This window comes from Sulfitobacter sp. AS92 (assembly GCF_038900015.1).
In the GTDB taxonomy this organism is placed as follows: Bacteria; Pseudomonadota; Alphaproteobacteria; order Rhodobacterales; family Rhodobacteraceae; genus Sulfitobacter.
Map to the genome: position 1 here is coordinate 57,004 of NZ_JBBMQL010000001.1, position 114,495 is coordinate 171,498.

Below are 114,495 nucleotides of genomic sequence, written 5' to 3' on the forward strand. Positions count from 1 at the left end.
TCATGCCCGGCCTGCTGCTGGCGCTGATGTTCATGGGCTATGTCGCGATTACCAGTATGCTGTCGAAAGACTGGAACCCCGACGTTGAGACAGACATGACCTTTGCCGAGAAGCTGCGCAACTCACGCTTCCTGCTGCCGGTCTTTGCGCTGATCTCGGTCGTGATCGGATCGATGTATCTGGGCTTTGCCACCGCGACCGAGGCTGCCGCCATCGGCGTGATCGGCTCACTGACGCTGGCGCTATTCCAAGGCTCGCTGAACTGGCACAGCTTCCGCGAGAGCCTGATGGGCGCGATGCGCACCTCCGCGATGATCGCGCTGATCCTTGCGGGTGCGGCTTTCCTGAAACTGTCGATGGGCTTCACCGGCCTGCCCCGCGCCTTGGCCGACGGGATCGCGGCGATGGATCTGTCCCGCTTCGAGCTGCTGATGGCGCTGTTGGTCTTCTACATCGTGCTGGGCATGTTCCTTGATGGGATCTCGTCCGTCGTGCTGACCATGGCCGTGGTTGAGCCGATGGTACGCAGTGCGGGGATTGATCTGATCTGGTTCGGCATCTTCGTCGTGGTCGTGGTTGAGATGGCGCAGATCACGCCGCCTATCGGGTTCAACCTCTTTGTGTTGCAAGGCATGACCAATCACGAGATGGGCTATATCACCAAGGCCGCCCTGCCGATGTTTGCCATCATGGTCTTTATGGTCTTCGTGCTGATCTGGTTTCCCGAAGTGGCCACATGGCTGCCCGAGAACCTGCGCAGCGCGCCCGTTTAGCGGTGACAGCCCATGTATCTCCTGAGGTTGGCGTCGCGCCATGCGCGGGCCTGTCTGATCATCGGGCTGTTGGCGGGCTTATCTCTGCCCGGCCTCGCGGCGATGCTGGCAGACTGGCTGCCGCAGATGGTGGCGGCACTGCTGACGATCACCGCGCTCAGGATCGGGCACCGCGCCGCAACCGGTGCGGCGCGCGATTTGCGGTGGGGGTTGGCGTCGGTGCTAGCGTTGCAGACGGCGCTGCCGCTGGTGCTGCTTGGGGGCTTTACGCTGGCCGGGCTGGGCCAAACTCCCGCCGCGCTGGCGGTGACACTGGCCTCGGCTGCGCCAGCACTGACGGGCAGCGTCAACCTCGCCCTGTTGCTGCGGCTCGATGCAGGGCGCATGATGCAATTGATGGTGCTGGGCACGGCCACCTTTCCGCTAACGGTGCTGCCGGTCCTGGCTCTTCTCCCGCAGCTTGGCCCCGCGACCGAGGTCGTCTTGGCCGCGCTGCGCCTGCTGGCCGTAATCCTTGCCGCGACGGGGTTGGGCTTTGCCCTGCGTCACGTTCTGCTGCCCCGCCCCACGGCACGCCAGATCGAAGCCCTCGACGGGGCGTCGGTGCTGGCGTTTTGTATCATCGTCGTTGGGTTGATGGCCGCGCTGAACCCAGCGCTGCGGAGCGATCCTTGGGCGGTGGCGGGCTGGACGGTGCTGGCCTTCGCCCTAAGCTATTTGTTGCAAGCGGCGGTTCTGCTGGTGCTGCGCCGTGGCCCACTGCACCCGGTCGCCGGGCCGCTGGCGATCGGCGCGGGCAATCGCAACATCGCGCTGTTCCTCGTCGCACTCCCGCCCGAGGTTCTGGCCCCCTTGATGATCTTTATCGGCTGCTGGCAACTGCCGATGTATCTGACCCCGGTGCTGCTGCCGCGCCTCTACGAAAGGATGCTTTGCAATGACTGACTGGCCCCGCATCCGCAGCGTTGGCCTCTCTGGCCTGTTGATCACCTTTGCTGAAAAGATGTCCGAACCTGCCAACCGCGCCGCGCTGGCGTTTCGCGCGGCGGTAGAGGGACAGGATTGGCCCGAAGTGACCGAGACCAGCACCTCGCTCGTGTCGACCTTTGTGCAGTTCGAGGTTTCCCGAGACGCGATCACCAGGATGACCGACCGCCTCCACAATCTGCTGCAAACACGCGATTGGTTCGCCGAAGCCCTGCCCGCCGGGCGCACACTGTGGCATGTGCCCACAGTCTATGGCACCGATCTGGCCCCCCAGTTGGAAGAGGCTGCGGAGGCGGCGGGCCTTGACCCTGACGCCGCAATCGCTGAGCTGTCACAGTCCCGCGTGCGCGTGCTCACCATCGGCTTCGCCCCCGGCCAGCCCTATATGGGTGAACTGGCCCCGCATTGGGATATCCCCCGCCAACAGGGGCTGACAAAGTCCGTGCCACCGGGGTCGCTGGTGGTGGCAATCCGGCAGTTGATCATTTTCACCAATGCCTCCCCCACCGGCTGGCGGCACATCGGCCAGACGGCCTTTCGCACCTTCCGCCCCGGCAGCGAGATGCCCTTCCCGCTGTCCCCCGGCGATGAGCTGATTTTCCCGTCGATCACACGGCAGGAGTTCGACCGCATCGCTGATGACCCCACCGGCGGTGCCGAGCGGGAGGCGCTGACATGAGTGCCGCGCTGACCATCCTTCAAGCCGGGCCCGCCATGACCATCCAAGACCTTGGCCGTCCCGGCTACCGCGCCTTGGGACTGACCCATGGCGGCGCTGCGGACCCGACCGCCCTGCACGAAGGAGCCGCATTACTGGGGCAAGACCCAAACTGTGCCGCGTTGGAAATGGCGGGCAGCGGCGGCAGCTTTGAAGCCGATCAAGGCATCCGCATCGCCCTCACCGGCGCGCAGATGCAGGTCAGCATCGACGGCGAGCCGATTGCGTGGAACGCCAGCCACCTGCTGCCTGCCGGGGCCAAACTAACCATCGGCGGCGCGCGGGATGGGGCTTATGGTTACCTGCATGTGGGCGGCGGCTTTGATGTTGAGCCGGTGATGGAGTCGCGCTCCAGCCACCTCGCCGCGGGCATCGGTCGTCTGCTGCAAACGGGCGACAGCCTGCCCGTCGGCAAGGATAGCGGCAGCGTGACCAGCCAAACCCTCCCCCGCGACAGCCGTTTTGGCGGCGAGCGGGTGCGTATTGTCTCCTCCATGCAGACCGACGCTTTTGACGATGCAACCCGTGCACGCTTCACCGAAACCACCTTCCGCCGAGATGCCCGGGCCAACCGAATGGGTGCGCGGATGGACCATGACGGCGAAGGGTTCACCACCGGCGGGCAACTTACCATCGTCTCTGAGGTCATCACCCCCGGCGACATCCAGATCACCGGCGATGGCGCGCCCTTTGTGCTGATGTGCGAATGCCAGACCACTGGCGGCTACCCCCGTATCGGGACCGTGATCCCCTGCGATCTGCCAATAGTGGCGCAAGCCCAACCCGGTGCGGCGCTGCAATTCGAGTTCATCGACCTTGACGAAGCCCTCGCCGCCGAGACCCGCCACCGCGCCGACCTCGCCGCCCTGCCCAAACAACGCCAGCCCCTGCTGCGCGATCCCGCACGGATCCGCGATTTGCTGAGCTATCAATTGATTTCCGGCGTGGTCTCGGCCACCGCTGACCCTTTTAAGGAAGACAAGACATGACCACCGTCGATCTTAACGCCGATATGGGCGAAAGCTTTGGTCCTTGGACGATGGGCGATGACGCCGCGCTGTTGAAGGTCGTAACCTCGGCCAATATCGCCTGCGGCGGTCATGCGGGCGATGCGGATGTGATGGCAGCCACCATGCGCATGGCGCATGACAATGGCGTCGGCATCGGCGCGCATCCGGGATTCATGGATTTGGCCGGGTTTGGCCGCAACCGCATGGCACTTCCGCGCGGGACATTGCAGAACCAAATCCGCTTTCAGGTCGCGGCAAGCGTCGGCATGGCCCGCAGCGTCGGCGCAGAGGTACGGCACCTGAAGCTGCACGGCGCGTTGGCGAATATGGCGTCCGAAGATGAGGGACTGGCCCGTGACCTCTATGAAGCAGCCCTGAGCGTGGCCCCTGATCTCATCGTCATGGTACTTGCCGCAACGGCGCAGGAACGGGCGGTGAAATCACTGGGCTGCAAATGGGCCGGAGAAATCTTCGCCGACCGCGCCTACAACGATGACGCCACCTTGGTCGACCGCAGCAATCCGGGCGCGGTGATCCATGACGCAGACCGCGCAGCCGCCAGAATGGTCGAGATGGTCAAAGCCGGCGCGATCATCACCGAGAGCGGCAAACATATCCCCACGCGGATCGACACGATCTGCTTGCATGGCGACACCGCAGAGGCCGTTCAAATCGCAACCGCCGTCCGCAAGGGTTTGCAGGACGGCGGTGTGACTTTGGCAAAGTTCGGCGGCAGCGTTTAGCTGCGCACCAGCTTTTCATAGTCGGTGGCGATCTCGCGCGTCAGCGCGCCAACCTCGAACTTCCAGTCGCCGATCTGGCCCACCGGGGTCACTTCGGCGGCGGTGCCGGTCAGCCAGCACTGCTCGAAACCTTCGAGTTCTTCGGGCATGATGTGGCGTTCGTGGACGGTGATGCCCTTGTCTTTCAGCATGCCGATGACGGTCTGACGGGTGATCCCATTAAGGAAGCAATCGGGCGTCGGCGTGTGCACTTCGCCATCTTTGACGAAGAAGATATTCGCGCCCGTCGCTTCGGCCACATAGCCGCGGTAGTCATACATCATCGCGTCGGAACAGCCTTTGGCCTCAGCCGCATGTTTGGACATGGTGCAGATCATATAAAGACCCGCGGCCTTGGCGTGGCTTGGGATCGTCTCAGGCGAGGGGCGCTTCCATTTGGAGATGTCGAGCTTGGCGCCCTTCATCTTGGCATCACCGTAATAGGCACCCCATTCCCATGCCGCGATGGCCAAGCGCACCGGGTTACGGGCCGAGGCGACACCCATGTCTTCGCCCACACCGCGCCAGGCAACTGCGCGCACATAGGCGTCTTGCAAACCGGATGCGGCGAGGACTTCGGCCTTGGCGGCTTCGATCTCGTCAATCGTGTAGGGGATTTTAAAGTCGATCATTTCTGCCGAACGCTTCAGACGCTCGGAATGCTCACGGCTTTTGAAGATCTTGCCGTTGTAAGCGCGCTCGCCCTCGAACACCGAAGACGCATAGTGCATCGCATGGGTCAGGATATGGACATTGGCATCGCGCCAATCCACCATTTTGCCATCCATCCAGATGTGCCCGTCTCGATCGTCATATCCGCCTGCCATGGTATTTACCTCCCAAAATGACCCGCTATCTTTTCAAAAATTGCGCAAAAATCGGCATATGCAGACATTTAATTGCGCAAAACACGAGATTCGATAGCCTTTCACTATTGGAATGTCAACAAGGCTGACGTAAACTGATCCCCAACAGGCCTGAGAGAGATTGAGACATACTATGGCTGACGGGCGGATGATGGCCCCTAGCAGCGGCGACAGCCTGCTGTTTTTGACCGACGAACAACTGCGGCAGGGGATCGAGGCGATGTTCTTTGCCTATCGCGGTTTCACCGCCGATCCCGACCGGATTCTGGCCGATATGGCCTATGGCCGCGCGCACCACCGCGCCATCCACTTTATCAACCGCGCGCCGGGTACGACGGTGAACAACCTGCTCAACATCCTTGGAGTCACGAAACAATCGCTCAACCGTGTCTTGCGCACGCTGATCGCCGATGGTCTGGTGCAAAGCAAGGTTGGCCGCAATGACAAGCGCGAGCGGCATTTGTTCTTGACCGACGAAGGTCGCAAGCTGGAACAGGAGCTTTCAGACGCGCAGCGCGCGCGCATGCGGCTGGCCTTTCGCACCGCCGGGCCCGAAGCCGTGGCCGGTTTTAGAACGGTATTGGAGGCCATGATGGACCCCGAAATGCGCCAGAGCTTTGACCGGCTCCGCGAAAGCGCTTCATGAACGAGTTGGACGCTCACCTGCTGGTCGTTGATGATGACGAGCGAATCCGCAGTCTGCTGCGCAAATTTCTTATGCGGCACGGCTTTCTGGTCAGCACCGCACGCGACGCCGCCCATGCGCGGCGGGTGCTGGCGGGGCTTGAGTTTGACCTGATCGTGCTCGACGTGATGATGCCCGGCGAAGACGGCATGGCACTGACCCGATCGTTGCGCGAAACCCTGCAAACGCCGATCCTCCTGCTGACCGCCAAGGGCGAGACAGACAACCGCATAGAAGGGTTGGAAGCCGGGGCGGATGACTATCTGCCCAAACCCTTCGAGCCCAAAGAACTGCTGCTGCGCATCAACGCGATCCTGCGCCGCATGCCTGACACCTCTGCCGCCGATGCCGCGCCAAAAGTGCTGTCGCTCGGCGTGATCCGCTATGACATGGAGCGAGGTGAGATGTGGCAGGGCGACGATCTGGTGCGTCTCACCGCGACCGAAGTACATCTGATGAAGATCTTCTCCGCCCAGCCCGGCATCGCGCTGAGCCGCGCGAAACTGGTTGAGGAGTTGGGCCGCGACCGGGGTCAAGCGCAGGAACGCGCGGTGGACGTTCAAATCACCCGGTTAAGACGCAAGATCGAGAGCGATCCAAAACAGCCGCAATACCTGCAAACTGTGCGCGGTGCGGGCTATATGCTGGCGCCGGACTGACCCGGGCCTTCGGCGAAACACATAGGTAAAATTCATAATGCCAGCCCGCTGGCAAAGCGCGGCGCGAAGTTCTATTGTCGCGCGAAATTCTGACACATGAGGCGCGCAATGTCTGACACACCGGTAGAAGAGATGAATTTTGAGACCGCCATGGCCGAGCTTGAAAAAGTGCTGAGCCAGCTTGAAAACGGTAACGTCGCGCTCGACGAAAGCATCGCGCTTTATGAGCGTGGGGCCAAGCTGAAGGCGCGCTGCGAGGCCAAGCTAAAAGAAGCCGAAGAAAAGGTCGCCGCGATCACCCTTGATGGCGATGGCAACCCAAATGGGCTGAAACCCGTCGAAGGGCTTTGAGCGCCAGAATGCAAACCGACACGACGCCCCCACCACTCGCCGAGGCACTCAACCATGCCCGCGACCTCGCTCAGGCCCAAATTGAAGCAGCTTTGGCCGAGCGCCAAGGCCCGGTGGCCGATGCAATGCGCTATGCCTGCGCGGGCGGCAAAGGGCTGCGTGGCTTTCTGGTAATCGAATCCGCTCGGCTCCACGGTATCGCCCCCGGCATGGCCGCCCCGGCAGCGGGCGCGATCGAGGCGCTGCACGCCTATTCGCTGGTGCATGACGATCTGCCCTGCATGGACGACGACGACCTGCGCCGCGGCCAGCCGACCGTGCACCGCAAATGGGACGAGGCCACCGCCGTGTTGGCGGGAGACGCATTGCAGACTTTGGCTTTCGAACTGATCGGGCATCTGCCTTGCTCCGCCGAAGCGCGGCTGAGCTTGATGACCAGCCTTGCCGGGGCCGCAGGGGTTGGCGGTATGGTCGGCGGCCAAGCGCTCGACATTGCTGCGGAAACCGCGCCCGCGCCGCTGTCGCTGGCGGAAATCACCATGCTTCAAGCCGGCAAAACCGGCGCACTGATCGAATGGTCTGCCATGGCCGGGCCGCGCATGGCCGGGGCAGATGCCACGGCGCTTGGCCAATATGCCAAACACCTTGGTCTCGCCTTTCAAATCGCTGATGATATTCTCGATGTCGAAGGCGATGCGGAAACCGTCGGCAAGGCCGTGGGCAAAGACGATGCAGCGGGTAAGGCGACTTTCGTGTCCCTCCTCGGGCTGGCCGGCGCCAAGACCCGCGCCGCCGAATTGGTGGACATGGCCTGCGACGCCCTATCTGACTATGGACAAGAGGCGCAGAGCTTGCGAGCCGCTGCCGCCTTCGTTATTGCCCGCGACAGCTAGCCGGGCGGCACATGCGCCAATGCGGCACCAGAGAGGCCCCGATGAGTGACACAACCGCCACCCCCCTGCTTGATCAGATCACCCGCCCCGCGGACCTGAAACACCTGTCCGATGCCCAGCTGACCCAAGTCGCCCGTGAATTGCGGACCGAGACGATCTCGGCCGTGTCGGAAACGGGCGGGCATCTGGGCGCGGGCCTTGGCGTGGTGGAACTGACCGTGGCGCTGCATGCGGTCTTTGACACCCCGCGCGACAAGATCATCTGGGACGTCAGCCATCAGTGCTACCCCCACAAAATCCTGACCGAACGCCGCGACCGCATCCGCAGCCTACGGATGAAGGACGGGCTGAGCGGGTTCACCAAACGCAGCGAGTCCCCCTATGACCCGTTTGGTGCGGCGCATAGTTCGACCTCGATCTCAGCGGCCTTGGGTTTCGCCGTGGGCCGTGATCTGGGCGGCGTGATCCCCGAGGGCTTGGGCGATGCGATCGCCGTGATCGGGGATGGCGCGATGAGCGCGGGCATGGCTTATGAGGCGCTCAACAATGCAGGCGATCTTAAAAAACGGCTGATCGTCATCCTGAACGACAACGAGATGTCCATCGCCCCGCCCGTCGGCGCGATGTCGAGCTACCTCAGCCGTCTCTACGCCGAAGCGCCGTTCCAAGATTTCAAAGCCGCCGCCAAAGGCGCGGTGAGCTTGCTGCCTGAACCCTTCCGCGAAGGCGCGAAACGCGCCAAAGACATGCTTAAAGGCATGGCCGTTGGCGGCACGCTGTTCGAGAACCTCGGATTTTCCTACCTCGGGCCAATCAACGGGCATGACATGGACCAGCTTCTGCCCGTCCTGCGCACCGTGCAACAACGCGCGACAGGTCCGATCCTGATCCACATCCAGACGCAAAAGGGCAAGGGCTATGGCCCCGCCGAAGCGGCACGTGACAGGGGACATGCTACGGCGAAGTTCAATGTGGTGACGGGCGAGCAAAAAAAATCGCCCTCCAACGCGCCAAGCTATACCCGCGTGTTTGCCGACAGCCTGCTGGCTGAGGCTGCTGCGGATGACAAGATCTGTGCCGTGACCGCAGCGATGCCCGACGGCACCGGGTTGGACCTTTTCGCCGAACGCTACCCCAGCCGTTGCTTTGACGTGGGCATCGCCGAACAGCACGGCGTGACCTTTTGCGCGGGGCTTGCAGCGGCGGGGATGAAACCCTTCTGCGCCATGTATTCGACATTCTTGCAGCGCGGCTACGACCAAGTCGTTCATGACGTCGCGATCCAGCGCCTGCCGGTGCGTTTCGCCATCGACCGCGCCGGATTGGTCGGCGCTGATGGGCCAACCCACGCAGGCGCATTCGATGTGGCGTTCCTAGCCAACTTGCCCGGTTTCGTGGTGATGGCCGCCGCCGATGAGGCCGAGTTGCGCCACATGGTCGCCACTGCTGCCGCGCATGACGAGGGTCCCATTGCCTTCCGCTATCCGCGTGGTGAGGGGCGAGGCGTTGAGATGCCAGAACGCGGCACGCCGCTGGAAATCGGCAAGGGCCGGATCATCCGAGAGGGCAGCAAGGTCGCGCTTCTGTCTTTCGGCACCCGGCTTGAGGAAGTCGAAAAAGCCGCCGAAGCACTGAACGCCAAAGGTATCACCCCCACCATCGCTGACGCCCGTTTCGCCAAGCCGTTGGACCGGGACATGATCCTGAAACTGGCCGAGGATCACGAAGCGCTGATCACCATAGAAGAGGGTGCTGTCGGCGGCTTTGGCAGCCATGTGGCGCAACTGCTTGCCGATGAGGCGGTCTTTGATAAGGGTCTCAAATTCCGCTCCATGGTGTTGCCTGACATCTTTATTGATCAGGCCAATCCGGCGGATATGTACGCGGTTGCGGGCATGAACGCGGAACAGATCACCGCCAAGGTGCTGGACGTGCTTGGCATTGGGGATCTGGACGCGCAGCGTGCCTAGGCATTGACGGCGGCCAGCAACAGCAGGCCGCCTACGATCAACGTTATCGCCACACAGATATACCCCAACAGCACGAACAGCCCGTCGCGGGTAAAAAGGCCAAAAACCAGCAACGCGACAGTGCCCGCGCCCAAAGACGACATCATCGGTAACACCTCCATGAAGGGCCAGCCGAGCGGGATGATCGTGACCACGACAAGCGTGATGAAACGCATCGGCCCGGTCGTGAGAAACTGCAGCCTTGGCTTGCAGCGCCCATCGACAAAGGCGCAGGGCCGACGCAGGAAACGAACACAGCCGCTTAACCGATGCCCGGCAACCTCACGGCGCAACAGAAACTGCGGCAGCCAAAGCCTGCGCTGTCCGGTGACAGCCTGCACCGCCAGCAAAATGATGATCAGCGCGGCCATCGTCGACACGCCGGGAATGCCTGACAATGGCGAGACCAGCAGCAGTGCTACGATCAAGATCAGCGGCGTGATCGAGCGGTCGCCGATCTCGTGCAATACATCGTTGACCGACACGGCTTCATTCTCTGCTGCGCGATCCATACTATCCAACAGATAGGCCAACGTGTGTTCGTCTTGACGCATGAATGGCCTCGGGTTCAGTCTTCTGACCCCAAGAGAGCGGCCAGACCAGAGCGGTAGTCGGGATAGATCGGTTGCCAGCCCAACGCGGCCTTAGCATGATCGTTCCGCACCTTCTTGCTCTCCGCATAAAAGCTGCGCGCCATGGGGGTCATCTCCGCCTCATCAAAATCAACAGCCGGAGGCAAGGGCAGGTCCAAGAGTTCGGCGGCATGGCCGATCACGTCCTGCGGTGGGGCGGGATCATCATCGCAGAGGTTATAGACCGCGCCGGGTTGCGGTGTGGCCAAAGACAGTTCCAACGCCTGTGCGATGTCCTCCACATGGATGCGCGAAAAGACTTGGCCCTCTTTGATAATCCGCCGCGCCGTGCCTTTGCGCACCTTGGCAAAGGGCCCGCGCCCGGGGCCGTAGATGCCCGCCAAACGGAAGATGTGCAGCGGCAGGTCCGGGATTGCGGCCCATGCCGCCTCGGCCTGAACCCGCGCTGCACCGCGTCGGGTCGAGGGCGCGAGTGGCGTGGTTTCATCCACCCAATCGCCACCGTGATCGCCGTAGACGCCGGTGGTCGACAGATAGCCGACCCACCGCAGATGCGGCGCGGCGGCGGCAACCTCATCCTGCAACTCCAGCAGGACCGGATCACCCTCCGGCCCCGGCCCGGCAGAGACCAATAGGTTGGGCACCTCTCGCAAAAGCGGGGTTAAATCATTCCCGGGCCAGAGCATCGGCTCAACTCCCGTCGCGGCGATTTCGGCCAGTTTGTCGGGGCTGCGCGTGGTGCCAATGATGCGCCAGCCTTGCGGGATCAGCCGCGTGGCCAGCGCGCGGGCGCTATAGCCGTGGCCGATTGAAAGAAGCGTTTTATCCATGCCGCCAAAGTGGCCCGCGCGGGCCTTGATCACAAGCACCAAGCGGTGAATTTAGTCTTTCAGCAGGTCAATCGCCATATAGCCAAACTGCGGCCCGGCCCATTGCCGTGAGCGGCGTATTTTGCCCGTGGCGGTCTCAACCCAATAGTCATTGCTAAAGGTCGTATCGCCATAGGCGCAGTTTTCGCGGAAATGGCGCGCCGATAGGCGGCGGTCCACGATTTGGATCGTCTCAGGCCCCAGATGTGTCACATCGCAAGCAAAGGGGACCGCCTGCGCCGTGCCATCCAGCCGCGCCAGCGTGATCAGCCTTTCGCCCCCGCCGCCCTGCCCGTCGCGCGCCGCGATCACTGTCTGAGCTTGGGCCGAGCGCATGTCACCCCCCAGCCCCTTGGTGCCCACCAAAACGCCTTCGCGGAGGATGACTTGAATTTGATCTGATGACTGCCAGACTTCGACCGTGCCCGGTGTGCCGTCACTTCGCTGAGCAACCCGCTGCAGGAAGTCCTGCAAGCCAGTGCTTTCTGGCACCACTTGCAACACTGCGCCGGGGGTCTTGTCGAGCAATGCGCGCGTCACTGTAACCTTGCCCTTAACCGGCGCCTCTGGCCCTGTCCGGGCCTTGAGAATATTCAACAACGTGCCGCCCCCACTGATCAGCGGGCTGCGCTCTGCTTCGCGTCCGCCGCCTGCACAGGCGGTCAAAGCGAGGCTGGCAATCAAAAGAAGGCCGGCTGCAAGATGCTTCATTCCCAGACCCTCGACCATTGATCTTCCAGTGCGTTACGGTGGCCGCTGCGCACCTGTTCATAAAGACGACCCGGCACTTCAAGTCGCGCCCCGCCGTCGCGCTGAATGGGCCTGATCGTGGTAGACAAGCTGCGCTTGTCCGGCTCACCTAAGAACCAGCCGACGGGAATGGTCAGGTTGATCCCTTTGTCAAAGGAGCCTTCGCCAAATTCTTCTGCCGATACATCTGTAATGGTGAAAAAGCCGCCCACCTTCCAGCCATTGGCAAATTCGCGGGTCAGGGTCACGGTCGCACCGACATCGCCTGCCAGATAACGGCCCACGTCCAGCTGGCCGTGATACCCGCCGCCAAACTCGTAATAGGCTGAGACGTGGCCGGTCGCGACGCTGTAGTCTAGAAAGCCCAGACCGCCGTCATAATCGCGCTGCTGGACGTAGTTCGCTTCGATCCCAAGTGCCAGATTGCTGCTGACAGGCTTCCACAAAAGCTCTGCCGAGACGCCGCCGAACATCCGCTCAAGATAGCCTGCCGAGACCCGCGCATACAGATCGTTGCCCACATCCCATTGTTTGCTGACATAGGCAGTGTCGATGACCGTCTCGCCCTCGCGCGCATAGCGCGGCCCTTCGGTTCGGACCGTTGGCAGCCTCGAATTGCTGGGCGTCGTCTTGTCGCCGACATTGCCGAACAGACGGTGTTGCAAACTGCCGGCAATGGTCCATCCCGGCGCGGGGCGATAGCTGCCCTTAACCTCAACGCCGCCGTCCAAGCGAACCGGCTCGTCGGGATCGAAATAGCTGGGCGACAGATAGGGGCCGATTGACCAGGCAAAATCAGGGTAGAGATCGTTATTTTTCATCGCGCCCGGCAAGCGGGGTGCGGCCTCTCCGATGCCGACGACCGCCAACAGCGCATCTGCCGCCTGCGGATCAAACTCCAAGGCTTCAAGATCTGAGCGGCGTACTGTTACTGCCGATTGCGCCAAGCCTTCTTCGACCAACACGATGCGGAATGTTTCGACCGAAGCAGGCAGCACCCAAGCCAAGGCACGCGCCCCCCGGCCCACAGCGACCGCAGGTGCCTGATAGCGATCATTGCGCAAACGCAGCTCGGCACGCGCTGAATCGAGCTTCAGCGCCACCAATGTCAGGCCACTGGCATCCAGCACCTCTTTGACCTGATCGCGCAAACTGCGCTGTTGGTTGGTGCTGGCAGCCCACTGCGTATCCCAAGCCGCCGAGGACGTGGCGCGGCTGGGGCGCACTTTAAGCGGCGCTACGGGGGTGATTGTGACAGGGGTAAGGGGCTTGCGAGGGTTCAGCTGGTATTGCAGATTCACCCCGAATTCCGACCCATAGAGGTAATAGGCGCCCAAACGCAGCCCGTCAGAATACTGGTACTCCGTGCCGAAGTTGAACTGGGATTTGCGCGTAAAAATTTCGCGCGAGGCATCTTCAGTCTCATAGGCGTCGGAACTGTATTCTGCCTTGACGGTCCAGCGGTCGTTAACTGCCCACTCAACCCCAGCAAAGGGTGCAGCATTTCCGCGGAACCATTGATCAAAAGAGGGTTCCCCCCCCGTATCGCCCGCATCGAACGCCCCACGATTGCCCCCGAAAGGCGTGCCGATGCTGCCGTGACTTCCCAAGCGGCCCCAGCCCAAACCGCCTGTAACCTTGACGCTGCCGGGCAACAGCGTGTTGTCAAATGTCTTGGTCGCGACGACATATTCCCCGGCATAGATTCCGGTGCCTGCAAAGTCCTGCAGCCCCACGGTGATCGCTGGCCAAAAGTCATCTTCTGTTTTCAGCAAGTAGCGCACATCAAAGCTGCGGTCGCGGTAGGTGTCAAAATTGCTAGGAACCACGTCGTTCCAATCACGCAACCCAACATACCGAAAACTTGCCGACAGGCGTGGGGTTGCCTGAAAGGTGATCGTGTTCCGTGTCATCCCAGCAAAGTTTGATACGCCAACCGCAATCTGCCCATCCGGCAGCGCATGTGCGGTGGGCATGTCGATCAAGCCCGGCGAGCCGTAGAAGTTCAACGACGGTCGGTCGGGGGTTTCAAAGATGTGGTAGGTCGGGTCGGCCAACGCAACGCCGGGCAGTGCCACCCCCGCCACCAGTAAAGGTACAACAGGGCCATTGCGCAGCTTACGTGTTCTCGTTTTCGTCCGCTGATCCACGCGCCGTCCCTCACCTGCATTAGTGTTGTGCTGATTTGGCATAGACGTGGACTGCAAATCAATCTCTGTCCTAATGCTCGTTTGCGCATCTTAGAACAGCGGCAATATCGTGACATGTAGCAGCTCGGTCAGGAGGACTTCCTCAGCGCCTCTGGTGTAGCGAAGCCTTCGACCCAGCGATAGACCGCCTGACGAGCAAGACCCTCGTCATTGGCGACAAGAGCCTCGCGCAGATCCCGCAGAACCGACGCAATCTCAAGTTCGTTCAACCCATTTTCTCGGGCTGAGTAAATTTTCGGATGGGCCGTATTGATGAGCACACCGCTCAGCGTCAATTCTTCTGTCATCTTTTCGCCGGGGCGCAGGCCGGTGATCTCAATCTCGATATCGCCATCGGGGTTGTCTTCATCCCGCACGGTGTATCCGGCAGTTTCGATAACCTGCCGCGCCAGCTTGAGGATAGGCACAGGTTTGCCCATGTCCAAAACAAAAACCTCCCCCCCCTGTGCCAACGATCCGGCCTGCAACACCAGACGCACAGCCTCTTCGACAGTCATAAAGTACCGCGCCACGCCACGGTCTGTGACAGTCAATGGTCCCCCACGGCTGACCTGCTCTTGAAACAGTGGTACGACAGACCCGGAAGAGCCCAGCACATTGCCAAAGCGCACCATGGAAAAGATAACACCGCCCTCACCGCCATATTTCCGCGCCATATCCTGAATGACGAGTTCGGCAAGCCGCTTGGACCCACCCATGATATTCGTCGGACGCACGGCCTTGTCGGTAGAGATGAAGATGAAGCGCTCAACTCCCGCGCGGGCGGCCTGTTCGGCCAAGGCCTGCGTGCCTAGCACATTGTTCACCAATCCCGAAAGCGGGTTCGCCTCGACCAGTGGAACATGTTTATAGGCTGCTGCATGGAGAATCACGTTGACCTTATGATGCGACAACACTTTGCGCAGTTGTCGGGTATCCGTTACGGTGCCCAAAACCGATACGATTTCAATATCGCTGCCTTCAGCGAGCTGACGGATTTCCATATCGGCGTTATATAACGCCAGCTCGCTCAGCTCAAAAAGCACCAGCTTGGTCGGGCGGCAAAGCAGCACCTGACGGCAGAGTTCAGACCCGATCGATCCGCCCGCGCCAGAGACGAAAACCACCTTATCAGCATAGCTGGCCACCCCCTCACCGATCCGGGGGGCGATTTCATCCCGGTTCAAGAAGCGGCGCGGTGACACGGGCGAAAGTTTGTCGACCAAGGCCTCTTCGCCGATCAGCTGGGCAAATGAAGGAAGGGTCTGCACTTCAATCCCCAGCTTTTCCAAACGCCGGGCAATCTGCGCCTGTTTCGGGGTGCTTAGCGAGGGCACGGCCAGCAGCACGCGGTCGATCTGCTTTTCGATGACCAGTTCAGCAATGCCCAATGGAGAATAAACCGGAAGTTTTGAAACGTTAAGGCCCTGTAGGGCGATATTGTCATCTACGAAGGCAATCGGCTCAATAAATTCATGACCACGTAGCGCTGAGACCAGCTGCGTGCCCGTGGTGCCCGCGCCGTAGATCAATACCCGACAGCGTGCGTCACCCAAGCGATAAATCTGCAGCACAATGTGCAGCAAGATCACCCGCGAAAGTACCACCAGTGAGAAGAATATCGCCCCGAACATGAAATGCACGCCGATTGGAAAATCAAGCGTCAATAGGGACGCTGTAAGGAGCGAAACGGCAGACAGGATGGTCGCCAATATCGCCGTACTACCGACTGCTGCGGTCTCATAAGCGTTCAACTGCGTGCTACAGACACCCAGCCGGATTGAAACGAATACTCCGGCAATCAGCGTAGCCGGCAAAATCGGAGCATAGCTGACCAAGGTATCGAGGAAATGTTCGGGCAGTCCGCGCACGGCTAAAGCGAAAATCGCTGCCAAAACAATCAGGAGGGAGTCCAGCGTCAGCATGATCACGCGCTTTTGCCGTTTGGTCAGCGACTTGATAATGCTTAGCATGCGCTGTTCCCCTAATTGCGACTATTTCTTCAAGCGCACAACGAACCGAGCGCAGCGTCTATTATCTACCGTCCATGCAGCGCTTGACGCATAGCATCAAGCACGAAAAATACCAGCTGTGTGCAATATACATGCCTACGAATCTACAACTGCTTAATTATGCAGCACATACTGCCATGACTTCTTTAAAAAAACCAATTTTTAACTTTTGTGACTAAAGAAGCGCCGCAATCTTACCGTGGCGTCATCCCCGCTTGAACAAATTTCCAACTGTCTGAAACACCAGATCAAAGTCGTAACAGGCGCTTTGGTTGCGTTGGTAGATCAGATCAAGCTTGGCTTTGCGTGGCACGCAGACAAGGCTATAGACCCGATCCGTCTCCTCCGGTGTTTCGCAGCGCGAAAGAAGCCGCTCTTCATGTTTATGAAAACGGATCGTTGCCAGCCCGGTGACACCGGGTCGGCATTTTAGGACTTCGGCATAGATATCGGGGAAACGTTCCACATATTCGCGCAGCGGTGGACGGGGCCCTACAAAGCTGAGATCGCCGCGCAGGATGTTCCAAATCTGCGGAAACTCATCCAAACGCCGCGCCCGCAACCATGCGCCGGTGGGGGTAATCCGCGCGCTTTTGTTTCCGCCCGACACGCCTTGATCTTCCTCCACCACGGTCATCGTACGCAGCTTCCACAGGTCAAAGCTCTGCTCAGGCGTTTTCATCCGCTCAGCCACATGGAACAAAGGCCGCCCTTCTTTCACCAAGAGCCAAACCAGCAACCCCAACAGGATTGGTGCAACGACGATGAGAAGCAGGCTCGCAAAGAACAGATCGAAGATGCGTTTGCGCCACGTCATAGAAGGGTCTTCATTGTTTGTTCATATCCTGCTGCCATTCACTTACCAGCCCGACGGGCGTTTGATTTTCTGGCGCAAAATCGAAATGGCATTCAAGTGCATTCGTATCAAGCCGCACTTCCGGAATGGCGGCGGCGGATGCCGGTTTGGGCTGCCAATCCAACCCCGCCGCATCAAGCAGCGCCCCCATCTGCACCGCGCCGGGGGCCCCAATGTTTAGAATCGGCGGCAGATCGCCCCCCATACAAAGCTGATGCAACACGCGCGCCAAGGTGACCGGCCCAATATAGCTGCGGATTGGCGTGCGGCCATCTGGGAACTGATCAATCTGCATGTCCGGGTGCCAGCCGCCAAGGATCGCGTCGGCCCCGGCGACATTGCCAATCCGCAGCACGGTTACGGTCGTTTCAGCATGCGCTTCAAGCACCGCCTGCTCCATGGCAAATTTTTGTCGACCGTAGTCTGAGAGCGGTGTGCAGGTCACATCTTCGCTAAGCGAACCTTGGCGCGTGCCATAGACCGCCGCTGATGAGACCGCGAAAAAACGGGGGACAGCAGCAGCCTCCGCCAATTGCAATCCGGCGAGGGCGAGGTCAACGTTATCACGCAGTGCGGCCCCAGTCCCCGCCGCCCGCGCCGGGGTCACCCCCGCCAAACAGATGATTGCCCGCGCCCCTTGGGCGGCAGCAACAGCGGCATCACAGGGCCGCTCCCCAATGGCTGGCAGGTCAAATTGACTAAATTCTGGACGGGGCTGTCGCGATTGGCTGCGCAGCATTTTCGGCACGGGCCAATGACGGCGCAACATACCGCCCAAACGGCCTGTCGCGCCGAGCAGCAGAACCCCATCAAATTCCGAAGCACCATTCGAAATCACACTGCCATTTGATACCATTGACGCCATGGGTTCAGTCATTATCCTGTAGGACTAGATTTTCGGATGGGGGCCAAGGGTACAACATCCTTTGCAACCCGCCAATTTACGCTGCATATAGGCATAAGTACCCCGGTTCACCGGCGAAACACCAGAAAGCGATTGCGCACCTTATGAAGCACCTGAGCAAGCTTTTCCTCTCGGCCCTGATGGCACTATCGCTCGCGGCTTGTAGCAATCTGCCGCGCGGCGCGGCGATCCAAAAAGAGGTCACCGAAGAGGCGGCCGCGCCAGATGCGGATATTGCCGTTTATCCGGTCACCCGTGCTTTCTTGCCGAGCATTGCCCAATGGCCCCGTACCGGCGAGACGCGTCATGGCTGGATTGGTGCCAGCCGAGGTTCAAACGCCCAAGTAATCCGTCCCGGCGACCGGCTGGACGTACTGGTATGGGACAGCGGCGACAACTCGCTGCTAACGTCGCCGGCGCAGCAGGTGGCGACACTGCCAGGGCTTCGCGTCTCTGAAAGTGGGACGATCTTCATGCCTTATATTGGCAAGATTCAGGTGTCCGGCCGAACCCCTGACTCAGCACGTCAACTGCTTCAGCGACGGCTTGAGACGATTGTCCCTTCGGCCCAGGTCCAACTGGCCATGACCGAAGGCCGTGGCAACTCAATTGACCTTGTTGGTGGCGTGAATACCCCCGGCAACATCCTAATGCCGGACAATAACTTTTCGGTCCTCGCGGCAATCTCCGCAGGCGGCGGGGTGCAAAGCAGCATTGAAAATCCACAGGTCAAATTGGTCCGTGGTGCCAATATCTATACCACCTCGATCAACCGGCTTTACGAGAACCCAAGCCTCGACACCCGGCTGATCGGCGGTGACAAGCTTATCATTGAAAAAGATCGCCGCTATTTCTTGTCGTTGGGTGCAGCTGGACGCGAAGCGCAGTTTCCTTTCAACCGAGACGACGTTTCGGCCTTGGATGCGCTGGCGATCATCGGCGGGGTGAACGAGAGCCGCGCCGACCCAGAGGGCATTTTGATCTTGCGCGAATATCCGGCAAGCGCGGTCAGCGCCGGTGTGCGCGGCCCACGCCGCACGCGGGTGGTCTTCACATTGGATCTGACCACCTCTGACGGGCTTTTCTCAGCGCGGAATTTCCATATTCAATCTGGCGACTTGGTACTCGCGACCGAAAGCCCGCTGTCGGACACACGCACCATCCTCGGTCTTGTTGGATCGGTGTTTGGCCTTGTAAACGCGGCTGGAAATCTCGGCAATTGATCCGGGTTAGCTGAGCCGCTTGCTCTCAGGCACCAGCGCATTAATCCGCGCGAGGTGCTCGGGCAGGCAGCGTGTCAGAAAATCGTAGTTTTCGACCACATGCGCTCGGGCCGCGGGGCCAAGATGCGCGTGGTCCTGCGGATTGGCCAGAACCTCAACCACTTGAGCAGCCAGCGCTTCGGGGTCAAAGAAATCCACCAGCAGCCCGGTCTCCCCATGGGTCACCGCTTCGCGGACCGGGGCCACATCCGATGCGACGATCGTTGCCTGCATCGACATGGCTTCGAGCAGGGACCACGAAAGAACAAAGGGCATTGTCAGATAGATGTGGCAGCGGCTGATCTGAACGAGTTTCTGGAAATCGGGGTAAGGCACTTTGCCGACAAAATGCACCCGCTCCCAATCAACTCTATCACCCAATTCCGCCGACATTTCCCCCCGCAGTCCGCCCGGATGGTCGCTTTGCTTGCCGTAGGACACGTCATCGCCGCCGACGATCACCACCCGCGCCTTGGGCCGCTCGGCCAGGATACGCGGCAAGGCGCGCATCATCGTGTGAAAGCCCCGCGTCTTCTCCAAATTGCGCGCCACATAGGTCACGATCTCATCGTCGCGCGTGACGGGATGCGCCAATCGGCCTAACTGCAGGCTGACCTTCGGATTCGGCAACAGTTGATCGGTGCGGATACCGTCGTGGCAGACATAAAGCTTGCGGTGAAAGCTTTCGGGAAAACGGTCGCGCTGCCAATAGGTCGGGCAATGCCCAAGATCGACGGTTTCGATATTCGCCAGCGGCACAAGGTTGCGCGCGTGGTTCAGATAGGGCGCATGGGCCGTGATTTTCTCGGCAGGGTCAAACCCCACCATGCCGCCGGTCATGTTATAGTAATATTCGAAATAGCCGATGATCGGCACATCGGGCCAAAGTTGCTTGAAGAAACTAAGCTCCCCCCAACCAACGTGGCCGATGATAATATCGGGACGAAAGCCTTCTTTCTTTTCGATCTGCTGCGCGGCAGCGACGGCCCCAAATCCACTGCCTGCGGCATCTTCCCAAACACTGGACAGGCCATAAGCTTTGGCGTCGGGCCGGTGATGCGGACGGTAGACGCGGGTTTCGACCCCCGGCAGCTTCGGCGCGTTTTGACGTTGGGTGAGGAAATAGATCTGATGCCCGCCCGCTTTGGCCAACCATTGCACCAATTCCCGGTACTGACCGGGCATGTTCTGATGCACAAAGAGAAAATTCATCCGACAGTCCCGTCATTGCCTTGGCCCACAGTTAGCCGCAAGCGGCGCGCTCTGGCAACATCCTGCGCCTTTTCATGCTGCCCGCCCGCTTGAACCTCCCCCGCCCCTATGGCACCTTTGGCCATGACAGATAAAACATTCCCCTCTTGGCCCGATGTGGCCACACAATTGGTCGATGTCGCCGCCGGACAGCGCGCTGCTGACACGATCATCACGGGCGGCATCTGGGTTAATGTGCACACCCGCGAATGCCTGCCCGATCATGACATCGCCATCGCTGCCGGGCGCATCGCCTTTGTTGGGCCGGATGCCAGCCATTGCCGGGGCGACAACACCCAGATCATCGAAGCGAACGGTCGCTATATGATCCCCGGTCTCTGCGACGGGCATATGCATATTGAATCGACCATGCTTACCCCCGCGGAATTCGCCCGCGCGGTGATCCCGCATGGCACGACATCGGCCTTCACCGACCCGCATGAGATCGCAAATGTGCTGGGGCTGAACGGCGTGCGGATGATGCATGACGAAGCGCTGATGCAGCCGATCAATATTTTCACGCAAATGCCCTCCTGCGCACCTTCGGCACCGGGGCTGGAAACGACGGGTTTCGAGATCAGCGCCGAGGATGTGGCCGAGGCGATGGCATGGCCCGGCATTATTGGCTTGGGCGAGATGATGAACTTTCCGGGCGTCAGCAACGCCGATCCGCAGATGCTGGCCGAGATCGCGGCAACCCAACGGGCGGGCAAGACCGTGGGCGGGCATTACGCTTCCCCCGATCTTGGCCCCGCCTTTGCCGCCTATGTCGCCGGTGGCCCGGCGGATGACCACGAAGGCACCTGCGAAGCCGACGCCGTGGCGCGGATGCGGCAGGGGATGCGTTCGATGATCCGGCTGGGTTCGGCGTGGTATGACGTAAAAACGCAAATCACCGCGATCACCGAAAAGGGTCTCGACTCGCGCAATATGATCCTCTGTACCGATGACAGCCACTCCGGCACCATCACGAACGAGGGGCATATGAACCGCGTGGTGCGCCACGCCATCGACTGTGGCTGTGATCCGTTGATTGCCTTGCAAATGGCGACGATCAACACCGCGACGCATTTCGGGTTGGAGCGTGAGATTGGTTCACTAACACCGGGCCGCCGCGCCGATGTGATCTTATCGTCAGACCTCAAGACCCTGCCCGTCGAGATGGTCATTGCCCGTGGCGCGATTGTCGCGGAAGACGGCAAATGTCTTGTCGACTGCCCGCATTTCGACTGGCCCGATATGGCCCGCAGCACCGTCAATATGGCGCGCGATCTGGCCGCCGATGATTTCGACATCGCGGCCCCCGAAGGCGCCAATGCCGTCACCGCGAATGTCATCGGCGTGGTCGAAAACCAAGCCCCCACACGCGCGTTGAAGTTCGAACTACCTGTCACCGAAGGCCGCGTGCAAGCAACCGGCGAGGTGTGCCAGATCGCGCTGGTCGAACGCCACAGCGCCACCGGCAGCGTGACCAACGCTTTCGTCTCTGGCTTCGGCTATGAAGGCCGCATGGCGATGGCCTCCACCGTGGCGCATGACAGCCATCATATGATTGTCGTCGGTACCGATGCCGAGCAGATGGCGCTGGCCGCGAACCGCCTGCGCGAAGTTGGTGGTGGCATTACCATCTTCCGCGACGGCGACGAACTGGCACAGGTCGCCTTGCCTATCGCCGGGCTGATGTCCGACCGCCCCGCGGCGCAGGTTGCTGCCGATGCTGATGCCCTCGTGCAAGCGATGGTCGACTGTGGCTGCAAGCTGAACAACGCCTATATGCAGCACTCGCTATTGGCCCTTGTGGTGATCCCTGAACTGCGGATCTCGGACCTTGGGCTGGTCGACGTGCAGAAGTTTGAAATTATTCCATTGTTAGAGCCGCAAACATGACCACGATCCTCACGCCCGATACCCCGAACCCAGAAAGCTTCCGCGATGCGACGGCTGCGGTGGACCGGCTGACCGAACTCTATCAGCAGGCGACCACCTTTCTGCATGACGCATTTGCCAAGGCGATGGAGACTTCGGCCCCAGATGCCCGCGTGCGTGCCTTTTATCCCGAACTGCGGTTTCGTACGTCGTCTTATGCCCATGTCGATACGCGGCTGTCTTTCGGCCATGTGTCTTCGCCCGGCACCTTCGCGGCGACGATCACCCGGCCTGATCTCTTTCGGAACTATCTGATCCAGCAGATCGGCCTGCTGATTGAAAACCACGACCAGCCGGTAATCGTTGGCCCGTCGACCACGCCGATTCCGGTGCATTTCGCCATGTCGGGTGATAATGCGCTGAACGTGCCCCAAGAAGGGGCCGCCGATTTCACCCTGCGCGATGTCTTTGACGTACCAGACCTTAGCACCACCAACGACGATATCGTCAACGGCACCTATGTGCCTGTGGACGATGTGCGCCCGCTCGCGCCCTTCACCGCCCAGCGGGTCGATTACTCCCTCGCGCGGCTGGCGCATTACACGGCCACCGACCCAGAGCATTTCCAAACCCATGTGCTGTTCACGAACTACCAGTTCTATGTGACCGAATTCGAACAATACGCCCGCGAGATGCTGCGCGATCCTGAAAGCGGCTATACCGCCTTCGTCTCCACCGGCAATGCTGAGATTACCGACCCCGACGCGCCGCTGCCCGAAACGCTGAAGACCCCGCAGATGCCGACCTATCACCTGAAACGGGCCGATGGGTCGGGCATCACGCTGGTGAATATCGGTGTTGGCCCGTCGAACGCGAAAACCGCGACCGATCACATCGCCGTGCTGCGCCCCCATGCGTGGCTGATGGTCGGCCACTGTGCCGGGCTGCGCAATACGCAGGCTCTGGGCGACTTTGTATTGGCGCATGGATACCTGCGCGAAGACCATGTGCTCGACGACGATCTGCCCGTCTGGGTGCCGATCCCGGCGCTGGCCGAAATTCAGATCGCGCTAGAGCAATCGGTGGCGCAGGTCACGCAGCTTGAAGGCTACGAGCTGAAACGCATCATGCGGACCGGCACCGTCGCCACCATCGACAACCGCAACTGGGAGCTGCGCGACCAGAGCGGCCCTGTGCAGCGTCTCAGCCAATCGCGCGCCGTGGCGCTGGATATGGAAAGCGCCACCATCGCCGCCAATGGCTACCGTTTCCGGGTGCCCTATGGCACGCTGCTTTGTGTGTCAGACAAACCGCTGCATGGAGAGTTGAAACTGCCCGGCATGGCCTCGGACTTCTACAAAACTCAAGTTGCGCGCCATCTGATGATCGGCATTCGCGCCATGGAACTGCTGCGGCGTATGCCGCTAGAGCGGATCCACAGCCGGAAATTGCGCTCCTTTGACGAAACTGCGTTCCTGTAGGGGTAAAAACAGCGGAAAATCGCATGTTTTCACGTTTAGGGCGCCACAATTCGTTGTGTTATCCCACAACATACCGTTACATTCCGGCCATGAGGCCCTAAAAAGCGGGCAGTCTAAGGAGAATAAAATGGCAAAACCGATGACCAAGACCCAGCTCGTCGCCGCTCTGGCAGAAGAGATGGACACAGACAAGAAATCCGCAGGCGCAGCGCTCGACGCCGTTTGCAACCTGATCACCCGTGAAGTGTCCGCCGGCGGTGCCGTGACCCTGCCGGGCGTTGGCAAAATCTATTGCCGTGAGCGCCCCGAGCGGATGGTCCGCAACCCCGCCACCGGCGAGCAGTTCAAGAAAGACGCCGACAAGGTGGTCAAGATGACCATCGCGAAGGCGCTGAAGGACAGCGTAAACGAGTAAGCCGCTGGCTGAATGTTTGCGAAAGGGTCGCCCTCGGGCGGCCCTTTTTCGTTTGGGGATGCTGAGGGCAAGCGACTGCCCGTGGGTCGGGTATTTCTGCCCCCTGCCACAACCCACCAAACCGACCTTGTCCTCCTCCCGCAAACCAGCCATTGCTTAGCAAGTTCAGAACAGGGGGCATTTTCATGGACATACGCGCAATTCTCATGGGGCTGGCTTTTGCCGTCATGTGGTCCTCGGCCTTCACCTCGGCGCGTATCATCGTGATGGACGCCTCCCCACTTCTTGCACTGTCTCTACGCTACCTGATCTCGGGTCTCATCGGCGTCGGCATCGCGCTGGCCTTGGGCCAAAGCTGGCGCCTCACACCCGCTCAGTGGCGTGCGACGATCATCTTTGGTGTGTTGCAAAACGCGGTCTACCTCGGGCTGAACTTCATCGCCATGCAGACGATCGAAGCCTCCCTCGCCGCGATCATCGCCTCAACCATGCCGCTGCTCGTAGGCTTCGCCGCTTTCGCCTTTCTGGGTGAAAAACTCCGCCCCATCGGCGTGGCCGGGCTGCTGGCGGGTGTTGTCGGCGTGGCGATTATCATGGGCGCACGGCTCGGCGGCCAGGTTGACCTTTACGGCCTCATCCTCTGCGCCATTGGCGTTGTGGCCCTGACCGCAGCAACCCTGCTTGTGCGCGGTGCCACATCAGGCGGCAACTTTTTGATGGTCGTTGGTTTGCAAATGTTGGTCGGTTGTGTGGCGCTCTCCGTCGCCACCCTTCTGTTCGAGACGCCGCGCATCGACCCCAGCCTGCGCCTAACGCTGGCCTTCGCCTATACCTGCCTCGTCCCCGGCCTTGCCGCCACCGTCGTTTGGTTCTGGCTCGTGAACCGCATCGGTGCCACCCGCGCCGCGACCTTCCACTTCCTCAACCCATTCTTCGGCGTGGCCATTGCGGCTCTGTTACTGGGCGAAACCCTCGGGCCCCGTGACATCCTTGGCGTGGCGATCATCGCGGGTGGCATCCTTGCCGTCCAAGTCTCTCGCCAGCGCAAGACGTAACGCCAGTGTGAGCCTCAAACCCTTTGAATTTCGCGGCCACACCCCATCTAATAGGCCAAGCCCATAACTGGAGGACGCCATGCCCCATTACGAGAAAACCACCGCAGCGATCGACGCCCTCAGCGCCGAAGAGTTCCACGTCACGCAGCGCAGCGGCACTGAACGCCCCGGAACCGGCAAATACCTGAGCAACAAAGAGCCAGGCATTTACGTCGACATCGTCTCGGGCGAGCCACTGTTTGCCAGCGGTGACAAATATGAGAGCGGCTGTGGCTGGCCGAGCTTCACCAAGCCCATTGAGCCTGCCTATGTGGAAGAGCTGCAAGACGCCACGCTCGGGATGGTGCGCACCGAAGTGCGCAGCAAGCACGGCGACAGCCATCTTGGCCACGTCTTCCCCGACGGCCCGCCGGACCGGGGCGGACTGCGCTATTGCATCAACTCCGCCTCCCTACGCTTCATCCACCGCGATGACATGGAAGCCGAAGGCTATGGCGAGTACCTTAACCAAGTGGAGAATGTGACATGACAACCGAACGCGCAGTACTGGCCGGTGGCTGTTTCTGGGGCATGCAGGATTTGATCCGTCGCCGTCTTGGCGTCGTCTCAACCCGTGTGGGGTATACAGGCGGCGACGTGCCCAATGCGACCTACCGCAACCACGGCACCCATGCGGAAGGGATCGAGATCACCTTTGACCCCGAGAAGACCTCTTACCGCGAGTTGCTGGAGTTCTTCTTCCAGATCCACGACCCCACCACGACCAACCGCCAAGGCAATGACGTTGGCATGAGCTATCGTTCGGCGATCTACTATGTCGATGATGAGCAAAAGGCGGTTGCCGAAGACACCATAGCTGACGTTGAGGCTTCGGGTCTGTGGCCGGGTAAAGTGGTAACCGAAGTCGAACCGATCGGTAATTTCTGGGAAGCAGAGTCAGAGCATCAGGATTATCTGGAACGTCTGCCCAACGGTTATACCTGCCACTTCCCGCGTGCGGATTGGGTGCTGCCCAAACGTGAAGCGGCTGAATAAACTTGCTGCCCCCGGCGCTTTGCCGGGGGTTAGCCAACCGCCACGCGCGGCCGTCCTGAGGCTTCGACGGTAAGCTCCGCCTCGACGAAAACCTCCCGCCCCTCCACACCTGCCGTACGGATATCACGCGTTACCTGACACTCAATCTGTGCGGCTCCGGCTGCATGGGCGCGCGCACGGGCGCTTTCGGTCAACGCCGTCTCTAACAAAGACAAAGCACTCTGCGCATCGGGGAAATCTTGAGGTCCATCGGTAAGGTGCGCGCGAAAAGTCCCCTCACGCGGGACAGTGATGCTGCCACTTTCACGCATGATCACCCGCCCCACCACCGCGCCGATGGCATTCGCGACATGCGCATGTTCCGGCAAGATCACATTTGTGCCCAGTACCTTTCCAACGGCCGGATAATAGGTGGCCGCTGAGGCACCTAAGCCGACAACAGGTAGGTTTAGACCTGCATCGATACGCACCACGCCACGGTGACCAGACAGACCACGTTGCATCAAAACATGGCGTGCTAAGGTCTCTGGCGGCAGGCCGAATGCAGGGTCTTCTTCGGCAAATGCAGTCTCTAAGAAGGCCAAACTGGTCTGATAGGTCAAACGGTCGATAATGATTGCGGCAAGTGCGTCGGAATCGGGACAAAATCTCATTCCCGACCCACCGCGTTTGCGCCCAAACAATGCCAGCGCCTTGCGCGCTGCACTGCCGTCCCATGCTGTCAAATGCCCCGCCACATGGCTGGCATCGGACGGCGTGACGCCCGCCATTTGCACCAGCCCCCGCGCCACCAACCGTGCCAAAGCGCCTTGCTCAACCCGGTTTTGCAGGACATCCCCCAACGGCCAAGTCGCATCACCTATCCGGTCCAGCAGCGCCAGTTCGCGCGCGCTTAGCCCTTCGGTTTCCTGCCCCGGCACGGCCCGGACAAAACGACCATCATGTTCTCCGGGAATGTTTCGCCTGAGTTGCGCGTCTAATGCGCGCAGCACAACTTCGGGCGCCTCTTTGGCGAGCAGGGAGACAGGCAACAGCCGCTTCGGCCCGAGGGTGACGCCCGCGGTTAGCCCTTCTGAGACAAAGTGCAGCTCGCTGTCGCCACCCAAACCGTGGGTGCGCATCGCCACGGCCTCAACCATCGTGCGATAGGGTCCGACTTGGGCACCTGCCGGGTCAATGGCCGGGCGCCCGTCGCGTAGCAGTGCGATATCCGTCGTGGTCCCGCCAATATCCGACACAAGCGCCGTTTCCGCCCCCGTGAGCCAACGTGCGCCCACCAGTGACGCCGCAGGGCCGCTAAGGATCGTCTCAATCGGACGCTGCCGCGCCTGCGCGCTCGACATGAGCGCGCCATCACCGCGTACGACCATCATGGGGGCATCAATGCACAAGGTGCGCAACTGTGCCTCTGCCCGTCCAATGAGACGGTCGATCATGCCAATCAGCCGTGCATTTAACAGCGCCGTAAGTGCGCGTTTCGGGCCGTTAAGTTTGGCAGATAGGCTATGAGAGGCCGATACGGGACGCCCCGTAATCTGCGTCACCAACTCAGCCACCCGCAACTCATGCGCAGGGTTGCGGGTGGCAAATTGGCTGGCCACGGCAAAGCCGCTTACGTCTTTCTTATGTATCTCTAAAAAGGCCGTTAGGGCTGTTTCATCCAGCGCCGCGACCTCCGCCCCCGCGTGATCATGGCCTCCGGTCAGCAGCAGACAGGGATCGCCGCGCAGCGCTTCGGACAGCCCGTGCGCCTCAAGATCGCGCGCGCGAAAGCCGACATAGATCAAGGCCACACGCCCGCCCTGCCCTTCGACCAGCGCATTGGTCGCCAAGGTGGTCGAGAGCGACGCCATAGCAATATCTTGAGGTGCTACACCCGACTGCGTCAGTACCGCACTCACAGCATTGCCAACGCCTATCGCCAAATCATGACGCGTTGTCAGCGCCTTGGCCGAGGCCATCACTTCGGTCTCATCCCGGATAAGCACCGCATCCGTATAGGTGCCGCCCGTGTCAACGCCCAATAAAATCGCCACCGGCGCGCCTCCTATGCCAACCGCTCTGCCGCCCAACGCGCCGCATCGGCAACGGTCGGATCAGCATCCTCGGTCAAAGACTGCGCCACGTCGCGCAGCGGTGCCAGCCCGGAATTGCCAATAGCATAGAGCACGTTACGCACAAAGCGGTCCCGCCCGATCCGCTTGATCGGAGACCCGGAATAACGCGCGCGAAAGGCGGTATCGTCCAGCGCTGCAAGCTCGGCCAAGTTGGCGGGCTGCACGGCAGGCCCGTGATAGCGCATATCGCTCGCTGTCACGGCAAATTTGTTCCACGGGCAGGCGGCGAGACAATCGTCACACCCATAGATCCGATTACCCATCTTTTCGCGCAGTTCCAAATCGATTGGGCCCTTATGCTCAATCGTAAGATAGGAAATGCAGCGTCGTGCATCGAGTTGATAGGGACCGGGAAAGGCATCTGTTGGGCAGACATCAAGGCAGGCGCGACACGACCCGCAGTGGTCCACCTCTGGCGGGTCGGGGGCTAGGTCAAGTGTGGTGAAAACAGAGCCTAAAAAGGCCCAATTGCCAAATTTCCGGCTGAGCAGATTGGTGTGTTTGCCCTGCCATCCCAGCCCCGCCGCCTGCGCCAGCGCCTTTTCCGGCACCGGCGCAGTATCGACAAAGACCTTCACCTCAGGCGCCGCCGCGCGGGCCTCTTCCATCAGCCAACGGGCCAATCGCTTGAGCCGTTTCTTAACGATATCGTGGTAGTCGCGCCCCTGCGCGTAGACCGAAATCGCGCCTTTTTCGGGATGCTCCAACACCGCGCGGGGGTCATGTTCGGGGGTATAGCTTTCGGCCAGCATGATCACCGACCGCGCCTCGGGCCAAAGCGCTGCTGGATTGCCGCGCCAATGCATCCGGTCCTCCATCCAGCCCATCTGCCCGTGATATCCGGCTTCGACAAAACGGGCGAGGCGTTCGGGCACTTCGGGCACATCGGCGGGACGGCAGACACGGCAGGCGACAAAGCCCTCCTCCAACGCCCGTGCGACCACGCGCGCCTTTAGGTCGTCGCCGTCCACGGTCACCCTTTTGGCGCCTCGGACGCCATCAGAAATCCAGATTGTTGTATTGTCTGGGCGGCGGGAAACCCGGCACTTGATCGGCAAGGATCGACCGGAAAGCCGGGCGCGATTTGATCTTGGCGTACCAGTCCTTAACCACGTCCGACCGGTTCCAGTCGACATCCGAGATATAGTCGAGCGAGGACAGATGCGCGGCAGCCGCAAAATCGGCCAGTGTCATAACGTCGCCCGCCAACCAGCGGCGGTGATCCAAAAGCCATGTCATGTAATCAAGGTGATATTTGATCGCCTTGGCCCCGGCCTTGACGTTTTTGCTGTCTGGGTAGCCCTGTTTGGTAACCTTCTTGTTCACCCGCTCATAAAGCAGTTTCGAGGTCACCTCGTGGTGGAACTTGTCGTCAAACCAACTCACCAGCCTGCGCACTTCAAGCCGCTGCACCGGATCGCTGGGCAGCAACGACGCCTCTGGGCGGGTCTCTTCGATATATTCGCAGATCGCGGCGCTTTCGGACATTATTATGCCGTCAAGCCGCAGCACAGGGACCTTGCCCGCAGGGTTTCGGCGCAGGAAATCCGGGTCTTGCTCCCAGTAACGCTCTTCGACGAGTTCCACCTCAATCTTCTTCTCCCCAAGGCTAAGCCGCACCTTGCGACAGAAGGGGGACAAGGGAACGTGAAACAAGCGAGCCGTCATATAAAGTCCGTGTGTTTAAAGGGATTGCACTCTTCCATGCCTGCTGGCGCACGGATTTTCAACTCTCGAAACAAGCGGCACGACCGTCCGCGCGGATGGTCGCCGCCCCGTCCATGATCTGCGCGGTGCGCTTGCGGGTAAAGTCACCGGGGCGCGAGGCGGAACGCTCTTTCGGGTCGGGCAAGATCGCCGCGAGCCGGGCGGCCTGCGTGGCACTGAGATCTGCTGCCGCGACGCCAAAGTAATGCGGGGCCGCAGCACCAACGCCAAAGACACCCTCATCGAACTCTGCCACATTGAGATAGACCTCAATGATCCGGCGCTTGGGCCAAAGCGTTTCAACCAGCGGAGTCATCCCGGCCTCGAGCGCTTTGCGCAGCCACGACCGGCCATGCCAGAGGTACACATTCTTGACGGTCTGCTGGCTGATTGTGGATGCCCCACGGGCCGAGCCGTTTTCAATCGCGGTGCGGATCGCCTGCATGTCAAAGCCCCAGTGATTGCAAAAATTCGCATCTTCTGCTGCCACGGCAGCACGGGCCATGACAGGGGCGATCTGTTCCAGCGGCACCCAGTCGCGCTGTACCCCGCCCAAACGACGCGATTCCGAGAGCATGTAGAGACCGGTGGGCGGGTTGACGAAGCGGAACAGCAGCACCAGTAGCACGACGAAGATGCAGGCAAATGCCATCGCGCGCAGCATCCAACGGCCCGCACGCTTTTTCAGCGGGGGGGCAGCCTTGCTCGATTTCTTGCCCTTGGGGGCGGTCTTTTTACGTGTCGCCATGACTTAGCTATAGGCTGCCCGCGCGGATTTGTGAACGGTTCTCGCGCGCTGTGATCTCGGCAGCAAGGTACGCCCCGATCTGCGCCGAGCCTCGGGCGGAGGGATGTACGTTGTCCCCAGAAAACAGCCCACGGTCCCCCCGGTCAATCACGTCTTCGGAATCGACAAAATGGATGCCGGGGCGGTTTGCGGCGAAAGTGGCGATCCGGGATTCGATCTCTACCAGATCATCTCGGCAGCCGGCAAATGAGCCAGAGCCGGAGCCTGCGTAATACCCCATCCACATGACTTGCGCGCCGGTCTGGGCGCGAAGTTTCTGCAAGAACGCAGGGATGCTGCCGCTTTGGCTATCCGGTCCGATCAGTGCATTCACGGATGCCCCGCAGGCACCGCAGCCGCAATCGGCGCTCAGGTCGTTGGCACCGCCATTCACCACCACCCAGTTCCAGCGTCCGCCGGGGAACTGCTGCTGGATGTCAAAGCCGACGGCAGAGGCGATGGTCGAGCCATTGTCGAACTGCGCGCCGGGCACGGCACGGCTGGTGACGCTGCGGCCCGTTTGGTTGGCAATGACATCGGGGATCGCGGCATTGCCGTTCCACGCCATGATGGAATCGCCAAGCACGAGGATATCTCCGCCGCCCCGTGGTGCGGTATCGGTGCAGGCGGTGAGGCCAGTAAACAATGCCAAGATGATGATGAGTTTGCGCATACCGCCTCCTGTAAGACGGTAGAGATAGTGCAGCCGGCGATCTCTACCATCCCAGCCCGAAACCAAGCCGCAGGCGCCGGGCCATCGCCTGCCCGCCTGTTACGCCAGGGGCGTGCCTATTTAGTTTGGGCGCACCTTTGGTGCGACCGGGGGGGCGATTTGGTGAGCCTTGGCGCAACTCTGCAAAGTCACGCCAAGGTCGATCTATAAAGTGGCATAAACCACCGTTCGCATCGCCACCCCGCGGGCAGCCGACGACCCTCTTCGCTTATTCCGCCGGAACTGCCGTCTCTTCCACCGTCAGCGGCGCAGGCAGATGCACCAGCATTTCCTTCGGGCAGACCTGCAAGAAGTTGTGCTTCTCACTCTCCCAATGCTGGAGGATATCTGCGCCCTTGCGGCTGTTCGTCTCTGCCACATGGCGCTCGATCAATCCGTGCAACTGATCCAGCCAGTGATCTACCGTAACCGCGCAGGTCACGATGGTCTCGGCATTCATCAGCTTCGGCGCCAACCCGTCTGGATCATAGAGATAGGCCATCCCCCCGGTCATCCCGGCGGCAAAATTCGCCCCGATCTCCCCAAGGATCACCGCCACCCCGCCGGTCATATATTCACAACCGTTGCTGCCACAGCCCTCGATCACCACATGCGCGCCCGAGTTGCGCACCGCAAAACGCTCGCCCGCGCGGCCAGCGGCAAAGAGATAGCCCGCCGTCGCGCCATAAAGCACCGTGTTGCCGATGATGGTGTTTTCCGACGCCACGATTGGGCTGGCCATCGAAGGCCGCACCACAATCGTACCGCCCGACAGACCCTTGCCAACATAGTCATTGGCATCGCCTGAGACTTCGAGCTTCAACCCCGGTGCTGCAAAGGCACCGAGCGATTGCCCGGCACTCCCGGTCAGCTTCACCGTCAGATGATCCGGCTGCAGCGAGTTGCGCATCCCGAACCGCTTGACGATATGGCTGCTGACCCGCGTGCCCACGGTGCGGTGCGTGTTCTGCACCGCGTAGGATAGCTGCATCTTCTCACCATCCTCCAAGAACCGCGCGGCATCGCGCACGATTTGCGCATCCAACGTATCCAGCACCACCTGACGCGGCTTGTCGCGGTCATAGACGTTCTCATGCGCGCCATCGACGGTAATGAGCAACGGGTTCAGGTCCAGATCGTCCAAGTGTGACGACCCGCGGCTCACCTGTGTCAGCAAGTCAGCACGCCCGATAACCTCATCAAGGCTGCGCGCCCCGATGCTGGCCAGAATTTCCCGCACTTCGGTGGCGTAGAAGGTGATCAGGTTCACCACCTTATCCGCATTGCCGGTGAACTTGCCGCGCAGCGCTTCATCTTGCGTACAGACACCGACGGGGCAGGTGTTCGACTGGCACTGGCGCACCATGATGCAGCCCATCGCGATCAGTGCCGCGGTGCCGATGCCGTATTCCTCAGCCCCCATCATCGCCGCCATCACGATGTCACGCCCGGTGCGCAAACCACCATCTGTCCTCAATGTCACCCGGTCGCGTAGGTTGTTCATCGATAGAACCTGATGCGCCTCGGTCAGGCCCATCTCCCACGGCAGACCTGCATATTTGATTGAGGTCGCAGGCGATGCCCCGGTACCGCCGTTATGGCCCGAGATCAGGATGATATCTGCCTTGGCCTTTGCGACACCAGCGGCAATCGTGCCAACGCCCGAAGACGCCACCAGCTTGACCGTCACCTTACAGCGCGGGTTGATCTGTTTGAGGTCATAGATCAGCTGCGCGAGGTCTTCGATCGAGTAGATGTCGTGGTGCGGCGGGGGCGAAATCAGCGTCACACCCTTGGTCGAATGCCGCAGCCGCGCGATCAGATCTGTGACCTTCATCCCCGGAAGCTGGCCGCCCTCGCCGGGCTTGGCGCCCTGCGCGACTTTAATCTCCAACTCTTCACACTGGTTCAGATACTCTGCCGTCACGCCAAAGCGTCCCGACGCCACCTGTTTGATCTTGGCGCTTGGGTTGTCGCCATTGGCCTCCGGCACGAAATGCGCCGGATCTTCGCCGCCTTCGCCGCTGTCAGACTTCGCACCGATACGGTTCATCGCCACGTTTAGCGTCTTATGCGCCTCCGGCGAAAGCGCCCCCAGCGACATGCCCGGCGTCACGAAACGCTTGCGGATCGAGGTGATGCTTTCCACCTCTTCCAACGGCACCGGATTGCCTCGTGGCTTGATGTCGAGCAAGTCGCGCAGATGGATCGGCGGGTTGCTCTGCATCTTTTTCGAGTACTGCTGCCACATCTGGTAAGACGCTTTGTTGCAGGCCATCTGCAGCATATGCATGCTGGTGGCTTCCCACGCATGTTTCTCGCCAGTTTTGCGCTGCTTGTAGAAGCCGCCGATGGGCATAATGACATCATCACCCCGCCAACCGCGCGCGTGCACTTCCTCAGCTTTGCGCTGAATGCCCACCACGCCAATGCCACTGATGCGGCTGGTCATGCCGGGGAAATATTCCGCACACATGGCGCGCGACAGACCCACGGCCTCAAAGTTCAGACCACCGCGGTAGGACGAGATCACCGAGATCCCCATCTTCGCCATGATCTTAAGCAGACCTTGGTCAATCGCCTCACGGTATTTGCCGATCGCCTGCGTCAGCGTCATATCCAGCAGCCCGCGCCCGATCCGATCCGCCAAGGAATCCTCGGCAAGATAGGCGTTCACCACGGTCGCGCCACAGCCCACCAGAACGGCAAAGTAGTGCGGGTCGACGCATTCCGCCGCCCGGACGTTGAGCGAGGTGAATGTCCGCAGACCCTTGCGCACCAGATGGCTGTGCACCGCGCTGGTCGCCAAGATCATCGGCATCGCGACCCGGTCGGCCCCGCTGTGCTGATCGGTCAGCACCAAATGGCCCGCGCCGGAACGCACGGCGTCTTCCGCCTCGGCCCGAATGCGCGCCAGCCCGGCGCTGAGGTTGCTGCTGCCCGCTTCAAAGGTACAGTCGATGGTGACGGTATGCACCTTGAACTGTGACATCAGTTCTTCGAATTGTGCATTACCGACAAAAGGACTGTCGAGCACGAGGATCTCGGTCTGGGAACTGTCTTCGTCCAGCACGTTCTTAAGATTGCCGAAACGGGTCTTGAGGCTCATCACCCGGAATTCGCGCAAGGAGTCAATCGGCGGGTTGGTGACTTGGCTAAAGTTTTGACGGAAGAAGTGGCTCAGCGGACGGTATTGACCGCTCAGAACCGCCGACGGCGTGTCGTCGCCCATCGAGGCCAGCGTCTCTTTCCCGTCCTCGGCCATGGGGGCGAGGATCTGCTCAAGCTCTTCGATCGTATAGCCTGCGGCCACCTGACGACGGCGCAGTTCGGCCCCCTCAAACAGCGGTTTCTCGGTGACGCCAGCAAGGACATCGTCCATCTCTGTGATCTTGCCGACCCATTCGCCGAAAGGCTGATTGGCGGCCAGTTTGTCTTTGATCTCAGTGTCGTGGAAAAGTTTACCCTCATCCATATCGACCGCGATGATCTGGCCGGGGCCAAGCGCGCCTTTGCGCACCACGCGGGCCTCATCCAGCGGGACCATTCCGGCTTCTGAGCCAGCGATCAGCATGCCATCGGATGTCACCACATAGCGCATCGGACGCAGGCCGTTGCGGTCAAGCCCGGCGCAGACCCAGCGACCATCGGTCATCGCCAGTGCGGCAGGGCCGTCCCACGGCTCCATGACAGAGTTGCAGTAGGAGTACATATCACGCCACGCCTGCGGCAATTCCACGGCCTGTTTCGACCACGACTCCGGCACCAGCATCGTCTTGGCCATCGGCGCGGAGCGGCCCGCGCGGACCAGCACTTCAAACACTGAATCCAACGCTGCAGAGTCGCTGGAGCCAGCGGCGACGATCGGTTTGATGTCTTCGGCCATGTCCCCGAACGTGGCGGAAGCCATACGGATCTCGTGGCTCTTCATCCAGTTCATGTTGCCCTTGAGCGTGTTAATCTCGCCGTTATGGGCCAACATGCGGAAGGGCTGTGCCAACCACCACTGCGGGAAGGTATTGGTGGAATAGCGCTGGTGGTAGATCGCGAAGGCACTGATGAACTGGTCATCCTTCAGGTCGGGATAAAACTCGGCCACCTGCTCGGCCAGCATCATACCCTTGTAGATGATGCTGCGGCAGGACATCGAGGCGATGTACATCTGCGGCACCTGCGCGGCGATGGCGGCTTTCTCAATCCGGCGACGGATAACGTAGAGCTCGCGCTCGAATGTCTCTTCGTCGACGCCCTTGGCGTTGGAGATCAGGATCTGCTCAATCTCGGGCCGGGTTGCGTTGGCCTTGTCGCCCAGCACCGAGATATCAACCGGCACATGGCGCCAGCCGTAGATGTAATAACCCATGCGGAGCACTTCGGTTTCCACGATCGTCCGGCAGGTTTCTTGCGCAGCAAAGTTGGTGCGCGGCAGGAAGACTTGGCCGACGGCGATCAGCTCGTTCTCGCGCGGGGTGTGGCCGGTGCGGCGGACTTGCTCATAAAAGAAGGGCACCGGAATTTGCAAATGGATGCCCGCGCCATCGCCGGTCATTCCATCGGCATCGACAGCACCGCGGTGCCAAATCGCCTTCAGCGCGTTGATCCCGTTAAGCACGACCTCGCGGGTCTTCTCACCGTTAATGTTGACCACAAGGCCCACGCCACAAGAGGAATGCTCCTCTTCGAAGCTATACATGCCCTTTTCGGCCATCATCGCGCGTTTGGCTTCTTCGCGGGCCACCCAGGCGTCATCATATTTGGTCATGGCTTGGTTCCTTCCACAAACGCCGCAAATCCTGCTTCGACTTCGGCCTTGGTTTTGATCTCGTGGTCCCCGGCAAAGGCATAGCCTGCAGGCTTCACATCTATGTAAATCTCGGTCTTGAGCGGCAGGCCGCCCGCATTCTCCACCAATCCGGCAGAGAGTGAGTAATAATCATGCCCCGGCAGCGTGAGGTGATACCAAAGGGTGCTGCCGCAACTGTCGCACCACGCTCGCTCGGCCCAGTCAGAGGAGGCGTAGGATTTCACCGGGCCGTCATAGGTCACGCTGCCCGGCTTGGCGTCGATCTCAAGGAAAGCGCTGCCGGTCCAACGCCGGCACATCTCGCAGTGGCACGCGCCAAGCCCGTCTTTCAACGGTTCAAAGCTGACTGTGACCGCTCCGCAAAGGCAATGACCGCTCAAAAGGCTCATCGCTTGTCCTCCACATGCAGGGCGCGGGCCTCGTAATCGGCTTTGCTCACCCGCTCCAGATCCCCGGCCAAGGCGAAGTTGCATGGGGCGCGGTCGGCATAGACCACGCGCGCCAGCTTTGCGCCGCCGAACCCGTCGAAGAGACCCGGAGCCAGTTCCAGCAGACCTGCGTTCTCGCCTTCGGTATCGGCAAACCAAACCGCCGTGCCGCAAGTCTCGCACCACGCCCGCTCAGCAAAGGAAGAGGAGGCATAGGTGCGGATCGGACCGTCATAGGAAACCCCCGCGCGGGGCACTTCGATCCCCAATTGGACAGAGCCGCTCCACCGGGTGCAGAGGTCACAGTGACAGGCCGAAATCGCAGCCAACGGCCCGGTCACATCCACCGTGACCGCGCCGCACAGACAGTGGCCATGGTGATGTTCACCCCCCATGGCGTTATCCGTTTTGATGGCAGCCCCTGCACTCATCTCATTCCGCAGCGATGCGCTGCGCCCCGTTGAAATCATTCAGGATCGCTTCGGCGCAGTCGCGCCCGTCTTTAATTGCCCAGACCACAAGGCTTGCACCGCGCACGATGTCACCGACCGCGTAAACGCCATCAAGTACCGTGGCCCCGGTGACGTAATCGGCTTTGATCGTGCCCCAGCGGTTCACCGGCAACTCCGGCTCATTCCAAAGGGTCGGCAGGTCTTCGGGCTCAAAGCCCAGAGCCATGATCACCAGATCGGCGTCTTCGACGTAATCCGCACCTTCGATCACTTCGGGGGCCTGGCGGCCTGTTACATCCGGCGCGCCAAGGCGCATCTTTTGCACCATCACGCCGGTCACGGGATCGCCGACAAACCCCTTGGGCGCGCTGAGCCATTCAAAGATCACGCCTTCTTCTTCAGCGTTTTGCACTTCGCGCTGGCTGCCCGGCATATTGGCCCGATCACGGCGGTAGAGACATTTGACGCTCTCCGCGCCCTGACGGATCGAAGTGCGCACGCAGTCCATCGCCGTGTCACCGCCGCCGATCACAACGACCTTTTTGCCAGCGGCATTCAGGCGGCCATTCTCGAATTCCTCAACCGTGTCGCCAAAGCTTTTACGGTTGGAGGCGGTCAGGAAATCAATCGCCCGCTCAACCCCAAAGCCACCCACACCGGGGGCTTCAATCTCACGCGTTTTATAGACACCAGTGGCAATGATCACCGCGTCATGCTTGCCGCGAATGGCGCCAAAGCTGATGTCACGGCCCACGTCGCAGTTCAATTCAAAGGTCACGCCGCCTTCGACCAGCTGCGCATTGCGGCGCTCGACCACGTCCTTCTCCAGCTTGAAGCCGGGGATGCCGTAAGTCAGCAAGCCGCCTGCACGGTCATAGCGGTCGTAGATGGTGACCTGCACGCCCGCCCGGCGCAGCATGTCCGCCGCCGCCAGCCCACCGGGGCCAGCACCGATGATGCCAACGCTCTCGTGGCGCTCTTCGCGGGGGGCGGGTGGCTTGACCCAGCCCTGCTCCCATGCGGTATCGGTGATGTATTTCTCGATCGAACCGATGGTAACGGTGCCGTGGCCCGACTGTTCGATCACGCAGTTGCCTTCGCACAGACGGTCCTGCGGGCAGATGCGGCCACAGATTTCGGGGAAGGTATTGGTCGCCTGGCTGATCTCATAAGCTTCCTGCAAACGGCCTTCGGCGGTTAGGCGCAGCCAGTCAGGGATGTTGTTATGCAGCGGGCAATGGGTCTGGCAGTAGGGCACGCCACATTGGCTGCAACGGCTCGATTGCTCGGCGGCCTTGCGGTCAGCATATTCTGCGTAAATCTCATCGAAATCCGTTCGGCGCAAATCAGGTGGGCGCTTTTCGGGCATATCCCGCGCAACGTCTGTAAATTTCAGCATGACCTGCTTCGCCATATACCCGTTCCTTCGACAAATTCCGTCAGAAGGCTCAAATACAAGACCGGGGAACTAAATAAAAGACAGCAGTGCTGACCTATTTACCTGTTTCCGGGCGTTCGCAGCGCCCGGACATCATTTTTATGCGTCAATTAAGTTCCGAAACGGACCTATGTGGTCAATAACCCGCCCAGAGCGCCACGATAACCACACTGCCAACCAAGATTCGCCACCAGCCGAACAACGCATATCCATAACGGCTCACGTAATCGAGCACCCAACGGACCACGAAGACGGCTGAGATAAAGGCCATAGCAAAGCCCACGGCGATCTCTCCCATGGCCGAGGCATCCAGCACATCGCGGTTCTTGTAGATATCATAGGCAAAGGCGCCCGCCATGGTCGGCATCGACAGGAAGAACGAAAACTCCGCCGCCGCACGCTTGCTGGCACCCAACATCAGCGCCCCGACAATCGTTGCACCCGAACGCGAGGTGCCGGGCACCATAGCAAGGCATTGGATCACCCCGATTTTAAAGGCCATCGAAAGCGGGAATTTGGTTGCGTCAGAATAGGTCGGAGCAGGCGCGATGCGGTCAACTACCAAAAGCACCACCCCGCCAAGCACCAGCATGATGGCAATCAGCAGCGGCGTCTCAAATAGGACCGTTTTGATGAAGTCATGCGCCATGACGCCAATCACGACAGCAGGCAGAAAGGCCAGAAGCACCGACCAGATGAACCGACGCGCCTGCGGATCATGCGGCGCGGCAGAGAAGACTGCCCAAAGCCGTGCCGAATATACAGTCAGGATCGCCAACACCGCGCCCAACTGGATCACGACCTCAAAGGTACGCCCGGCGCCTTCAAAGCCCAAGAAATGCCCAGCCAACAATAGATGCCCGGTGGAGGAAACGGGGATGAACTCAGTCAGCCCCTCTAGCAAACCCAGAAAGGCGGCGATCAGAGTGGTCGAGTTTTCCATTATCCCTGCCGCAGGTTCCGCGCCGAAGCTTTGATTGCATCATATTGCCCCGAGGGCCGGAAGCGCCACAGGTAGTCAGGAAGCACCGCATCCATCGCGGTTGGGGTGATGCCAAGCTCGGTAAAGCCGCGCGCACCGTCGGCCACGACGTTGTCGTTGCGCAGGTTCTTGACCTGATCGCGCGTCAGCATCTTGTTGGTGAAAAGCCCAAAGGTGACGGCTTGTAGCATGTCAAATCCAAAGGCCACCATCTTGGCAACGAACCACGGCATGTTCAGCACCAAGCGGCGGCGATGGATCACGTTAAGCATGCGTCGCATCAAGCCACGGAACGTATCCACATCCGGGCCGCCAAGCTCATAGACGCCTGCTGCAGCACGCCCTTCCAATGCCGTTTCAGCCGCTTTGGCAACATCGTCGACAAAGACCGGCTGAAAGCGGGTCGCGGCCCCGGCGACTGGCAAGATCGGCCCCGTACGAGTCATACCGGCAAACCGGTTAAAGAACTCATCCTCGGCCCCGAACATGATCGAGGGGCGCAGGATCACTGCATGGGGCATATGCTTGAGCACTGCCGCTTCGCCTTCGCCTTTGGTGCGGGCATAGTCACTGTCGGATTCCATGTCCGCGCCGATGGCAGAGACTTGGACAAAGCGATCAACGCCCTCACCCGCGGCCATACGCGCAATACGCTCGGCCCCTTCGGATTGCACCGCGTCAAAAACGTTCTTTCCGGTCTCAACCAGAATGCCCACGCAGTTCACCACCGCATCCGCACCGCGCAGCGCATCACGCACCGAACCGTCGTCGCGAATGTTGCACAAAACCGGCTCAACTTGGCCAACCACGCCATAGGTCCGCACAAAGAGCGCTTCGTTGGGATGACGCACCGCCACCCGCACCCGCCAGCCAGCTCTGGCCATGCGATACGCGATATAGCGTCCGACAAACCCCGAACCGCCATAAATCGTGACCAGCTTAGACATTTTGCCGCTCCTGTAGATAAATTCTTTCTCAGGATGTACCCGCGCGTCGTCCCTGTCACAAGGCCAAACCCCCAGTTGCAACGGGTCATCGACTGGATTTTCTGATTTTCGCCCAAATTGCGATTGACAGTCACTCAGACGAGCCTTAGAGCACCCCACACGATACGTGCCCAGGTGGCGGAATGGTAGACGCGCTAGCTTCAGGTGCTAGTACTGGCAACGGTGTGGAGGTTCGAGTCCTCTCCTGGGCACCAACTTCAAACAAAAAACCCCTTGAAGACTTCGGTTTTCGAGGGTTTTTTGTTTTTGCGGCCGTAACTATCAGCCAGTTATAGAATGCCCACCCATAGGTCGATGCCCTCCAGCACTTAGCGCGACTGCTTCAAATTGGCCGCGCGCGTATGACCATGATTAGGACGGCCCGGTCTCTGGCGGGCAAGCTATGAGGCCAAGTCATTCCTGCAGCGCCAACGCCAAAGGCGGTATGAAGCCTTTACCTATCCGTTTTATATGCCTTCACCGGCGCGTAGCACGCGTGATTCACATCGATCTCGGGAATGCTCGTTTTCGCAATGACACCGCATAAAGCCGCCCCCCTCAGTCGCGCGCCTTCTCCAACAGGGCGACCAATTCACGGAACTTTTCACGCTGTTCATCACGGTCGCCCGACAAGATCGCCTCTTCCATACAGTGTTTGGCGTGATCCTCGATTACCAGTCGCTCAACTGCCCGCAACGCCGATCGAACGGCTGCGGTTTGCACCAGAACATCTACGCAATAGCGATCCTCGTCCACCATTCGCGTCACACCACGAACTTGCCCCTCCAACCGCGCCAAGCGCTTCAGGATTGCTGCCTTGTTCTGCTTTGCTTCCACGGTTTGCGCCTCCACGCTTTGGAACTAAGGCGTCAGCGGCTGGTTAACATACCACAGGGGGGTATCGAGACCGCCGAATTCACACACGACATGAGCCGTTGAACAGTTCACGACGGCACGAGCGATCATATGGTGCCCTGCCCTTGATTGCCACGGCGCGAAGGACCATCGCGCTTAGATATGATAAAGGAGACTACCCATGTCCTACTGGCGTTTCGCCGCGATGATTGCGACCTCCACCATCGTGATGTTCGGTTTGATGTACATTAACACCTACGCATTCGAACATGTCTTCTTTAGCGAGACGCGGACCTATATGGCGCTGCTGATGGGTGCCGTTATGGCCGTCATCATGCTTAGCTTTATGTTGTCGATGTATTCTAACAAAGCCATCAATATCGCCATTTATGTAGGATCCATTGTGGTATTCGCTCTGACCCTTTGGTTGGTGCGCAGCCAGGTCACCGTGGGCGATACCAGCTATATGCGTGCCATGATCCCCCACCATTCCATTGCAATTATGACGTCTGAGCGGGCGGAACTGTCAGACCCACGGGTGCGCAAGATGGCCGATGGCATCATCGCCGCACAGCGCAAAGAGATTGCCGAGATGCGCAGCCTGATCGCTGATATCGAAGAGAATGGCGATGCGGTTGATCCTGAACTGGGCGAGGCCGAGAGCCAGCCTCAAGTCGGTACCATAGATGAAGCACTGTCGTCAGCAGAGGTTGCCAAGGTCGATCCGGCGGGGCTGACCCCCAAGGATGTTGAGAGCCTGCTGGGCACCACGGCCACCTGCCAATTCAGCCGGACCAACGAAGGCGCGCCGAGCCTTGTCATGGCCGAAAACACGGGCGGCATCAAACTGTCGGGCACCTTGATTGAGTTACAGTCCGATGAGACCATCGACCAAGCCGCACTTGCCGATGGGGCCCAGTTCACCGCCGACGGCGTTGAGGTCACAGTCACACCCATCGCAGGCGCTGATTGGACCGACACAGAAGACAACCTGCGCCGCTCAGAAGCCGAACTGAAGTTCCACCTCGACCGCGGCTTGACCGTTGGTTATCGCGGCTTCTTGGACTGCGAAAACGAACTGTAATTTTCACTAAGGGGAGGCGTGCCGAAAGGGTGCGCCTCCCCCTCGTTCTCAGTGTTCTAATGCAATAGCGTCAAAATTTAATTGCTATCCTTCCAGCGCTGGACGCGTTGACAGGCCGTGCGGGTTACTACACTGCTAGACCCCATGCGTTCCTTGGCAAACATATCAAACCTCTACCGCGCCCTTCTTGGCGTGGTTTTGGCATGTAGCCTATTGCTGCTTCCGCCGTCTTCGGTTCATGCGCAAAGCGGTATGCACGAGGGCGCCCAAGAGGCACATCACGCCGTTCACCAAATGACTGCCGCGCCTGAACTTCAACTGGATGCAGCGGCTTTGCCCGGCCAGACCGATGTACCGGACAGTTTCGAAGGTGAACCTTGCTGTGGTGGTATCTGTCTTACGGCGGCGCTGACCACATCGCAGGACGCAAAAGCGACGGCTGTGCACTCCGTCGAATATATTCGCGTGGCTCAGTCTGTGACATCTGCCCAGCCCGTAGACCAATTGCGCCCGCCTCGAGCCTGAGTTGATCCCGGCCCCTTAACGGCCCTTGTATCTGCGGCCTTTGGCTGCGGCTAAGATCCTCTCATTCAGGCAAAATACCATGAAATTACCGCTGATTGCAGGGGCGATGTCCCTGACCCTTGGGGCCTGCGCCACCGCGCTCCCCCCGTTTCCCGACGTGACTACCGCCTACGTGCAGCAACCCACCCCTCTGCCCGAAGTGGCCGCGATGACCGCCGCTGACAACAGCACGCGTGGCAGCGCTGCGACCGCCGAAGAACAGCCCTTTGCAGGCTACCGCCGCCGGGGCGTGGTGGAGCCGCTCGATTGGCGGCGATTGAACGCTGAACAGGCACCTATGCAAGGGATGGATATGCAGGGGATGAACCACTGATGCGTTGGAAACTGAAAACCGCCGCCGTCATTACGCCTCTGATCTTAGGCGCCTGTACGACAACGGACTTGCCGGTGAGCTTCTCGGCCCGCGATGCTGGCTTTGCCACTGTTGAGGCGCGCACCTCCAAGGCCATCGGTAAACGCACCGTCTGGGCGCAGTCGCAAGCCGAGACCGTCGCCGCCTCTAAACAGGTCCGCGCCATGGTGCAGGGCAAGACGATCAATGCCGAAACCGCGGTGCAGGTGGCGCTGTTGAACAACAAGGGGCTTCAGGCATCTTACGCGCAGATCGGCCTTTCGGCAGCGGAAGCATGGCAACAGTCCACGCCCGAGAACCCCGTCGTCTCCATCGGCTTGCTGGGCATCGGCGCGCCCGAGGTAGGGCTCTACCGTGCCTTGGAAAGCATGATCGCGGTGAACCTTCTGGACGCCCGTACCCGCAAACAGCGCATCGCCGCTGCCGAGGCCGAGTTCCAGCACGCGCAGATGCAAGCCGTCAGCGATACGTTGGCGCTGGCCAATGAAACGCGCGAGGCTTGGGTCAACGCGGTCGCGGCGTTTGAAACGGTCAGCTACCTCAAACGTGCCGCCGTCACCACCGATGCGGCGGCGGAACTGGCGCAGCAGCTGGGCAAGACCGGCGCGCTCAACAAGGCCGCGCAGGCCCGCGAGCAGGCGTTCAACGCTGAGATGGCCGGGCAGTTGGCGCAGGCGCGGCTGGACGCGCAATTGGCCAAGGAACAGCTGACCCGGCTTATGGGTCTCTGGGGGCAGGACGTGGCTTATTACGTGCCTGATTCCCTTCCGCGCGTGCCGAATACGGTCAGCAGCCACAGGGGCATCGAACGGCTGGCGCTGGCCAATCGTGTCGATCTGGAAGTCGCCCGGCTGGGGTTGGCAGCAACGGCGAAAGCCTACGGCCTGACCGATGCCACCCGCACTCTGACGGACCTCGAAGTCATCGCCGGGGCCGAGATAGAGCGTGAGGAAGAGGACGGAGAAGTCGAGACCAGCATCTCGCCGCAGGTCGAGTTCGAGTTCGTCATCCCAATCTTCGACAGCGGCAAGGCGCGGCTGCGCAAGGCTGAGCTCAGCTATCTTCAAGCGGCCAATGTGCTGGCCGAGCGGGCGGTGAACGTCCGATCCGAAGCACGTGCAGCGGCCACGGCCTATCGCTCAAGCCACCAGATCGCACGGCACTACTCCGACGTGGTGCTGCCCCTGCGGCGCACCATCGATGAGGAGGCACTGCTGAGCAACAACGGCATGATCACCAGCACCTTCGACCTGCTGAACGACGCCCGCGAAAGGATCGCGAGCCAGCTTGAGGCCGCCAGTGCCAAGCGCGCGTTCTGGCTGGCTTCGGCCGGTCTGACTGCTGCGATCTATGGCGGTGGCAGCAGCGGCGGGGGTGCCGGTGGAGAGACACAGATCGCCGCTGGTGGCGGCGGCGGACATTGAGACAAGGAAGCAATCACATGATGAACAGACGTCAATTGCTGGGGGCCGGTGCTGCAGGTGCAACGCTCGTGTCCTCCAAAGCATGGGGCCAGACCATGAACATGGGCCTGCCCGAAGCCGCGGTGATGGACAGTGCCCTCACCCAGACCCCCACCCGCCCCACCAGCGGGCCGGACTACAATCCGGTCGTAACGCTCAATGGGTGGACTTTGCCGCACCGGATGAACAACGGGGTTAAGGAATTCCACCTTGTTGCAGAACCGGTCGAGCGCGAATTGGCCGACGGGATGGTTGCGCGTCTTTGGGGGTACAATGGCCAATCCACCGGCCCAACCATCGAAGCCGTCGAAGGCGACCGCGTCCGAATCTATGTGACCAACCGCCTGCCCGAGCACACAACGGTACACTGGCACGGGCTGATCTTGCCCTCGGGCATGGACGGTGTCGGCGGGCTCAGCCACCCCGGGATCCCGCCGGGCAAGACCTTTGTCTATGAGTTCGACCTGACCAAATCCGGCACCTTCATGTACCACCCGCATGGGGATGAGATGGTGCAGATGGCGATGGGCATGATGGGCATGTTCGTGGTCCACCCCAAGGATCCCGACTTCATGCGCGTGGATCGGGACTTCCTGATCATGCTCAACGCCTTTGACATTGATCCCGGCACCTACATTCCGCGCATCATGACGATGACGGATTTCAACCTGTGGACATGGAACAGCCGGATTTTCCCCGACATTGATCCGCTGGTGGTTAATCAAGGGGACAAGGTGCGCGTGCGCGTCGGCAACCTGACCATGACCAACCACCCGATCCACATGCACGGCTATGATTTTAAGGTCACCTGCACCGATGGCGGCTGGGTGCCGGAATCGGCGCAATGGCCCGAGGTCTCCATCGACATCCCCGTGGGTGCCATGCGCGCCTATGAGTTCGTGGCCGACCATCTGGGCGACTGGGCGATCCACTGCCACAAGTCACACCACACGATGAACGCCATGGGCCACGACGTGCCGACGCTGATCGGCACCAGCAGTTCCAACATGACGCGCCAGGTCCGCCGCGTGCAGCCCGAGTTCATGCCCATGGGCACGGCGGGCATGGCGGATATGGGCGAAATGTCGATGCCCCTGCCCGACAATACCGTGCCGATGATGGCCGGTTGGGGGCCACATGGCCCGCTGGAAATGGGCGGCATGTTTTCGGTCGTGAAGGTGCGCCAAGGCATCGACACGGACGACTACGAAGATCCCGGCTGGTATGAAAACCCGCCGGGCACCGAAGCGTATGAATGGACGGGCGAGCTGCCAGACTTCGCGCAGAACCACAGCCCGAAAACCCAGATCACGCCGAAACCAACCTCCGAGGGCTAAGCGGCCCTTGGACCATAATGACCTCTAAAACCATACAGGAAACACCATGAACAAACTTCTTCTCTCAACCGCCCTCAGCCTTCTCATCACCGCCCCGGCCTTTGCCGCGGGCACCCATGGCGGCGGCCACGGCGATGACGGCCACGGCGACATGCACAAAGAAATGGCCGTGGGCATGCCCGGCAAGGCCGAGGCCGTCGACCGCACCATCGACGTGACCATGCGCGAAACAGACGACGGCGAGATGATCTTTGAGCCCGCCGAGTTCGACATCAAGAAAGGCGAGACCATCCGCTTTGCCGTCACCAACAAAGGCGAGATCGAGCATGAGTTCGTGATCGACACGATGGAGGGCAATGCCGAGCACAAGGAAGCTATGGCCAAGATGGACATGGAGCATGACGACCCGAACTCGGTCCGTCTCGACTCCGGCATGGACGGCGAGGTGATCTGGACCTTCGCCAACGAAGGTTCCTTCGAGTTCGCCTGCCTGATCCCCGGCCACTACGAATCCGGCATGCATGGCCCGATCACCGTGGCGCAGTCTGATGAGGCCCCCGCGGCGCCCGCCGTCTACTCAACCGGCAAGATCAAGAAAGTCGACGCCAAGGGTAAAAAGGTGACCATAATTCACGGCCCGTTGGAAAACCTCGACATGCCGTCGATGACCATGGTGTTCAAAGCCGATGAAGCGCTCATCACCAAGATGAAAGAAGGCCAAGACATTGAGTTCGTCGCGGACCGCGTGAAAGGCAAGCTCACCGTCACAGCGATGAAGTAAGCACCAATTGCGGGGCCGGTTGAACGGACTGGCCCCGCATTTTCCACCACAATAACAAGGCACTTCGAGCTATGAAAACGCGTGGAACCGTCGCCCTTTGGGCCATCGCTGCACTACAGGCCATTGTGGCGATCTTCTTTACTGTGTGCTTCCTGCTGGACGCCATGGGAATGGAGCCTGACTTTCTGGTTTGGCAAAGCCATGAGTATCAGCAGACCGTGTTGGCCATCGGCCTGAACCTCGGCGTGGCGCTTGGCTGGATCGCCCTCAGGACCAGTCTGCAACGTGCCCGGCTGGCCGAAGAGAAAATGCGCCGATGCACCTCGGAGTTCTCGATGGTGATGACGCAGCACTTCACGGATTGGCGTCTGACACCCGCAGAGCGGGATGTCGCGGTCTTTTTGGTCAAAGGTTTGAGCACCCGCGACATTGCGGAACTGCGCGGCACTTCTGAGGGGACGATCAAGGCGCAGACAAACGCGATTTATCGCAAGGCCGCCGTCACCGGGCGCACACAGTTGCTCAGCACATTCATTGAGGATTTGATGGATGATGCTTGGGTGCCGGCGGACGCCCCGCAAACTGCGGCTGAGCGTTCGCACGTGGCTGCACCCAGATCAACGGCCGCCCCGGCATAACCGCCTGAGAGGAAGCCCCCGCAAACAAAACAGGTAGCCCGTCATGATCCAAGCAATACTTTTATCAGTTCTGGTTGTCGGCATCTGCACGACAATCCATTATTTCGTCCTTAAATGGGTGTCGGATACCATCGCGCAACGCAATAGCACTGCGCATGGCCAGAACCTTGGCTTGGCGGTCGGCGCCATTACTTTTGCCCATGTGATTGAGGCTTTCATCTATACGCTTTTCTTCCTCTGGGCGGTGCAGGGCTTGCAGATTGGCGCGCTAAACGCTTCCGGCCCAACGGGTGAGCCGATCACGATGATGGACTATTTCTATTTCTCACTGGTCAACTTCACCACCTTGGGGCGCGGCGACCTAACCCCCCTGGGGCACCTGCGTTTCATCACCGGCATCGAGGCGTTTCACGGCTTTCTCATGATCACGGCGTCAGGAAGCTTTGTGCTACAAGTCATGGGCGGAGGCGCCCCACTGTCAAAGAAAGGATGACCCGAATAGTTCACCCTGATTTTTTGCCTGAAAGAGGGCGCATATGCGCGCCCCTCCCGATCGGTCACTGGCAGTTGAAATCGGCCCCTGCTGTTAACACCTTCACGCCACGGAGGGCGGCGCGCTTCGTCTCTGTGGCAGTATCAATCGCAATCGATCCCGATAAGGCATGACATGAATAGAAGACAATTCCTCGCCAGTGCCTCCGCGTTGGCAATCGTGCCGCTACAGGCTTCTGCCGCTGCGGAAACGCTGACGCTGACCGCTGAGGCTGTCACCCGACAACTTCTTCCCAAAGGCGAAGGCGCCACCGCGATGTTGGGTTTTAATGGGTCGATGCCCGGACCAGAGCTCAGGTTGAAACGGGGGGAGCAAATCTCCATTGAAGTCGAGAATAGGCTGGAGGAAGGCACTGCCGTCCATTGGCACGGCATTCGGCTTGAAAACCGAATGGACGGGGTACCGGTGTTGACACAGGATCTTATCAACCCCGGCGACAGCAAGACCTATAGTTTTGCGCCGCCCGATGCGGGGACCTATTGGTACCATTCGCACTATATTTCGCAGGAACAGGTCGCGCGGGGCATGATGGGGCCGCTTATTGTCGAAGACGATATGCCCCCCGATGTGGACCACGACATTACAGTCGTGCTGTCGGATTGGATTATCAACGAAGACGGCAGCCTCTCTGATGATTTCACCGACATGCACAGCGTTGCGCACGCTGGCTATATGGGCAACTTTGCCCGCGCATTCTTATCGCAGGCCGAAGTGAAGGAAGGTGACCGGGTCCGGTTCCGCATCATCAACGCGGCCACCAATCGCATTTTCCCTCTCACCGTCGCAGGCGTCGCTGGGTCTGTCGTTGCGCTGGACGGCATGGCATTGGGCCAGCCGCGCGGGTTGTCTGACCTTACCCTAGCGCCCGCCCAAAGGGCAGATTTGATCGTCGATATCACGGGGCCAGTGAGTTTTGACATGCTCTCTCGTCAGGGGAGCTACCGACTTGCGGATGTGGCGGTTTCCGGCAGCAATACGGATCGGAAGCCAGAACCCATAACACCGCTGGCAGCGCCAAACTTGCCGGTGCCGGGCGACCCCACGCAGCACCTGACGCTGACGATGATGGGGGGTGCTATGGGCGGTCGACACGGCGGGGCCAATATCTGGTCTTTCAACGATGTCTCGGACCTGCCGGACGCGCCATTCGCCTCCATGAAACGGGGCGAAACTGTACGCATCACCCTCGCCAATGATACCGCTTTCCCACATGGTATTCACCTGCACGGTCACCACTTCTATGAGCTGGCCTCCGACGGCAGTCTCGGCGACCTCCGCGATACGACTTTGGTTGCCGCGGGTGAAAGCCGTGATGTTCTTTGCGTATTTGATAATCCGGGCCGTTGGCTGATCCACTGTCATATGCTGAGCCACGCCATCGGAGGGATGCGGACATGGGTAGATGTAGCATGATAAGGTTGGCTGTCTTAATCCTCGCTTCTGCAACCACAGCGCACGCAGACCACGAACTTGACGGCCGTGATATCGTCGCTGGCCGCGCCCTTTATGCTGAGACCTGTGCGGCTTGTCACGGCACTGACCTCGAAGGTCAACCCGACTGGCGAACGCCCGATGAGGCCGGAGTTCTGCCTGCCCCTCCGCATGATGCAACGGGCCATACCTGGCATCACGATAATGCCTTGCTGTTCGAATATACGAAACTCGGGGGCAAAGCTGCATTAGCGGCGCGCGGCATTGATGATTTCAACAGCGGAATGCCAGCTTTTGGCGAGGCGCTCTCAGACGAAGGTATTTGGGACATCCTCGCTTATATCAGGTCGACTTGGCCGCCCCGCGAACAGGCCTCTCAGGCTAGCCGCAATCGACCGCATTGAGGCAGGTAGGAAACGCCGCAGCCTGCGCATGCAGCTTTGAGGAATGGGCCATTCATGGATTTCGCGCCAAGTTTTGACACATGGAGATCTTTTGGCATTTGAAACCGCCGCGCCACTTCACGCGTGGTCGAATTGCACCCTGCTGAACAGCGCCCCTCGCCGCTCAGATAGGCTGCTGCACCGTCGCCAAAGCGCGGGCAGGGTGGCGCTAACCTTCAGATGCGTTTGCCGACAAACATCGACGAAGAGACCCGCACGCAGGCGATGTCGCCGTTCTGCCAGATAAGCTCCCCCTGCGCCGTGGCGTATTTGCCCAGGCTAACGCAGGCGGTAATTCGCGTGATCTTTGCTGCGTTCTGAATGGCATCTCGAGTGCTGCTGAACTGAATGGACATGGCTTGTGCTCCTGAGTTGACTTCAATCAACCTTCACACAAATCGCCAACCAATGCCTGCTGGCTTAGGGATAACGGGCCTACCCTTCGGTATATTCGCGGTGCCAGAAAGATCTGCATGCGGCCCGCAGCCCCAATAAGCCGCAAGGGTCACCACTTTTTCCGTCAGGGACGATTGAGCAGCTTTTGGTACTTCGACACGAAAAGATGCGCGCCTTTCATCTTTTGAGTGATCCAATCCCCCACGGTGAACAGCATCAAAAAGCTATTGCCGCGCTCTGGCCCTAAGGGCAGCAGGATCGGCGCTTCGGGGCCCCAAGGGCGATAGGTCTTCATATCCGTCAGTTTCCGGCCAGTGATCAGCCCGGTCAGCGTCTTTTTCAGCCACGGCAACTGACGGCTGACCGCAACGATTGTCATGTTGTCGCCAGGATCGGCCACGTCGCCGGCGGCAAAGACATTGGGGAGTGTGGAGGGACGCATATATCCGTCGGTTTTGATCCGCTCAGCGGCAGTTACCTCTGCGCCGGGCAGGTTTTTCAGCAGATCAGAGCACGCCTGCGCACCAAGGACGGGAAAGATCAGATCAAACGCCCGCTGCGTTCCATCGCCGAGGGTCACACTGCCCGCATGCGGTTCTGATTTTGATGCAAGACCTTCGGCCTTTTCGCCAAGAATGATCTCCACTCCGCTGGATTTCAATTTCTTGCTAAGCGACGACCCAAGGCTGTCAGGCTTCGCTGCAAAAAGCTTGTCGTCCATCGTGATCAGGGTGATTTTTTTGTCTGGCATGGCATAGGCAATCTCGCCTGCAAGCTCGACACCCACTGCTCCGGCGCCGATGATGCCGATGGTTTTGGCCGATACCAGTTTTTCGCGCGCCGCTTGGTTTGCTGTGCGCAGCCCGTCGATGTCAGCGCCTTTAGGTTTGAACGGTGCCGCGTATTCTGAGCCTGTGGCGACAACGATATAATCCGCGTCAATCCGCGCGCCGTCTTCAAGGGTGACACCACCCCCATCAATCTGGGTTGCCCGCGCCGCGATCACCCGGCCACGCTTTAGCAAACGGTCGTAGGGTATCAGCGATTCCTCAACCAGGCTGGGCTGAACCAAAGCACGGATCATCGCTGGCGCATGCACGAAATTGCTGCGCGGTTCGATCAAAGTGACATCGGCAATGTCATCCATCGTCTTGGCGAGCTCAGCGCCCACATATCCGGCACCTACGATTGCGATACGTTTGCCCATCGATGCTGTCTCCTTCTGGTCATCTTTAATCTGCGGGGTGCGCCCCTATGCATTCAGCTACCGACATAGGTACTCTTTCAAAGAATTCCCGTTTGGATGGCGCAATTATCATTCCCCCTGCCACAAAAGCAGTCACATGCCCGCCCGATAAGCGCCAAGGATGCGGTGGCGATTCTCTTAAGCGATACAACATATTGTTTAGAATCGTCGCACCTGTTTAACTCCCCCCAGCGACAGGGAGAGCCGCGGCACAATGAAAGACACCAAAGCAGAGACTTTTCTGCGTTTTGATAACGTCAAGAAGAGCTACGATCAGGAAAACCTCGTCGTCAAAGGTTTCGACATGGACGTGCAGGAGGGGGAGTTCATCACCCTTCTTGGCCCCTCCGGGTCCGGCAAGACCACCGTTTTGATGATGCTCGCGGGGTTTGAGAGCGTCACCTCGGGCGATATCGCGATCAACGGCCGCTCAATCAACAAGACCGCGCCTAACAAGCGCAACATCGGCATGGTGTTTCAGAACTACGCGCTGTTTCCCCATATGACGGTGGCCGAAAACCTCGCCTATCCGCTGAGCGTGCGCAAAATGCCGAAAGCGCAGATTAAAGAGCGTGTGGCGGAGTATCTGGCGCTGGTGGAACTGTCGGCCTTTGGCGACCGCCGCCCCGGCCAGCTTTCTGGCGGACAGCGACAGCGTGTGGCGCTGGCGCGTGCGATGATCTTTCAGCCGACGCTGATCCTTATGGACGAACCTTTGGGCGCGCTCGATAAAAACCTGCGCGAACAGATGCAGTTTGAAATCACCCGCCTGCACAAACAGATCGGCTTTACCGTGATCTATGTGACGCATGATCAGACCGAAGCGCTGTCGATGTCGGACCGCATTGCCGTTTTCAACGATGGCGTCGTGCAGCAATGTGCGCCCCCGGCGGAGCTCTACGAGCGCCCCGTGAATGCCTTCGTCGCTGAGTTCATCGGTGAAAACAACTTCGTGCAGGGCAAGGTCAGCAAGATCGATGGCGACCTTGCCAAGGTCGAGACGGACACCGGCACCATCACCACCCAGACCTCCAAAGGGCTGACCGAAGGTGCCGCCTGCCGCGTGTCGATCCGGCCTGAGAAGCTGTTCATTCACCCCACGACCCACGCCCATGACAACGCACTGACGGCGACCTTTGTCACGCGCATCTATGTGGGCGATTTCATCCGCTATTATTTCCGCCTACCCGACGGCACCGACATTATCGTCAAAGTGCTCAACGACCTGTCCGCGCCTGAATTTGAAGACGGCGCGACGGCGCAGCTGTTGTCCCTGACGAAAGATTGCATCGCCTTTGCCAATTAAAGGCGACCGAGGGCAAACCGGGGCCCCGCAAAAGACCTGGACACAACAAGGAGAGACCCGATGAAGAAACATCTGACGTATCTGGCCACGACGGCGCTGCTTGCCAGCCCTGTTCTGGCTGAGGATTTGACGGTGACGTCCTTCGGCGGCGCTTATGGCGCGGCGCAGATGGAGCACATGATTGAACCCTACATGAAGGAATCCGGCACCAACGTGCTGTTCGAAGACTACGGCGGCGGCGTGGCCGAGATGAAGGCGCAGGTCGAAGCAGGCAACATCCTGTGGGATGTGGTCGACATCGAAGTGATCGACCTCGAGCGCGCCTGCGCCGAAGGCTATCTGGAAGTGATCGACCAATCCGTCCTGCCCGATGGCGACGATGGCACCGCAGCGGCGGATGACTTCATCGAAGACGCGCTGGCCAATGAATGTGGCGTCGGCAACATCGTTTGGTCCGTCGTCTTTGCGGTGAACACTGAAAATGGCGAAGGCCCGAAAACCATCGAAGACTTCTTTGACACCGAAGCCTTCCCCGGCAAACGCGGTTTGCGCAAACGGCCTCAGGTGAACATGGAATGGGCGCTGCTGGCCGATGGCGTCGCCCCCGAAGAAGTCTATGAGGTGCTCGCCACCGAAGAAGGCCAAGCCCAAGCCTTTGCCAAGCTCGACACCATCAAAGACGAGATCACTTGGTACGACAGCTGGTCTCAGGCCCCCGTTCTGCTGAACGACGGCGGTGCCACCATGGTGCAATCGGCCAACGGTCGTATCTTTGCCGCGATCAAGGACGATGGCGCGCCTTTCGAGATCGTTTGGGACAGCCACATCTATGACCTCGACGTTTGGGCGATCATGAAAGGGACCGAGAAGAAGGACCTCGCCATGGAGTTCATTAAATACGCCACTGGCACTGTGCCGCTCTCGGGCATGCAGGACGTGGCCTATGGCCCGACCCGCAACTCCGCTCAGGCGCTTCTGCCCGAAGAGGTCAAGAAAGACCTGCCGACCGCGCACCTTGATGAAGGTGTAAAGGCCGACGGTATCTTCTGGGCCGACTATGGCGAAAGCCTTGGCGAGAAGTTCAACGAATGGCTGCTGCAATAAGCATCCCTGCCCCGCGCCTTAATTGGCGCGGGGTTTTCCCCTTTTAGAGACGAGACCCAGTGTGCCCAGCCTGAATACCCAAGATGCCGCTAACGCCCGTCGCCAACTGCGCAGACGCCGCACGCAGGCGTTTTTGTTTGTGGTGCCGCTGCTGGTCTTTATCCTTTTCGCCTTTGTGGCCCCGATCACCACGATGCTGTTTCGCAGTGTCTATAACCCGACTGTCGCCGAACTGGTGCCTGAGACGCTGACCATGCTGGAGGACTGGGACGGTGAAACCCTGCCCGATCCGGCTGTGGTGACGCAAATGGCAATCGACATGAAGCGCATGGCGGGCAACCGCACCTCCGGCAAATTTGCTGACGAGATCAACCGCGCCCTGCCGGGCATGTCGAGTGTGATCAAATCCACCGCCCGCGGTCTGCGCCGCGTGGATGATTCTGAGCTTGCCGCCAATGGGGCCGAGATGCTGCTGGCCGAGAATGAACGCTGGGCCAAACCCGCCACATGGCGCGCGATCCGCAGCGCCGGGCAAGTCTATACCTCAAGCTATTACCTCACCGCCGTCGATCTAGAATATGACGCCGAGGGTGAGATCATCATGCGCGATACGCAGATCTACAAACAACTCTATGGCAAAACGCTGAAGATGGCACTGATCATCACCGGGTTGACCATGCTGCTGGGCTATCCTCTGGCTTTCTATATGTCGCAAGCCTCTCCCGCGACGGCGAACTTTCTCATGGTCTTTGTCCTCCTGCCATTCTGGACCTCACTGCTGGTGCGCACCACCGCGTGGATCGCCCTGCTGCAAGCGGGCGGCGTGGTGAACTCCACCCTGATCTGGGCCGGGCTGATCAATGAGCCGATTGAGCTTTTGTACAACGAGTTTTCCACCATCCTTGCTATGACCCATATCCTGCTGCCCTTCATGGTGCTACCGCTCTATGCGGTGATGCGCGGGATCGACAGCAGCTTCATGCGGGCGGCGATTTCCATGGGCAGCAACCCCATCGGCGCGTGGTACAAAATCTACCTGCCGATGAGCCTGCCGGGCCTGTCGGCCGGGGCGCTTTTGGTCTTCATCATCTCGGTTGGCTACTACATCACCCCCGCGCTGGTCGGCGGCACCGATGGTCAGATGATCTCGAACATCATCGCCTTTCACATGCAGGTCTCGAACAACTGGGAACTGGCGGCGGCCTTGGGCTCGCTTCTGCTGATCCTGATCCTTGTCCTCTACTGGCTGTTCGACCGTTTCGTCGGCACCGACAACCTCAAGCTGGGATAGACCATGAGCCGACTGCCCGCCTATTACACGATCTGGCACAAGAGCGGCCATTACGGCCTGCGTATCATGGCCGCTCTGGTGCTGGTCTTCCTGATGCTGCCGATCCTCGTAATCATGCCGCTATCGTTCAACGCCGAGCCGTTCTTTACCTTTACACAAGGTATGCTCTCGCTCGATCCAGATGCCTATTCGATGCGCTGGTATCAGGAGATCGTCGACGATCAAAAATGGCGCATCGCGATCCGCAACAGCTTCCTTGTGGGCATCGCTGCGGCCAGCATCGCCACGGTGCTGGGCACGCTGGCGGCGGTGGGGTTATCCTCGCCCTTCATGCCCTACAAACGCGTCATTACGGCGCTGCTGCTGTCGCCGATGATTGTGCCGCTGATCATCATCGCGGCGGGCATGTTCTTTTTCTACACCCAGTTCAATCTGGTCGGCACCTTCACCGGGCTGATCATCGCCCACGCCGCGCTTGGCGTGCCCTTTGTGATTATCACCGTCACTGCCACGCTCAGCGGCTTTGACCGCTCGCTTTTTATCGCGGGGCTCAGCCTTGGGGCTTCGCCGCTCAAAGTCTTCTGGGACGTGGTGATACCGCTCATTCGCCCCGGCGTGATCTCGGGCGGGCTTTTCGCCTTCGTCACGTCCTTTGACGAAGTGGTGTTGGTGCTCTTCCTCGCCGGTCCCGAACAGCGCACGATTCCCCGGCAGATGTTCTCGGGCCTGCGCGAACAAATCAACCCGACGATTCTGGCGGTGGCGACGCTGCTGGTGGTGCTGTCGGCGACGATGCTTTTCGTGCTCGAAGCGCTGCGGCGTCGTTCGGCACGGCTGCGCGGGCAGGAATAGGCGAAACCGCTTTCACGGCACCAAACACCTGATCCATAACCATATTCGGGGGGGGGTGAGTGGTGAGCCGTGATGGGTTCGAACCATCGACCTACTGATTAAAAGTCAGTTGCTCTACCAACTGAGCTAACGGCCCACTAGGCGGGTAACTAGAAATTTGGGGCGGCAGGGTCAAGCCCTTAATCGCGAAAATATTGCGAGATGCTGGATTAGTTTTCATGCCGGGGTTATATGCGCCGAATGTATAGCGCTCAGACCCCCGGATTGCCCTTCATGAAGATGCATGGGCTAGGCAATGACTTCGTCGTGCTTGATGCACGTACGGAGGCAATCGACGTGACCCCCGCCATGGCCCAAGCCATCGGTCACCGGCAATTTGGTGTGGGTTTTGATCAGCTTGCGGTCATCACGCAGGGCAGTGGCGATGCGCATCTGACGTTCTACAATTCGGACGGTTCGCTCTCTGCCGCCTGCGGCAACGCTACCCGCTGCATTGCGCGGTGGTTGATGGATGAATTGGGCCGCGATTCGTTGCACTTGACGACCGCCCGCGGCGATCTGGCGGCCAAAGACGCGGGCAACGGGCTAACCTCGGTCAATATGGGCCATCCCCAGCTTGCTTGGGACGAGGTGCCGCTGGCGCGCGAGATAGATACGCTGCATCTGCCGATTGAGGGCGATCCTGTCGCCACCGGCATGGGCAATCCGCATTGCACCTTCTTTGTTGAGGATGCCGAAGCTGTGGACCTGTCGCACATCGGCCCCCGCGCCGAACATAATCCGCTGTTCCCTCAGCTTACCAATGTGCAGGTCGCGCAGATTGTCGGGCCCGACCATATCCGGATGCGGGTCTGGGAGCGGGGCGTCGGCGTGACACTTGCTTCGGGATCGTCGTCCTGTGCAACTGCCGTTGCTGCCGCGCGTCGGGGCCTTACGGGCCGCGCCATGCGCATCGATCTCGACGGCGGCACGCTGCATATCGATTGGCGAGACGACGGCGTCTGGATGACTGGACCTACAATGCACGTTTTCTCCGGCACGTTTACCGCAGATTTTCTGGAGAGCCTGACATGAGCGCCCCCGTTTTCAGCACCATGGGCTGTCGCCTGAATGCCTATGAGACAGAGGCAATGAAGGAACTGGCCGAACAGGCCGGGCTAGAAAATGCCGTGGTCGTCAACACCTGCGCCGTAACCGCCGAAGCCGTACGCAAAGCCCGCCAAGACATCCGCAAGCTGCGTAAGGCGCACCCAGAGGCGCGGTTGATCGTGACCGGCTGCGCGGCACAGACAGAGCCAGAAACCTTCAACGCCATGCCCGAGGTTGATGTCGTGATCGGCAACACCGAGAAAATGCAGGGCACGACGTGGCAGGGCATGGCGGCTGACTTCATTGGTGAGACCGAGACGGTGCAGGTCGATGACATCATGTCGGTGACGGAAACGGCGGGCCATCTGATCGACGGGTTTGGCACCCGCAGCCGTGCCTATGTGCAGGTCCAGAATGGCTGCGACCACCGCTGCACCTTCTGCATAATCCCCTATGGCCGTGGCAATTCGCGCTCGGTCCCTGCGGGCGTTGTGGTGGATCAGATCAAGCGGTTGGTCGATAAAGGCTTTAACGAAGTGGTGCTCACCGGGGTCGACCTGACCTCCTGGGGCGCGGACTTGCCGGCGACGCCGAAACTGGGCGATCTGGTGATGCGCATTCTGCGGTTGGTGCCCGATCTGCCGCGCTTGCGGATTTCCTCGATCGACTCGATTGAAGTGGACGAAAACCTAATGCAGGCCATCGCGACCGAGCCGCGCCTCATGCCGCATCTGCATCTGTCGTTGCAGCATGGCGACGATATGATTCTGAAGCGCATGAAGCGCCGCCACCTGCGCGATGATGCGATCCGCTTTGCCCAAGAGGCCCGCGCGCTGCGGCCTGACATGACCTTTGGCGCCGACATTATCGCCGGTTTCCCGACCGAGACCGAGGTGATGTTTGAAAACTCGATGAAGCTGGTCGAGGAATGCGACCTGACGTGGCTGCATGTCTTTCCCTATTCCGCACGCCCCGGCACGCCTGCCGCGCGAATGCCTGCGGTGAACGGTGCGGCAATCAAGGAACGAGCAGCCCGGCTGCGCGCGGCTGGGGAACGGCAGGTACAACGTCATCTGCAGGCGCAGGTCGGGCATATGCACGCTGTGCTGATGGAGAACCCCCATATGGGCCGTACGGCGCAGTTCACCGAAGTGAGCTTTGCCGTGCCGCAGGTCGAAGGCGATATCGTACAGACCAAAATCACCGGGATTTCAGGCACACATTTGACCGCCTAGCAGCGGTTGAAGTGCAACCCTAAGGGTATCGGGAGCGATTGCGCTTTGCGCTACCCACACGGCAAGCCTTAACTGCAACGATCCCGTATCGTGAGAGGCTTTGGTATCGCCCTCTGCATGGTGCGCCACTGGGCCGGGCATCTGTTGTAGGCAAATCGTGACAGTAGCCTTGGGGCATTGAGTGTTATAGCCGCACAGCTTGCGCCACTTGCACCCGCCGGACGCAGTTTGAGCGGGGCACCAACGCGCAGCCATCAAGCCCCCCAACGCAAAAGGGGCGCCGGTTTCCCGACGCCCCCTCATGCATTCTTTCAAGCCGTGGCTCGATTAGTCCTCCTTGCGGCGATTTTTAATCGGCGCCCAGAGCTTCTTGTTGGTCAGATAGAGCAGCACCGAAAGCAAGCCCAGCAGCGCGACACCAGCAAAACCGGCCTGCTTACGCGCGCCCAACTTAGGCTCGGCGGTCCACATCAGGAAGGCAGAGACATCCTCGGCCATGTGCTGCACGTCATTGGCATGTTCATCTGCGAACTCAACCAGCTCATCCGACAGGGGCGGCGCCATGGCGATCCAACCACCGGGGAAGACGGTGTTCTCATAAAGAACGGTGCCCGCCTGCTCTTTCTCTTCGCCAGTATAACCGGTCAACAGCGCGGTGATATACTCCGGCCCGCCAATCCCTTTGAGGAACTGGTTGATGCCCAAACCGTAAGGGCCATGGAACGCAGCGCGTTTCTTGGCCATCAGCGACAGGTCAGGTGCGTTGGACAGGTTGGAACCGGGGAAGTGATCGACCGGGGTGCCGGGACGGGTGTCGTCCAGCTCGGCGTCATAGATGTCATAGCCCTTGGCGTATTCGATCACCTGATCGTTGGGCATGTTCGGACCGGTTTCGTCCGACAATGTCCGCATCGCGACATATTCCAGACCGTGGCAGGCCGCGCAGACTTCGGTGTAGATCTGCAGACCGCGCTGAAGCTGGTTTACGTCATAGCCGCCGAAGGGACCATCGAAGGAGAAATCGATGTTTTCGATATGCGGCGTGGCGTGGGAATCGTCACCGTGATCGTCGTCACCGGCGTGATCGTCAGAAGCAGCTTCCTCGCCGTGGTCATCCGTTTCCATAACGCCCACTTCGGGGTCATCACCATGCGCCTGACCGGCAACGTCATCTTCGGCGATGACGTCGGCATCGGCGTTTTCTTCGGCAGTGGACTGCTCTTCACCAGTGGCTTCGGCTTCCTCGGCAGGTGCCTCTTCAGCAGGCGCTTCCTCGGTTGCTTCTTCCTCGGTTGCTTCTGCTTCAGCGGGAGCTTCCTCAGCAGCAGGTTCCTCTGCAGGAGCCTCTTCTGTGGTGGCTTCCTCCGCAGGCGCTTCCTCAGGTGCAGGCTCCTCGGAAGGAGCGGGCGCGACTTCGGGTGCGTCGGCAGCTTCTTCAGCCGGGGCTGCGTCGGCTGCCGGCTCTTCAGCCGGGGCTTCTTCTGCCGGGGCTTCTTCTGCGGTCGGCGCTTCAACCGGTGCAGTTTCAGCCGGTGCAGTTTCAGTTTCGGCCTCCGGCGTTTCCGCCGGAGTTGTTAGCAGTTCTTCTTCTGTCGCTGTGTCTTGCGCCAGCACTGCCGTTCCCGGCAGGGCAAGGCCCAAAGATACCACGGCAGAAAGGAGGTTGGTTTTCATCATGGTCATGATCCTTATTTCGCCGGGTTCACAAGCGTCTTGGTGCCGCCAGCCTTGGGCGCGTAATGCGCGTCAAAGTCGGCTTCGATGGTCTCCGGCTGCGCCAGCGGCTTCTCGATCACACCCAAGAGAGGCAGGATCACGAGGAAGTAGGCGAACCAGTAAGCTGAAGCGATTAGCGAGAAGCTTGCATAGGGCTCTTCCGCTGGCATCGCGCCCAGCCACATCAGGGCGAAGAAGTCGATCACCAACAGGGCGAACCACCATTTGAACATCGGACGGTAACGGCCCGAACGTACAGAGGATGTGTCGAGCCAAGGTACCAGCGCCATTACCGCAATCGCACCGAACATCGCCAACACGCCGAAGAACTTGGCGTCGATGATGCCACCGGTCACGAAGGACGCGATTTGCACAACCCAAACTTCAGAGGTGAAGGCCCGCAGGATTGCGTAGAAGGGCAGGAAGTACCATTCCGGCACGATGTGCGCAGGCGTCGCCAAAGCGTTCGCTTCGATGTAGTTATCCGGGTGGCCAAGGTAGTTCGGCATGAAGCCAACAACCGCGAAGAACAGCGTCAGAATTACCGCCAGCGCGAACAAGTCTTTGATCACGAAGTACGGCCAGAAGGGCAGCGTGTCTTTCTTGGCGTCTTCTTTGGAGGTGCGGCGCACTTCGACCCCGGTGGGGTTGTTGTTGCCGGTCGTGTGGAAGGCCCAGATGTGGAGAACCACAAGACCCGCAATCACGAAGGGCAGCAGATAGTGCAGCGAGAAGAAGCGGTTCAGTGTCGCGTTATCAACGGCAGGCCCACCCAGCAGGAAGGTCTGAAGACCTTCGCCAATGAACGGGATTGCGCCGAAGAGGCCGGTGATCACGGTCGCGCCCCAGAAGGACATCTGACCCCAAGGCAGAACGTAGCCCATGAAACCTGTGGCCATCATCAGCAGGTAGATCAACATGCCGATGATCCATGTGATCTCACGCGGGGCTTTATACGACCCGTAGTAGAGACCGCGGAAAATGTGGGCATAGACCGCGATAAAGAACAGCGACGCGCCGTTCATATGCAGATAGCGGATCATATAACCGCCGTTCACGTTGCGCATAATGTGCTCAACCGACGAAAAGGCCATGTCGACATGCGGCGTGTAGTGCATCACCAAAACGATGCCGGTGATAATTTGCAGTGCCAGACAGAAAGTCAGCACGATGCCCCAAATCCACATCCAGTTCAGGTTCTTGGGCGTGGGGATCATCAATGTGTCGTACAAAAGGCCAACGATGGGAAGGCGGCGGTGCAGCCACATTTCGCCGTTCGAATTCGGCTCGTAATGGTCGTGAGGAATTCCAGACATCTTTCTTCCGCTCCCTTAACCCAGTTTAATCGTGGACTCGTCCACGAATTCGGCGACAGGCACCGGTAAGTTGCGTGGGGCCGGCCCTTTACGGATGCGGCCCGCGGTGTCGTAGTGCGACCCGTGGCAGGGGCAGAACCAGCCGCCAAAGTCACCAGCATCACCCAGCGGCACGCAGCCAAGGTGCGTACAAACGCCCATCTGAACCAGCCATTCGCCAGTTTCATCCAGCGCGCGGTTCGCGTCGGTGGCGGGCACGTCACCGCTGAGGTTCTCATTCTGCGCGATCGGATCGGGCAGCGTCGATACATCGACGGCTTTCGCCTCTTCGATCTCGGCTTCGGTGCGGCGGCGAATGAACACCGGCTTGCCCAGCCATTTCACAGTCAGCTGCGTCCCGACTTCAACGCCGGATACATCCACGCGGATGGACGACAGCGCCTTTACATCGGCAGAGGGGTTCATCTGGTTGACCAGCGGCCAGACGGCGGCACCAACGGCGACGGCACCTGTACCGGCTGTCGCGTAATACAGGAAATCCCTCCGGGTGCCTGCGTGTTCTTCTGCTTGGGACACGGGTTTACTCCAATTCTTGGCCAAATCTGGCCGTCAGACATAGGGGTGGCGTCACCTTGCCACCTGACTTCTCGCCGCTATCTACCGGGATGGACCGCGCCCGTCCAGATGCCAAAGCCGCGCATCTTGGGTCAAGCCTGCCACAACGCGGCAAAAATACCGCGATTGTGGCAATATCATTACGGCTTGATTACTGCGGCGGCGCTGTATGCATCATCGCAGGGCGCGAATCAAAATTGTCGAACCACGCCGCCAAATCAGGGTTTCCAGCACGCCAATCCCGCGCGCCATGGCGAAAATCGATATAGCCCAATGCGCAGCCAAGCGCGATTTGCCCCATGTCCAATGGCCCCGCCAGATGCGCGACCCATCTTGCGTTCAACGTCGTGCAGGCGCGGGCAACCTTGCCCCACTGAGCCTCAACCCACTCTGACATGCGCTTGTCTTCGGGGCGCAGCTTGCCTTCGTAGACCATCGCCAAAGCGGCATCGAGCATGCCATCCGCCGTGGCTTCCAGCGTCAATGTGTCCCACCTTGCGACGCCGCTGGGGTAGAGCTTGCCGCCCGCGCGGTCGTCCAGATACGCGCAGATCACCCGGCTGTCATAGAGCGTGCAGCCATCGGGCCGCTCCAAAGCAGGCACCTTGGTGAGGGGGTTCTTTTCGACAAGGCCCGTGGCAGGGGCCAGCGGCGTGCCCGAGGTCTGCTCCAGTGTCACATCGTCCAGCTGGCCGGTTTCATTCAGCAACACCATGACCTTGCGGACATAGGGTGAGGTTGGAGAATAGAATAGTTTCACATGAAGTCCCCCCTTGGTTGGCCGCACTATTCAACGCCGCACGGTCAGACGCAACGACGATCACACGCCGCGCATCAATGCAGCCATCACCGCCGGCTCCGTGCCAAACCCATGCGCTGCCATCTGATCCGCCGCCGCCAGACGCACAGCCTCGTCCTTGTTCTGGCCCAGCTTCCATGTGCCGTCAATTCCGGTCACGCGGATCTGGCATGGCACGATCATCCGCAGCATCTTGTCCCGCGCGTCGGGGGTCATCTTGTCCATTGTCCATGGGGTCTTGGGCGCCAGCCGCGCCTCATAGACCGCCGATTGCCGCGCCAGCAGATCGGGCAGTTCCTCTGCCGGGCGCGCCTCTAGCATCCCAGTCAGATGCACGGCGACGTAGTTCCATGTCGGCACCTGATCCTCGATCCCGTACCAATCAGGCGAGACATAGCTGTCGGCCCCGGTCACCGCCAATCGCACCGGCTGCGGGGCTTTCAGCGCCCGCGCGATGGGGTTCGAGCGCACCAGATGCAGCTCCGCCAGATCCCCGGCAGCGTTCAGAATGAAAGGCACATGTGCCATCAACGGCCCGTCGTCGGCATTCATCGCCAGCATGCCAAAGCCGACGTCGCGGGCGAAACTCAGATTCCGGTCACGGGTTTCATCGCGGTAGATCGGATTGGGATGCATGGCGGCTCCTGAGCGTTTCTTTTGGTATTGCAGAGCCTTCCCCAACTTGGCAACCTAGCTTCATTCTCAGGGCGGGGCGAAATTCCCCACCGGCGGTAAGCGGTCCTCCGCAAGCCCGCGAGCGGCCTTTTCGAAGGTGTCAGCAGATCTGGTGCGATTCCAGAGCCGACGGTCACAGTCCGGATGGAAGAGAATGCGAACAGATGTGGGGCCTTGGCCCTGCCTATGCTCGTGATCGCCTTGGGTGGACGTGTCTGAACCTAAAGGAGATCACTATGACACAAGAACGTTCCGCCCGTTTCGCCTTTGTGCGTGCAAGTTGGCATGCGGATATCGTCGACCGCGCCTATGACGGGTTTACTGAAATCATCGACGCGGCACAGGTCGACAGCTTCGCCGTTCCCGGTGCCTTTGAACTGCCGCTCATGGCGCAGCGCTTGGCCAAGACCGGGCGCTATGACGCCGTAATCTGTGCGGCCTTCGTGGTGGATGGCGGTATCTATCGTCATGACTTCGTGGCGCAGACGGTGGTCGATGGGCTGATGCGCGTGGGGCTGGACTGCGACCTGCCCGTGCTGTCGGTCTCGCTCACCCCGCATCACTATCAGGAAACCGACCACCACAACGCGATCTACCGCGAGCATTTCGTCACCAAAGGACGCGAGGCTGCTCAAGCAGCTCTTGTCATGACCGAAACGTTGAAGGCGTTTTCTTTAAAAGAAAACGCCCCGGAAATTTCAAAAATTTCCGCCGCCTAGCCGAGATAGGCGCGCAGGGCCGGAGGCGGGTTGTCCAGCAATTCCGCCGCCGGTTTCGGCGCATTGGCGCGCCCGCCTTCGACAAAGATCACCTCATCCGCGATGCGGCGCACGTCATCCGGTGCATGGGTCACCATGATCAACCCCGCCCCGGTCTCGCGGGCGAGGTCTTGGACGAGGTCGAGCATCTCAATCCGCAGCGCCGGGCCGAGTGCGGCAAAGGGTTCGTCCAACAACACCCATGGCCGCGCCTGCACCAGCACCCGCGCCAGCGCCACGCGGCTTTGCTGTCCGCCCGACAGAGCACCGGGGCGCTTGGCCGCGTGATCGCTTAACCCCACCCGCGCGAGGGCCGCGTCGATCTTCTCTCGATCCGCAGCCTTCAGACGAAGATCAGGGCGCAGGCCAAGGCCGACGTTCTGGCGCACGGTGAGATGGGGAAACAGATTGTTGTCCTGAAACAGCATTGTCATGCCGCGTTGGCCGGGATGCTGTTCGGTGATGTCCGTACCATCCCGCAACAACCGCCCAGCGGCCACCGGCACAAAACCGCAGATCGCCGCCAACAGGGTCGACTTGCCCGACCCAGACGGGCCGATCACGGCATAGCTGCGCCCTTGCGCGAGCGTCATATCGGCAGCGAGGCTGAAATCGCCCCGCACAATGCGCATCTCTTCAAGCGTCAGCATGCCAGCGCCCCCATTTGTCGCAGATAAAAAACACCGCCAGCGCCAAGACCAACAGCAAGAGCGCCGCTCCGGCTGCGGCCTCCATCCGATAAGCCCCCATCAGACGGTACATCTGCAACGGCAGTGTCGCACGCTCCTGATCGGCGAAAAGCGCGATCACGCCAAGGTCGCCCACCGACAGCGCCCCGGTCAGCCCGGCGGCAAAACCCAACTGCGGGCGCAGGCGCGGCAAGACAAGCAAACGCCAAAGCGCCCAACCTTTCATGCCGAGCGTCTGGGTCAGCGGGCCATAATCCTGCAACGTCTCGCGAAGGCGCGGCACCAGAATGCGCAGCACGAAGGGCAGCGCCATCAGCGCGTTCACTAGGGCCGTGACCGGCAGGCTCAGCCGCGCCGGGTCAAGTACGGGGTTGATCAGAATGAACCAGCCCGTGCCAATCATCAGCGGCGAGGCGGCCAGCCCCATCAGGCCAATCGCCTCAACCCCGCCGCGCCGCCGGGTGGCGTTCCAGCCTGCCATCGGCAAGGCCAGTGCGGCGAGTACCATCACGCTGAGGCCCGCAACCAGACTGCTATTCAACGTGGCCTGCCAGACCGAGGGTGGCAATTGCGCAATGCCAGCCAAACCACGCAGCACCACGGCCCCCAGTGGCAGCAGGAGAAACAGCGCGGCCAACGTGATAACGACGATATCCAACGCTCGCTGCCCCCCGCCCAGCGCATCCCAACGGCGCAGGGGGCGGTCCAACCCGCCGCCCATGCTGATCGGCGGGATCAGCCAAAGCGCCGCAACCGCCGCAGCACCGGCGAGCACAAGCTGCACCACCGATAAAAGCGCCGCTCGCCCAAGGTCGAAATCAAACCGAAACGCTTGATAGATCGCCAGTTCAATCGTTGTCGCGCGCGGCCCACCGCCCAGCGTCAGCGCCACGGCAAAACTGGTCAGACAAATCACGAAGATCAGCGCCGCCACGCCGGGTAAAACTTGCCGCAGCATCGGCCATTCCAGTGCCAGAAACAGCGCCCGCGGCGTCATCTGCAGCTGCCCGGCAAGCCGAAACCGCTCGGACGGGATGCTCTGCCAGCCTTGCAACAAAAGCCGTGTCGCCAGCGGAAGGTTAAAGAAGACATGGGCCAGAACCACCCCATGCAGCCCGTAGATCGACACCGGCGGCAATCCCATAGCCGCGCCGAATTGGTTCAGCACGCCCGAGCGGCCAAACACCGTCAGCAGCCCCAGCACCGCCACGATCACCGGCAGAATAAAGGGGGCACCCAGTAGGGTAATCAACGCCCCACGCCCCCAAAACCGCCGCCGCGCCAAGGCCCGCGCGACCGGCACGGCCAGCAGCACAGACAGCACCGCCGACCACACCGCCTGCGTCACGGTAAAACGCACCGCCGCCCAGTCCGCCGCGCCGAGCCCTGCCCCCACATCGGCCGCCATGAAAACGGCGACCAGGGCGGCAAGGATCAGGCCCGCGACCAGAGCGGCGGCGAAAAGCCCCGTCTTGCTGCTTAGCGCGACAGCGCGGTCAGCCATTCGTTCAAGGCCTCTTCACGGAGCGCAGGTACATCGGCATTGGGCACCAACAGCGCCTTGCCGGGTTGGATCATCCCGTTGAACCCTTCGGGCAGACCGCCCTCAGGCGTCACGGCGGGGTACATCCAGTTGGTCGTCGGCAGCACCGATTGTGCCGCGTCGGACACGAGGTACTGCAGGAACTGATCCGCCAGTTCGGGCTGATCTGACCCCGCGAGCTTTCCCGCCACTTCGATCTGCATGTAGTGGCCTTCGTCAAAGAGGGCGGCAGTTTTGCTGTCATCCTCTTCGGCGATCAGGTGATAGGCAGGCGAGGTGGTGTAGCTGAGCACCATGTCGGCCTCGCCTTCGAGGAAGAGACCGTAGGCTTCGGACCACCCCTTGGTCACGGTCACGACGTTATCGGCCAGCCCCGCCCAAACCTCGGGCGCTTCATCGCCATAGACCGCTTTGACCCACATCAGCAGACCCAGACCGGGCGTCGAAGAGCGCGGGTCTTGGATCACGATTTTTAGATCGCTCTCAGCCAGCGCTTTGAAATCAGTGGGCGCGGAAAGGTCCATGCCGTGAACAAAGGCGAAATAGCCCCAGTCATAGGGGACGAAGACGTCATCTTCCCAAGTGATCGGCAGATCATAGTCGGCCTGCAACCCGCTCAGCGCGAAAAGCTCGGTCTCTTTTGCCGCCGCGACAAGGCTGGTGTCGAGCCCCAGCACGATATCCGCGTCAGAGCGCGCGCCTTCGAGCTTGAGCCGCGCCAGCAAGGCCGCGCCATCGCCCATGCCGACGAATTTCAGGTCGCAGCCGCATTCGGCCTCGAACCCCTCTTCGATGGCCGGGCCGGGGCCCCATTCGGTGACGAAACTGTCGTAAGTATAGACCGTCAATTCAGGCGTCTCCGCCCATGCAGCCGATGCGCCCATGACGCCCGCAGCAAGTGTAAGATACTTCATTGCATCCTCCTTTTGCGGCGAAAGGTAAAAGGTGGATGTCTGTCCGGACCTTCCCTCCGCCGGTGTTAACCGGTTCAGGTTCAACGGGTCCGCACAACACGTACATCTCAGCCCAAAGGCCCCCCGAGGTAGCGTCAGGGGTAGATGCCCCCCACACAATTGGCAAGGCAAATCCCCTTGAGGCAGGGCGCTGCCCCGGCTAAGGGTTTGACAACAGGAGGTCCGCCCATGTCGATCAACAGCTTTGGCCATCTTTACCGGGTCACCACATGGGGCGAGAGCCATGGTCCCGCCCTCGGCGCCACGATTGATGGCTGCCCCCCTGGTGTGCCGATTGACGAGAGCATGATCCAACAATGGCTCGACAAGCGCAAACCGGGCCAGAACAAATACACCACGCAGCGGCGTGAGGCGGATGAGGTGCGGATACTCTCGGGCACCTTCGAAGGGGTGACGACAGGCACGCCCATCCAACTGATGATCGAAAACACCGATCAACGCTCCAAAGACTACGGGGATATCAAGGACAAGTTCCGCCCCGGCCACGCTGACATTACCTATTTCCAGAAATACGGCATCCGCGACTATCGCGGCGGTGGGCGTTCCTCGGCGCGTGAGACGGCGGCGCGGGTGGCGGCGGGTGGTCTGGCACGCGAGGCGATCAAGGCGCTGGCCCCGAACCTGCAAATCACCGGCTATATGGTGCAGATGGGCCCGCATAAAATCGACCGGGATGCCTTTGATTGGGACCAGATTGACCTGAACCCCTTTTGGGTGCCCGACGCCAAGGCGGCAGGCGACTGGGCCGATTACCTCGACGGGCTGCGAAAGTCCGGCAGCAGCGTCGGTGCGATCATCGAAGTCACCGCGCGCGGCGTGCCTGCGGGGCTCGGCGCACCGGTTTACGGCAAACTCGACACCGATTTGGCCGCCGCGATGATGAGCATCAATGCCGTCAAAGGCGTGGAGATCGGCGAAGGCATGTCAGCCGCGATGCTGACCGGCGAGCTGAACGCGGACGAGATCACCATGGGGCCAGAGGGGCCGGAGTACTCCTCCAACCATGCGGGCGGTATCTTGGGCGGGATCAGCACCGGGCAGGATGTGGTCGTGCGTTTCGCGGTCAAACCGACGTCCAGCATCCTGACCACGCGGCGCACCATCACCAAACAAGGCGAAGAGACAGAGATCATCACCAAGGGCCGCCACGATCCCTGCGTGGGCATCCGCGCGGTGCCCGTGGGCGAGGCGATGATGGCCTGTGTGTTGCTGGATCACCTGCTGCTGCACCGCGGGCAGATCGGCACCAACCGCGGACGGATCGGCCCCGAAGCATGAGGACCAGAGCATGAAAGTCGATGATTTCTCCGCCCGCCCTGCCCTTGGCGTCGGGCTGAAAATCACGGCGATCCTGCTCTTTACCTGCATGTCTGCGATCATCAAATCGCTGGCCGACGACGTACCTGCAGGCGAGTCTGTCTTCTTCCGCTCCTTCTTTGCCATTCCGGTGATCCTGATTTGGCTGGCGCAACGCGGCAAACTGAAAAGCGGGCTCAAGACGCAAAACCCGATGGGCCATGTCTGGCGCGGGCTGTTCGGCACTACGGCGATGGGGCTGACCTTCACCGGCCTTGGCCTGCTGCCCCTGCCCGAGGTCACCGCCATCGGTTTCGCCACGCCGATCTTTACCGTCATCCTCGCCGCCGTGCTGCTGGGCGAGCAAATCCGTCTGATCCGAGTCACCGCTGTCGCGGTCGGGCTGGTGGGCGTGATGATCATCCTCTGGCCGCGTTTCAGCAACATCGGCACAATGGAGCAGACGGCCACCATTGGCGCACTGTTGATCCTAATGGCGACGATGGTGCGCAGCCTTGTGCAGATCCACATTCGCCAATTGGTGCAGAACGAAGACACCGCCGCGATCGTCTTTTACTTTTCCGTCACGGCATCGATCTTGGCGCTTTTCACCCTGCCCTTCGGCTGGGTCATGCCTGATCTGCAAACCTTTGGCTTGCTGGTGTTGGCAGGGTTAATCGGCGGAGTGGCGCAAATTCTGATCACCTCGGCCTATCGCTTTGGCTCGGCCTCAATGCTGGCGCCATACGACTATACCTCGATGCTCTTTGCCATCTTGCTGGGCTATGTCTTCTTTGCCGAACTGCCGACGATGATGATGCTGGCGGGCGCGGCGCTGGTGATCAGCGCGGGCGCACTGGTGATTTGGCGGGAGCGGCAACTGGGGATGGAACGCGGCAAGGCGCGGTCTGTTACCGATCCCAAAGCGTGATCGAATGCAGACTTTCGCCCGGCCCTGCCTCTGCCTATGGTGCCCCGAAACCAGCTAAAGGAGATGACCGATGAGCGACGCGGATCCGCAAGACCACAAGGAAAAGATGCAGCAGCGTCAGGCCGAGCAACGCGCCAAGGTGGCCGAGCTGCAAGACCCGGAAAAGGGTCTGGTGCTGGTCCATACCGGGCCAGGCAAAGGCAAATCCTCTTCTGCTTTCGGCGTTGTCGTACGCGCACTTGGCTGGAAACAGCACGTCGGTGTGGTGCAGTTCATCAAGGGCAAATGGAAGACCGGCGAACGGCTGTTCTTTGAACAGCTGGACGAGGTGACATGGCACACGATGGGCGAAGGTTTCACCTGGGACACTCAAGACCGCAACCGCGACATTGCCGCCGCCGAAGCCGCTTTCGGCAAAGCGCGCGAGATGATGGCGAGCGGGGAATATGACCTTGTGGTGATGGATGAGATTAACATCGCCATCCGCTATGAATACCTCAAGATCGAAGACGTGATCGCTGGGCTTGAGGCCCGCGACAAGCGCACCGCCGTTGTGCTGACAGGCCGCGATGCCCGGCCTGAGCTTTGCGACTATGCCGATCTGGTGACCGAGATGTCAGAGGTTAAACACCCGTTCAAAGCAGGCATCAAAGCGCAGCGCGGTGTGGACTACTAAGCCCCACCCTAGCTTTGCTTCTTTAAAAGTACCAAAGGCCGTCCTTCCCCAAGGGCGGCCTTTTTCAATTCTATCGCAATGCAGCGTCTCATCCCCGCTCCATCCGGCGCGGGCTCCGAGCCACAGCATGTCCCCTCTGCCCAATGACGTGTTACCGAAATTTTATGCTCGAGTGCATTTCGTAACATTTAGATTGAAACGAGTCGCCGCGTTGTATAAATTGCAGGGCAACAACAGGAGTACCCCCATGCAGGCATTCATCTGCGACGCGCAGCGCACCCCCATTGGCCGTTACGGCGGCGCCCTCTCTTCGGTTCGCGCCGATGATTTGGCAGCGATCCCGTTGAAGGCGCTGATGGAGCGCAATCCTTCGGTGGATTGGGCACGTGTCGATGATGTCATCATGGGCTGCGCCAACCAAGCGGGCGAAGACAACCGCAACGTGGCCCGCATGGCCGCACTTCTGGCCGGTCTGCCCGTCGATGTGCCGGGTGCCACGATCAACCGCCTCTGCGCCAGCGGCATGGATGCCGTGGGGGCCGCCGCCCGGGCGATCCGCGCTGGTGATATGGATTTGGCCATTGCAGGCGGGATCGAGAGCATGTCCCGCGCGCCTTTCGTCATGCCCAAGGCCGAAACCGCCTTTTCGCGCAGCAATGCCGTCTATGACACCACCATCGGCTGGCGCTTTGTGAACCCCAAGATGAAGGCCCAGTTCGGCGTGGATTCCATGCCCGAGACCGCTGACAACGTCGCCGCAGACCATGATGTGTCCCGCGAAGATCAAGACGCTTTCGCCGCGCGAAGCCAGCAACGCTGGGCCGAAGCGGATGAAAGGGGTATCTTTGCTGAGGAAATCACCCCCGTCACGATCCCGCAGCGCAAGGGTGATGACGTGGTCGTGGACCGCGATGAGCACCCCCGCCCCGGTACCTCGCGCGATAAGCTCGCCAAACTGCGCGGCATCAATGGCGCGGACCTTACGGTTACCGCGGGCAATGCCTCTGGTGTGAATGACGGTGCCGCGGCGATGCTGCTGGCGTCTGAGGCAGGCGTAAAAGACCACGGCCTCACCCCCATCGCCCGCGTTGTCGCCATGTCCGCTGCAGGTGTCGAGCCGCGCGTCATGGGCATTGGCCCGATCCCGGCGGTGCGCAAGGTGCTGGATCGCGCGGGCCTCACCATCGAACAGATGGACGTGATCGAACTCAATGAAGCTTTCGCGAGCCAAGGCCTCGCTACCCTGCGCGCCTTGGGCGTGGCAGACGATGCGCCCCATGTAAACGCAAACGGCGGCGCCATCGCCATCGGCCACCCTCTGGGCATGTCCGGCGCGCGTCTGGTGATGACGGCGGCGCTGCAACTCAAGCGGACGGGTGGCAAATACGCGCTATGTACAATGTGTGTGGGCGTGGGACAGGGCGTCGCCCTGATCCTTGAAAACGCAGGCTGAGACTTCTTTCCGAGAAAGGAACAGAACGATGTATGCACAGATGATCAAATCCACCGGCAAGGGCATCAAGTCCCTTGACGAGATGGACCCTGAAGAGCGCGCCTTTCAGGAGCGTATCGACGCGGGCGGCAAGATCGAGCCCAAGGACTGGATGCCGGACGGGTACCGCAAGAACCTGATCCGTCAGATCGGTCAGCACGCCCACTCTGAAATCGTCGGCCAGCTGCCCGAGGGCAACTGGATCACCCGCGCGCCGACGCTGGAGCGTAAGGCGATCCTGCTGGCCAAGGTGCAGGACGAGGCGGGCCATGGCCTCTACCTCTACTGCGCGGCGGAAACGCTTGGCGTGACCCGTGACCAAATGACCCGCGACCTGCTGTCGGGCAAGATGAAGTACTCTTCGATCTTCAATTATCCGACCCTAACGTGGGCCGATATGGGGGCTGTCGGCTGGCTGGTCGATGGAGCCGCGATCATGAACCAAGTGCCGCTGCAGCGGACATCTTACGGGCCCTATGCCCGCGCGATGGTGCGTATCTGCAAGGAAGAATCCTTCCACCAAAGGCAGGGCTTCGACATCATGATGAAGATGGCCAACGGCACAGATGCACAGCGCAAGATGGCGCAAGACGCACTGAACCGTTTCTGGTTCCCGGCGCTGATGATGTTCGGCCCTTCAGACAAGGACTCGGTCCATTCCGCGCAGTCGATGGCGTGGAAGATCAAGATGAACACCAACGATGAGCTGCGCCAAAAGTTCGTCGACGAGACGGTGCCGCAGGCGGAATACCTTGGCCTCACGATCCCCGACGAGACGCTTAAGTTCAACGAGGAAACCGGCCACTACGACTTTGCCGAGCCGGATTGGGAAGAGTTCTTTCAGGTGCTCAAAGGCAATGGCCCCTGCAACACCGAACGGCTGGCGGCGCGCAACAAGGCTTGGGACGAAGGCCGTTGGGTGCGCGAAGGGCTTTTGGCCCACGCCGAGAAAAAGCGCAGCAGAAAAATGGCAGCGGAGTAAGCGACATGAGCAGCCCTGAATCCAGTGAATACGACGGCACCGAAGCCGCCCCGCATGGCAAAGCACGCAGCACCGAGTGGCCCTTGTGGGAGGTCTTCATTCGTGGCCAGCACGGTCTGAGCCATCGCCATGTTGGCAGCCTGCATGCGGCAGACGCGGAAATGGCGATCAAGAACGCCCGCGACGTCTATACCCGCCGCAACGAAGGCGTCAGCATCTGGGCCGTTGAGGCCAGCGCCATCGCCGCCTCCTCCCCCGAGGAGAAGGGCGCGCTCTACGAGCCTGCCGATGACAAGGTCTACCGCCACCCGACCTTTTTCGACATTCCCGACGAAGTGGGGGCGATGTGAGCACGGTTAATCCCAAGTTCGAATTCCTCTGCCGGATGGGCGACAACGCGCTGGTGCTCGGCCACCGCGTCTCCGAATGGTGTGGCGTGGCCCCGGTGCTGGAAGAAGACATCGCGCTGGCCAATGTGGCGCTTGACCTGATCGGGCAGACGCAGCTTTGGCTGGGCCTTGCCAGTGAAGCCGAAGGCGCAGGCCGCGATGCCGACAAGCTCGCCTTTCACCGCGACGTTTGGGATTTCCGCAATGTCTTGCTGGTTGAGCAGCCCAACGGCGACTTCGGCCAGACCATGATGCGGCAGTTCCTATTCGACGCATGGCATCTGGCGCAACTGACCGCGCTGATCGACTCCAGCGACAAGCAAATTGCCGCCATCGCCGAGAAATCGGCCAAAGAGGTGACCTATCACCTCGAGCGCTCCTCCGGCACGGTGATCGGCCTCGGTGACGGAACCGAGGAAAGCCACCGCCGTATGCAGGCGGCGCTTGATCTGCTCTGGCCCTATGTCGGTGAGATGTTTCTTGGTGATGACGTCGACGCGGCGATGGTCGAGGCTGGCATTGCGCCCGAACCGGAAAGCCTGCGCGCGAGCTATGACCAACTCGTTGGCGACACGCTGACAGCCGCGAGCCTGGCCAAACCCGAAGACGATTTTGCCCATCGGGGCGGGAAAAGCGGCGCGCGGCACAGCGAACATTTGGGCCATATGCTGACCAAGATGCAGTGGCTGCAGCGCGCCTACCCGGACGCCTCATGGTAAGATCCGCCCCCCACAGCCGCCCGGCCCCCGCGCCGGTGCCGGGGGTGGTGCGCGATACCGCCCCGCGCGGTGCCGCGCTGGCCGAAAAGCCCGCATTAGAGACGGTTTGGGCATGGCTCTCGGCGATCCCGGACCCGGAGATCCCCGCGATTTCACTCACCGATCTGGGCATCATCCGCGATGTGGCGTGGCACGACGATACGCTGGTCGTGACCATCACGCCGACCTATTCCGGCTGTCCCGCCACCAGCATCATCAACCTTGATATCGAAATGGCGCTGAGCGACCACGGCATTGAGAAGCTGGAACTGAAGCGCCAGATCTCTCCGCCTTGGACCACCGATTGGATGACCGACACCGGTCGCGCCAAGCTGGAAGCCTACGGCATCGCGCCGCCCCGTCCCGCCGGCGGCCCGCAGCATTGTCCGCATTGCAAATCCACCGCGGTGGAGCGGATCAGCCAGTTCGGCTCGACCCCCTGCAAGGCGCAATGGCGCTGCAAAGATTGCCTTGAACCCTTCGACTATTTCAAATGTATCTGAGGCCCCGATGAGCCAGTTTCACCCCCTGTTAGTGACTGATATTCACCACACCATCCGCGATGCGGTGGTGCTGACGCTGAAGCCAGAAAACCCTGACGCATTCGCCTTTACCCAAGGCCAATACCTGACCTTCAAGCAGGATTTCGACGGCACCGAATTGCGGCGCAACTACTCGATCTGCGCGGGGTTGGACGATGGCGAGCTGAAAGTCGGCATCAAACGCGTCGATGGCGGGGCGTTTTCGACCTATGCCAATACTGAGCTAAAGATCGGCGACACGCTGCACGCCATGCCGCCGCAGGGTAAGTTTTTCACTGCGATCGAGCCGGAAGTGGCTAAGAACTACCTCGGTTTTGCGGGTGGCTCGGGCATCACTCCGGTACTGTCGATCCTCAAAACGGTGCTGAAACGCGAGCCTAATTCGACCTTTACGCTGGTCTATGCCAACCGCGCGGTGAACACGATCATGTTCCGTGAGGAGCTTGAGGACCTCAAGAACCACTATATGGGTCGGCTGACGATCATCCATATTCTCGAATCCGGGCAGGACATGGAGTTGTTCGAAGGCCGTGTCGATCAGGCGAAATGTGACGCGCTGTTCAAACATTGGATCCAGATCGACAATATCGACACGGCCTTCATCTGCGGGCCAGAGCCGATGATGCTGGCGATTGCCGAAGCGCTCAAGACCAATGGGTTGAGCGACGAACAGATTAAGTTTGAACTGTTCAGCGAAAGCCAGCAGGGCCGTCTGGCGAAACAGGAAATGGCCAAGCGCAGCGAAGGTCAGAGCGGCACTGAAGTCACCGTCATCATCGACGGGGCGCGGCGCAGTTTCACCATGAAAAAGGGCCAATCGGTGCTCGAAGCCGCCTTGGAGAACGGTCAGGAAGCGCCCTTTGCCTGCAAGGCTGGGGTCTGTTCAACCTGCATGGGCAAGGTGCTCGACGGTGAGGTCGAAATGCTCTCGAACCACGCGCTTGAGGACTATGAGGTCGAGCGCGGCTATGTGCTAACCTGCCAGAGCTACCCGCTCAGCGACACGCTCACTATCGACTACGACACCCACTAAAGGAGCCGACATGCGCGATATTCAAAGCTTTGCCGCGGGCGAATGGCTGGCCTCAGGGGCCGGTGCGCGCAACATCGCCAGCGCCATCACCGGTGATGTGATCGCCCAAGCCGGCAACGATGCGCTGGACGTGCAGGCGATGCTGGGCTTTGCCCGCGACCAAGGCGGCCCCGCCCTGCGCGCGATGACATTCCATGACCGCGCGCGGATGCTGAAAGCGCTGGCGCTGCACCTAATGGAGCACAAACAGGCGCTCTATGATCTGAGCTATGATACCGGGGCGACCCTGTCGGACCACAAGATCGACGTCGACGGCGGCATTGGCACGATGCTCGTCTTTGCCTCTAAGGGGCGGCGCGAGATGCCGGATGCGCATGTCTATCTGGACGGTGCGCCCGAGCAGTTGGGCCGTGACGGACAGTTTATGGGGCGGCATATCTGCACGCCTTTGCAAGGCGTCGCGGTGCATATCAACGCCTTCAACTTTCCCGTTTGGGGCATGTTGGAAAAGCTCGCCCCTACCCTGCTCGCGGGCGTTCCGGCCATCGTGAAACCTGCCACAGCGACCTGCTATGTGACCGAACACTGCGTGCGGTTGATGCTGGATAGCGGGCTGCTGCCAAAGGGCGCATTGCAACTGGTCAGCGGCGGCTTGGGCGACATGCTCGACCATCTCGACTGTCAGGATGCGGTGGCCTTTACCGGCTCTGCCGATACCGCGCTCAAGCTGCGCAGCAATCCGCGCCTCTTGCAAAACTCCGTGCGCTTCACCTCGGAGCAGGACAGTCTCAACGCGTCTGTCCTTGGCCCTGATGCCACCCCCGGCACGCCTGAGTTCGATCTTTTTGTTAAGGAAGTGCAGCGCGAGATGACCGCGAAAGCGGGGCAAAAATGCACCGCGATCCGCCGGATCATGGTCCCGCAGTCTCAGATCGACGCGGTGATCGCAGCCCTGTCTGAGCGTTTGTCAAAAACCACCATCGGCGATCCCCGCGATGAGTCTACCCGCATGGGGGCGCTGGTCTCGAAAAGCCAAAAACGCGACGTGCTGGAAAAGGCCGCCTTGCTGAGCGCCGAAGCCGAGCGTGTCTTTGGTGACCCCGACAACTTCACCGTCAAAGGCGCTGATAAAGACAAAGGCGCCTTCCTGCCGCCGATGCTGTTCCATTGCGCAGACCCAGATAAGGCCGAGCGCGTGCATGACACCGAGGCTTTCGGCCCAGTCTCGACCCTCATGCCTTACCGTGACCTGCCCCATGCGACGCAGCTGCTGAACCGTGGCCAAGGGTCTCTTGTCGCCTCCATCATCACCAACGATGGTGAGGTGGCGCGCGAGTTGACCATGGGCTCGGCAGCCTTCCACGGGCGACTTTACTTCAACAACCGCACGTCGATGAAAGAAGCGACGGGACACGGCTCTCCGTTGCCGCATATGGTGCATGGCGGGCCGGGCCGCGCGGGCGGTGGCGAAGAACTGGGCGGCATTCGTGGTGTGATGCATTACATGCAGCGCACTGCCATTCAGGGCAGCCCCGACATCCTGACCGCCATCGGCAAGCAATGGGTGCCGGGTGCAGAAGAGATCACCGACCGCGATCACCCTTTCACCCGGCGTTTCACCGAGTTGGACTTAGGCGAAACCTTCTATTCCAAGTCCCGCGAAATCTCGCTTGACGATATTGAGACCTTCGCCAATTTCACCGGCGACACTTTCTATGCGCATATGGACGACGAAGCCGCCGCGGCGAACCCGTTCTTTCCGGGGCGCGTGGCGCACGGCTACCTGCTCCTAAGCTTCGCTGCCGGGCTTTTCGTGCAGCCCGATCCGGGGCCGGTGCTGGCCAACACCGGGCTCGATAATCTCCGCTTCCTCGAACCTGTCTCAGCCGGGGACAGCATGAAGGTGCGGTTGACGGTCAAACACAAAACCCTGCGCAACGAAGAATACGGCGAGGTGCGCTGGCATGTGACCCTGACCAACCAGCGAGAGGAAGCGGTCGCGGAATACGACCTGCTGACGATGAATGCTCTCTGAGCACTCCGCCCCCCTCGTCGCCGCCTTTGCAGGATTGGGCGGCCAGCGCGTCTGGTCGTTGATGATCAGCCTGTTCGGTGATCTGGCCCAGGGCAATGGCGACGCGATAGACGGGCCGGTTTTGTCCACCATCATGGCAGCACTTGATGTGCGGCCAGAGGCGAGCCGCGTGGCGCTGCACCGGTTGCGAAATGACGGTTGGTTGCAGTCACGCAAGGTGGGGCGGATCAGCCAGCACAGTCTGACCGCGCAGGGCCGCGCGGAAAGTGCGGCAGCCAGCCCCCGTATCTATGCCGCCCCGCCGGATCTGTCGGAGCCATGGCAGATGGTGATGACTGAAGAAAACGGACGCGAGATTGACGCCACCCTGCGCGCAGAAGGCTTCATCGCAGTCATGCCACGCGTCTATGTAGGTCGGAGTGAGAGTACTGCCCCCAATGGGAGCCTGTCCCTACGAGGGGTAACCCCGCCCGACTGGCTGCGCCGCGCCGTGGAGCCGACTGCGTTGGAACCGGAATATGACGCACTGCTACATGCGCTGTCTACACTCCAAGGAAAGCTGGCCTCTGCCAGTCACATGAACGCGCTCGAGATTGCCGTCCTGCGCTGTCTTATCGTGCACAACTGGCGGCGGCTTGCGTTGAAACATCCTGCTCTGCCTGGCGGCCTTATCCGTTCCGACTGGCCGGGCTACCAATGCCACCTGCTGGTCGACCAATTGCTAACCCGCCACCCCCGGCCCGCCTTGAGAGATTTAGCCGCTGCCTCGGCGGCGAGCTGACCGTCGACAAAGCGCTGCTTTCCCATGCCGGGCAAGCGCGGTATAGACGACCTCATGACAAATTTCCTCTATCAGAACGACCTGCCGGATGACCTCGACCTTGGGCCGATGGTTGCCATTGATTGTGAGACGATGGGGCTGCATCCGCACCGCGATCGGCTGTGCGTTGTGCAGCTGTCGGGCGGCGACGGTCATGCGCATCTCGTGCAGATCGCCAAGGGCCAGACCGAGGCGCCGAACCTCTGCGCGCTGTTGGAAAATCCACATGTGCTGAAGCTGTTTCACTATGGCCGGTTTGACATCGCGGCGATGCTCAACGCCTTTGGGGCTACCGCAGCGCCGGTCTATTGCACCAAGATCGCCAGCCGTTTGATTCGCACCTATACGGATCGGCACGGGCTGGCGAAGCTCTGTCAGGAACTGCTGAGCGTGGATATCTCCAAACAGCAACAATCCAGCGACTGGGGGGCCAAAGAGCTGACCCAAGCGCAGATCGATTATGCCGCGTCAGATGTGCTTTACCTGCACCGTCTGCGCGATGAACTTAACAAACGCCTGATACGCGAAGGCCGGATGGACATGGCGCAGGCCTGTTTCGATTTTCTGCCGATGCGCGCCCGGCTTGATCTGGAGGGATGGCCGGACACGGACATCTTCGCACACGCATGAACACACCTTTCCTTGATACTGCCCGCCGCGTGATCCGCTGCGAATCTGACGCGCTGATCCAGCTTGCCGACAGCCTTGATGACCGTTTCCGTGCTGCCGTCGACCTGATGCGCGCGTGCAAAGGCCGCATCATCGTCACCGGCATCGGTAAATCGGGCCATATCGGCAACAAGATCGCGGCGACGCTGGCCTCCACCGGGACGCCTGCGCAATTTGTGCACCCAGCCGAGGCAAGCCACGGCGACTTGGGTATGATCACCGCAGCTGACGTGGTGCTGGCGATCTCCAACTCCGGCGAAGCGCCGGAATTGGCCAACCTCATCGCCTATTCGCGCCGCTATGCGATTCCGCTGATTGGTATCACCAGCCGCCCAGACAGCAGCTTGGGCCGCCACAGCGATGTGGTGCTGGAACTGCCCCGCATTGCCGAAGCTTGCGGCACAGGCGTTGTGCCCACCACCTCAACCACGCTTACACTGGCGATGGGCGATGCGGTGGCCGTGGCGCTGATGGAGAACCGCGCTTTCACCGCTGAGCATTTCCGCGACTTCCACCCTGGTGGCAAACTGGGCGCGCGGCTGAGCCGTGTGGCAGACTTAATGCATGTGGGCGATGCGCTGCCATTGGTCTCTGCCGATGCGCCAATGGCCGACGCGCTGAGCGAGATCAGCCGCAAGGGTTTTGGCGTGGTCTGCGTGGTGAATGACGCGGGCGCGCTTGAAGGTATCATCACCATGGGCGACCTCGCGCGTCACTTGGATGGGCTGATGACCATGACCGCGCGTGAGGTCATGACCCCCGCACCCGTCACCATCAGCCCCGACGAACTGGCCGAGAAAGCCGTGGGCGTGATGAACAACCGCAAGATCACCTGCCTGATCGTCACAGACCCGGCGCAGGACGAAGGCAAATCGCCCGTGGGGCTGCTGCATATCCACGACTGTCTGCGCGTCGGGCTGGGGTAACGCGGGATGAAGGGCGACCGCCACTCACGTGTTGTCTCTTGGCTGAAAGTACTCTTTCCGCTGATTGCGCTGGCACTGCTGTCGACCCTGTTCCTGTTGTCGCGCGCGATAGAACCGCAGGCGGTGATCCCTTTTGCGGATAAAGAAGTGCAAGAGCGCCTGCGCGACCAGCAGATCACCGGGCCCTTCTATTCTGGCACGACGGCGGACGGCGATCTGATCTCATTCTCCGCTGAAAAGTTGACAACCCCCGGCGGCGAGACCGGCACCAATGAGGCCGAAGATATCGAGGCCACCCTAGACCTACAGGATGGTGCGAAAATCATACTGCAATCCAGCAGCGGCAGGTTCGATACCGGCGCAGAAGAAGCAGAGTTAGCGGGCGATGTGCGCGTCAGCACCTCAACCGGCTACCAGATTCTATCTGAGCGGATGACAACAAACCTAACCACACTAGATCTTCTTTCACCCGGCCCGGTCGAAGCTACCAGTCCGGCAGGCAAGATCACCGCCGGAAGCATGGCAATCACCAATCGGCAGAACAGCGCCGGCTCGCAATTGCTTTTCACAAAAGGTGTGAAACTGATATACACGCCGCAAGCAACGAAAGAGTAACTGCCTTGAAACACTTGTTTATTTTGATGCTGCCGCTGCTTTTCGCGCTGCAGGCCGCCCCTGCCACTGCACAATCGGCCAATGTGGCCTTCGGCGCGCTAGAGCAAGATACCAGCCTGCCTGTCGAAGTGACCGCCGATAATCTGTCGGTCGATAATGCTTCTGGAACGGCTGTTTTCACCGGTAACGTGTTGATCTCCCAGGGTGAAATGACGCTCTCTGCGGGCAAGGTGCAAGTGATCTACCGCGCTGAGGATCAAGGCATTGCCAAGCTTGAGGCGACGGGCGGCGTGGTGCTGGTCGCTGGCGAAGACGCCGCTGAATCGCAACGCGCCGACTATGATATCGACGCAGGCACCTTGGTGATGAGCGGCGATGTCCTGATGACCCAAGGCCCAAGTGCGCTGAGCGCGCAGGAAATGACGGTGAACCTGAACGACGGCACGGCGCAGATGTCGGGCGGCGTGAAGACCATTTTGCAGCCCGGCAGCGGCAACTGATGCCCCCCGAACTCAAGGTTGCCGGGGGCGACTCTGGCCTGCGCATTCAGCATTTGCGCAAATCTTATCGCAAGAAAGCGGTGATCCGCGACTTTTCGATGGAGCTTGACCGCGGCGAGGTTGTTGCCCTTTTAGGACCAAACGGCTCGGGCAAGACAACGACTTTTTACGCGGTAGCCGGGCTGGTCACGCCCGAGGGGGGACGTGTGACCGTGGATGGCAAGGATGTCACCACCCTGCCGATGTACCGCCGCGCGCAGCTTGGCATTGGCTATCTGCCGCAGGAAATGAGCATCTTTCGCGGGCTGTCGGTACAAGACAACATCAGCGCGATCCTCGATATCCGGGTCAAACACCGCCACCAGCGGCGCGAGCGGCTTGAAGAACTGCTGACCGAGTTTTCCATCGAACACCTGCGCCGCGCGCCTGCGCTGGCGCTGTCAGGGGGGGAGCGTCGCCGCGTGGAAATCGCCCGCTGTCTGGCCGCCAATCCCAGCTATCTGCTGCTTGACGAACCCTTTGCCGGGGTCGATCCGATTTCCGTTGGGGACATCCGGCAATTGGTCGCCGACCTCAAGAAGCGTGGCATCGGCGTACTGATCACTGACCACAATGTCCGCGAAACACTAGAGATCGTCGACCGCGCCTATATCCTGCATGAGGGCAAAGTTCTGATGTCCGGAACGCCCGAGGAAGTTGTGCAAAACGAGAATGTGCGCCGCGTCTATCTGGGCGATAATTTCCGTATTTCCTAGGACTTAGCGTGTTTTATTGGCTTGGCCAGTCTTTGGCATAGCATTGCTTAGCCGTTGTTGAAAATCGCTCTGATTGTAGTCATTAAACGGCGCCGAGCGCATCGGCGCCATTGACTTTCAAACCGAAACGCGGCCTCATTGATATATGGTGAAATCGCGTTCCTGTTTGATCCTGCAGTGCCCTTCCCGCGAAGGAACGGTCAAAATCATTCTGGTCGCGGCACCATTCCTCCATATCTGATCATTACCCCGCTCCACGCTCGTGGACCGTTTGGCGATGTTCGGAACAAGAAAGACAAGGAGACGATATGCGGTATCAGATCAGTGGCAAACAGATCGACATTGGCGATGCGCTTCGGACACATGTCCGGACGGAACTGGACGAGGCGGTAGGCAAATATGCCGAACGCCCGACCGATGCCCTGGTGGTGTTTTCCAAAACGGGTCACGAATTTGCCTGTGAGGCAACTGTACATCTTTCTACCGGTCTCACCGCTTCGGCCAAAGCCAAGGCGACGGAAATCTATGCTGCTTTCGACAGTTGCTGCGCAAAGATGGAAAAACAGCTGCGCCGTTACAAGCGCCGCCTGAAGGACCATCACAAAGATCGTGCCGAACCGGTTGAACTTTTGGGGGCGTCCTCCTATATCCTCGCGTCAGACAGCGATTCAGACGCGCAGGAACCTGATACCCTCCAACCCATGATCATTGCCGAGATGCAGATGAAGGTGCCAACTTTGTCTGTCGGTGAAGCGGTCATGCAGATGGAATTGTCGGGCGACCCGGTGCTGCTGTTTCGCAAGGAAGGCCAGGAAGGGATGAATGTCGTGTACCGTCGCGAGGACGGGAACATCGGCTGGATCGACCCTTCGTAACCCACGGCGGTAATATCCGCCACAGAGCAGGGCGAGCGGTATGGATTTCGGCAAACTCCTCAAGCCAGAGGCCGTAAAGGTTTTGACTTCGGCTTCTAGCAAGAAGCGGCTGATGCAGGATATCGGCGAGCTTGCCCAGCATGCCTATGGGCTGCCGGCCGGCCAAGTGGTGGATGCGCTGATGACGCGCGAAACCCTTGGCCCGACCGGTGTGGGCCACGGCGTCGCCCTGCCCCACGCACGCATGAATGGCATCGACCGTGTGGTCGGTGCTTTCGTGCTGCTGGACAAACCAATCGATTTTTCGTCGGTCGACCGCCAACCGGTCGATGTGGCCTTTGCCCTCTTCGCCCCCGAAGACGCAGGGGTCGAGCACCTTAAAGCGCTGGCGCTGGTTGCCCGCACATTGCGAGACACCAGCATCTGCACCAAGCTGCGGTCGAACCCAGACCCGGCCACGCTTTATACCATTCTGACTGAGGATAAGGCCGACAAGGCCGCCTAACTTCGGCTCACACCGCTGCGGGCTCGGCCTCTTGCGGGGTGGGCACGCCGCGTGTCGCTTTTTTCTCTCCCAACATCAACATTGCTGGTGTCACCACCAGTGTCAGCACGGTTGCGACCACCAGACCGCCCGCAATGGCCGAACTCAACTCTGTCCACCATTGCGTCGATGGCGCGCCATAAACGATCTCACGGGTGAAGAAGTTGATGTTGAGCCCGATCACCATGGGCATCAGGCCAAGCGCAGTCGTGACCGACGTCAGCACCACAGGCCGCAGACGTTGTGCCCCGGTGCGCAACGCGGCTTCTAGCGGTGAAAGCCCGGCTTTCTTAAGATCGTTATAGGTGTCGATCAGAACGATATTGTTGTTCACCACGATCCCCGCCAGCGCGATCACCCCAATGCCGCCCATGACCACGCCAAAGGGTCGCCCGGTGACGAGCAGACCAAAAAGTACGCCCGCAATGGAAAAGACAATAGCCGACATGACGACAAAGGCTTGGTAGAACGTGTTGAACTGGATCACGAGGATCACGAACATCAGGAAGATCGCGGTGATAAACGCCCCTGCGAGGAATATCATCGATTCCTGCTGGTCTTCCGCTTCGCCCGCAAAGGAGGCTTCGACCCCCGGGGGCAGGTCCATCGCGTCAATCGCGCTGCGCAGAGCAACTGTTTGATCGTTCACCAAGACGCCCGGCGCCACATTGGCCTCAACCGTGACCACGCGTTCTTGATCCACCCGCGTGATCGTGCCGGTGCGGGGGCTCGGCTCGAACGTCACGAAGTTCGAGATCGGCACCAGCCCTGCAGAGGTCGGCACGCGCAGCGATTGAAGCTCCTCCAACGTGCGTTCATCAGACGGAAAGCGAACGTTAATGTCGATGGAACCTTCGGCATCGTCGGGGCGGTAATCCGCCACGGTAATGCCCCGCGTAAGCAGTTGCACCGCTTGGCCCAATGTGGAGATATCGGCCCCGAACCGTGCTGCTTCGGAACGGTTAACTGCGATGCGCCACTCCACCCCCGGCAGGGGGCGCGAATCCGTCACATCGGTGAAACCGCCGATATCCGACATCTTCTCACGGATTTGGTTAACAACCTGCTGCTGCACTTCGCTGTCATGTGCCTTGATCCGCAGATTGACGGGCTTCCCGCCAGTGGGTCCGTTTGAGGCCGTCTGAACCTGCACATCGATGCCCGGAATGGCCGCCATCTCGGTGCGGATATCCTCGCCGATCATCGCGGCGGTCCGGCGTTCGTCCCATTCGGTAAATTCCACCTGAACGGTGCCAATCAAATCGGCGCTGTCACGGTTGCCGCCGCCGGTGCGCGCATAGACACTGGCGATTTCATCATACTCGAACAACCGCTGCTCAACCTGCCGTACCAGTTCGTCTTGTTCGTAGATTGAGAAGTTGTCCCGCGCGCGGACCTGTACCTGCGCGAAATCAGGCTCTACTTCGGGGAAAAAGGTGATGCCGTTGCCGAACTGCGCATAGGCGGTAAAGCCCCCCATCAGCATAGAAATCGCCAGTATCAATGTCATCCAAGGCCGCAGAATGGCGAATTCCAGCAGTTTGACATAGCCGCCGGTAAAGCCCTTCAAATCACGCGGATCACCCTGTTCAGCGGCATAAAGCGTGGCCTTATCCTTGGCCGATTGCGGCGGGCGTTTGCCAATAATCCCGCCAACCACGGGGATAAAAACCAACGCCATGAAAAGCGAGGCCGTCAGGGTCAAAATAACCGTAATCGGCAGAAATTTCATGAACTCCCCCACCGTGCCGGTCCAGAACAGCAGCGGGAAAAACACGCTCAACGTCGTCGCTGTTGAGGCGATGATCGGCCATGACATACGCTTAGCCGCATGGGCATAGGCCGCACGGGGGGAATGCCCCTCCTGCAGGCGGCGGTCGGCCAGTTCGGTGGTTACGATGGCGCCGTCCACCAGCATGCCCACCACGAGGATCAGCGAGAAGAGAACCACGAGGTTCATCGTATAGCCCATGACCCAAAGCGCCGTGACCCCGGCAAGAAACGCCCCCGGAATCGCCAGCCCTACCAGCAAGGCCGACCGGACGCCCAAGGCCCAGACGATCACGATCATCACAAGGATCACGGCCGCGATCACGTTGGCCTCAAGATCGCTGAGCATGCTTTGCACCTGCTCGGATTCGTCTTGGGTGTATTTGACGGTGATGCTGTCAGGCCATTCCGTCCGCATTTCATCAATTAGCTCACGCACGGCGGCGACCGTTTCGATGATGTTCGCGCCAGAGCGTTTTTTGATCTCCAACGCCAGTGCCGGTTGCCCATCAATGCGCGCAAAGCCGGTGGGATCTTTGAAGGTGCGGCGGATCGCGGCGACATCAGCGAAGGTCACCACAGTATCGCCGCGCACTTTGATCGGCAGAGACATCACGTCTTCGACGTCTTCAATCAGGCCCGGCACCTTGAGCACCAGCCGCCCCGCGCCGCTTTCAATCGCGCCCGCTGCAATCAGGCGGTTGTTGCGGTTGATCTGACTGATCAGCTCTTCGAAAGAAATGTTGTAGGTCTCAAACACAGTTGGATCGATTAAGATTTCCAAAAGCTCTGTGCGCTCTCCACCAACGTCGACTTCGAGCACGCCGGACAGCCCTTCAATCGCGTCCTTCAACTCCTCGGAAATACGGTTAAGCGTGCGTTCTGGCACCGGCCCGGACAGGATCGCAGTCAGGATCGGGAAAAGCGCCGTGTTGATCTCGGTCACAACCGGGTCGGTGGCGTCCTCAGGCAGGTCAGACTTCGCCCGGTCTACCCCTTCACGCACCTTGTCGAGGGCTTCATCAGAATCGAACCCCGGCTCAAACTCCAGCTGCACAGAGGCATGGCCTTCCGCCCCGTTTGAGGTGATCTGCTTTAGCCCGGTGATCGCGCTGAGCTCTGTCTCTAGCGGCTCGACCAACAGCCGTTCACTGTCTTCGGGTGAGATACCTTCGAGCGTGGTGGAGACATAGAGCGTTGGAATAGGGATCTCGGGCGAGCTTTCCTTGGGGATACCAACATAGGCATAGGCCCCGACGAGCAGGATCATCACCAGACTTAGGATTACCACACGGCTGCGGCTAAAGGCGGCGTCGATCAGGGCGTTCATTCCACGCGCTCCGGCTGGGCGGCTTCGGCACTGCCGGTGATCTGGCCCGCACCAGCGGAGGTGTCTTCCAATTCATCAGTCTCTGGCACGCCCGTCATAGGTTGCTCTTTGGGGGTGTCTTCAGTGCTGGTCTCGGCCTGCGGATTGACAGTTTCGCCGTCGTTCACAAAACCCTGCCCAATGGTGATGATCTCAGCTTGATCCGGCAGGCCTGCGATCCAGATGCCATCCGTTTGAGCGCGAACAATCGCGATCTTATTGAAAACGACTTTGCTTTCGCCATTCACCGTCTTCACACCCAAAGTGCCATTGGTGTCCAAAGACAGGATCGCCGGAGAGACGAAATGCGCGCGGGTCTCGCCCGTGGGGATGCGCACGCGGGCGGATATACCGGCAGGGATCACACCATCGGTGTTCTCGACCCTAATCTCGGCGGTAAAGGTCCGGGTTTCGGCGCTGGCGCTGCTTGATACGAATTGCACTTCGCCCTGTGCTTCGGCCCCGGTGATAAATGTCACTTCGGCTTCCTGCCCTTCCTTGATGTCTTTCAGCGCTTGCTGGGGCACCTGCACTTGGATGGTCAGCGGCGTGTTATCCACCAACCGGGCGATGTCTTCGCCGGTGGAGACGAATTCGCCGGCAGAGATATCCAACATCTCAAGGCGCCCCGGGAAAGGTGCACGGATTTCGGTATTGTTCAGCGCCTCTTCGGCGGTCGTGACAGACGCCTGCGCCGAGGCCAGCGTTGCACGCGCTTGGCTGACGCGGTCAACGGTCGAGACACCACGCTCCAATAGTGCTTCGGCATTGTCATATTCGCGTTGCGCGCGGTTTAGCTCTTCACGCGCGCGGGCCAGGTCAGAGTCGCGCGACGTCGTGCTCAGCCTGGCAATCAAATCGCCCGCCTCCAGAACAGCGCCTTTGGCGACCAGCACTTCGGCGATCTCGCCCCCGGATTCTGCACGCACCATCGTATCGCGGTCTGGCAGCGCTTGGCCTTCGGCCACGAAAACTTGGGTCACATTGTCCGCCTGAGAACGACGCACCGCCACTGTGACCGCCTTAGGCGAGATTGGCGCGGGTGCAGCTGCTTCGGTTTCTTCGGATGGGATGATATAGCCACTGCCCATCCAAAGGCCGATCAGCACCGCAATGCCCCCCGCGATGAACTTCGACCGTTTCGAGCCGGCATCGCTATCAAAGGAGAGCGTCTTGCGCTCTTGGGATGTGTCACTCATTGATAGAACTCCATCGCTGCAACCTTGCGTCTTCTGGTCGCGCGTCAAATCTTGGGCTTGCTTACCCGGGTGGCGACATCGTCAAGCGCTTCACTGATCGTGTCGTAGAACGCCGCAAAAGAATCGAGCCTTGCGCGCACCCCTTCGGCATCTTCGGGGAGCTTGCTCATGGTGTCATTAATCTCGGCCTTGGCGTGGCGCGTGCCAGCAAGCGCGTATTTTGTCATCGCGGCATAGGCGTCATCGGCAAGTTGGAAGTAATCTTGCCGGTCACCCGTCTTGTTTACCCGCCGGATCAGGCCGCGCTCTTCGAGCAGGCGGATAGAAGTGCTGATCGTAGCACGGCTGACGGACAGTCGGCGCGACAGCGCGCCAAAGGCAATCGGCTCGCCTTCGAAAACGAGCATGGCAAAAATCTGACCCGACATACGGGGCAGCCCTTCGCCCATCGCGATCACGCCCATCCGCGTAATAAAATCATCACGGACTTGGTCTATTTGTTCAGTGGTATTCATCTGTTCCCCGTCAATGACAGCCTGCATTGACGGTAAATAGACAGCCTTCGGCACAAATCAAGTCTATTCAGAATTATCTGAACAGTCTGAACGATACGTGCCGTTAGGTCATTTTCGGGTGGAAGCGCTCACTTCAAGCCGTTCTGCGCAATAAAGCGGGCAAGGTTCAGCACCAGCTGGCCGCGTGCGGTGGCGATGGCATTGATCCCCCCTTCGCCGTTGAATGGCACGCTTAGGTCAAACAGCCCAGAACGCTCCCGACCGTCATCCGGGACAGCCACGAAATACTGACCTGACGCGCGGAACTGACCTGTCTCGGTCGCCACGAACTCTGCAAAGCGTACTTCGAGACGGGCATCGGGGAAGGCTTCGAACGGCCAAGGCTCAGACGCAACGCGGCGCCCGGTCATGCGTGCTAGGTTCTGGCTTAACTCAAGCGCCACGGCGCGCTCGGGCGCATCGGCCCATAACACGTCCGACGAACTGATAAGGCTACCATCCGCCATCTGCAGCGAGATTTCTTCGGCTGCGGCGTAGGTCGGCAATGACACATCGCGGACTTCAACCGAGGCGAACGCGATCGAGGTTTTCTCCGTTATCGCCGGGGCGCGCACGGTAAAACGCTCGGTCGTGCCACCACATGCGGCCAAAGCGACCAGCAGACCGAGGGTGATTAGGGGTTTTGCAATGTTCATGCTTTACCGTCCCAGCAATAGAGAATTGGGGTTACGTTCAATGGTCCGCGCCAAAGATGCAAGTGCTTCGGCGGCTTTCTGGATGTCACGCAGGGTACGCTCGGCGCTGCGGCTAAGCTGTTCCCCTTGGTTATAGCCTTCGATGGTGCTGCTGGCCTGTGCGAATAGCGCGGTCAAACGCGCTACCACCTGCGGCAGGTCACGCGCCGAAACCGCGATATTGTCGGCAGCATTGCGTGCCGACTCCAACGTGCGGTTCACGTTATCAATAGCACCGCCTTCACGCAGCTCTTCGAGTGTGGCGTTCACCTCGTCCAGTGCACGTTTCAGCGCGCCCGGCAGGGCGACCGCATCATCGGTGCCGATCACGGCTTCTGCGGATTCAGTAAGATCAGTCAGCGCCACAACCAGTTCTTCGACCTCAAGCGTTTCAGCCTTGGCCGCGACTGCCTGGATGCTTTCCACCAGTTCTGGCACGCCCTCTACCGAGGACGAAACCGAATTCGCCGCTTCCGAGGCGCTTTCCAACGCAGTGGAAAGCCGCTCAACAACGCGCTCTTCTTCGAGTTTAGCAACCAACTGTTCGATCCGCACCAGGGTCCCGTTCAGCGCCACAGGCACATTCTTGACCTCTTCAGAGGAGACAAGCCCCGTCAGTTCGCCCAGCAGGGCGCGCACATCTTGTGGGGTTTCTCGCAGGTCTTCGTCAGAAACAAAGGCCTCTGCAGAATTCAGGAAAGAAATCGCGCTGCTGAGCAGCTCTTCGATGGGCAGGCTGTTGATACGTGTGAAGACGCCCTCGACCGTGGCTGCGGCGTCGGAGACATCGCTTTCGGTGGTCGGCATCAACGCGAGGTTGTTGTCGGTCTCATTCAGAGAGGCCTCGGGTGCGTCTTCGACCATCACCATCTCAACCTTCAACCCACCGGTAAGCAGGCTGGCCGAAGCAAGCCGGGCGCGCAGGCCATCCTCAACACGCTCGGAGAGGAACGCCAGCGCTGCATCAGCCGTCACGTCGCCCTGTAACCCCAGATGTGCGGGCTGGATCGACAGGATCGCGTTCAACCGAACACGGCTGTCGCCAAAGCGTTCGAAATCCACAAGACCAGAGAGCGTTTCTACTTCACCGATCTCAAGCCCGCTCATCTCGACCGGGGCACCGACGATCAAGCCCGAGATATTGTCATCGAATACGACGCTCATTTTAAGCGGATCAACTTCGGACGCGTTAAACACGGAATTGCGCGCGGTTTCTTTGTCGGGATAGATTTCAAATACTGTGCCGTCAGACACCTGCGCGCCACCCGACACGAAGGTATCAAAAGTCACGCCGCCGCCCACAAGGGTTGCCAGCGAGGAAAAGTCGATCTCAGCCCCGGCAGGACCGATATTCACGCTAAAGCCGGAGGCATCCCAAAACCGGGTAGATTCATTGATAAGCTGGCGATGCTCCTCAAAAATCAGCGCTTCGACGATGGCGAAATTGCCACGCGGGGCGATCTTGGCATAGCCAACCCGACCGACTTCGATACCTTTATAAAGTATCGGCACATTGTCCGTTAGCTGACCATTGGCGGTCGAGCGGAATGCGATCTCAAGCCCATTCTGACCGCCGCGGATCAACGGCTCGGTCGAAGACCCTTGGAAACGTTGCGCTGGCGGGCCGACCTGCTGATCCCATGACCCTTCGATGTAGACACCGCTTAGCACAGTGCTCAGCCCCGTGATGCCCTGCGCGGTGACTTCGGGCTGTACGACCCAAAAAACCGCGCCGCTGTCGATGTAGGGGGCCACATCTTTGTCGATGCGGATATGTGCTGTCACTTTTTCAAGGTCAGAGGTAAAGCCGACCTTTTCGACCACCCCGACTGTTACATCGCGAAAGCGCAATTCGGTCTCTCCGGCAGAGATGCCAGCGCCCGCTTCGAATTCGATGACAATCAACGGCCCGCGGTCCGCGTAGGAGCGGTAGGCGACGAAAAGCGCGACGATCAGGGCAAGGATCGGGATAATCCAGATCACCGACGCCCCGCTGAGAAACATCTTACGCGTGGGCGAAATGGGCACGTCGGTTGGCGTTTTAGTCATCGGTTTTCGGGCCCTCGTCCTTGGTCTGAGCGTCCCAGATCATACGGGTATCAAACGCTTGTGCTGCCAACATGGTAAAGATCACAGAGAGGGCAAAAAAGATGCTCGCAACTCCCGGATTAATAGCGGCCAGTGTCTTGAGTTGCACCAGAGACGACAAAATCGCAACCACAAAGATGTCAATCATTGACCAGCGGCCGATATACTCGACCAGCTCATATAGATAATGCCGCTGCCGCTGCGACGTTACAGAACGCCGTTTCACGCTGATCGCCAGAAAGGCCACGGCCATGAATTTTGCGAGCGGAATGACGACAGATGCAAAAAGGATGATAAGCGCGATCCCCCAGTTGCCATACTGCGCCAACTCAACCGCCCCGCCGATGATTGTGCTTTCCTCGACCTGAAACAGCGTTCGGGTTTTGAGCATCGGATAGGTATTCGCGGGGATGTAGCACATCAGCCCGACCGTCCAAAACGCCCAAACCCGCTGAAGGCTCAGACGGTCGCGCGACACCAGCCGGTGCCCGCAACGGCTACAGGTCGGCGTGCCCATTGGCGCGGGCTTGCTACACCGGGTGCAGGCGACGATGCCCAGCTCCCGTGCGCTCAGGATTTCTTGGGATGTTCCAGAGAGTTCCATACGGACCATTTGCATAAAAATCTGTCCTGCGCGATGACAAGCACCACCAACGCCCCGAACATGTAAAAAGCCGGCCCAAAGCCGACATCGGCCAGATCGGCCACCTTGACCAGCGCCACGGCACAGCCAATCGCAAAGATTTCAGCCATCGACCAGGGCCGCAGTTCTTCTGACAAACGAAAGGCCGCGACCGCGTGGCGCGCTGCAGGGCGATCCAATACCACGGGGATCAGCACATAAAGTGTCAGCATTACCCGCAAGAGCGGTATGAAAAAGATCAGCGCCGCGGTGGCCAGCGACAGCAAGATCATCGGCCCACCCGCAAAAGCCAGCGCCGCGTCCAACACCGACACCGAATTGCTGGTGCCTGCCGCATCAATGGTGAGGAAAGGAAAGACCGCCGCGCCGATGATCAACACCATAACCGCCATCGCGACTGCGATGATTTGCAAACCGGCGTTTTGGCGCGGCGTTATCAGCGCCGTATGGCAACGCTCACAGGCCGCACGTTCCCCATGGGCGGGACGCCGCAGCCTGTAGATTGCATCGCATTGCGGACAAACGATCAGCTCGTCCATCGGCAAGTCGGCAAGGGGTGTGTCGGGGTGATCCATTCTGAGTGGATATATGATGCCGACCCCCGCCGTATCAACAAATATTCCGGGCCTTGTGACGTATCTGCACCGGCGGAACATCGCGCTCTCGCGAATGTGAGCGGAACAGGCCGCTGCGGGCATCGTTGGTCCAACAGAAATCATAAAGGAGAAAGCAATGACCGACATTAACAATGCAAAGATCCTGATCCTCGCAACCGACGGGTTCGAGCAGTCCGAACTGGAAAAGCCCCTGAACGACCTTCGTGCACGCGGTGCAACCGTCCATGTGGCCACCCCCGACGGGAATGGCATCAAGGGCTGGGACGAAGACGATTGGGGCGACACCACCCCAGCCGATCTGGCGCTGAAAGACGTAGTGGTGGATGACTACCACGGCATCGTTCTACCCGGCGGCCAGATCAACCCCGACCTGCTGCGCGCTAACAAAGACGCCGTGGCGCTGATCCGTAAGTTCCATGACAGCGGCAAGACCGTCGCCGCGATTTGCCATGCGCCGTGGCTGCTGATTGAGGCAGGCATTATCAAGGGCCGCAAGGCAACCTGCTTTAGCTCAATCGCCACTGATGTGAAAAACGCCGGTGCGCATTATGAAGACAGCGAAGTGGTCGCCGACCAAGGCATCGTCACCAGCCGCTCGCCCGAAGATCTGGATGCATTCGTCGCCAAGATCGTCGAAGAGATCGAAGAAGGCAAACACGACCGCAAGGCTGCATAAACCACGTTCTACGATCTACGATTACCCCCGGTCTCTTGGCCGGGGGTTTTTCATGCGCGGCCCAAGGTAACGCCGAGTTCCGCCAGCACCGCATCGGTATCTGCGCCGATAGCACGCGGTGGGCTGGGCATGGTTGGTGCGCCTAACCCAAAGCGCGGCGCGTGGCCCGATTGCAGCACGCCATCCATGCGCAGCACATTGCCCCGCGCCGCCATCTGAGGATGATCCGGCACCTCGGAAAAACTTAGCACCGGGGCAACACAGGCGTCGGACCCGTCAAAATGCGCGGCCCAGTCGTCGCGGCTGCGCGTGGCAAATATCGCGGCGAATTCAACGGTCCGCGCGGGCCATGTGGCGGTGTCGTTTTGGGTGGCCGCATACTCTGCGGGCAGGTCCAACTTTTCTAAGAGGATGGCATAGAACTGAGGCTCTAACGCGCCCACAGCGATGAATTTCCCATCCGCACAGGTATAGCATCGATAGAAAGGCGCGGCCCCGTCCAGCCAATTTGCGGCGCGCTCTTCCGTCCATTTGTTTTGAGCTAACATACCGTGGATCAGCCCCATCATCGCAGGCACGCCATCGACCATAGCTGCATCAACGACCTGACCTTTGCCAGTCACGCTGCGCTCGATCACTGCCGAGAGGATACCGAACAGCAAGAACATCGTCCCGCCGCCATAATCTGCAACCATATTCAGCGGCGGCACAGGGGGCGCATCCGCGCTGCCCATGGCGTGTAAAGCCCCTGTTAGAGCCAGATAGTTGATGTCATGCCCCGCCGTTTGCGCCCATGGGCCAGTCTGGCCCCAGCCGGTCATGCGGCCATAGATCAGCTTCCCAGGGCAATTCTCAGGTCCGAGGCCCAAACGCTCCATCACACCGGGGCGGAACCCTTCGATCAACACATCGGCAGAAGCGACCAGTGCCTGCGCCGCCGCGATGCCTTCGGGGGATTTTAGGTTCAACACCACCGAACGCTTACCACGCCGGTTGATGTCCGCAGGGTCTGCCGGGGCGGCTTTGCGGTCGACCGTAATGACATCCGCCCCAAGATCGGCCAACAGCTGCCCGGCAAGCGGCGCGGGTCCTAGCCCCGAGAACTCCACCACCCGCAGGGAAGCAAGTGGACCTTTCCGTTCCGTCCCGCTCATGCAGCCCCCGGCACCAGCACTTGCCGCGCACCTTCGGTGAAATCAGACAGCGACAGCGCCCAAGTCGTACCGGGCCAACGCAGTTCCATCTGCCGCTTTCGCGGTCGGTAAACAGCGGTATAGAGCGTGCCAAACCCCGCATTAAACGCCGTGGAATAAAGCGGCGGCTTCAAAAACGCGCCGATAAATTTCTCTTCCGGGTCACGGTGCAGCCGCAGTCGCTGCAAAAGATAGCGTTCACGCTCAACGGTGGCTGTAAACCGTGCATGGCTGATCCACTCGACGCTTTCTTGATGGTTCGTCGCCACGGCCGCGCGGGTGATGACCGCCGGGCGGTCAGGGGCCATCATCGCAGTCAGATAGTTGCGTTTCCGGTCCAGAACAGTGACATTATAGCTCATATGCGTCGGCACGCGCGACAGCACTTCGCCCGCCTCCTGCGCAGTTTTGCAGGTTTGCAGCACATAGCGCAGGATCAGCGGCACGCCGAACCCCTCGCCCACCACGCGCCGCCCGCCAAAGGTCAGCGAGATTGACAGCCCCGCGTCATTCACCCCGTCGACCAGACCCCAAAGCCCGTCTGAGGTGCCCATCACCTGCCGTCCTTGCCACCCGGTGCGCAGCACCATCGCATCAAAGGCATTGGGGTTATAATCGTAGTTGCGCACCATGACCGGCTCTTTCCCGGCCCAGATCGCTTGGGAGCAGGCCGAGAGATAGGGCGGCGGGCAATAGAAGCTAAGGAACCGCGCGGCATGATCGCCGCCGCCCGCGAGGGTGCAAAGCTCGTCATAAAGCGGCACCATTTCCGGCATGTGTTTGGCCAAGGCGCGGCGGCATTGGGCGTAGGTGGGGCGCGCGGCCTCACCCTCCTTCAGCCACCACGCATGGTAGTCGGGCCAATAGGCCGCGAAGAGTCCGGCCCACTTGGGGCCGGGCTGGTCTTCGGACAGTGCGCGCCAGTACATCGCGGCCTTTCATTTCGTTACAGGATCTTGAACGCCGGATCAGAAAACTCCGGTCCGGCAGAAGCGGAGGGGATGGGTTTACCGTCCACCGCACGTTTGATCCCGTGGATCCACTTTTTCGCGCGCTCATTCAACTGGAAAGACTTGGTCATCGATCGACCCCGCGTCACGAGGATGCCAATGTCGGCCCCTTCATAGCGATAATTGCCCGGTTGCAGGATGCGCAGGAAGAAGGCTTCGTTCTCTGATTCAACCGCACGGCGGTGATAATCGAAGCGGTCAAAGACCACGCTGCCGTCTTCCTTCATCTTATAAATGCCAGTCTCGGGCGCATCGGTGCAGATATCGACGCTGTCGTCGGTGTGCTTGATAACCATCTGGCTCCACCCGTCGATCATCTCAGGGTCGGCCCAGCGGGCGTTCAGTTCATCCACATCCAGATCGAATTTTTTGCGGCTGAACTCCAATAGGTGGAACAGGAACAGCGGCGCATCGGCATGTGCGAAGGCGGCGTGGTTGGTCATCGACGACGCGCCCGTGATGCGTGGGTTCAACTCACCCAGCCACAGGTCGCCGGTTTTCTTGTCGATCAAGAAATCCAACTCAAAATAACCGCGATACCCTTCTTTGCGCAGTTGCTCCCCAAACTTGAAGGTAAGGTCGCGCGCCTTTTCGCGCACTTTTGGCGGGAATGCGGTCGCGAGGATTTCGTTGCCACACCATCCGCCACGATAGGGCGTCAGTTCCTTGAACCCCACCAGCTCAGTCATCAACGGGCCAACAATGGTGCCTTCCTTGGTGGCGCAGGCCTCAATCGCTGCCCCACGGCAGTCGATCCGCTTCATGATCTTGATCTCACCCTCGCCGATGATCTCGCTCTCATGGCGGCGGAAGTCGGCTTCGGATTTGATGAAGAACGTCGTGTGCCCACTGTCGCCATAGGCCGATTGCAGCACCAGATCATTGCCAATACCGGCCTTCTCGCAGGTCTTTTTCAGGTCTTCGTAGGATTTCACCTCGGCCAGAACGTTCGGCACCGACGGCACGCCTGCCTTGTTGCCGATGCGAACGGTTTCGATCTTGTTGTCCATCGACTGACGCAGCTTGGCCTTGGGGAACCAGACATCTGCGCCGAGTTCTTTCGAGAGACGCTCAGTCTCCTCGTCGAACATCAGAAAGACAAACTTGGGCTTGCCGCCACGGCGCTTGATGAAGTCGATGACCTCTTTGTGCTGAAGCAGATAGTTGTTGATGTCCTCAATGCTCTGGAATTCCGCATGAGGCTGCTCCGAGGGGCAGAAGACGTTGGGATGCTTGCCGCCGTAGCAATCGATGTAGCAGATGTATTTGAAGTTCTTCACCCACTCATCCAACCCCAACAGGTTAAAGTTGGTGGCCGAGATGAAATAGACAGGGTCTTCGTTTCGGTGAAAGAACCGGCGGATTTCAGAGATATTTTTAAGTACTGTTGCCATGTGGTTGGTCCTTTTGGTCAAACGGGTGAAGAAGAAAGGTCTTTGCTGCGGACACGGTTAAGCGCATCGGTGGTAAAAACGCGCAGGCCCAGATCGGGCCGGTATCCGTGGATCTCGCTCACGTCCAAGGCGCGCATGAAATCGAGAATTTCCTGACTGACGACCTGTCCGGGGACAAGGATCGGGAAGCCGGGCGGATAGGGGATGATGAAACTGGCCGAGACAACGGTCTCGCCCGCATCCATCGCCTCTTGCAGGGTGCCGTTCAGGTCGAGGTAGTCACAGTTCTTCTCATCATAGGCGAGGAAGAACGGCGTGCGAATGTCGCCCTCGGGCGTGTCGTTGGCGCGGAAAGCATCGTGGAATTTGCTGAAGTCCGGCAGCGGTGGGTAGTTCTCCATCAGGTTGGTGACGCGGCGGTCGAACGACAGGCGCTCCATCCGGCTGGCGTCATCCAGCAGATCGTCGAGCGATCTGGCGATCTCGACCAGCACTTCGATCAGATAGGCGACGGACGACCGCGTGGTGCCGATGTTGGTCATGAACAACACGGTATTACGTGAGGTCTTGTTGATCTGGATGCCGTATTTATCCATCAAGATCTGTGTCTTGAAGGTATCGCCATCCCAACCTGTGCCGCCTACGGCAAGGGTCACACGGGTGGCGTCGAGCACAAACTCATCCTGCTCCCAACAATCCCACATGTCGGTCCAGCCCTGTTCGGTATCGTAATAGCTGGTGACCCCGCTTTCGCGATGGGTCTCGGGGATCATGTCCCCGGCGGTCAGTACCTTGAAATATTTGCGCAGCAACGGGTGGTCATTGATCGCACGCCGCATGGAAAGCGCGGCTTCGACCTGCCGTTGGACAAACTCGAACCCCTCCAGTTCGACCTGTCGGCGGCCCACATCGAGCGAGGCGATGATCTGGTAGTTCGGTGAGGTCGAGGTGTGGGTCATGTAAGCTTCGTGGAAGCTCTGCTCCACTTCGCCTTTGAAGTCTTGATCGTTGACGTGGATCATCGACCCTTGGCGCAACGACGTCAGCGTTTTGTGGGTCGATTGCGTGGCATAGGCCCGCACCCGCGCGTGCGGCGGTGGGATCAGCCGGGTGCTCAGCAGGGTCTCGTCGTCCGCGTCTTTCAGCGTCTTTTGCTGTGCCTCATAGGCGTTAGCATGGGCGTCAGACTTGAACTTTTCGCGCAGGGTGTTGGCCGCATTCATCGCCGTGCGCTGGCGATATGTGGGACTAAACCGGGCGAAAGCGAACCATGCCTCGTCCCAAAGGAAGATGAGGTCAGGCTTGATGGCCAGACATTCCTGCATTACCCGCTCAACATTATAGACCAGCCCGTCAAAGGTGCAGTTGGTCAGAAGCAGCATTCGCACACGGTCAAGCTTGCCAGCGGCCTTCAGCTCCAGCAACCGTTCCTTGATCTCGCGCAGTGGCACCGCGCCATACATCGAGTATTCATTCAGCGGATAGCTGTCGAGGTAGCTGACCTGTGCCCCTGCCAGCACCATGCCGTAGTGGTGCGACTTGTGGCAGTCACGGTCCACCAGCACGATGTCACCGGGCCGCACCAGCGCCTGCACGACGATCTTGTTGCAGGTCGAGGTGCCGTTGGTGGCGAAAAACGTCTGCTTAGAGCCGAAAGCGCGGCTGGCCAGTTCCTGCGCCTCTTTTATCGGGCCATGCGGTTCCAGCAAACTATCCAGCCCACCCGAGGTGGCCGAGGTCTCTGCTAGGAAGATGTTAGGGCCGTAAAACGCTCCCATATCCTGAATCCAATGGCTGCGGGTGATCGACTTGCCGCGGCTGATCGGCATGGCGTGGAAAACACCGGTGGGCTGTTTGGAATACTCCACCAACGCGGTGAAGAAGGGCGATTTGTTGCGCGCCTGCACCCCGCGCAGGATGTTGAGATGCAACTCCATGAAGTCTTCTTGGTTATAGAAAACCCGTCGGCATATGCCGAGATCAAGCCCGGCGATGTCTTCGACTGAGCGTTCGGTGACCAGATAGGCATCCAACTCAGGCCGCACTTTGGCAATCATCCGGCAAAGCTCAGGGCCGTAGCTTTCCGGCTCCAACGCGTCGATCTCATCTTGCCCCCCCGCGCGAGCGAGATAGCGGGTCAGGATCTGCTGATCCACCTTAGACTTCAGAGTCAGACCGGGCCGCACCACGATCGCTTGAATGTTGTGGTTGAACATCACCGCAATCAGCGCGTCCTCAAGGCTGGGCACCACGACCGCCTCATAGATGAACGGGTCTTCGGTGCGGCGCATGCGGGTGACATTGCTGCGCAGCCAGCGCTCTTGCTGTTCGCTCACACTATCAACGATCAGCACTTCGAAATAGGGCTTTGCCAGCGCCCGCGCCTCGGGCGGCAGCATCGCCTCATCGTCGTGCTCGTCTTGATCCAGACTATCACGCTCCAGCGGGATCGTGCGGCGGCGATAGGCACCCGTGGTCAGTGCGCGGGTCACGCGGTTCACCGCAAAAGCCAGATCGTCGAAATTACCATGCGCGAATTGGCGGCGCATGTGGTCAAAGGCGGACATGCCCGGAAAGGCCCAATAGGGCTCGATCAGGGCCAGCGAGTCGAACAGCGCTTCAATTTCCTTACGGACCTGCGACGCGCCTTTCGCTTTGGGATCGCGCGACATGGCGGTGGCAGCGGCGCGCAGGGCGCTCCACCGATCCGACCTTAGTTGAATGGCCGAGGAATAGTCGTTCATAGAATGCATCAGTCGTCCTCTGCTGGAGGGCCGACCGATGCATCAGGTAGCGCTTTGCGCGAACCTCGCCCCGGCCTAGCCGCTGGTATTATCGTTCTGCCCAATTGTTCCGGGCATTGTCTCTGGGTCGGGCATGGCCGCAGCGGGTGCCGCGGGTGCCGGTGCTTGTGCCACTTCTGTCGCGGTGCCAGCGGTGGGGCTGGCAAGCGGCTCAGGCGGGAAACCGTTCTTGCCTTTGTAGGTTGGAATCTCGGCAGGCACCTGTTGGGCCGGCACATCGACATGCAGCCCTGCGCGGTTGCCCTGCTGTGGGATCTCAAGCGGGCCGAGGGTATGCAGGAACGCATCCGCGCCACTTTCGCGGTCATAGACAGGGAAATCTGTCGGGCGATCGCGGAAGGATTTGAGCAGCTGGCCCAAGCCCTTCATGCCCGTCTCGCGCTGGCGGCGCACCATGTTGAGATCGATCTCAATCGGGAACATGTCTTCTTGGCCCGCCGACTGGTGCAGCACCATTGAGGTCGGATCGACCACGCAGGACTTGCCCACACCGCCCGCGCCAAGGCCGTTCACGTCGAAAATGTAGCACTGGAACTGCGCTGCCGTTGCCCGCGCGATGGCAAGTTCCGCGTCGCGGTCGGTGGTGCCGGTCAGGACGGGGTGCAACAGTACTTCGACCCCCTGAGAGGTCAGCTGGCGCGTCGTCTCGGGGAACCACATGTCATAGCAAATCGACAAACCAAAGCGGCCCACTTCAGGCACGTCGAAGATGCAGAACTCATTGCCCGCCGCGATCCCGGCTTCATAAGGCCGGAATGGGAACATCTTGGCATAGCGCCGGATCACTTCACCTTCGGGGTTGATCACCACCGACGTATTGTAAACGCGCCCGTCTTCGGGGTGCTTAAGGAACATCGAGCCGGGGATCAGCCAGATCCGGTGGCGCAATGCGGCGGCCTGAAATTGTTCAATCGTCTCGTTCTCAGGCGGTAGAGCAAAGCGGTCAAGCGGGCCGAAAGGCGCCAGTTCAGAGAACAACACCATCTGCGTCCAAGGGAACCGCGCCATCAGGATGTCGAGCCGCTGGATCATGCCCTCGACATTGGGCTGCAAGGCATTGACGTACATCTGCACGCCGGCAATCGCGAAAGGGGTCATGCGTAATTACTCCGACCAACGCGGCGCAATGGACCATTTCCTTGCCTATCTCCGCGAAGCACCTGTCTTACGCCCTCACGACCAGAACGGAAACAGGTGAACGGCGCACAATGCGGTCTGCGTTAGACCCAACAAGGAACTCGCGCAGGCTGTCAGGGTGCTCAGATCCCATAACAACCAGATCAGCGTTTGATTTCTTTATCGTTTTCAGCGCTTCGCGGTGGATCTTGCCGAACTTTAGGTGCTGCTTCACCTTTACGTCATCAGGCACTTCACGCTCGACTAACTTTTCAAGCGCCTTGGCCGCGCGGCCTGTGGCCTGTTTTTCGTAATCAGCGGGGAAAAACCCCTCGACCAGCGGCGTGCCCATATCCGGCACGACCGAAAGGATGTGCAGCGTGCCCTTGGACAAGCGGATCATGTCTATCGCCTGCGGCAACGCTTTCTCCCATGATTTTGGGTCACTCAGGTCAACTGTCAGTAGGATATTATCGAACATAGCGTACCCTCCTCAGGCTGTCGCGGGCTTGCGCGTTTCGCGCGCGGCACGGCCCCGTTGCAGGAAGACAACCAGCGCCAACAGCAATAGCGCAGGGATGAACATCCAGTACTTGCTGGGCTGAGGCACGGGTTTCAGGACACGCAGCACCTCTTGGTCCCAATCAAGCCCAGCCGATTGGGCGGGGCTGTCGTAGATCACATCATCGATGATCATCTTGTCACCATCCTCGCGGAACACCAGACCAGACGCTTCGAGTTTCTCGGCCCCCGTCTCTCCCGCGCCGATGGGCAGGAGCGCCACGAATTCCAGCGGATCGCCCAGATCATTCACGCCCGACACCCGCAGTCGCAGCCGTTCTCCCGCAGGGGTTTCCTCAGCCGCCTGAACGATCTCCGTCGGGGCTTCTTCGCTATAGGGCGGATAGACCATGTCCATCCAGAACCCCGGACGGAACAGGGTAAAGGCGATAAGCAACAGCGCGATAGACTCATAGAATCGGTTGCGGGCCAAAAACCAACCCTGGGTCGCAGCAGCAAAGAGCAGCATGGCCACCGTCGCCACGACAAAGATGAACAGCCCCTGCCCCCATGTCACACCAATCAGCAGCAATTCTGTGTTGAAGATAAACAAGAACGGCAGCGCCGCAGTGCGCAGGGAATAGAAGAAGGCAACCAAGCCGGTGCGGATCGGATCACCGCCCGAAACAGCGGCGGCGGCGAAGCTCGCCAAACCCACCGGCGGGGTCACATCGGCCATGATGCCAAAGTAGAACACAAAGAGGTGCACGGCGATCAGCGGCACGATCAGCCCGTTCTGCTGGCCCAGCGTGACGATGACCGGCGCCAACAGCGCCGAGACGACGATATAGTTCGCCGTGGTCGGCAAGCCCATGCCAAGGATCAGCGACAGCACCGCCGTCAGAAAGAGGATCGCGAGGATATTGCCGCCCGAGAGCACCTCGACCACATCCGCCAGCGCCGAGCCGACGCCTGTCTGGCTGACCGCGCCCACGATGATACCCGCCGTCGCCGTGGCGATACCGATACCGATCATATTGCGCGCGCCGGTGACCAACCCGTCGATCAAATCGAAAACACCCGCTTTCACGTCGTTCACAAACTGGCTTTCGCCGCGGAACATTGCCATCAATGGGCGCTGCGTCAGCAAGATGAAGATCATGTAAGACGCCGCCCAGAATGCCGAGAGGCCGGGCGACAGGCGATCAACCATCAGCGCCCAAACCAGAACGACCACGGGCAGGATAAAGTGCAGACCAGAGCGCGCCGTCGGGCCGGGCATCGGCAGCGATGTCACTTCTGCGTTGGGATCATCCAGCTTCAGCGGTTCTTCCTTACTCGCTACATAAAGCAGACCAGCATAGACCGCGGTGAGGAAGACAAAGATGATGTAGCCTGCAGTCTCAGGGAAGGCAGGGCGGATCCAGCCCATCAGGTAATAGACCGCAAAGGACAGCGCGCAGATGGCGATGATCGCAAAGGCGATACCGATCAGCTGCTGCACCAGCGGCTTCGGCGTATAAGCGCGGGGCAGACCCTGCATCCCGGCCTTCATCGCCTCAAGGTGCACGATATAGACCAGCGCGATGTAGGAGATTACCGCCGGTAGGAAGGCGTGTTTGACCACGTCGAAATAGGGAATGCCGACATATTCGACCATGAGGAAGGCCGCAGCGCCCATCACGGGCGGCATGATCTGTCCGTTGACCGAAGAAGCCACCTCAACCGCGCCCGCTTTTTCGGCGCTAAAGCCCACTTTCTTCATCAACGGAATGGTGAACGTGCCGGTGGTTACCACGTTGGCGATGGAGGAGCCGGAAATCAGGCCGGTCATAGCCGATGCCACAACAGCCGCTTTCGCCGGGCCGCCGCGCATGTGACCCATGAGGCTGAACGCCACCTGAATGAAATAGTTGCCCGCGCCCGCACGGTCCAAAAGTGAACCGAACAGCACGAAGAGGAATACGAAGGAGGTCGAAACCCCAAGCGCGATGCCGAAGACGCCTTCGGTGGTGATCCACTGGTGGTTCACGATCTCCGACAGGCTGTTGCCCTTGTGGGCGATGATGCTGGGCATAGAAGGGCCAAGCACGGTGTAGAAAAGAAAGATGCTCGCCACGATCATCAACGCGGGCCCAAGCGCGCGGCGGGTGGCTTCGAGCAGGATTAACAGTCCGGTAACACCTGCGATATAGTCTGGCAGGATCGGCGCGCCGACGCGGTTGGCGATTTCGCGGTAGAAGATAAAGAGATAAAGCGCACAAAAGGTGCCAACGACCGCCAATGCCCATTCCCAGATCGGAATGCGGTTTTTGGGGGAGCCAAGGAGCACTGTGGCAATGACAAAGGCTGCTGGGATCGGGATCCACCAGATGGCAGTCGAATCTTTGGTGCTGACCATAAAGAGCGCGGCAAGAACAGCAGGAACGATAACGCCAAGCGCCACCTGAAAACTGGTGCGCGTGGCCGGGAAAACCATAATGCCGAGGAATATGGCAAAGCCTAAATGAATTGAGCGGGCCAGCGTGTCGTTGAAAAGCCCAATGGGCGAGGCGATATAAAGCTGAAACAGCGACCATGCCAACGCCACGAGCAGGAGCAAGGTGCCCATCAGCCCGCTGACAGTGCGACCACCCGTGTCAGAAGAAGCGACAAGCTCGTCCAGTTCCGACTGGCTTAATCCGCCTCGGTCACCGGTCGCAGCGGTCTCAACGGCTGCAGCCTTTTGCTGGTCCTTCTCAGACATATCGTCCCCCTGTCGGCCCCACCTTAGGATGGGTGCGCATATTGTTATTTTTCGGGTCTCTGACGGCAGCGTACCGCCGCCAGAGCTATCATGTCACGCGGAGATTACTCAATCCAGCCTTGCTCTTTGTAATACTTCTCTGCACCGGGGTGCAGCGGAGCAGACAGACCGCCCGAGATCATCTCTTCTTGGGTCAGGTTCTCAAACGCCGGGTGCAGGCGCTTGAAACGGTCGAAGTTGTCGAACACGGCCTTAACGACCTGATAGACAACATCGTCATCCACATCGGCGGAGGTCACGAACGTCGCTTTCACGCCAAAAGTTTTGATGTCGCTGTCTGTGCCCTTGTACATACCGCCCGGCACGGTGGCCTCGGCGTAGTAAGGGTTATTGTCGATCAGACCTTGGATCGCGTCACCTTCAACAGGGATCAGCTTGGCGTCGATGGTCGATACGGCTTCTTGGATGGAGCCGTTCGGGTGGCCCACGGTATAGATGATCGCATCCACTTTGTTGTCGCCCAGTGCAGCGGCTTGCTCAGCAGGCTTCAGCTCGGAGGCCAGTGCGAAATCGTCCAGCGTCCAGCCCTTGGCGTCCATCACGACTTCCATGGTGGCGCGCTGACCGGAACCGGGGTTGCCGATGTTGACGCGCTTGCCTTTGAGGTCGTCGAAGGACTCGATGCCGCTGTCGGCACGGGCGATCACGTTGAACGGCTCACCGTGCACGGAGAAGACCGCGCGCAGGTTGTCGAACTTGTCGCCTTCGAACTGCGACGAGCCATTGTAGGCGTGGAACTGCCAGTCGGACTGGGCAACGCCCATGTCCATGTCGCCCGCTTTGATCGCGTTGATGTTGGCGATCGACCCGCCGGTCGACGGCGCGGTGCACTTGAGGTTGTGATCCGCGGTACCGCGGTTCACCAGACGGCAGATCGACTGACCAACGACGAAGTAAACGCCTGTCTGGCCACCGGTGCCGATGGTGATGAACTTTTCCTGAGCCATGGCCGCAGAGCCGGCCACCATGGCACCGGTCATCGCGAGCATTTTGAACATTTTCATAAGATGTCTCCCATTGTTATATTGGCGGACCACCCTTTAGGCGGACGCCATTGCATGCACAAGTAGAGCGCCGCAGCCTTCAGGCAACTGACCGGGCTAGGAAATTCCGCTTTACAATCAAGGCGTGACGTCAGTTATGCCCTTAATGCGGGAATCCCCCCGGTTAGAGTAGGTCGTATTGCGTTTTCGATCAATCCGGGGCCGCGGCGACGCTGCAAACATCGCAGGATTGGCTAGGATATCTGTGTGCTGAGATCGGGCAGAACTGGTGCGGCAGCGATGAGCGACTGGGTATAAGCGTGCTGCGGGGCGTCGAAGACCTGCGCGGTATCACCCGCCTCTACGATCTTGCCAGACTGCATCACCAGCACCCGATCCGTCACGCTGCGCACGACCGACAGATCATGTGAGATGAAAAGATAGCTTAGGTCATAATGGCTGCACAGGGCTGCCAGCAGATCGAGGATCTGCGCGCGCACCGACACATCTAATGCGCTTACGGCTTCATCGAAAAGGATCAACTCAGGTCGGATGATCAGCGCGCGGGCGATGGCGATACGCTGACGCTGACCACCAGAGAACTCGTGGATATATTTGCGCGCATCCGCAGGGCGTAGGCCAACAGCGGTCAGCGCCTCGTCAATCGCGCGGGTCCGTTCTGCCCCCTGTGGCGGGGTGTCGAGCAGATGAAAAGGCTCTGTCACCAGACGGTCAACCCGGTGGCGCGGATTGAAGCTGCCGAAGGGGTCTTGGAACACCACCTGCATTTTGCGCCGCACGGCGAGGTTCGGTTTCGTACCGGCAAAGACGGGCTGGCCATCAACGGTAATGCTGCCCTCCTGAACCGGCTCCAGACCCAAAATCGCCCGTGTCAGGGTCGATTTCCCGCAACCGGATTCGCCTACCAGCCCCAAACGCTCCCCCCGGTGCAGGGTAAAGTTGAGGTCGTCCACCGCGCGGAACGTGCCGGGCGCACCAAACAGCGTTTTGCGCGGCAGATGGTAATCGCGGCACACGCCTTTAACCTCCAGCAGCGGCACAGGCGCAGGCGGTTCAGGCAGATTAACCTCATGGCGGGAGGCTTCGAAAAGCATTTTGGTATAGGGGTGACGCATGTCACGCAGTAGGCTCTGAGTCTCTCCCTGCTCGACGATCTGACCCTTGCGCATGACGATGATCCGGTCGGCCATATCGGCCACAACGGCAAGATCGTGGGTGATCATCAACAGGCCCATCCCGTCTTCCCGCGCCAGACGGGTCAGCAGGGCGAGGATCTGTGCCTGCGTGGTGACATCCAATGCCGTGGTCGGTTCATCCGCGATCAGCAGACGGGGGCGCAGGGCGATGGCGATAGCGATCACCACGCGCTGGCGTTGCCCACCACTCAGCTCATGCGGGTAGCGCGACAGGGGGAAACGGTCTTGTGACAGTCCTACACGGGACAGTGTTTCGGCAGCGCGGGCCTCGGCCTCGGCACGCGACACGCGCGGCTCATGTACGCGGATGGTTTCGGCCACCTGGCGGCCAATAGTCTGCACCGGGTTTAGCGCGGTCATCGGCTCTTGGAACACCATGCCGATGTCATTGCCGCGCACCCCGCAAAGAGCGGCTTCGCTCATCTGGGTCAGATCATCATCGCCCAGCATCAGATGGCCGGTGGTCTTGGCGCCCTTGGGCAACAGTTGCATCGCCGCCAGCGCAGTCATCGACTTGCCCGAACCGCTTTCCCCGGTCACGGCCACGATTTCACCCGGCGCGACCGAGAAGGTGACACCGTCAAGGATATGCAGACCGTGGATCGACAACGACAGGTTCGAGATATTCAAAAGCGTCATGTACGTGCCACCCGCAGACGCGGGTCCAGCATGTCCCGCAGCCCGTCGCCCATCAAATTCAGCCCCAGCACTGTCAGGATGATCGCAAAACCCGGCATCAGGGCCATATGCGGCGCGATGCTGACCATGGTTTGTGCATCCGCCAGCATCCGCCCCCAAGATGGCACCGGGGGTTGCGCGCCAAGGCCAACATAGCTCAGCCCCGCTTCGGCAAGGATGCCGAGAGAGAATTGGATTGTGCCCTGTACGATCAACAGATTGGCAACGTTGGGCAGGATATGCTCTGCCGAGATACGGGCAGCAGACTTGCCTGCGACCCGCGCGGCAAGGATGAACTCCCGTTGCCAAAGCGACAGCGCGGCACCACGGGTGATGCGGGCAAAGACGGGGATATTGAAGATGCCGATGGCGATGATTGCGTTGATCGCTCCGGCACCAAAAACCGCAGTGATCAAAATAGCGATAACGATGGCCGGAAAGGCAAAGACCAGATCATTGCCGCGCATGATGACCTCATCCACAAGACTCCCACGCCGCGCAGCCGCCCAAAGGCCCAGCGGCACGCCTGCACCCATGCCAATGCCCACCGCCACCAGCGCCACGGCGATAGAGGTCCGCGCGCCGACCATGATCATGCTGAGGATGTCGCGGCCGAGGTGATCGGTGCCCATGGGATGCGCCAATGAAGGGCTGTGCAGTTTGTTAGCGATGTCGAGCCCGGCATAGTCAAAGGGCGTCCAGACAAAGGAAACCAGCGCCGCCAATAGAAAGACCGAAGTCAACGCAGCACCAAGGATCAAGTTGCGGTTCATGTGCGCGCCCTCAGCCGAGGATCGACGGCGGCATAGGCCAGATCGACAAGGAAGTTCACCAAGATAACCGAGAAGACCAAGAGCATCACCACCGACTCGACCACGATCAAATCCCGCGCAGAGATTGACTGGAACACCAGCCGCCCGAGGCCGGGTAGGTAGAAAACCTGCTCAATGATGATCGACCCGGCCAGCAGGAAGGAGAACTGCAAGCCGATGATCGTCAGCACCGGGATCAACGCATTGCGCAGCCCGTGCCGCCAAAGCGCCTGCCGCGCGGTCAGCCCCTTGGCCCGCGCGGTGCGCATGAAATCTTCGCCCATCACATCCAATAGGGCTGAGCGCATGACCCGCGCAAGGATCGCCGCCTGCGGCAAGGCCAGCGCAATGGCGGGAAGGGTCAGCGCGTGCAGCCCGGCGATAAGCCCCTTGTCCCAGCCGACGAAGCCGCCCGCCGAAAACCAGCGCAGGTTGATCGAAAAAATTAGCACAAGGATCATGGCGAACCAAAAGTTTGGCACCGCCACGCCCAATTGCGTCGCGCCCATTACCCCGATGTCGCCTGCCCGCTCTCGGCGTGACGCGGCATAGATGCCCGCGGGGAAAGCCACGACGACGGAAAGCGTCAGCGCATAAAGCGCCAGAGGCACCGAAACCCACAACCGGTCGCCGATCATTTCGGTCACCGGGGTGCGATAGGTGTAAGAGGTGCCGAAATCTCCCTGCAACATCCCGCCGACCCATTCGAGGTAACGCTCTGGCCGCGATTGATCGAGGCCAAGTTCGCTGCGCAGGGCGGCCAATGTCTCAGGCTGGGCATTCAGACCCAACATAAAGGAGGCCGGGTCGCCGGGGGCGACCTCAATAACCATAAAAATCACCAGCGACGCGACAGCGAGACTGATGAGCAGGGAGAGAAATCTTTTCAACGCATAGCGCAACATAGCGCGGAGGTTAGGCGGCGCAGTCGGGAGGGTCCAGAGCCCGCGCGCAGTTTCGCTTTGGCAAAGATGAAAAACGCTGAAATTCTAAGGACTGCGCTGATAGAGCCGCACGCTAAGGGAAAAAACGCATGTCGGACAGCCGTATGGAGACCCAGCACGCTAAGTTACCGCAGATTCTTGTCATGCGCTGGAACCATATCCGCTATGCGGGGTTGTCTTCGGGAGAACAGAGAAAAACTGGAGATTAAAATGAAAACGACTTTGAAAACACTTGCGATCGCCGGCCTTCTGGGCACCGTTTCTGCACCCGCTTTTGCCGCTGCTCACATGGACATGGCCACCATGACATGCGCGCAATATCAAGAACTCAGCGATGAAGATAAAATGGAAGTCGCTTCCATGGCAATCGCCGAGCTTGAAGACGGCGGCCACGGTGGCTCCTTGATCACTGAAACCAAGAATGACGGTACCGAGCCAAGTGACACAACCGCTGCTGAAGCGACAGACGCTGAAGAACGCGAAGACTCCCTGATCGACGACACAAAAGCTGTCGAAGATTCTGAGTCCGCCGACGAAATGGCTGACACCGAAATGCAGCAGGCTATGGAAGACTTCGTTGTCGTCTGTAACCAGAACCCAGGTGCATTGGTAAGCGAAGCCGCAGCTGGCTTGCGCGGCAAAAACTAATAGGTCTTCGTTTTGAATAGAAAGGGCGCGCTTCACAGCGCGCCCTTTTTTCGTTTTGCTTAGGTATCCCCTACATCACTCGGTCCAGCTTACACCACTTAGGTCGGTGGCTTGGGTCGGTGCGTTCACCCACAGACCTTGTACTTCCGCCTTAGCGATGGTTGGAAATGCGAGCTGGAACAGGAACCCGTTCACATAGTCTTCGGCGATGATCTGTTGCGCCTTGGCCAGCATTTCGCTCCGCGCAGCGGGATCGGCGGTTTTATTGAACTCCGAAATCAACGACTGAACTTCGGCATTGTCATACTGGAAGTAGTAATCCGGGTTGGCATAGATGTTGATATCCATCGGCTCGGTGTGGCTCACAATCGACAGACCGAAATCCTTGCCTTTGAATACAGTCTCCAACCACTGCGCCCATTCGACATTGGTAATCTGTGCTTTGATACCCACCTCAGCCAGTTGCGCGGCGATGATCTCGCCTCCTCGACGGGCATAGGACGGGGGCGGCAGGTGCAGGGTCGTCTCAAACCCATCCGGGAACCCAGCTTCGGCCAGCAGCGCTTTGGACTTCTCCGGGTCGTATGCGCTCATCTCGGTCAGATCGGTGTAGTCGGGATTGTGCGGGGCGAAATGTGTGCCGATGGGGGTGCCATATCCAAACATTGCCCCGTCTATAATCGCCTGACGGTCAATTGCATGGGCCACAGCCTCGCGTACTTTCACGTTATCGAACGGCGCCCGTTGGTTGTTGATCGACAGGATCGTTTCGCCCTCAGTCGAACCGATAAGCACCTGAAAGCGCGGGTCTGCTTCAAACTGAGGAATGTTTTCGGGTGCGGGGAAGCCGGCGAAAACATCAACATCTTCGGCCATGACCGAGGCAAAAGCTGCTGTCGGGTCTGAGATGAATTTGAACGTCGCGCTGGCCAATGCAGGCGCGTCGCCCCAATAGTCGTCATAGCGCGACAGGGTGATTTTGTCGCCTTGGCGCCATTCGTCGAACTTAAACGCGCCGGTGCCGACGGGGGTCTGTTTGATTGCCTCAATGGATTCGGGTGCCACGATCACCGCGTCGCCCCATGCCAGGTTGAACAGCAGGTTGCCATTGGGCTCGCTCAACTTGACCTCAACGGTCTGCGGGTCGACGACAGTAACCTCAGAAATCGCGGCATAGAGCGCCTTTTGCGCGTTGGCGCTGTCCTCGGCGTTGATCCGATCAAGGGTGAATTTGACGTCTTCGGCGTCCATCGTGGTGCCGTCGTGAAAAGTCACACCCTTACGCAGCTTGAAGGTATAGGTCAGCCCGTCTTCGGAAATCTCCCAAGATTCGGCTAAGCCCGGTACGACAGAACCATCGCCCATGAACCGGGTCAGCCCTTCGAAAACATTGGTATAAAGCACCGAGTCGATGGCCCCGGCGGCGGCAGAGGTTGGATCAAGGTGTGGTGGCTCTAGCTGCAAGGCGACGGTGATGTCGTCTTTGGCAAGCGCCCCTGTGGCGGCAACAGCCAAAGCCGCAGCGGCCACCCCAGTCAGTAAGCGGTTCAAACGGTTCATGAAGTTCTCCCATATTGGCGTATTTTTCTCAGAGGCTAGCTAAAACCCGCGCGGCGCGCCAGCATTCGTTGCCAAGCGCGCGCGGGAAGGGTATCGCGGGTGCTTTGCACAGGTGGCGCGCGTCAGACCGTCTGTGAAAAAGGCATTAGGAGAACGCCATGGCTACGCTGGGGATCGATTTTGGGACGTCCAATACTGCCGCGGGCATTGCGGTCGATGGGGTTCCGCAACTGATCGCGCTGGAGGCCGAAGCGCAGACGCTGCCGACGGCGGTGTTTTTCGATTTTGAAGCCAAGGAAATGCGCATCGGGGCTGCCGCCTCAGACGCGCTGCTGGCCGGTGCCGAGGGGCGTTATATGCGTGGCCTGAAAAGCTTGCTGGGCACACGGCTGATACGGGAACGGCGGGTGCTTTTGGGCGAACGGCTGGATTTTATCGACATCGTGGCGCGGTTTCTGGCAACGGTAAAGTCACGGGCAGAGGCGGCAACGGGCACGCGCTTTGACGCGGCGCTCTCGGGCCGTCCGGTGCGCTTTCACTCGGCCGACGATGCGCGGGACGCCCAAGCTCTGACAGATCTACGCGAAGCCTATGGCCGGGCCGGGTTTGACCGCGTGGATTTCATGAACGAACCAGAAGCCGCTGCGCTGGCCAATCGTGGGGCGCTGCAACCGGGGGATCTGGGTCTGGTGGTCGATATCGGCGGCGGCACCTCGGATTTCACTCTGTTCCGCCAGCGCGGCAATGATGAGATCGATATTCTGGCCAGCCACGGTATCCGCCTGGGCGGAACCGATTTCGACCGCTGGCTATCGATCGGGCGGGTGATGCCGCAGTTGGGCATGGGCAGCGAAATTCGCCATGCCTTTGGCGATGACACACATCTCGCACCCAATGCCATTTTCAACGATCTGGCAACTTGGGCGAAGATCCCGTTTCTCTATGGTCCTGATACCCGCAAGGCGGCGGCGGAACTGCATAGGTTTGCTGAACATCCCAAACGTTTGGCTCGATTGATCAAAGTGCTCGACGAAGAGCTAGGCCATGACCTCGCCTTTGCCGTCGAGGCGGGTAAAATCCGTGCCAATGGCGCAGGTGCAGAGGGGGACGCGGAACCGGTGATCGACGTGTCGATGCTAAAACCCCGCGCCACGCTTCCGCTGCCGCGCGATTGGATGCGCAAACGGCTTTCCAAGCAGACCGAGAAAATCGGTGCGGCGGCAGAGGCGACATTGGATGACGCAGGTATTGAAGCCGCGGCGGTGGATCGGTTGATCTTCGTTGGCGGGTCGAGCCTGATGGAAGTGGTCGAAGCAGCTCTGCGCGCGCGTTTCCCGCGGGCGGAACTGCACCGGGGGGCGGCGTTGACGGCGATTGTCGAGGGGTTGGCGTTGAGCAGTGCGGGAGACAAACGCGGGTGATCCGCCCGGTTGGGTGTTCGGGATCGGTATTTAAGAAAGGATGAAGATGGCTGGGGCGCCACTGGCCTGGCGGCGCCCGATCTCGATTAGGCTTTGGGAAGTAGGAGCGATTCTAGGGCGGCGGCCATGACTTTGGCGGAATCCACCATATCGTCGATGCCGATGTATTCGTCGGGTTTATGCGCGAGTTCCAGCAGGCCGGGGCCATAGGCGATACAGTTTTTCAGCTTGCCGATCCGATCAATGTGCTTTTGGTCATAAGTGCCGGGCGAGGCGACATATTCCGGCGCTTTGCCCATCACATCTTGGATCGCTTGGGACACCGTTTGCACCACTGGCGCATCGCGGTCGGTCATTGACGGCAGCACCGCGTTTAGCTCGGTCAGCTCATAATCGAAATCCAAGCGGCTGGCGCGCAGCCCTTCAAGTAAGTCGGTCACTTCGCTGCGCACTTGATCCAATGGCTCTTCGGCCAAGAACCGTCGGTCGATCACGATGCGGCAGGAATCCGGTACGCAGTGGGCGGGCAGCCCGTCAAAGTCATCGGCCTGTTCGGCCTGGCCGCCGTGTATCGAGTTGATGTTCATGGTGGAGGACCGGGCCCCTTCGGGGACCACAGGCATGTCCGTGCGGCGGGCGGCCATTGCCGGGAAAAGTTTGTTTTCGAATTCATTCAGGACCGCGCCCATGTGACGCACGGCACAATCACCAAGGAACGGCATGGAGCCGTGGGCGATTTCGCCCTTGGTTTCGATCTCTGCCCACCAGCCGCCGCGGTGGCCAAGGCAGATGCGGTCTTTGTGCAGGGGTTCGGGGATGATGACGTGCTGGACCTTTTCGGGGTTAAAAAAACCTTGTTCCGCTAGATAGGCAACACCGCCATAGCCGCCGGATTCCTCATCGGCGGTGCCGGAGATTTCAATCGCGCCTTCGAAGTCCGGGTGCGTTTCGATAAAGGCTTCGGCGGCGATGATCGACGCGGCCAGACCACCCTTCATGTCACAGGTGCCGCGGCCATAGATTTTACCGTCGGAAATCTCTGCGCCGAAGGGGTCGAAGGTCCAGCCTGCGCCGACCTCTACGACATCGGTATGGCTGTTAAAATGCACGCAATCACCGCCCCGCACACCTTCGCGGCGCGCGATGATGTTCCAGCGAGGGTATTTTTCGCTGTCGCCCGGCGTACCAAAGGCGCGGATCATCTGTGTCTCAAACCCATGGGTCGACAGGCGGCGATCAAGGTATTCGCAAATGGCGCGGTAATCCTGCCCCGGCGGGTTCAACGTCGGGATGCGGATCAGGTCTTGGGTCAGGGCGATCAGGTCGTCGCGCTTGGCCTCAATGGCGGAGGAAGTCTTGCTATTCATGGTTGCATGTTTGAACGCCCGCACGGGATTGGCAAGTGGCAAGTGACGCTTCGTTAAGAAACGATCGGTAAGCGTATACTGGCGGCAGACCGGGCGCATAGAATGGATATGGTCGGCTTTTTGCTGTGCGCGGGGCCGCGGCGGTCTATGTTCATCATGTCCATGATTTCTAGGAAACACGCTGATGGCCCCACTGATCCAGAACAAGCCCCCTCAATCCGCTGTGCAGGAGGAGGCTGAAGAACGTTCGGTCAGTGATGCGGCGGCGCTTTCGCCTAAGCTGATCTATGAAGTGATCCGGCGCGAAGGGCGTGATGAATTGAACCGCACCAACCGGTCGCTGATCTGGTCGGGGATATCTGCTGGGATGCTGATCAGCCTCTCGGTTTTGGGGGAGGCGATCTTTCGGACTTATTTGCCCGATGCAAACTGGCGGTTTCTGGTGGAGAACCTTGGCTATTCGCTGGGGTTCATCGCAGTGATCATGGGACGGATGCAATTATTTACTGAAAATACGATTACCACTGTCTTGCCGCTGATGCAGGAACGCAGTTGGCAAATCTTTGGCAGTCTTTTGCGGCTTTGGGGGGTGGTTTTGGGGGCCAATGTGATCGGCGCTTTTGCGGCGGCGGCACTGTTTGTCTATACGCCCGCCATCCCTGCCGAGATTTTGCCCGCCATCATCAGTCTATCGGAACATGCCACCGGCATGGCCCCAGCAGAAGGGTTTTGGCGCGGTATTCCTGCCGGCGTGATTGTCGCGCTGATTGTTTGGATGCTGC

Annotated in this window: 107 protein-coding genes, 2 tRNA genes and 2 riboswitches (2 of these 111 cut by a window edge); of the genes, 57 read left to right on the plus strand and 52 right to left on the minus strand. The window is 60.0% G+C overall.

The genetic code is table 11. The annotated features are described in order from the left end of the window. The 5 genes in view from WNY61_RS00275 to WNY61_RS00295 are tightly spaced (at most 12 nt apart) and all read left to right on the plus strand, a layout consistent with a single transcriptional unit that may run on beyond the window. Positions 1-773, plus strand: the 3' portion of a protein-coding gene (locus tag WNY61_RS00275; RefSeq protein WP_342849454.1) for a TRAP transporter large permease subunit. It extends 538 nt beyond the left edge of the window; the window shows 773 of its 1,311 coding nt (coding positions 539-1,311); its start codon lies off the left edge, out of view; the stop codon is at positions 771-773. Between the two features lie 12 nt (positions 774-785). Continuing rightward, positions 786-1,718 (plus strand): hypothetical protein, encoded by a 933-nt coding sequence (locus WNY61_RS00280; RefSeq protein ID WP_342849455.1) that lies wholly within the window; start codon positions 786-788, stop codon positions 1,716-1,718. After that, positions 1,711-2,439 carry a carboxyltransferase domain-containing protein gene (locus tag WNY61_RS00285; RefSeq protein ID WP_342849456.1) on the plus strand — a complete coding sequence of 243 codons (729 nt, stop codon included), beginning with the start codon at positions 1,711-1,713 and terminating at the stop codon, positions 2,437-2,439. Before WNY61_RS00280 ends, WNY61_RS00285 begins: the two co-directional genes overlap by 8 nt. Further along, positions 2,436-3,467, plus strand: coding sequence for a biotin-dependent carboxyltransferase family protein (locus WNY61_RS00290; protein WP_342849457.1), 1,032 nt, complete (start codon positions 2,436-2,438; stop codon positions 3,465-3,467). Before WNY61_RS00285 ends, WNY61_RS00290 begins: the two co-directional genes overlap by 4 nt. Further along, on the plus strand, positions 3,464-4,231 hold the full coding sequence (locus WNY61_RS00295; protein WP_342849458.1) for a 5-oxoprolinase subunit PxpA: 768 nt from the start codon (positions 3,464-3,466) through the stop codon (positions 4,229-4,231). Before WNY61_RS00290 ends, WNY61_RS00295 begins: the two co-directional genes overlap by 4 nt. Here WNY61_RS00295 and WNY61_RS00300 read toward each other — a convergent pair. Next, on the minus strand, positions 4,228-5,097 hold the full coding sequence (locus WNY61_RS00300) for a branched-chain amino acid aminotransferase (RefSeq protein ID WP_342849459.1): 870 nt from the start codon (positions 5,095-5,097) through the stop codon (positions 4,228-4,230). The genes WNY61_RS00295 and WNY61_RS00300 overlap by 4 nt on opposite strands. 172 nt (positions 5,098-5,269) lie before the next feature. Here WNY61_RS00300 and WNY61_RS00305 point away from each other — a divergent pair, with 172 nt between their 5' ends. The 5 genes from WNY61_RS00305 (at position 5,270) to dxs (ending at position 9,694) form a co-directional block, all read left to right on the plus strand. Then, a complete protein-coding gene (locus tag WNY61_RS00305) occupies positions 5,270-5,782 on the plus strand; it encodes a MarR family transcriptional regulator (RefSeq protein WP_342849460.1) in 513 nt (170 codons plus the stop codon). Then, the gene (locus WNY61_RS00310) at positions 5,779-6,480 is read left to right on the plus strand and encodes a response regulator (RefSeq protein ID WP_342849461.1); all 702 of its coding nucleotides are present in this window, start codon (positions 5,779-5,781) and stop codon (positions 6,478-6,480) included. Before WNY61_RS00305 ends, WNY61_RS00310 begins: the two co-directional genes overlap by 4 nt. Before the next feature lie 108 nt (positions 6,481-6,588). Then, on the plus strand, positions 6,589-6,831 hold the full coding sequence (locus WNY61_RS00315) for an exodeoxyribonuclease VII small subunit (RefSeq protein WP_007118582.1): 243 nt from the start codon (positions 6,589-6,591) through the stop codon (positions 6,829-6,831). 8 nt (positions 6,832-6,839) lie between these two features. After that, positions 6,840-7,724 carry a polyprenyl synthetase family protein gene (locus WNY61_RS00320; protein WP_342849462.1) on the plus strand — a complete coding sequence of 295 codons (885 nt, stop codon included), beginning with the start codon at positions 6,840-6,842 and terminating at the stop codon, positions 7,722-7,724. Between the two features lie 41 nt (positions 7,725-7,765). Next, a complete protein-coding gene (dxs, locus tag WNY61_RS00325) occupies positions 7,766-9,694 on the plus strand; it encodes a 1-deoxy-D-xylulose-5-phosphate synthase (protein ID WP_342849463.1) in 1,929 nt (642 codons plus the stop codon). Here the strand turns inward: dxs and WNY61_RS00330 are convergent. From WNY61_RS00330 to WNY61_RS00360, 7 genes are all read right to left on the minus strand, one after another. Then, the gene (locus tag WNY61_RS00330) at positions 9,691-10,287 is read right to left on the minus strand and encodes an exopolysaccharide biosynthesis protein (protein ID WP_342849464.1); all 597 of its coding nucleotides are present in this window, start codon (positions 10,285-10,287) and stop codon (positions 9,691-9,693) included. The genes dxs and WNY61_RS00330 overlap by 4 nt on opposite strands. A gap of 14 nt (positions 10,288-10,301) precedes the next feature. Further along, entirely contained in the window at positions 10,302-11,156 is an 855-nt protein-coding gene (locus WNY61_RS00335) for an SDR family oxidoreductase (RefSeq protein ID WP_342849465.1), read from the minus strand. A 51-nt stretch (positions 11,157-11,207) separates the two neighbouring features. Then, the gene (locus WNY61_RS00340) at positions 11,208-11,906 is read right to left on the minus strand and encodes a YjbF family lipoprotein (protein WP_342849466.1); all 699 of its coding nucleotides are present in this window, start codon (positions 11,904-11,906) and stop codon (positions 11,208-11,210) included. Continuing rightward, positions 11,903-14,095: a YjbH domain-containing protein gene (locus WNY61_RS00345; protein WP_342849467.1), complete on the minus strand. Its 2,193-nt coding sequence runs from the start codon at positions 14,093-14,095 to the stop codon at positions 11,903-11,905. Before WNY61_RS00345 ends, WNY61_RS00340 begins: the two co-directional genes overlap by 4 nt. Before the next feature lie 128 nt (positions 14,096-14,223). Continuing rightward, positions 14,224-16,107, minus strand: a complete 1,884-nt coding sequence (locus WNY61_RS00350; RefSeq protein WP_342849468.1) for a nucleoside-diphosphate sugar epimerase/dehydratase — start codon at positions 16,105-16,107, stop codon at positions 14,224-14,226. A 244-nt stretch (positions 16,108-16,351) separates the two neighbouring features. Further along, a complete protein-coding gene (locus WNY61_RS00355; RefSeq protein WP_342849469.1) occupies positions 16,352-16,963 on the minus strand; it encodes a sugar transferase in 612 nt (203 codons plus the stop codon). A 10-nt stretch (positions 16,964-16,973) separates the two neighbouring features. Beyond that, positions 16,974-17,867, minus strand: a complete 894-nt coding sequence (locus WNY61_RS00360) for an NAD(P)-dependent oxidoreductase (RefSeq protein WP_342849470.1) — start codon at positions 17,865-17,867, stop codon at positions 16,974-16,976. Positions 17,868-18,010: 143 nt separating this feature from the next. Between WNY61_RS00360 and WNY61_RS00365 the strand changes: the two genes are divergently transcribed. Continuing rightward, positions 18,011-19,129, plus strand: a complete 1,119-nt coding sequence (locus WNY61_RS00365; RefSeq protein WP_342849471.1) for a polysaccharide biosynthesis/export family protein — start codon at positions 18,011-18,013, stop codon at positions 19,127-19,129. Between the two features lie 6 nt (positions 19,130-19,135). On the opposite strand, the gene WNY61_RS00370 is transcribed toward WNY61_RS00365, so the two are convergent. Next, positions 19,136-20,380 carry a glycosyltransferase family 4 protein gene (locus tag WNY61_RS00370; protein ID WP_342849472.1) on the minus strand — a complete coding sequence of 415 codons (1,245 nt, stop codon included), beginning with the start codon at positions 20,378-20,380 and terminating at the stop codon, positions 19,136-19,138. Positions 20,381-20,503: 123 nt separating this feature from the next. Between WNY61_RS00370 and ade the strand changes: the two genes are divergently transcribed. The 6 genes from ade (at position 20,504) to msrA (ending at position 26,271) form a co-directional block, all read left to right on the plus strand. After that, on the plus strand, positions 20,504-22,306 hold the full coding sequence (gene ade / locus WNY61_RS00375; RefSeq protein WP_342849473.1) for an adenine deaminase: 1,803 nt from the start codon (positions 20,504-20,506) through the stop codon (positions 22,304-22,306). Beyond that, on the plus strand, positions 22,303-23,766 hold the full coding sequence (locus WNY61_RS00380; RefSeq protein ID WP_342849475.1) for an AMP nucleosidase: 1,464 nt from the start codon (positions 22,303-22,305) through the stop codon (positions 23,764-23,766). Before ade ends, WNY61_RS00380 begins: the two co-directional genes overlap by 4 nt. Before the next feature lie 127 nt (positions 23,767-23,893). Beyond that, a complete protein-coding gene (locus WNY61_RS00385) occupies positions 23,894-24,181 on the plus strand; it encodes an HU family DNA-binding protein (RefSeq protein ID WP_007118569.1) in 288 nt (95 codons plus the stop codon). Positions 24,182-24,366: 185 nt separating this feature from the next. After that, on the plus strand, positions 24,367-25,236 hold the full coding sequence (locus tag WNY61_RS00390; protein WP_342849476.1) for a DMT family transporter: 870 nt from the start codon (positions 24,367-24,369) through the stop codon (positions 25,234-25,236). A 79-nt stretch (positions 25,237-25,315) separates the two neighbouring features. Continuing rightward, positions 25,316-25,765 carry a peptide-methionine (R)-S-oxide reductase MsrB gene (msrB, locus tag WNY61_RS00395; RefSeq protein WP_007118567.1) on the plus strand — a complete coding sequence of 150 codons (450 nt, stop codon included), beginning with the start codon at positions 25,316-25,318 and terminating at the stop codon, positions 25,763-25,765. Further along, complete coding sequence (gene msrA / locus WNY61_RS00400) at positions 25,762-26,271, plus strand: peptide-methionine (S)-S-oxide reductase MsrA (RefSeq protein WP_342849478.1); 510 nt, start codon at positions 25,762-25,764, stop codon at positions 26,269-26,271. Before msrB ends, msrA begins: the two co-directional genes overlap by 4 nt. Before the next feature lie 29 nt (positions 26,272-26,300). Here msrA and WNY61_RS00405 read toward each other — a convergent pair whose 3' ends face one another. The 11 genes from WNY61_RS00405 to WNY61_RS00455 form a co-directional block, all read right to left on the minus strand. Continuing rightward, complete coding sequence (locus WNY61_RS00405; RefSeq protein WP_342849479.1) at positions 26,301-28,307, minus strand: hydantoinase/oxoprolinase family protein; 2,007 nt, start codon at positions 28,305-28,307, stop codon at positions 26,301-26,303. An 11-nt stretch (positions 28,308-28,318) separates the two neighbouring features. Then, positions 28,319-29,365, minus strand: a complete 1,047-nt coding sequence (gene queG, locus WNY61_RS00410) for a tRNA epoxyqueuosine(34) reductase QueG (protein ID WP_342849480.1) — start codon at positions 29,363-29,365, stop codon at positions 28,319-28,321. A 22-nt stretch (positions 29,366-29,387) separates the two neighbouring features. Further along, on the minus strand, positions 29,388-30,056 hold the full coding sequence (locus WNY61_RS00415) for a glutathione S-transferase family protein (RefSeq protein ID WP_040700419.1): 669 nt from the start codon (positions 30,054-30,056) through the stop codon (positions 29,388-29,390). 58 nt (positions 30,057-30,114) lie between these two features. Then, positions 30,115-30,759 carry a monofunctional biosynthetic peptidoglycan transglycosylase gene (mtgA, locus tag WNY61_RS00420; RefSeq protein ID WP_342849978.1) on the minus strand — a complete coding sequence of 215 codons (645 nt, stop codon included), beginning with the start codon at positions 30,757-30,759 and terminating at the stop codon, positions 30,115-30,117. 91 nt (positions 30,760-30,850) lie between these two features. Further along, the gene (locus tag WNY61_RS00425; RefSeq protein ID WP_342849482.1) at positions 30,851-31,555 is read right to left on the minus strand and encodes an SGNH/GDSL hydrolase family protein; all 705 of its coding nucleotides are present in this window, start codon (positions 31,553-31,555) and stop codon (positions 30,851-30,853) included. Between the two features lie 268 nt (positions 31,556-31,823). Then, a complete protein-coding gene (gene gltB / locus WNY61_RS00430) occupies positions 31,824-36,356 on the minus strand; it encodes a glutamate synthase large subunit (RefSeq protein ID WP_342849483.1) in 4,533 nt (1,510 codons plus the stop codon). Next, positions 36,353-36,787, minus strand: coding sequence for a GFA family protein (locus WNY61_RS00435; protein WP_342849484.1), 435 nt, complete (start codon positions 36,785-36,787; stop codon positions 36,353-36,355). The genes gltB and WNY61_RS00435 overlap by 4 nt, the downstream gene beginning before the upstream one ends. Beyond that, positions 36,784-37,221, minus strand: coding sequence for a GFA family protein (locus tag WNY61_RS00440; RefSeq protein WP_342849485.1), 438 nt, complete (start codon positions 37,219-37,221; stop codon positions 36,784-36,786). Before WNY61_RS00440 ends, WNY61_RS00435 begins: the two co-directional genes overlap by 4 nt. A 37-nt stretch (positions 37,222-37,258) precedes the next feature. Continuing rightward, entirely contained in the window at positions 37,259-38,692 is a 1,434-nt protein-coding gene (locus tag WNY61_RS00445; protein WP_342849486.1) for an NAD(P)-dependent oxidoreductase, read from the minus strand. Positions 38,693-38,852: 160 nt separating this feature from the next. Further along, entirely contained in the window at positions 38,853-39,659 is an 807-nt protein-coding gene (locus WNY61_RS00450) for an undecaprenyl-diphosphate phosphatase (RefSeq protein WP_342849487.1), read from the minus strand. After that, positions 39,659-40,645 carry a complex I NDUFA9 subunit family protein gene (locus tag WNY61_RS00455; RefSeq protein ID WP_342849488.1) on the minus strand — a complete coding sequence of 329 codons (987 nt, stop codon included), beginning with the start codon at positions 40,643-40,645 and terminating at the stop codon, positions 39,659-39,661. The genes WNY61_RS00450 and WNY61_RS00455 overlap by 1 nt, the downstream gene beginning before the upstream one ends. A gap of 168 nt (positions 40,646-40,813) precedes the next feature. Here WNY61_RS00455 and WNY61_RS00460 point away from each other — a divergent pair. Next, positions 40,814-40,899, plus strand: a tRNA-Leu gene (locus tag WNY61_RS00460). A 343-nt stretch (positions 40,900-41,242) separates the two neighbouring features. On the opposite strand, the gene WNY61_RS00465 is transcribed toward WNY61_RS00460, so the two are convergent. Further along, positions 41,243-41,521 carry a metal-sensitive transcriptional regulator gene (locus WNY61_RS00465; RefSeq protein ID WP_342849490.1) on the minus strand — a complete coding sequence of 93 codons (279 nt, stop codon included), beginning with the start codon at positions 41,519-41,521 and terminating at the stop codon, positions 41,243-41,245. A gap of 199 nt (positions 41,522-41,720) precedes the next feature. On the opposite strand from WNY61_RS00465, the gene WNY61_RS00470 reads away from it, so the two are divergent. The 10 genes from WNY61_RS00470 (at position 41,721) to WNY61_RS00515 (ending at position 50,167) form a co-directional block, all read left to right on the plus strand. Next, positions 41,721-42,623 (plus strand): DUF305 domain-containing protein, encoded by a 903-nt coding sequence (locus WNY61_RS00470; protein WP_342849491.1) that lies wholly within the window; start codon positions 41,721-41,723, stop codon positions 42,621-42,623. 252 nt (positions 42,624-42,875) lie between these two features. Continuing rightward, on the plus strand, positions 42,876-43,148 hold the full coding sequence (locus WNY61_RS00475; RefSeq protein WP_342849492.1) for a hypothetical protein: 273 nt from the start codon (positions 42,876-42,878) through the stop codon (positions 43,146-43,148). A gap of 79 nt (positions 43,149-43,227) precedes the next feature. Then, on the plus strand, positions 43,228-43,521 hold the full coding sequence (locus WNY61_RS00480) for a hypothetical protein (protein WP_342849493.1): 294 nt from the start codon (positions 43,228-43,230) through the stop codon (positions 43,519-43,521). Beyond that, positions 43,521-44,984, plus strand: a complete 1,464-nt coding sequence (locus WNY61_RS00485) for a TolC family protein (protein WP_342849494.1) — start codon at positions 43,521-43,523, stop codon at positions 44,982-44,984. The genes WNY61_RS00480 and WNY61_RS00485 overlap by 1 nt, the downstream gene beginning before the upstream one ends. A gap of 17 nt (positions 44,985-45,001) precedes the next feature. Next, entirely contained in the window at positions 45,002-46,360 is a 1,359-nt protein-coding gene (locus tag WNY61_RS00490; protein ID WP_342849495.1) for a copper oxidase, read from the plus strand. A gap of 46 nt (positions 46,361-46,406) precedes the next feature. Continuing rightward, on the plus strand, positions 46,407-47,141 hold the full coding sequence (locus WNY61_RS00495; RefSeq protein WP_342849496.1) for a copper-binding protein: 735 nt from the start codon (positions 46,407-46,409) through the stop codon (positions 47,139-47,141). 71 nt (positions 47,142-47,212) lie between these two features. Then, positions 47,213-47,779, plus strand: coding sequence for a helix-turn-helix transcriptional regulator (locus WNY61_RS00500; protein ID WP_342849497.1), 567 nt, complete (start codon positions 47,213-47,215; stop codon positions 47,777-47,779). 43 nt (positions 47,780-47,822) lie between these two features. Beyond that, the gene (locus WNY61_RS00505; protein ID WP_342849498.1) at positions 47,823-48,272 is read left to right on the plus strand and encodes an ion channel; all 450 of its coding nucleotides are present in this window, start codon (positions 47,823-47,825) and stop codon (positions 48,270-48,272) included. Between the two features lie 174 nt (positions 48,273-48,446). After that, positions 48,447-49,745: a multicopper oxidase family protein gene (locus WNY61_RS00510; protein ID WP_342849499.1), complete on the plus strand. Its 1,299-nt coding sequence runs from the start codon at positions 48,447-48,449 to the stop codon at positions 49,743-49,745. Continuing rightward, positions 49,727-50,167: a cytochrome c gene (locus WNY61_RS00515; protein ID WP_342849500.1), complete on the plus strand. Its 441-nt coding sequence runs from the start codon at positions 49,727-49,729 to the stop codon at positions 50,165-50,167. The genes WNY61_RS00510 and WNY61_RS00515 overlap by 19 nt, the downstream gene beginning before the upstream one ends. Positions 50,168-50,382: 215 nt before the next feature. Here WNY61_RS00515 and WNY61_RS00520 read toward each other — a convergent pair whose 3' ends face one another. Both WNY61_RS00520 and WNY61_RS00525 read right to left on the minus strand, forming a co-directional pair. Next, entirely contained in the window at positions 50,383-50,562 is a 180-nt protein-coding gene (locus WNY61_RS00520; protein WP_342849501.1) for a hypothetical protein, read from the minus strand. A gap of 164 nt (positions 50,563-50,726) precedes the next feature. Continuing rightward, entirely contained in the window at positions 50,727-51,809 is a 1,083-nt protein-coding gene (locus tag WNY61_RS00525; protein WP_342849502.1) for an FAD-dependent oxidoreductase, read from the minus strand. Between the two features lie 253 nt (positions 51,810-52,062). On the opposite strand from WNY61_RS00525, the gene WNY61_RS00530 reads away from it, so the two are divergent. The 4 genes from WNY61_RS00530 to WNY61_RS00545 all read left to right on the plus strand — a co-directional run bounded on the left by WNY61_RS00530 (position 52,063) and on the right by WNY61_RS00545 (position 56,401). Continuing rightward, positions 52,063-53,154: an ABC transporter ATP-binding protein gene (locus WNY61_RS00530; protein WP_342849503.1), complete on the plus strand. Its 1,092-nt coding sequence runs from the start codon at positions 52,063-52,065 to the stop codon at positions 53,152-53,154. Positions 53,155-53,214: 60 nt separating this feature from the next. Next, entirely contained in the window at positions 53,215-54,258 is a 1,044-nt protein-coding gene (locus WNY61_RS00535) for an ABC transporter substrate-binding protein (protein WP_342849505.1), read from the plus strand. 61 nt (positions 54,259-54,319) lie between these two features. Continuing rightward, positions 54,320-55,549 (plus strand): ABC transporter permease, encoded by a 1,230-nt coding sequence (locus WNY61_RS00540; RefSeq protein ID WP_342849506.1) that lies wholly within the window; start codon positions 54,320-54,322, stop codon positions 55,547-55,549. Positions 55,550-55,552: 3 nt separating this feature from the next. Continuing rightward, positions 55,553-56,401, plus strand: a complete 849-nt coding sequence (locus tag WNY61_RS00545; protein ID WP_342849507.1) for an ABC transporter permease — start codon at positions 55,553-55,555, stop codon at positions 56,399-56,401. Positions 56,402-56,461: 60 nt separating this feature from the next. On the opposite strand, the gene WNY61_RS00550 is transcribed toward WNY61_RS00545, so the two are convergent. Continuing rightward, positions 56,462-56,537 (minus strand) — tRNA-Lys (locus WNY61_RS00550). A 104-nt stretch (positions 56,538-56,641) separates the two neighbouring features. On the opposite strand from WNY61_RS00550, the gene dapF reads away from it, so the two are divergent. Further along, positions 56,642-57,475, plus strand: coding sequence for a diaminopimelate epimerase (dapF, locus tag WNY61_RS00555; RefSeq protein ID WP_342849508.1), 834 nt, complete (start codon positions 56,642-56,644; stop codon positions 57,473-57,475). Beyond that, entirely contained in the window at positions 57,472-58,725 is a 1,254-nt protein-coding gene (gene mtaB / locus WNY61_RS00560) for a tRNA (N(6)-L-threonylcarbamoyladenosine(37)-C(2))-methylthiotransferase MtaB (RefSeq protein WP_342849509.1), read from the plus strand. Before dapF ends, mtaB begins: the two co-directional genes overlap by 4 nt. Positions 58,726-59,052: 327 nt before the next feature. Here mtaB and WNY61_RS00565 read toward each other — a convergent pair whose 3' ends face one another. The 5 genes from WNY61_RS00565 to WNY61_RS00585 form a co-directional block, all read right to left on the minus strand. Further along, on the minus strand, positions 59,053-60,402 hold the full coding sequence (locus tag WNY61_RS00565) for a cytochrome c1 (RefSeq protein WP_342849510.1): 1,350 nt from the start codon (positions 60,400-60,402) through the stop codon (positions 59,053-59,055). An 11-nt stretch (positions 60,403-60,413) separates the two neighbouring features. Continuing rightward, on the minus strand, positions 60,414-61,757 hold the full coding sequence (gene petB, locus WNY61_RS00570; RefSeq protein WP_342849511.1) for a cytochrome b: 1,344 nt from the start codon (positions 61,755-61,757) through the stop codon (positions 60,414-60,416). 15 nt (positions 61,758-61,772) lie between these two features. Then, entirely contained in the window at positions 61,773-62,333 is a 561-nt protein-coding gene (petA, locus tag WNY61_RS00575; RefSeq protein WP_342849512.1) for a ubiquinol-cytochrome c reductase iron-sulfur subunit, read from the minus strand. Positions 62,334-62,523: 190 nt separating this feature from the next. Beyond that, positions 62,524-63,132, minus strand: coding sequence for a glutathione S-transferase (locus WNY61_RS00580; RefSeq protein WP_342849513.1), 609 nt, complete (start codon positions 63,130-63,132; stop codon positions 62,524-62,526). 60 nt (positions 63,133-63,192) lie between these two features. Continuing rightward, positions 63,193-63,807: an FMN-binding negative transcriptional regulator gene (locus WNY61_RS00585; RefSeq protein ID WP_342849514.1), complete on the minus strand. Its 615-nt coding sequence runs from the start codon at positions 63,805-63,807 to the stop codon at positions 63,193-63,195. A 58-nt stretch (positions 63,808-63,865) separates the two neighbouring features. Then, positions 63,866-64,006, plus strand: a riboswitch (FMN riboswitch). Between the two features lie 76 nt (positions 64,007-64,082). On the opposite strand from WNY61_RS00585, the gene WNY61_RS00590 reads away from it, so the two are divergent. Then, on the plus strand, positions 64,083-64,565 hold the full coding sequence (locus WNY61_RS00590) for a 6,7-dimethyl-8-ribityllumazine synthase (RefSeq protein ID WP_342849515.1): 483 nt from the start codon (positions 64,083-64,085) through the stop codon (positions 64,563-64,565). Here the strand turns inward: WNY61_RS00590 and WNY61_RS00595 are convergent. From WNY61_RS00595 to thiB, 3 genes are read right to left on the minus strand one after another with little or no spacing between them, the layout of a single operon-like run. Beyond that, positions 64,562-65,254, minus strand: coding sequence for an ATP-binding cassette domain-containing protein (locus tag WNY61_RS00595; protein ID WP_342849516.1), 693 nt, complete (start codon positions 65,252-65,254; stop codon positions 64,562-64,564). The genes WNY61_RS00590 and WNY61_RS00595 overlap by 4 nt on opposite strands. Further along, a complete protein-coding gene (locus WNY61_RS00600; protein WP_342849517.1) occupies positions 65,241-66,797 on the minus strand; it encodes a thiamine/thiamine pyrophosphate ABC transporter permease ThiP in 1,557 nt (518 codons plus the stop codon). The genes WNY61_RS00595 and WNY61_RS00600 overlap by 14 nt, the downstream gene beginning before the upstream one ends. Beyond that, the gene (thiB, locus tag WNY61_RS00605; RefSeq protein ID WP_342849518.1) at positions 66,773-67,750 is read right to left on the minus strand and encodes a thiamine ABC transporter substrate binding subunit; all 978 of its coding nucleotides are present in this window, start codon (positions 67,748-67,750) and stop codon (positions 66,773-66,775) included. The genes WNY61_RS00600 and thiB overlap by 25 nt, the downstream gene beginning before the upstream one ends. Positions 67,751-67,784: 34 nt before the next feature. Beyond that, a riboswitch (TPP riboswitch) is annotated at positions 67,785-67,886 on the minus strand. A gap of 92 nt (positions 67,887-67,978) precedes the next feature. Between thiB and aroC the strand changes: the two genes are divergently transcribed. The 18 genes from aroC (at position 67,979) to WNY61_RS00695 (ending at position 83,609) form a co-directional block, all read left to right on the plus strand. Further along, on the plus strand, positions 67,979-69,088 hold the full coding sequence (gene aroC, locus WNY61_RS00610; RefSeq protein ID WP_342849519.1) for a chorismate synthase: 1,110 nt from the start codon (positions 67,979-67,981) through the stop codon (positions 69,086-69,088). Between the two features lie 10 nt (positions 69,089-69,098). Then, positions 69,099-70,037, plus strand: coding sequence for a DMT family transporter (locus tag WNY61_RS00615; RefSeq protein WP_342849520.1), 939 nt, complete (start codon positions 69,099-69,101; stop codon positions 70,035-70,037). Between the two features lie 70 nt (positions 70,038-70,107). Beyond that, on the plus strand, positions 70,108-70,713 hold the full coding sequence (gene cobO, locus WNY61_RS00620) for a cob(I)yrinic acid a,c-diamide adenosyltransferase (RefSeq protein ID WP_342849521.1): 606 nt from the start codon (positions 70,108-70,110) through the stop codon (positions 70,711-70,713). 247 nt (positions 70,714-70,960) lie between these two features. Then, the gene (pcaF, locus tag WNY61_RS00625) at positions 70,961-72,166 is read left to right on the plus strand and encodes a 3-oxoadipyl-CoA thiolase (protein WP_342849522.1); all 1,206 of its coding nucleotides are present in this window, start codon (positions 70,961-70,963) and stop codon (positions 72,164-72,166) included. 28 nt (positions 72,167-72,194) lie between these two features. Continuing rightward, positions 72,195-73,187: a 1,2-phenylacetyl-CoA epoxidase subunit PaaA gene (gene paaA / locus WNY61_RS00630; RefSeq protein WP_342849523.1), complete on the plus strand. Its 993-nt coding sequence runs from the start codon at positions 72,195-72,197 to the stop codon at positions 73,185-73,187. A gap of 5 nt (positions 73,188-73,192) precedes the next feature. Further along, a complete protein-coding gene (gene paaB / locus WNY61_RS00635; protein ID WP_342849524.1) occupies positions 73,193-73,537 on the plus strand; it encodes a 1,2-phenylacetyl-CoA epoxidase subunit PaaB in 345 nt (114 codons plus the stop codon). 35 nt (positions 73,538-73,572) lie between these two features. Beyond that, positions 73,573-74,295, plus strand: a complete 723-nt coding sequence (paaC, locus tag WNY61_RS00640) for a 1,2-phenylacetyl-CoA epoxidase subunit PaaC (RefSeq protein WP_342849979.1) — start codon at positions 73,573-73,575, stop codon at positions 74,293-74,295. Continuing rightward, positions 74,289-74,837: a 1,2-phenylacetyl-CoA epoxidase subunit PaaD gene (gene paaD / locus WNY61_RS00645; RefSeq protein ID WP_342849525.1), complete on the plus strand. Its 549-nt coding sequence runs from the start codon at positions 74,289-74,291 to the stop codon at positions 74,835-74,837. Before paaC ends, paaD begins: the two co-directional genes overlap by 7 nt. A 7-nt stretch (positions 74,838-74,844) precedes the next feature. Further along, positions 74,845-75,909 carry a 2Fe-2S iron-sulfur cluster-binding protein gene (locus WNY61_RS00650; RefSeq protein WP_342849526.1) on the plus strand — a complete coding sequence of 355 codons (1,065 nt, stop codon included), beginning with the start codon at positions 74,845-74,847 and terminating at the stop codon, positions 75,907-75,909. A gap of 10 nt (positions 75,910-75,919) precedes the next feature. Continuing rightward, positions 75,920-77,944 (plus strand): phenylacetic acid degradation bifunctional protein PaaZ, encoded by a 2,025-nt coding sequence (gene paaZ / locus WNY61_RS00655; RefSeq protein ID WP_342849527.1) that lies wholly within the window; start codon positions 75,920-75,922, stop codon positions 77,942-77,944. After that, positions 77,934-78,725 carry a PaaX family transcriptional regulator C-terminal domain-containing protein gene (locus WNY61_RS00660; protein WP_342849528.1) on the plus strand — a complete coding sequence of 264 codons (792 nt, stop codon included), beginning with the start codon at positions 77,934-77,936 and terminating at the stop codon, positions 78,723-78,725. The genes paaZ and WNY61_RS00660 overlap by 11 nt, the downstream gene beginning before the upstream one ends. Before the next feature lie 54 nt (positions 78,726-78,779). Next, positions 78,780-79,394 (plus strand): ribonuclease D, encoded by a 615-nt coding sequence (locus WNY61_RS00665; RefSeq protein WP_007118516.1) that lies wholly within the window; start codon positions 78,780-78,782, stop codon positions 79,392-79,394. After that, positions 79,391-80,359 carry a KpsF/GutQ family sugar-phosphate isomerase gene (locus WNY61_RS00670; protein WP_342849529.1) on the plus strand — a complete coding sequence of 323 codons (969 nt, stop codon included), beginning with the start codon at positions 79,391-79,393 and terminating at the stop codon, positions 80,357-80,359. The genes WNY61_RS00665 and WNY61_RS00670 overlap by 4 nt, the downstream gene beginning before the upstream one ends. A gap of 6 nt (positions 80,360-80,365) precedes the next feature. Further along, a complete protein-coding gene (lptC, locus tag WNY61_RS00675; RefSeq protein ID WP_342849530.1) occupies positions 80,366-80,974 on the plus strand; it encodes an LPS export ABC transporter periplasmic protein LptC in 609 nt (202 codons plus the stop codon). 26 nt (positions 80,975-81,000) lie between these two features. Next, a complete protein-coding gene (gene lptA, locus WNY61_RS00680) occupies positions 81,001-81,474 on the plus strand; it encodes a lipopolysaccharide transport periplasmic protein LptA (protein WP_342849980.1) in 474 nt (157 codons plus the stop codon). After that, a complete protein-coding gene (lptB, locus tag WNY61_RS00685; protein WP_113075657.1) occupies positions 81,471-82,229 on the plus strand; it encodes an LPS export ABC transporter ATP-binding protein in 759 nt (252 codons plus the stop codon). Before lptA ends, lptB begins: the two co-directional genes overlap by 4 nt. A 308-nt stretch (positions 82,230-82,537) precedes the next feature. Next, positions 82,538-83,104, plus strand: coding sequence for a ribosome-associated translation inhibitor RaiA (raiA, locus tag WNY61_RS00690; RefSeq protein WP_007118511.1), 567 nt, complete (start codon positions 82,538-82,540; stop codon positions 83,102-83,104). Positions 83,105-83,144: 40 nt separating this feature from the next. Then, a complete protein-coding gene (locus WNY61_RS00695; protein WP_007118510.1) occupies positions 83,145-83,609 on the plus strand; it encodes a PTS sugar transporter subunit IIA in 465 nt (154 codons plus the stop codon). Positions 83,610-83,616: 7 nt separating this feature from the next. On the opposite strand, the gene WNY61_RS00700 is transcribed toward WNY61_RS00695, so the two are convergent. From WNY61_RS00700 to WNY61_RS00730, 7 genes are all read right to left on the minus strand, one after another. Beyond that, positions 83,617-86,748 carry an efflux RND transporter permease subunit gene (locus tag WNY61_RS00700; protein ID WP_342849531.1) on the minus strand — a complete coding sequence of 1,044 codons (3,132 nt, stop codon included), beginning with the start codon at positions 86,746-86,748 and terminating at the stop codon, positions 83,617-83,619. Then, positions 86,745-87,986 carry an efflux RND transporter periplasmic adaptor subunit gene (locus WNY61_RS00705; RefSeq protein ID WP_342849532.1) on the minus strand — a complete coding sequence of 414 codons (1,242 nt, stop codon included), beginning with the start codon at positions 87,984-87,986 and terminating at the stop codon, positions 86,745-86,747. Before WNY61_RS00705 ends, WNY61_RS00700 begins: the two co-directional genes overlap by 4 nt. 44 nt (positions 87,987-88,030) lie before the next feature. Further along, complete coding sequence (locus tag WNY61_RS00710) at positions 88,031-88,501, minus strand: MarR family transcriptional regulator (protein ID WP_342849533.1); 471 nt, start codon at positions 88,499-88,501, stop codon at positions 88,031-88,033. Positions 88,502-88,629: 128 nt separating this feature from the next. Continuing rightward, the gene (locus tag WNY61_RS00715) at positions 88,630-89,196 is read right to left on the minus strand and encodes a PqiC family protein (protein ID WP_342849534.1); all 567 of its coding nucleotides are present in this window, start codon (positions 89,194-89,196) and stop codon (positions 88,630-88,632) included. A 3-nt stretch (positions 89,197-89,199) separates the two neighbouring features. After that, positions 89,200-91,284, minus strand: a complete 2,085-nt coding sequence (locus tag WNY61_RS00720) for an MlaD family protein (protein ID WP_342849535.1) — start codon at positions 91,282-91,284, stop codon at positions 89,200-89,202. Beyond that, the gene (locus WNY61_RS00725; protein ID WP_342849981.1) at positions 91,277-91,936 is read right to left on the minus strand and encodes a paraquat-inducible protein A; all 660 of its coding nucleotides are present in this window, start codon (positions 91,934-91,936) and stop codon (positions 91,277-91,279) included. The genes WNY61_RS00720 and WNY61_RS00725 overlap by 8 nt, the downstream gene beginning before the upstream one ends. Continuing rightward, positions 91,894-92,541 (minus strand): paraquat-inducible protein A, encoded by a 648-nt coding sequence (locus WNY61_RS00730; protein WP_342849536.1) that lies wholly within the window; start codon positions 92,539-92,541, stop codon positions 91,894-91,896. The genes WNY61_RS00725 and WNY61_RS00730 overlap by 43 nt, the downstream gene beginning before the upstream one ends. A 157-nt stretch (positions 92,542-92,698) precedes the next feature. Here WNY61_RS00730 and WNY61_RS00735 point away from each other — a divergent pair, with 157 nt between their 5' ends. After that, positions 92,699-93,259, plus strand: a complete 561-nt coding sequence (locus WNY61_RS00735; protein WP_342849537.1) for a type 1 glutamine amidotransferase domain-containing protein — start codon at positions 92,699-92,701, stop codon at positions 93,257-93,259. Positions 93,260-93,309: 50 nt separating this feature from the next. Here WNY61_RS00735 and WNY61_RS00740 read toward each other — a convergent pair whose 3' ends face one another. From WNY61_RS00740 to WNY61_RS00790, 11 genes are all read right to left on the minus strand, one after another. Further along, the gene (locus tag WNY61_RS00740) at positions 93,310-94,413 is read right to left on the minus strand and encodes a CaiB/BaiF CoA-transferase family protein (RefSeq protein ID WP_342849538.1); all 1,104 of its coding nucleotides are present in this window, start codon (positions 94,411-94,413) and stop codon (positions 93,310-93,312) included. Continuing rightward, positions 94,410-95,381 (minus strand): C45 family peptidase, encoded by a 972-nt coding sequence (locus WNY61_RS00745; RefSeq protein WP_342849539.1) that lies wholly within the window; start codon positions 95,379-95,381, stop codon positions 94,410-94,412. The genes WNY61_RS00740 and WNY61_RS00745 overlap by 4 nt, the downstream gene beginning before the upstream one ends. Positions 95,382-95,398: 17 nt before the next feature. Next, positions 95,399-96,856, minus strand: coding sequence for a biotin carboxylase (locus tag WNY61_RS00750; protein WP_342849540.1), 1,458 nt, complete (start codon positions 96,854-96,856; stop codon positions 95,399-95,401). Positions 96,857-96,873: 17 nt separating this feature from the next. Further along, positions 96,874-99,609 (minus strand): aminotransferase class I/II-fold pyridoxal phosphate-dependent enzyme, encoded by a 2,736-nt coding sequence (locus tag WNY61_RS00755; protein ID WP_342849541.1) that lies wholly within the window; start codon positions 99,607-99,609, stop codon positions 96,874-96,876. 66 nt (positions 99,610-99,675) lie between these two features. After that, a complete protein-coding gene (locus WNY61_RS00760) occupies positions 99,676-100,758 on the minus strand; it encodes a carbon-nitrogen hydrolase family protein (RefSeq protein WP_342849542.1) in 1,083 nt (360 codons plus the stop codon). 67 nt (positions 100,759-100,825) lie between these two features. Continuing rightward, entirely contained in the window at positions 100,826-101,257 is a 432-nt protein-coding gene (locus tag WNY61_RS00765) for a universal stress protein (RefSeq protein WP_243261928.1), read from the minus strand. Positions 101,258-101,269: 12 nt separating this feature from the next. Beyond that, a complete protein-coding gene (locus WNY61_RS00770; RefSeq protein ID WP_342849543.1) occupies positions 101,270-104,023 on the minus strand; it encodes a TRAP transporter permease in 2,754 nt (917 codons plus the stop codon). A gap of 104 nt (positions 104,024-104,127) precedes the next feature. Then, positions 104,128-105,087, minus strand: coding sequence for a TAXI family TRAP transporter solute-binding subunit (locus WNY61_RS00775; RefSeq protein ID WP_342849544.1), 960 nt, complete (start codon positions 105,085-105,087; stop codon positions 104,128-104,130). Positions 105,088-105,320: 233 nt separating this feature from the next. Further along, positions 105,321-106,922 (minus strand): dipeptide ABC transporter ATP-binding protein, encoded by a 1,602-nt coding sequence (locus tag WNY61_RS00780; RefSeq protein ID WP_342849546.1) that lies wholly within the window; start codon positions 106,920-106,922, stop codon positions 105,321-105,323. Continuing rightward, complete coding sequence (locus WNY61_RS00785) at positions 106,919-107,734, minus strand: ABC transporter permease (protein ID WP_342849547.1); 816 nt, start codon at positions 107,732-107,734, stop codon at positions 106,919-106,921. The genes WNY61_RS00780 and WNY61_RS00785 overlap by 4 nt, the downstream gene beginning before the upstream one ends. Further along, positions 107,731-108,678 carry an ABC transporter permease gene (locus WNY61_RS00790; protein ID WP_342849548.1) on the minus strand — a complete coding sequence of 316 codons (948 nt, stop codon included), beginning with the start codon at positions 108,676-108,678 and terminating at the stop codon, positions 107,731-107,733. Before WNY61_RS00790 ends, WNY61_RS00785 begins: the two co-directional genes overlap by 4 nt. 249 nt (positions 108,679-108,927) lie before the next feature. On the opposite strand from WNY61_RS00790, the gene WNY61_RS00795 reads away from it, so the two are divergent. Then, positions 108,928-109,365 (plus strand): HdeA/HdeB family chaperone, encoded by a 438-nt coding sequence (locus tag WNY61_RS00795; RefSeq protein ID WP_342849549.1) that lies wholly within the window; start codon positions 108,928-108,930, stop codon positions 109,363-109,365. Positions 109,366-109,440: 75 nt separating this feature from the next. On the opposite strand, the gene WNY61_RS00800 is transcribed toward WNY61_RS00795, so the two are convergent. After that, entirely contained in the window at positions 109,441-110,925 is a 1,485-nt protein-coding gene (locus tag WNY61_RS00800) for an ABC transporter substrate-binding protein (protein WP_342849550.1), read from the minus strand. Positions 110,926-111,083: 158 nt separating this feature from the next. On the opposite strand from WNY61_RS00800, the gene WNY61_RS00805 reads away from it, so the two are divergent. Next, positions 111,084-112,346 carry an Hsp70 family protein gene (locus WNY61_RS00805; protein ID WP_342849551.1) on the plus strand — a complete coding sequence of 421 codons (1,263 nt, stop codon included), beginning with the start codon at positions 111,084-111,086 and terminating at the stop codon, positions 112,344-112,346. Positions 112,347-112,432: 86 nt separating this feature from the next. On the opposite strand, the gene WNY61_RS00810 is transcribed toward WNY61_RS00805, so the two are convergent. Further along, positions 112,433-113,713, minus strand: a complete 1,281-nt coding sequence (locus WNY61_RS00810) for an acetylornithine deacetylase/succinyl-diaminopimelate desuccinylase family protein (RefSeq protein ID WP_342849552.1) — start codon at positions 113,711-113,713, stop codon at positions 112,433-112,435. A gap of 184 nt (positions 113,714-113,897) precedes the next feature. On the opposite strand from WNY61_RS00810, the gene WNY61_RS00815 reads away from it, so the two are divergent. Beyond that, positions 113,898-114,495 carry the 5' portion of a formate/nitrite transporter family protein gene (locus WNY61_RS00815; protein ID WP_342849553.1) on the plus strand. It continues 248 nt past the right edge of the window, so the window shows 598 of its 846 coding nt (coding positions 1-598); it begins with the start codon at positions 113,898-113,900; its stop codon lies beyond the right edge, outside the window.

Coding starts and splice junctions, on each gene's coding strand:
- WNY61_RS00280 (WP_342849455.1), top strand. CDS start 786: ATGTATCTCCTGAGGTTGGCGTCGCGCCATGCGCGGGCCTGTCTGATC.
- WNY61_RS00285 (WP_342849456.1), top strand. CDS start 1,711: ATGACTGACTGGCCCCGCATCCGCAGCGTTGGCCTCTCTGGCCTGTTG.
- WNY61_RS00290 (WP_342849457.1), top strand. CDS start 2,436: ATGAGTGCCGCGCTGACCATCCTTCAAGCCGGGCCCGCCATGACCATC.
- WNY61_RS00295 (WP_342849458.1), top strand. CDS start 3,464: ATGACCACCGTCGATCTTAACGCCGATATGGGCGAAAGCTTTGGTCCT.
- WNY61_RS00300 (WP_342849459.1), bottom strand. CDS start 5,097: ATGGCAGGCGGATATGACGATCGAGACGGGCACATCTGGATGGATGGC.
- WNY61_RS00305 (WP_342849460.1), top strand. CDS start 5,270: ATGGCTGACGGGCGGATGATGGCCCCTAGCAGCGGCGACAGCCTGCTG.
- WNY61_RS00310 (WP_342849461.1), top strand. CDS start 5,779: ATGAACGAGTTGGACGCTCACCTGCTGGTCGTTGATGATGACGAGCGA.
- WNY61_RS00315 (WP_007118582.1), top strand. CDS start 6,589: ATGTCTGACACACCGGTAGAAGAGATGAATTTTGAGACCGCCATGGCC.
- WNY61_RS00320 (WP_342849462.1), top strand. CDS start 6,840: ATGCAAACCGACACGACGCCCCCACCACTCGCCGAGGCACTCAACCAT.
- dxs (WP_342849463.1), top strand. CDS start 7,766: ATGAGTGACACAACCGCCACCCCCCTGCTTGATCAGATCACCCGCCCC.
- WNY61_RS00330 (WP_342849464.1), bottom strand. CDS start 10,287: ATGCGTCAAGACGAACACACGTTGGCCTATCTGTTGGATAGTATGGAT.
- WNY61_RS00335 (WP_342849465.1), bottom strand. CDS start 11,156: ATGGATAAAACGCTTCTTTCAATCGGCCACGGCTATAGCGCCCGCGCG.
- WNY61_RS00340 (WP_342849466.1), bottom strand. CDS start 11,906: ATGAAGCATCTTGCAGCCGGCCTTCTTTTGATTGCCAGCCTCGCTTTG.
- WNY61_RS00350 (WP_342849468.1), bottom strand. CDS start 16,107: ATGCTAAGCATTATCAAGTCGCTGACCAAACGGCAAAAGCGCGTGATC.
- WNY61_RS00355 (WP_342849469.1), bottom strand. CDS start 16,963: ATGACGTGGCGCAAACGCATCTTCGATCTGTTCTTTGCGAGCCTGCTT.
- WNY61_RS00360 (WP_342849470.1), bottom strand. CDS start 17,867: ATGGCGTCAATGGTATCAAATGGCAGTGTGATTTCGAATGGTGCTTCG.
- WNY61_RS00365 (WP_342849471.1), top strand. CDS start 18,011: ATGAAGCACCTGAGCAAGCTTTTCCTCTCGGCCCTGATGGCACTATCG.
- WNY61_RS00370 (WP_342849472.1), bottom strand. CDS start 20,380: ATGAATTTTCTCTTTGTGCATCAGAACATGCCCGGTCAGTACCGGGAA.
- ade (WP_342849473.1), top strand. CDS start 20,504: ATGACAGATAAAACATTCCCCTCTTGGCCCGATGTGGCCACACAATTG.
- WNY61_RS00380 (WP_342849475.1), top strand. CDS start 22,303: ATGACCACGATCCTCACGCCCGATACCCCGAACCCAGAAAGCTTCCGC.
- WNY61_RS00385 (WP_007118569.1), top strand. CDS start 23,894: ATGGCAAAACCGATGACCAAGACCCAGCTCGTCGCCGCTCTGGCAGAA.
- WNY61_RS00390 (WP_342849476.1), top strand. CDS start 24,367: ATGGACATACGCGCAATTCTCATGGGGCTGGCTTTTGCCGTCATGTGG.
- msrB (WP_007118567.1), top strand. CDS start 25,316: ATGCCCCATTACGAGAAAACCACCGCAGCGATCGACGCCCTCAGCGCC.
- msrA (WP_342849478.1), top strand. CDS start 25,762: ATGACAACCGAACGCGCAGTACTGGCCGGTGGCTGTTTCTGGGGCATG.
- WNY61_RS00415 (WP_040700419.1), bottom strand. CDS start 30,056: ATGACGGCTCGCTTGTTTCACGTTCCCTTGTCCCCCTTCTGTCGCAAG.
- mtgA (WP_342849978.1), bottom strand. CDS start 30,759: ATGCTGCGCGCGATGGCATTTGCCTGCATCTTCGTCGTGCTACTGGTG.
- WNY61_RS00425 (WP_342849482.1), bottom strand. CDS start 31,555: ATGCGCAAACTCATCATCATCTTGGCATTGTTTACTGGCCTCACCGCC.
- gltB (WP_342849483.1), bottom strand. CDS start 36,356: ATGACCAAATATGATGACGCCTGGGTGGCCCGCGAAGAAGCCAAACGC.
- WNY61_RS00435 (WP_342849484.1), bottom strand. CDS start 36,787: ATGAGCCTTTTGAGCGGTCATTGCCTTTGCGGAGCGGTCACAGTCAGC.
- WNY61_RS00440 (WP_342849485.1), bottom strand. CDS start 37,221: ATGGGGGGTGAACATCACCATGGCCACTGTCTGTGCGGCGCGGTCACG.
- WNY61_RS00445 (WP_342849486.1), bottom strand. CDS start 38,692: ATGGCGAAGCAGGTCATGCTGAAATTTACAGACGTTGCGCGGGATATG.
- WNY61_RS00450 (WP_342849487.1), bottom strand. CDS start 39,659: ATGGAAAACTCGACCACTCTGATCGCCGCCTTTCTGGGTTTGCTAGAG.
- WNY61_RS00455 (WP_342849488.1), bottom strand. CDS start 40,645: ATGTCTAAGCTGGTCACGATTTATGGCGGTTCGGGGTTTGTCGGACGC.
- WNY61_RS00470 (WP_342849491.1), top strand. CDS start 41,721: ATGTCCTACTGGCGTTTCGCCGCGATGATTGCGACCTCCACCATCGTG.
- WNY61_RS00475 (WP_342849492.1), top strand. CDS start 42,876: ATGCACGAGGGCGCCCAAGAGGCACATCACGCCGTTCACCAAATGACT.
- WNY61_RS00480 (WP_342849493.1), top strand. CDS start 43,228: ATGAAATTACCGCTGATTGCAGGGGCGATGTCCCTGACCCTTGGGGCC.
- WNY61_RS00485 (WP_342849494.1), top strand. CDS start 43,521: ATGCGTTGGAAACTGAAAACCGCCGCCGTCATTACGCCTCTGATCTTA.
- WNY61_RS00490 (WP_342849495.1), top strand. CDS start 45,002: ATGATGAACAGACGTCAATTGCTGGGGGCCGGTGCTGCAGGTGCAACG.
- WNY61_RS00495 (WP_342849496.1), top strand. CDS start 46,407: ATGAACAAACTTCTTCTCTCAACCGCCCTCAGCCTTCTCATCACCGCC.
- WNY61_RS00500 (WP_342849497.1), top strand. CDS start 47,213: ATGAAAACGCGTGGAACCGTCGCCCTTTGGGCCATCGCTGCACTACAG.
- WNY61_RS00505 (WP_342849498.1), top strand. CDS start 47,823: ATGATCCAAGCAATACTTTTATCAGTTCTGGTTGTCGGCATCTGCACG.
- WNY61_RS00510 (WP_342849499.1), top strand. CDS start 48,447: ATGAATAGAAGACAATTCCTCGCCAGTGCCTCCGCGTTGGCAATCGTG.
- WNY61_RS00515 (WP_342849500.1), top strand. CDS start 49,727: ATGGGTAGATGTAGCATGATAAGGTTGGCTGTCTTAATCCTCGCTTCT.
- WNY61_RS00520 (WP_342849501.1), bottom strand. CDS start 50,562: ATGTCCATTCAGTTCAGCAGCACTCGAGATGCCATTCAGAACGCAGCA.
- WNY61_RS00525 (WP_342849502.1), bottom strand. CDS start 51,809: ATGGGCAAACGTATCGCAATCGTAGGTGCCGGATATGTGGGCGCTGAG.
- WNY61_RS00530 (WP_342849503.1), top strand. CDS start 52,063: ATGAAAGACACCAAAGCAGAGACTTTTCTGCGTTTTGATAACGTCAAG.
- WNY61_RS00535 (WP_342849505.1), top strand. CDS start 53,215: ATGAAGAAACATCTGACGTATCTGGCCACGACGGCGCTGCTTGCCAGC.
- WNY61_RS00545 (WP_342849507.1), top strand. CDS start 55,553: ATGAGCCGACTGCCCGCCTATTACACGATCTGGCACAAGAGCGGCCAT.
- dapF (WP_342849508.1), top strand. CDS start 56,642: ATGTATAGCGCTCAGACCCCCGGATTGCCCTTCATGAAGATGCATGGG.
- mtaB (WP_342849509.1), top strand. CDS start 57,472: ATGAGCGCCCCCGTTTTCAGCACCATGGGCTGTCGCCTGAATGCCTAT.
- WNY61_RS00565 (WP_342849510.1), bottom strand. CDS start 60,402: ATGATGAAAACCAACCTCCTTTCTGCCGTGGTATCTTTGGGCCTTGCC.
- petB (WP_342849511.1), bottom strand. CDS start 61,757: ATGTCTGGAATTCCTCACGACCATTACGAGCCGAATTCGAACGGCGAA.
- WNY61_RS00585 (WP_342849514.1), bottom strand. CDS start 63,807: ATGCATCCCAATCCGATCTACCGCGATGAAACCCGTGACCGGAATCTG.
- WNY61_RS00590 (WP_342849515.1), top strand. CDS start 64,083: ATGACACAAGAACGTTCCGCCCGTTTCGCCTTTGTGCGTGCAAGTTGG.
- WNY61_RS00595 (WP_342849516.1), bottom strand. CDS start 65,254: ATGCTGACGCTTGAAGAGATGCGCATTGTGCGGGGCGATTTCAGCCTC.
- WNY61_RS00600 (WP_342849517.1), bottom strand. CDS start 66,797: ATGGCTGACCGCGCTGTCGCGCTAAGCAGCAAGACGGGGCTTTTCGCC.
- thiB (WP_342849518.1), bottom strand. CDS start 67,750: ATGAAGTATCTTACACTTGCTGCGGGCGTCATGGGCGCATCGGCTGCA.
- aroC (WP_342849519.1), top strand. CDS start 67,979: ATGTCGATCAACAGCTTTGGCCATCTTTACCGGGTCACCACATGGGGC.
- WNY61_RS00615 (WP_342849520.1), top strand. CDS start 69,099: ATGAAAGTCGATGATTTCTCCGCCCGCCCTGCCCTTGGCGTCGGGCTG.
- cobO (WP_342849521.1), top strand. CDS start 70,108: ATGAGCGACGCGGATCCGCAAGACCACAAGGAAAAGATGCAGCAGCGT.
- pcaF (WP_342849522.1), top strand. CDS start 70,961: ATGCAGGCATTCATCTGCGACGCGCAGCGCACCCCCATTGGCCGTTAC.
- paaA (WP_342849523.1), top strand. CDS start 72,195: ATGTATGCACAGATGATCAAATCCACCGGCAAGGGCATCAAGTCCCTT.
- paaB (WP_342849524.1), top strand. CDS start 73,193: ATGAGCAGCCCTGAATCCAGTGAATACGACGGCACCGAAGCCGCCCCG.
- paaC (WP_342849979.1), top strand. CDS start 73,573: ATGGGCGACAACGCGCTGGTGCTCGGCCACCGCGTCTCCGAATGGTGT.
- paaD (WP_342849525.1), top strand. CDS start 74,289: ATGGTAAGATCCGCCCCCCACAGCCGCCCGGCCCCCGCGCCGGTGCCG.
- WNY61_RS00650 (WP_342849526.1), top strand. CDS start 74,845: ATGAGCCAGTTTCACCCCCTGTTAGTGACTGATATTCACCACACCATC.
- paaZ (WP_342849527.1), top strand. CDS start 75,920: ATGCGCGATATTCAAAGCTTTGCCGCGGGCGAATGGCTGGCCTCAGGG.
- WNY61_RS00660 (WP_342849528.1), top strand. CDS start 77,934: ATGCTCTCTGAGCACTCCGCCCCCCTCGTCGCCGCCTTTGCAGGATTG.
- WNY61_RS00665 (WP_007118516.1), top strand. CDS start 78,780: ATGACAAATTTCCTCTATCAGAACGACCTGCCGGATGACCTCGACCTT.
- WNY61_RS00670 (WP_342849529.1), top strand. CDS start 79,391: ATGAACACACCTTTCCTTGATACTGCCCGCCGCGTGATCCGCTGCGAA.
- lptC (WP_342849530.1), top strand. CDS start 80,366: ATGAAGGGCGACCGCCACTCACGTGTTGTCTCTTGGCTGAAAGTACTC.
- lptA (WP_342849980.1), top strand. CDS start 81,001: ATGCTGCCGCTGCTTTTCGCGCTGCAGGCCGCCCCTGCCACTGCACAA.
- raiA (WP_007118511.1), top strand. CDS start 82,538: ATGCGGTATCAGATCAGTGGCAAACAGATCGACATTGGCGATGCGCTT.
- WNY61_RS00695 (WP_007118510.1), top strand. CDS start 83,145: ATGGATTTCGGCAAACTCCTCAAGCCAGAGGCCGTAAAGGTTTTGACT.
- WNY61_RS00700 (WP_342849531.1), bottom strand. CDS start 86,748: ATGAACGCCCTGATCGACGCCGCCTTTAGCCGCAGCCGTGTGGTAATC.
- WNY61_RS00705 (WP_342849532.1), bottom strand. CDS start 87,986: ATGAGTGACACATCCCAAGAGCGCAAGACGCTCTCCTTTGATAGCGAT.
- WNY61_RS00710 (WP_342849533.1), bottom strand. CDS start 88,501: ATGAATACCACTGAACAAATAGACCAAGTCCGTGATGATTTTATTACG.
- WNY61_RS00715 (WP_342849534.1), bottom strand. CDS start 89,196: ATGAACATTGCAAAACCCCTAATCACCCTCGGTCTGCTGGTCGCTTTG.
- WNY61_RS00720 (WP_342849535.1), bottom strand. CDS start 91,284: ATGACTAAAACGCCAACCGACGTGCCCATTTCGCCCACGCGTAAGATG.
- WNY61_RS00725 (WP_342849981.1), bottom strand. CDS start 91,936: ATGGTCCGTATGGAACTCTCTGGAACATCCCAAGAAATCCTGAGCGCA.
- WNY61_RS00730 (WP_342849536.1), bottom strand. CDS start 92,541: ATGGATCACCCCGACACACCCCTTGCCGACTTGCCGATGGACGAGCTG.
- WNY61_RS00735 (WP_342849537.1), top strand. CDS start 92,699: ATGACCGACATTAACAATGCAAAGATCCTGATCCTCGCAACCGACGGG.
- WNY61_RS00740 (WP_342849538.1), bottom strand. CDS start 94,413: ATGAGCGGGACGGAACGGAAAGGTCCACTTGCTTCCCTGCGGGTGGTG.
- WNY61_RS00745 (WP_342849539.1), bottom strand. CDS start 95,381: ATGTACTGGCGCGCACTGTCCGAAGACCAGCCCGGCCCCAAGTGGGCC.
- WNY61_RS00750 (WP_342849540.1), bottom strand. CDS start 96,856: ATGGCAACAGTACTTAAAAATATCTCTGAAATCCGCCGGTTCTTTCAC.
- WNY61_RS00755 (WP_342849541.1), bottom strand. CDS start 99,609: ATGCATTCTATGAACGACTATTCCTCGGCCATTCAACTAAGGTCGGAT.
- WNY61_RS00760 (WP_342849542.1), bottom strand. CDS start 100,758: ATGACCCCTTTCGCGATTGCCGGCGTGCAGATGTACGTCAATGCCTTG.
- WNY61_RS00765 (WP_243261928.1), bottom strand. CDS start 101,257: ATGTTCGATAATATCCTACTGACAGTTGACCTGAGTGACCCAAAATCA.
- WNY61_RS00770 (WP_342849543.1), bottom strand. CDS start 104,023: ATGTCTGAGAAGGACCAGCAAAAGGCTGCAGCCGTTGAGACCGCTGCG.
- WNY61_RS00775 (WP_342849544.1), bottom strand. CDS start 105,087: ATGAAAATGTTCAAAATGCTCGCGATGACCGGTGCCATGGTGGCCGGC.
- WNY61_RS00780 (WP_342849546.1), bottom strand. CDS start 106,922: ATGACGCTTTTGAATATCTCGAACCTGTCGTTGTCGATCCACGGTCTG.
- WNY61_RS00785 (WP_342849547.1), bottom strand. CDS start 107,734: ATGAACCGCAACTTGATCCTTGGTGCTGCGTTGACTTCGGTCTTTCTA.
- WNY61_RS00790 (WP_342849548.1), bottom strand. CDS start 108,678: ATGTTGCGCTATGCGTTGAAAAGATTTCTCTCCCTGCTCATCAGTCTC.
- WNY61_RS00795 (WP_342849549.1), top strand. CDS start 108,928: ATGAAAACGACTTTGAAAACACTTGCGATCGCCGGCCTTCTGGGCACC.
- WNY61_RS00800 (WP_342849550.1), bottom strand. CDS start 110,925: ATGAACCGTTTGAACCGCTTACTGACTGGGGTGGCCGCTGCGGCTTTG.
- WNY61_RS00805 (WP_342849551.1), top strand. CDS start 111,084: ATGGCTACGCTGGGGATCGATTTTGGGACGTCCAATACTGCCGCGGGC.
- WNY61_RS00810 (WP_342849552.1), bottom strand. CDS start 113,713: ATGAATAGCAAGACTTCCTCCGCCATTGAGGCCAAGCGCGACGACCTG.